Annotated in this window: 110 protein-coding genes, 1 pseudogene and 1 riboswitch (2 of these 112 cut by a window edge); of the genes and pseudogenes, 81 read left to right on the top strand and 30 right to left on the bottom strand. The window is 37.1% G+C overall.

Features of this window, described 5'->3' with window-relative positions:
• The 13 genes from MOC86_RS09275 to rarD all read left to right on the top strand — a co-directional run.
• A protein-coding gene (locus tag MOC86_RS09275) for an amino acid adenylation domain-containing protein (RefSeq protein ID WP_268583904.1) crosses the window boundary here: on the top strand, window positions 1-5567 show its 3' portion. It extends 1561 nt beyond the left edge of the window; 5567 of the gene's 7128 nt are visible here — the last part of the coding sequence; its start codon lies off the left edge, out of view; its stop codon occupies window positions 5565-5567.
• Complete coding sequence (locus tag MOC86_RS09270; protein ID WP_061805330.1) at window positions 5551-5772, top strand: MbtH family protein; 222 nt, start codon at window positions 5551-5553, stop codon at window positions 5770-5772. The genes MOC86_RS09275 and MOC86_RS09270 overlap by 17 nt, the downstream gene beginning before the upstream one ends.
• Window positions 5769-7184, top strand: a complete 1416-nt coding sequence (locus MOC86_RS09265) for an MDR family MFS transporter (RefSeq protein WP_268583901.1) — start codon at window positions 5769-5771, stop codon at window positions 7182-7184. The genes MOC86_RS09270 and MOC86_RS09265 overlap by 4 nt, the downstream gene beginning before the upstream one ends.
• A gap of 47 nt (window positions 7185-7231) precedes the next feature.
• Window positions 7232-7918 carry a 4'-phosphopantetheinyl transferase family protein gene (locus MOC86_RS09260; RefSeq protein ID WP_268583899.1) on the top strand — a complete coding sequence of 229 codons (687 nt, stop codon included), beginning with the start codon at window positions 7232-7234 and terminating at the stop codon, window positions 7916-7918.
• A 341-nt stretch (window positions 7919-8259) separates the two neighbouring features.
• Window positions 8260-9207 carry an ABC transporter substrate-binding protein gene (locus MOC86_RS09255; protein ID WP_268583898.1) on the top strand — a complete coding sequence of 316 codons (948 nt, stop codon included), beginning with the start codon at window positions 8260-8262 and terminating at the stop codon, window positions 9205-9207.
• Between the two features lie 108 nt (window positions 9208-9315).
• Complete coding sequence (cbiB, locus tag MOC86_RS09250) at window positions 9316-10296, top strand: adenosylcobinamide-phosphate synthase CbiB (RefSeq protein WP_268583896.1); 981 nt, start codon at window positions 9316-9318, stop codon at window positions 10294-10296.
• Window positions 10274-11359, top strand: a complete 1086-nt coding sequence (cobD, locus tag MOC86_RS09245; protein ID WP_268583894.1) for a threonine-phosphate decarboxylase CobD — start codon at window positions 10274-10276, stop codon at window positions 11357-11359. The genes cbiB and cobD overlap by 23 nt, the downstream gene beginning before the upstream one ends.
• Window positions 11344-11895: a bifunctional adenosylcobinamide kinase/adenosylcobinamide-phosphate guanylyltransferase gene (locus tag MOC86_RS09240; protein ID WP_268583893.1), complete on the top strand. Its 552-nt coding sequence runs from the start codon at window positions 11344-11346 to the stop codon at window positions 11893-11895. The genes cobD and MOC86_RS09240 overlap by 16 nt, the downstream gene beginning before the upstream one ends.
• On the top strand, window positions 11892-12665 hold the full coding sequence (locus tag MOC86_RS09235; RefSeq protein WP_268583891.1) for an adenosylcobinamide-GDP ribazoletransferase: 774 nt from the start codon (window positions 11892-11894) through the stop codon (window positions 12663-12665). The genes MOC86_RS09240 and MOC86_RS09235 overlap by 4 nt, the downstream gene beginning before the upstream one ends.
• Window positions 12623-13240: a histidine phosphatase family protein gene (locus MOC86_RS09230; RefSeq protein ID WP_268583889.1), complete on the top strand. Its 618-nt coding sequence runs from the start codon at window positions 12623-12625 to the stop codon at window positions 13238-13240. The genes MOC86_RS09235 and MOC86_RS09230 overlap by 43 nt, the downstream gene beginning before the upstream one ends.
• Window positions 13192-13614, top strand: coding sequence for a bifunctional adenosylcobinamide kinase/adenosylcobinamide-phosphate guanylyltransferase (locus MOC86_RS09225; protein ID WP_243518706.1), 423 nt, complete (start codon window positions 13192-13194; stop codon window positions 13612-13614). Before MOC86_RS09230 ends, MOC86_RS09225 begins: the two co-directional genes overlap by 49 nt.
• A 3-nt stretch (window positions 13615-13617) precedes the next feature.
• On the top strand, window positions 13618-14190 hold the full coding sequence (locus MOC86_RS09220; RefSeq protein ID WP_151585774.1) for a cob(I)yrinic acid a,c-diamide adenosyltransferase: 573 nt from the start codon (window positions 13618-13620) through the stop codon (window positions 14188-14190).
• 55 nt (window positions 14191-14245) lie between these two features.
• Entirely contained in the window at window positions 14246-15178 is a 933-nt protein-coding gene (rarD, locus tag MOC86_RS09215; RefSeq protein ID WP_268583887.1) for an EamA family transporter RarD, read from the top strand.
• A gap of 37 nt (window positions 15179-15215) precedes the next feature.
• On the opposite strand, the gene MOC86_RS09210 is transcribed toward rarD, so the two are convergent.
• The gene (locus tag MOC86_RS09210; protein WP_019392085.1) at window positions 15216-15551 is read right to left on the bottom strand and encodes a MerR family transcriptional regulator; all 336 of its coding nucleotides are present in this window, start codon (window positions 15549-15551) and stop codon (window positions 15216-15218) included.
• A gap of 195 nt (window positions 15552-15746) precedes the next feature.
• On the opposite strand from MOC86_RS09210, the gene MOC86_RS09205 reads away from it, so the two are divergent.
• Window positions 15747-15893, top strand: coding sequence for a hypothetical protein (locus MOC86_RS09205; protein WP_019392086.1), 147 nt, complete (start codon window positions 15747-15749; stop codon window positions 15891-15893).
• Window positions 15894-15927: 34 nt separating this feature from the next.
• On the opposite strand, the gene MOC86_RS09200 is transcribed toward MOC86_RS09205, so the two are convergent.
• The gene (locus MOC86_RS09200; protein ID WP_268583886.1) at window positions 15928-16839 is read right to left on the bottom strand and encodes a CobW family GTP-binding protein; all 912 of its coding nucleotides are present in this window, start codon (window positions 16837-16839) and stop codon (window positions 15928-15930) included.
• Window positions 16840-16972: 133 nt separating this feature from the next.
• Between MOC86_RS09200 and MOC86_RS09195 the strand changes: the two genes are divergently transcribed.
• Entirely contained in the window at window positions 16973-17899 is a 927-nt protein-coding gene (locus MOC86_RS09195; RefSeq protein ID WP_268583885.1) for a ketopantoate reductase family protein, read from the top strand.
• A gap of 8 nt (window positions 17900-17907) precedes the next feature.
• On the opposite strand, the gene MOC86_RS09190 is transcribed toward MOC86_RS09195, so the two are convergent.
• The gene (locus MOC86_RS09190; protein WP_019392089.1) at window positions 17908-18267 is read right to left on the bottom strand and encodes a hypothetical protein; all 360 of its coding nucleotides are present in this window, start codon (window positions 18265-18267) and stop codon (window positions 17908-17910) included.
• A gap of 301 nt (window positions 18268-18568) precedes the next feature.
• Between MOC86_RS09190 and MOC86_RS09185 the strand changes: the two genes are divergently transcribed.
• From MOC86_RS09185 to metE, 4 genes are all read left to right on the top strand, one after another.
• Window positions 18569-18916 (top strand): YojF family protein, encoded by a 348-nt coding sequence (locus tag MOC86_RS09185; protein ID WP_019392090.1) that lies wholly within the window; start codon window positions 18569-18571, stop codon window positions 18914-18916.
• 13 nt (window positions 18917-18929) lie between these two features.
• Window positions 18930-19601: a bacillithiol biosynthesis deacetylase BshB2 gene (bshB2, locus tag MOC86_RS09180; protein WP_019392091.1), complete on the top strand. Its 672-nt coding sequence runs from the start codon at window positions 18930-18932 to the stop codon at window positions 19599-19601.
• A gap of 544 nt (window positions 19602-20145) precedes the next feature.
• Complete coding sequence (gene dacB, locus MOC86_RS09175; RefSeq protein ID WP_268583884.1) at window positions 20146-21588, top strand: D-alanyl-D-alanine carboxypeptidase/D-alanyl-D-alanine-endopeptidase; 1443 nt, start codon at window positions 20146-20148, stop codon at window positions 21586-21588.
• A gap of 102 nt (window positions 21589-21690) precedes the next feature.
• A riboswitch (cobalamin riboswitch) is annotated at window positions 21691-21871 on the top strand.
• 146 nt (window positions 21872-22017) lie between these two features.
• Entirely contained in the window at window positions 22018-24279 is a 2262-nt protein-coding gene (metE, locus tag MOC86_RS09170; protein WP_268583883.1) for a 5-methyltetrahydropteroyltriglutamate--homocysteine S-methyltransferase, read from the top strand.
• Between the two features lie 33 nt (window positions 24280-24312).
• Here metE and MOC86_RS09165 read toward each other — a convergent pair whose 3' ends face one another.
• Window positions 24313-25068 carry a GDSL-type esterase/lipase family protein gene (locus MOC86_RS09165; protein ID WP_268583881.1) on the bottom strand — a complete coding sequence of 252 codons (756 nt, stop codon included), beginning with the start codon at window positions 25066-25068 and terminating at the stop codon, window positions 24313-24315.
• Between the two features lie 5 nt (window positions 25069-25073).
• A complete protein-coding gene (locus tag MOC86_RS09160; RefSeq protein WP_268583880.1) occupies window positions 25074-25484 on the bottom strand; it encodes a thiol-disulfide oxidoreductase DCC family protein in 411 nt (136 codons plus the stop codon).
• A 179-nt stretch (window positions 25485-25663) separates the two neighbouring features.
• On the opposite strand from MOC86_RS09160, the gene MOC86_RS09155 reads away from it, so the two are divergent.
• Window positions 25664-25828, top strand: coding sequence for a hypothetical protein (locus tag MOC86_RS09155; RefSeq protein WP_268583878.1), 165 nt, complete (start codon window positions 25664-25666; stop codon window positions 25826-25828).
• Here MOC86_RS09155 and MOC86_RS09150 read toward each other — a convergent pair.
• Window positions 25825-26073: a hypothetical protein gene (locus MOC86_RS09150; RefSeq protein WP_243518726.1), complete on the bottom strand. Its 249-nt coding sequence runs from the start codon at window positions 26071-26073 to the stop codon at window positions 25825-25827. The genes MOC86_RS09155 and MOC86_RS09150 overlap by 4 nt on opposite strands.
• A 71-nt stretch (window positions 26074-26144) precedes the next feature.
• Window positions 26145-26870, bottom strand: coding sequence for a class I SAM-dependent methyltransferase (locus tag MOC86_RS09145; protein ID WP_268583876.1), 726 nt, complete (start codon window positions 26868-26870; stop codon window positions 26145-26147).
• A 140-nt stretch (window positions 26871-27010) separates the two neighbouring features.
• On the opposite strand from MOC86_RS09145, the gene MOC86_RS09140 reads away from it, so the two are divergent.
• Together MOC86_RS09140 and MOC86_RS09135 are read left to right on the top strand one after the other, a co-directional pair.
• Window positions 27011-27979, top strand: a complete 969-nt coding sequence (locus MOC86_RS09140; protein WP_268583874.1) for a bile acid:sodium symporter family protein — start codon at window positions 27011-27013, stop codon at window positions 27977-27979.
• A 164-nt stretch (window positions 27980-28143) separates the two neighbouring features.
• Window positions 28144-28527, top strand: coding sequence for a helix-turn-helix transcriptional regulator (locus MOC86_RS09135; protein WP_019392100.1), 384 nt, complete (start codon window positions 28144-28146; stop codon window positions 28525-28527).
• A 32-nt stretch (window positions 28528-28559) separates the two neighbouring features.
• On the opposite strand, the gene MOC86_RS09130 is transcribed toward MOC86_RS09135, so the two are convergent.
• A complete protein-coding gene (locus tag MOC86_RS09130; RefSeq protein ID WP_268583872.1) occupies window positions 28560-29933 on the bottom strand; it encodes an MATE family efflux transporter in 1374 nt (457 codons plus the stop codon).
• A gap of 181 nt (window positions 29934-30114) precedes the next feature.
• Here MOC86_RS09130 and MOC86_RS09125 point away from each other — a divergent pair, with 181 nt between their 5' ends.
• The 18 genes from MOC86_RS09125 to MOC86_RS09040 all read left to right on the top strand — a co-directional run bounded on the left by MOC86_RS09125 (window position 30115) and on the right by MOC86_RS09040 (window position 55793).
• Entirely contained in the window at window positions 30115-30873 is a 759-nt protein-coding gene (locus MOC86_RS09125) for an SDR family NAD(P)-dependent oxidoreductase (protein ID WP_268583871.1), read from the top strand.
• A 199-nt stretch (window positions 30874-31072) separates the two neighbouring features.
• Window positions 31073-32377, top strand: coding sequence for a glycosyl hydrolase family 18 protein (locus MOC86_RS09120; protein WP_268583869.1), 1305 nt, complete (start codon window positions 31073-31075; stop codon window positions 32375-32377).
• A 136-nt stretch (window positions 32378-32513) separates the two neighbouring features.
• Complete coding sequence (locus tag MOC86_RS09115; protein WP_268583868.1) at window positions 32514-33743, top strand: MFS transporter; 1230 nt, start codon at window positions 32514-32516, stop codon at window positions 33741-33743.
• A 645-nt stretch (window positions 33744-34388) separates the two neighbouring features.
• Window positions 34389-36557 carry an LTA synthase family protein gene (locus MOC86_RS09110; RefSeq protein WP_268583866.1) on the top strand — a complete coding sequence of 723 codons (2169 nt, stop codon included), beginning with the start codon at window positions 34389-34391 and terminating at the stop codon, window positions 36555-36557.
• Between the two features lie 182 nt (window positions 36558-36739).
• The gene (locus MOC86_RS09105) at window positions 36740-37369 is read left to right on the top strand and encodes a 5-bromo-4-chloroindolyl phosphate hydrolysis family protein (RefSeq protein WP_268583865.1); all 630 of its coding nucleotides are present in this window, start codon (window positions 36740-36742) and stop codon (window positions 37367-37369) included.
• A gap of 13 nt (window positions 37370-37382) precedes the next feature.
• Complete coding sequence (locus tag MOC86_RS09100) at window positions 37383-38534, top strand: toxic anion resistance protein (RefSeq protein ID WP_268583864.1); 1152 nt, start codon at window positions 37383-37385, stop codon at window positions 38532-38534.
• A gap of 52 nt (window positions 38535-38586) precedes the next feature.
• Window positions 38587-39675, top strand: a complete 1089-nt coding sequence (locus MOC86_RS09095; RefSeq protein WP_185183367.1) for an AI-2E family transporter — start codon at window positions 38587-38589, stop codon at window positions 39673-39675.
• 82 nt (window positions 39676-39757) lie between these two features.
• Complete coding sequence (locus tag MOC86_RS09090) at window positions 39758-40057, top strand: DUF3243 domain-containing protein (RefSeq protein ID WP_268583863.1); 300 nt, start codon at window positions 39758-39760, stop codon at window positions 40055-40057.
• A 142-nt stretch (window positions 40058-40199) separates the two neighbouring features.
• Window positions 40200-41534: a sodium-dependent transporter gene (locus tag MOC86_RS09085; RefSeq protein ID WP_268583862.1), complete on the top strand. Its 1335-nt coding sequence runs from the start codon at window positions 40200-40202 to the stop codon at window positions 41532-41534.
• A 271-nt stretch (window positions 41535-41805) separates the two neighbouring features.
• Window positions 41806-42570: a vWA domain-containing protein gene (locus tag MOC86_RS09080; protein WP_268583861.1), complete on the top strand. Its 765-nt coding sequence runs from the start codon at window positions 41806-41808 to the stop codon at window positions 42568-42570.
• A gap of 9 nt (window positions 42571-42579) precedes the next feature.
• Window positions 42580-43347, top strand: a complete 768-nt coding sequence (locus MOC86_RS09075) for a hypothetical protein (RefSeq protein WP_268583859.1) — start codon at window positions 42580-42582, stop codon at window positions 43345-43347.
• An 11-nt stretch (window positions 43348-43358) separates the two neighbouring features.
• Window positions 43359-43703: a hypothetical protein gene (locus MOC86_RS09070; protein WP_243518755.1), complete on the top strand. Its 345-nt coding sequence runs from the start codon at window positions 43359-43361 to the stop codon at window positions 43701-43703.
• A gap of 10 nt (window positions 43704-43713) precedes the next feature.
• Complete coding sequence (gene essC, locus MOC86_RS09065; RefSeq protein WP_268583858.1) at window positions 43714-47754, top strand: type VII secretion protein EssC; 4041 nt, start codon at window positions 43714-43716, stop codon at window positions 47752-47754.
• A gap of 180 nt (window positions 47755-47934) precedes the next feature.
• Window positions 47935-48207: a WXG100 family type VII secretion target gene (locus MOC86_RS09060; RefSeq protein WP_061805366.1), complete on the top strand. Its 273-nt coding sequence runs from the start codon at window positions 47935-47937 to the stop codon at window positions 48205-48207.
• A gap of 124 nt (window positions 48208-48331) precedes the next feature.
• Window positions 48332-50965, top strand: coding sequence for a tetratricopeptide repeat protein (locus tag MOC86_RS09055; RefSeq protein ID WP_268583856.1), 2634 nt, complete (start codon window positions 48332-48334; stop codon window positions 50963-50965).
• Window positions 50966-50980: 15 nt separating this feature from the next.
• A complete protein-coding gene (locus MOC86_RS09050; protein ID WP_268583855.1) occupies window positions 50981-53578 on the top strand; it encodes a hypothetical protein in 2598 nt (865 codons plus the stop codon).
• A 204-nt stretch (window positions 53579-53782) separates the two neighbouring features.
• Window positions 53783-54793, top strand: coding sequence for an ADP-ribosylglycohydrolase family protein (locus MOC86_RS09045; protein ID WP_419146619.1), 1011 nt, complete (start codon window positions 53783-53785; stop codon window positions 54791-54793).
• Between the two features lie 334 nt (window positions 54794-55127).
• Window positions 55128-55793 (top strand): hypothetical protein, encoded by a 666-nt coding sequence (locus MOC86_RS09040; RefSeq protein ID WP_268583853.1) that lies wholly within the window; start codon window positions 55128-55130, stop codon window positions 55791-55793.
• A 67-nt stretch (window positions 55794-55860) separates the two neighbouring features.
• On the opposite strand, the gene MOC86_RS09035 is transcribed toward MOC86_RS09040, so the two are convergent.
• Window positions 55861-56634 carry a DeoR/GlpR family DNA-binding transcription regulator gene (locus MOC86_RS09035; protein WP_268583851.1) on the bottom strand — a complete coding sequence of 258 codons (774 nt, stop codon included), beginning with the start codon at window positions 56632-56634 and terminating at the stop codon, window positions 55861-55863.
• Between the two features lie 208 nt (window positions 56635-56842).
• Between MOC86_RS09035 and MOC86_RS09030 the strand changes: the two genes are divergently transcribed.
• Window positions 56843-57628 (top strand): triose-phosphate isomerase, encoded by a 786-nt coding sequence (locus MOC86_RS09030; RefSeq protein WP_268583850.1) that lies wholly within the window; start codon window positions 56843-56845, stop codon window positions 57626-57628.
• Window positions 57629-57709: 81 nt separating this feature from the next.
• On the opposite strand, the pseudogene MOC86_RS09025 reads toward MOC86_RS09030, so the two are convergent.
• The 4 genes and pseudogenes from MOC86_RS09025 to pdxA all read right to left on the bottom strand — a co-directional run.
• Window positions 57710-57976: pseudogene (locus tag MOC86_RS09025) on the bottom strand (aldo/keto reductase); the annotation flags it as partial.
• A gap of 80 nt (window positions 57977-58056) precedes the next feature.
• The gene (locus tag MOC86_RS09020) at window positions 58057-59043 is read right to left on the bottom strand and encodes a 2-keto-3-deoxygluconate permease (protein WP_268583847.1); all 987 of its coding nucleotides are present in this window, start codon (window positions 59041-59043) and stop codon (window positions 58057-58059) included.
• A gap of 96 nt (window positions 59044-59139) precedes the next feature.
• Entirely contained in the window at window positions 59140-60501 is a 1362-nt protein-coding gene (locus MOC86_RS09015) for a four-carbon acid sugar kinase family protein (RefSeq protein WP_268583846.1), read from the bottom strand.
• A gap of 171 nt (window positions 60502-60672) precedes the next feature.
• Window positions 60673-61695, bottom strand: coding sequence for a 4-hydroxythreonine-4-phosphate dehydrogenase PdxA (gene pdxA / locus MOC86_RS09010; RefSeq protein WP_268583845.1), 1023 nt, complete (start codon window positions 61693-61695; stop codon window positions 60673-60675).
• 415 nt (window positions 61696-62110) lie between these two features.
• On the opposite strand from pdxA, the gene rpiB reads away from it, so the two are divergent.
• From rpiB to pfkA, 3 genes are all read left to right on the top strand, one after another.
• The gene (rpiB, locus tag MOC86_RS09005; protein WP_268583844.1) at window positions 62111-62575 is read left to right on the top strand and encodes a ribose 5-phosphate isomerase B; all 465 of its coding nucleotides are present in this window, start codon (window positions 62111-62113) and stop codon (window positions 62573-62575) included.
• 133 nt (window positions 62576-62708) lie between these two features.
• Window positions 62709-63680: a class II fructose-bisphosphatase gene (gene glpX, locus MOC86_RS09000; protein ID WP_419146626.1), complete on the top strand. Its 972-nt coding sequence runs from the start codon at window positions 62709-62711 to the stop codon at window positions 63678-63680.
• A gap of 27 nt (window positions 63681-63707) precedes the next feature.
• Complete coding sequence (gene pfkA / locus MOC86_RS08995) at window positions 63708-64673, top strand: 6-phosphofructokinase (protein ID WP_268583843.1); 966 nt, start codon at window positions 63708-63710, stop codon at window positions 64671-64673.
• A 141-nt stretch (window positions 64674-64814) separates the two neighbouring features.
• On the opposite strand, the gene guaC is transcribed toward pfkA, so the two are convergent.
• The 3 genes from guaC to MOC86_RS08980 form a co-directional block, all read right to left on the bottom strand.
• Window positions 64815-65801 (bottom strand): GMP reductase, encoded by a 987-nt coding sequence (guaC, locus tag MOC86_RS08990; RefSeq protein WP_019392130.1) that lies wholly within the window; start codon window positions 65799-65801, stop codon window positions 64815-64817.
• Window positions 65802-66450: 649 nt separating this feature from the next.
• Window positions 66451-67077 (bottom strand): RraA family protein, encoded by a 627-nt coding sequence (locus MOC86_RS08985; RefSeq protein ID WP_268583842.1) that lies wholly within the window; start codon window positions 67075-67077, stop codon window positions 66451-66453.
• A 46-nt stretch (window positions 67078-67123) separates the two neighbouring features.
• Entirely contained in the window at window positions 67124-67372 is a 249-nt protein-coding gene (locus tag MOC86_RS08980; RefSeq protein WP_268583841.1) for an HPr family phosphocarrier protein, read from the bottom strand.
• A gap of 417 nt (window positions 67373-67789) precedes the next feature.
• Here MOC86_RS08980 and MOC86_RS08975 point away from each other — a divergent pair, with 417 nt between their 5' ends.
• Window positions 67790-67969 (top strand): hypothetical protein, encoded by a 180-nt coding sequence (locus tag MOC86_RS08975; RefSeq protein ID WP_268583840.1) that lies wholly within the window; start codon window positions 67790-67792, stop codon window positions 67967-67969.
• A gap of 23 nt (window positions 67970-67992) precedes the next feature.
• Here MOC86_RS08975 and MOC86_RS08970 read toward each other — a convergent pair whose 3' ends face one another.
• From MOC86_RS08970 to MOC86_RS27470, 3 genes are all read right to left on the bottom strand, one after another.
• Entirely contained in the window at window positions 67993-68736 is a 744-nt protein-coding gene (locus tag MOC86_RS08970; RefSeq protein WP_268583839.1) for a hypothetical protein, read from the bottom strand.
• A 58-nt stretch (window positions 68737-68794) separates the two neighbouring features.
• A complete protein-coding gene (locus MOC86_RS08965) occupies window positions 68795-69571 on the bottom strand; it encodes a glyoxalase/bleomycin resistance/dioxygenase family protein (RefSeq protein ID WP_268583837.1) in 777 nt (258 codons plus the stop codon).
• An 87-nt stretch (window positions 69572-69658) separates the two neighbouring features.
• A complete protein-coding gene (locus MOC86_RS27470) occupies window positions 69659-69793 on the bottom strand; it encodes a MerR family DNA-binding transcriptional regulator (RefSeq protein WP_419146618.1) in 135 nt (44 codons plus the stop codon).
• A 129-nt stretch (window positions 69794-69922) separates the two neighbouring features.
• On the opposite strand from MOC86_RS27470, the gene MOC86_RS08960 reads away from it, so the two are divergent.
• The 4 genes from MOC86_RS08960 to MOC86_RS08945 all read left to right on the top strand — a co-directional run bounded on the left by MOC86_RS08960 (window position 69923) and on the right by MOC86_RS08945 (window position 72931).
• Complete coding sequence (locus tag MOC86_RS08960; protein WP_268583835.1) at window positions 69923-70672, top strand: AAA family ATPase; 750 nt, start codon at window positions 69923-69925, stop codon at window positions 70670-70672.
• 14 nt (window positions 70673-70686) lie between these two features.
• Entirely contained in the window at window positions 70687-71148 is a 462-nt protein-coding gene (locus MOC86_RS08955; protein WP_268583833.1) for an Imm6 family immunity protein, read from the top strand.
• Between the two features lie 122 nt (window positions 71149-71270).
• Entirely contained in the window at window positions 71271-71471 is a 201-nt protein-coding gene (locus MOC86_RS08950; protein ID WP_061805382.1) for a DUF3311 domain-containing protein, read from the top strand.
• Window positions 71468-72931 carry a sodium:solute symporter family protein gene (locus tag MOC86_RS08945; protein WP_268583832.1) on the top strand — a complete coding sequence of 488 codons (1464 nt, stop codon included), beginning with the start codon at window positions 71468-71470 and terminating at the stop codon, window positions 72929-72931. The genes MOC86_RS08950 and MOC86_RS08945 overlap by 4 nt, the downstream gene beginning before the upstream one ends.
• Window positions 72932-73069: 138 nt before the next feature.
• Here the strand turns inward: MOC86_RS08945 and MOC86_RS08940 are convergent, their stop codons facing one another.
• A complete protein-coding gene (locus MOC86_RS08940) occupies window positions 73070-74398 on the bottom strand; it encodes a 6-phospho-beta-glucosidase (RefSeq protein WP_268583831.1) in 1329 nt (442 codons plus the stop codon).
• 168 nt (window positions 74399-74566) lie between these two features.
• Between MOC86_RS08940 and MOC86_RS08935 the strand changes: the two genes are divergently transcribed.
• Both MOC86_RS08935 and MOC86_RS08930 read left to right on the top strand, forming a co-directional pair.
• A complete protein-coding gene (locus MOC86_RS08935) occupies window positions 74567-75298 on the top strand; it encodes a MurR/RpiR family transcriptional regulator (RefSeq protein WP_243518807.1) in 732 nt (243 codons plus the stop codon).
• Between the two features lie 107 nt (window positions 75299-75405).
• Complete coding sequence (locus MOC86_RS08930; RefSeq protein WP_268583829.1) at window positions 75406-76461, top strand: lactonase family protein; 1056 nt, start codon at window positions 75406-75408, stop codon at window positions 76459-76461.
• 45 nt (window positions 76462-76506) lie between these two features.
• Here MOC86_RS08930 and MOC86_RS08925 read toward each other — a convergent pair whose 3' ends face one another.
• Window positions 76507-78048 carry an SMI1/KNR4 family protein gene (locus tag MOC86_RS08925; RefSeq protein ID WP_268583828.1) on the bottom strand — a complete coding sequence of 514 codons (1542 nt, stop codon included), beginning with the start codon at window positions 78046-78048 and terminating at the stop codon, window positions 76507-76509.
• Between the two features lie 202 nt (window positions 78049-78250).
• Between MOC86_RS08925 and MOC86_RS08920 the strand changes: the two genes are divergently transcribed.
• Window positions 78251-79219, top strand: a complete 969-nt coding sequence (locus tag MOC86_RS08920) for a rhodanese-related sulfurtransferase (protein ID WP_268583827.1) — start codon at window positions 78251-78253, stop codon at window positions 79217-79219.
• Between the two features lie 27 nt (window positions 79220-79246).
• Here MOC86_RS08920 and MOC86_RS08915 read toward each other — a convergent pair whose 3' ends face one another.
• Window positions 79247-79519: a hypothetical protein gene (locus MOC86_RS08915; protein ID WP_268583826.1), complete on the bottom strand. Its 273-nt coding sequence runs from the start codon at window positions 79517-79519 to the stop codon at window positions 79247-79249.
• 586 nt (window positions 79520-80105) lie between these two features.
• Here MOC86_RS08915 and MOC86_RS08910 point away from each other — a divergent pair.
• The 4 genes from MOC86_RS08910 (at window position 80106) to MOC86_RS08895 (ending at window position 85761) form a co-directional block, all read left to right on the top strand.
• Entirely contained in the window at window positions 80106-80750 is a 645-nt protein-coding gene (locus MOC86_RS08910) for an SDR family oxidoreductase (protein WP_268583825.1), read from the top strand.
• 462 nt (window positions 80751-81212) lie between these two features.
• The gene (locus MOC86_RS08905) at window positions 81213-82268 is read left to right on the top strand and encodes a DUF5105 domain-containing protein (RefSeq protein WP_268583824.1); all 1056 of its coding nucleotides are present in this window, start codon (window positions 81213-81215) and stop codon (window positions 82266-82268) included.
• A 14-nt stretch (window positions 82269-82282) separates the two neighbouring features.
• Window positions 82283-83416, top strand: a complete 1134-nt coding sequence (locus MOC86_RS08900) for a TcaA second domain-containing protein (RefSeq protein WP_268583823.1) — start codon at window positions 82283-82285, stop codon at window positions 83414-83416.
• A 131-nt stretch (window positions 83417-83547) separates the two neighbouring features.
• The gene (locus MOC86_RS08895) at window positions 83548-85761 is read left to right on the top strand and encodes a choice-of-anchor I family protein (RefSeq protein WP_268583821.1); all 2214 of its coding nucleotides are present in this window, start codon (window positions 83548-83550) and stop codon (window positions 85759-85761) included.
• A gap of 33 nt (window positions 85762-85794) precedes the next feature.
• Here the strand turns inward: MOC86_RS08895 and MOC86_RS08890 are convergent, their stop codons facing one another.
• Window positions 85795-87201, bottom strand: coding sequence for a DUF4910 domain-containing protein (locus MOC86_RS08890; RefSeq protein ID WP_268583819.1), 1407 nt, complete (start codon window positions 87199-87201; stop codon window positions 85795-85797).
• 405 nt (window positions 87202-87606) lie between these two features.
• Here MOC86_RS08890 and MOC86_RS08885 point away from each other — a divergent pair, with 405 nt between their 5' ends.
• From MOC86_RS08885 to MOC86_RS08870, 4 genes are all read left to right on the top strand, one after another.
• Window positions 87607-88104 carry a hypothetical protein gene (locus MOC86_RS08885; RefSeq protein WP_243518839.1) on the top strand — a complete coding sequence of 166 codons (498 nt, stop codon included), beginning with the start codon at window positions 87607-87609 and terminating at the stop codon, window positions 88102-88104.
• Between the two features lie 423 nt (window positions 88105-88527).
• Entirely contained in the window at window positions 88528-89337 is an 810-nt protein-coding gene (locus tag MOC86_RS08880; protein WP_268583818.1) for a PP2C family serine/threonine-protein phosphatase, read from the top strand.
• A 21-nt stretch (window positions 89338-89358) separates the two neighbouring features.
• Entirely contained in the window at window positions 89359-90186 is an 828-nt protein-coding gene (locus MOC86_RS08875) for an SDR family oxidoreductase (protein WP_268583817.1), read from the top strand.
• A gap of 170 nt (window positions 90187-90356) precedes the next feature.
• Entirely contained in the window at window positions 90357-91172 is an 816-nt protein-coding gene (locus MOC86_RS08870; protein WP_040056475.1) for an ABC transporter ATP-binding protein, read from the top strand.
• Between the two features lie 50 nt (window positions 91173-91222).
• Here MOC86_RS08870 and MOC86_RS08865 read toward each other — a convergent pair whose 3' ends face one another.
• Window positions 91223-91375, bottom strand: a complete 153-nt coding sequence (locus MOC86_RS08865) for a hypothetical protein (RefSeq protein WP_019392156.1) — start codon at window positions 91373-91375, stop codon at window positions 91223-91225.
• A gap of 520 nt (window positions 91376-91895) precedes the next feature.
• Between MOC86_RS08865 and MOC86_RS08860 the strand changes: the two genes are divergently transcribed.
• Window positions 91896-93296, top strand: a complete 1401-nt coding sequence (locus MOC86_RS08860; RefSeq protein ID WP_268583816.1) for an anion permease — start codon at window positions 91896-91898, stop codon at window positions 93294-93296.
• A gap of 36 nt (window positions 93297-93332) precedes the next feature.
• Here the strand turns inward: MOC86_RS08860 and MOC86_RS08855 are convergent, their stop codons facing one another.
• From MOC86_RS08855 to MOC86_RS08845, 3 genes are all read right to left on the bottom strand, one after another.
• Complete coding sequence (locus MOC86_RS08855) at window positions 93333-93812, bottom strand: VOC family protein (protein WP_268583815.1); 480 nt, start codon at window positions 93810-93812, stop codon at window positions 93333-93335.
• A 63-nt stretch (window positions 93813-93875) separates the two neighbouring features.
• Complete coding sequence (locus tag MOC86_RS08850; RefSeq protein WP_268583814.1) at window positions 93876-94208, bottom strand: hypothetical protein; 333 nt, start codon at window positions 94206-94208, stop codon at window positions 93876-93878.
• Between the two features lie 306 nt (window positions 94209-94514).
• Window positions 94515-95150 carry a YitT family protein gene (locus MOC86_RS08845; RefSeq protein WP_019392161.1) on the bottom strand — a complete coding sequence of 212 codons (636 nt, stop codon included), beginning with the start codon at window positions 95148-95150 and terminating at the stop codon, window positions 94515-94517.
• Between the two features lie 238 nt (window positions 95151-95388).
• Between MOC86_RS08845 and MOC86_RS08840 the strand changes: the two genes are divergently transcribed.
• Both MOC86_RS08840 and MOC86_RS27355 read left to right on the top strand, forming a co-directional pair.
• Window positions 95389-95694 (top strand): hypothetical protein, encoded by a 306-nt coding sequence (locus MOC86_RS08840; protein ID WP_268583813.1) that lies wholly within the window; start codon window positions 95389-95391, stop codon window positions 95692-95694.
• Between the two features lie 241 nt (window positions 95695-95935).
• On the top strand, window positions 95936-96259 hold the full coding sequence (locus MOC86_RS27355; RefSeq protein WP_326847715.1) for an MFS transporter: 324 nt from the start codon (window positions 95936-95938) through the stop codon (window positions 96257-96259).
• Window positions 96260-96334: 75 nt separating this feature from the next.
• Here MOC86_RS27355 and MOC86_RS08830 read toward each other — a convergent pair whose 3' ends face one another.
• On the bottom strand, window positions 96335-96604 hold the full coding sequence (locus tag MOC86_RS08830; protein WP_268583812.1) for a diaminopimelate epimerase: 270 nt from the start codon (window positions 96602-96604) through the stop codon (window positions 96335-96337).
• Window positions 96605-96658: 54 nt separating this feature from the next.
• Window positions 96659-97768, bottom strand: a complete 1110-nt coding sequence (locus MOC86_RS08825) for an AI-2E family transporter (RefSeq protein ID WP_268583811.1) — start codon at window positions 97766-97768, stop codon at window positions 96659-96661.
• A gap of 497 nt (window positions 97769-98265) precedes the next feature.
• On the opposite strand from MOC86_RS08825, the gene MOC86_RS08820 reads away from it, so the two are divergent.
• Both MOC86_RS08820 and MOC86_RS08815 read left to right on the top strand, forming a co-directional pair.
• A complete protein-coding gene (locus MOC86_RS08820) occupies window positions 98266-99708 on the top strand; it encodes a SulP family inorganic anion transporter (protein WP_268583809.1) in 1443 nt (480 codons plus the stop codon).
• A 144-nt stretch (window positions 99709-99852) separates the two neighbouring features.
• On the top strand, window positions 99853-100113 hold the full coding sequence (locus tag MOC86_RS08815) for a YuzF family protein (RefSeq protein WP_019392167.1): 261 nt from the start codon (window positions 99853-99855) through the stop codon (window positions 100111-100113).
• A 50-nt stretch (window positions 100114-100163) separates the two neighbouring features.
• Here MOC86_RS08815 and MOC86_RS08810 read toward each other — a convergent pair whose 3' ends face one another.
• Window positions 100164-101117, bottom strand: coding sequence for an oligopeptide/dipeptide ABC transporter ATP-binding protein (locus MOC86_RS08810; protein ID WP_268583807.1), 954 nt, complete (start codon window positions 101115-101117; stop codon window positions 100164-100166).
• A gap of 332 nt (window positions 101118-101449) precedes the next feature.
• Here MOC86_RS08810 and MOC86_RS08805 point away from each other — a divergent pair, with 332 nt between their 5' ends.
• The 16 genes from MOC86_RS08805 to MOC86_RS08735 all read left to right on the top strand — a co-directional run.
• Window positions 101450-102742, top strand: a complete 1293-nt coding sequence (locus MOC86_RS08805) for a homocysteine synthase (RefSeq protein WP_268583806.1) — start codon at window positions 101450-101452, stop codon at window positions 102740-102742.
• 231 nt (window positions 102743-102973) lie between these two features.
• Window positions 102974-103120 (top strand): Fur-regulated basic protein FbpA, encoded by a 147-nt coding sequence (locus MOC86_RS08800; protein WP_268583805.1) that lies wholly within the window; start codon window positions 102974-102976, stop codon window positions 103118-103120.
• Window positions 103121-103180: 60 nt separating this feature from the next.
• The gene (locus MOC86_RS27350) at window positions 103181-103462 is read left to right on the top strand and encodes a hypothetical protein (protein ID WP_326847714.1); all 282 of its coding nucleotides are present in this window, start codon (window positions 103181-103183) and stop codon (window positions 103460-103462) included.
• A 3-nt stretch (window positions 103463-103465) separates the two neighbouring features.
• Window positions 103466-103942 (top strand): alpha/beta hydrolase, encoded by a 477-nt coding sequence (locus MOC86_RS27345; protein WP_326847713.1) that lies wholly within the window; start codon window positions 103466-103468, stop codon window positions 103940-103942.
• A gap of 121 nt (window positions 103943-104063) precedes the next feature.
• Entirely contained in the window at window positions 104064-104900 is an 837-nt protein-coding gene (locus MOC86_RS08790) for a MetQ/NlpA family ABC transporter substrate-binding protein (RefSeq protein ID WP_268583804.1), read from the top strand.
• Between the two features lie 80 nt (window positions 104901-104980).
• Window positions 104981-105997 carry a methionine ABC transporter ATP-binding protein gene (locus MOC86_RS08785; RefSeq protein ID WP_268583802.1) on the top strand — a complete coding sequence of 339 codons (1017 nt, stop codon included), beginning with the start codon at window positions 104981-104983 and terminating at the stop codon, window positions 105995-105997.
• Window positions 105998-106000: 3 nt separating this feature from the next.
• Window positions 106001-106651 carry a methionine ABC transporter permease gene (locus MOC86_RS08780; RefSeq protein ID WP_268583801.1) on the top strand — a complete coding sequence of 217 codons (651 nt, stop codon included), beginning with the start codon at window positions 106001-106003 and terminating at the stop codon, window positions 106649-106651.
• An 11-nt stretch (window positions 106652-106662) separates the two neighbouring features.
• Window positions 106663-107490, top strand: coding sequence for a MetQ/NlpA family ABC transporter substrate-binding protein (locus MOC86_RS08775; protein ID WP_268583800.1), 828 nt, complete (start codon window positions 106663-106665; stop codon window positions 107488-107490).
• 57 nt (window positions 107491-107547) lie between these two features.
• Entirely contained in the window at window positions 107548-108894 is a 1347-nt protein-coding gene (locus tag MOC86_RS08770) for an LLM class flavin-dependent oxidoreductase (RefSeq protein ID WP_268583799.1), read from the top strand.
• Between the two features lie 128 nt (window positions 108895-109022).
• Window positions 109023-109943 carry a PLP-dependent cysteine synthase family protein gene (locus tag MOC86_RS08765; protein WP_268583798.1) on the top strand — a complete coding sequence of 307 codons (921 nt, stop codon included), beginning with the start codon at window positions 109023-109025 and terminating at the stop codon, window positions 109941-109943.
• A 1-nt stretch (window position 109944) separates the two neighbouring features.
• Window positions 109945-111084: a bifunctional cystathionine gamma-lyase/homocysteine desulfhydrase gene (locus tag MOC86_RS08760; RefSeq protein ID WP_268583797.1), complete on the top strand. Its 1140-nt coding sequence runs from the start codon at window positions 109945-109947 to the stop codon at window positions 111082-111084.
• A gap of 163 nt (window positions 111085-111247) precedes the next feature.
• Entirely contained in the window at window positions 111248-112093 is an 846-nt protein-coding gene (locus MOC86_RS08755; RefSeq protein ID WP_019392179.1) for a YitT family protein, read from the top strand.
• Between the two features lie 150 nt (window positions 112094-112243).
• A complete protein-coding gene (locus MOC86_RS08750; protein WP_019392180.1) occupies window positions 112244-113140 on the top strand; it encodes a manganese catalase family protein in 897 nt (298 codons plus the stop codon).
• 330 nt (window positions 113141-113470) lie between these two features.
• Entirely contained in the window at window positions 113471-114181 is a 711-nt protein-coding gene (locus tag MOC86_RS08745; protein ID WP_268583796.1) for a sigma 54-interacting transcriptional regulator, read from the top strand.
• Window positions 114147-114824: a sigma 54-interacting transcriptional regulator gene (locus tag MOC86_RS08740; protein WP_268583795.1), complete on the top strand. Its 678-nt coding sequence runs from the start codon at window positions 114147-114149 to the stop codon at window positions 114822-114824. Before MOC86_RS08745 ends, MOC86_RS08740 begins: the two co-directional genes overlap by 35 nt.
• 268 nt (window positions 114825-115092) lie before the next feature.
• Window positions 115093-115343, top strand: the 5' portion of a protein-coding gene (locus MOC86_RS08735; RefSeq protein ID WP_268583794.1) for a hypothetical protein. 433 nt of this gene lie beyond the right edge of the window; the window shows 251 of its 684 coding nt (coding positions 1-251); its start codon is at window positions 115093-115095; the stop codon falls past the right edge of the window.

Genomic DNA, 115343 nt, shown 5'->3' with positions numbered 1-115343 from the left:
TTTCGATGCTTGCTGTATTAAAAGCAGGTGCCGCATATGTTCCAATTGATCCAGAGTATCCAGCAGAACGAATCTCTTACGTGCTTCAGGATGCAAAACCTTCGCTTGTTCTAACAGATGAGAAGTCTGCCCCTTCTTTAGATGATCAAACAGTAGATCGTTTTGTACTAGATGAAGAACATGTTCAGTATAAACTCGCCTCTTATGAGGACACTCGGGAAGAAACCGTTTTTGTTTCAGAGGAGTCTCCTGCTTATATGATTTATACTTCTGGTTCAACAGGAAACCCAAAAGGTGTTGTCATTTCAAGAAAGAGTTTAGTCAACTTTTTGCATGCTATGCAGCATGATGTTTCGATGAAAAAAGAGGATAAGTTGCTTGCTGTAACAACCATTTCGTTTGATATTTCAGCTCTTGAACTTTATCTTCCATTTTTAAGCGGTGCACAGTGCGTGATTGCGAAAAAGGAAGAAGTACAAGATCAAGCACAGCTTGCGTCCCTTCTACAAAAAGAAGCAGTAACGGTTATGCAAGCTACCCCAACGTTGTGGAGAGCTCTTCTTTCTTATAGTAGAGAAGCCGTACGAGGACTTCGCGTGCTTGTCGGAGGAGAGGCACTACCAGGAGATCTTTTAGGACATTTCCGAGAACTAGATTGCGAAGTTACGAACTTTTATGGCCCAACTGAAACTACGATTTGGTCGTCTTCTGTCACATTCTCTAAAGATGGTAACGAGACACCGAACATTGGGACACCGATCTTAAATACAACAATGTATGTGTTAGATAGCGCCTTACAGCCTGTCCCGTACGGTACGCTTGGTGAACTTTATATTGGGGGAGAAGGACTTGCTCACGGTTATTTTAATAGACCTTCTTTAACAAGCGAACGTTTTATTGCAAATCCTTTTGAACCTGGAACAAGAATGTATCGCACTGGTGATATTGTGAGGTTTAGTAAAAATGGTTCACTTGAATATGTAAGCAGAGCAGATCATCAAATCAAAATGCGCGGCTTCCGCATTGAGCTGGGAGAAATTGAAAACGTGATTTCAGCTTATGAGACTGTATCTCATAGTACAGTTATTGTACGGAAAACAGATGCTGGCTCAGATCAGCTTGTTGCTTATATTGTTCCTCTAGAGGGAGGAGAAGTTGATACGCGAGCGTTGCGTCAGTACGTTAGTGAACAATTACCAGAATATATGGTCCCAGCTATCTTTATGACGATGGATGAGCTTCCGCAAACTCCAAATGGAAAAATTGATCGCAAGGCTCTACCAGAGCCAGACATTTCAGTTCTAGAAGGAAGAGCGCCACGTACTCCTCAGGAGGAGATGCTAAGAGATTTATTTATCGATGTACTAGGGGTGACAAGCGTTGGCATTGACGATGACTTCTTCCATCTTGGAGGTCACTCTCTATTAGCCTCTGTTTTATTAATGCGTATTCGTAAGACGTTTGGTGTGGAAATTAGTTTACGCGCGCTTTTTGATCATCGTACAGTAGCCGAGCTTGCCGTTCTACTAGAAGAGGGAAAAGCAGCTCGACCACCTATTCAGAAAGTGAATTACAGTGGAGAAGTGCCACTCTCCTTTGCACAGCAGCGTTTATGGTTTCTTCATTATTTAGAAGGATGGAGTCCAACGTATAACATTCCAGTCGTTTCTAAAATTAAAGGAGAACTTGACGTTACGTCGCTAAAATCAGCAATTGGAGATGTAGTTGAACGACATGCTCCACTTCGCACTCTTTATAAAGAAAGAGAAGGAGTTCCTTATCAAGAAATAAGGGAGGAACGCTTGTTACCTTTGACAGTAAAGGAAGTAGAAGAATGTGAACTTGATGAGCAGCTTCAAGAGGCTATTCGCTATTCGTTCCGTCTCTCAGAAGAACCGCCGTTTCACGCTTATCTTTTTAGCCTAAATAAACAAGAGCACGTACTGTTGCTGTTATTCCACCATATTTCTTGTGATGGATGGTCGCTTGCACCAGTTATGAAAGATTTAGCGTTTGCATACAACGCTCGTTGTCAGCAAGAAACGCCTAGTTTTACGCCGCTACCTGTTCAATATAAGGACTATACGTTATGGCAGAAGAGTTTTCTAGAAGGAGACCGAATTGAAGAACAACTTTCATTTTGGAAAAAAGAGTTGGCACAGTTGCCGGAGGAGCTCGAGCTTCCAACCGATTACCCACGACCAGTTCAGTCAAGCTATCAAGGTGGAACGGTTCCATTTTCAGTCGAAAGCAAGCTTCATCAAAAACTTAGTGCAATCGCAAAAGAAAATGGCACAAGCTTGTTTATGGTACTGCAAGCAGGACTTTCTGCTCTCTTCACGCGACTTGGAGGAGGAGAAGATATTGCTATTGGGTCACCTGTTGCAGGAAGAAATGACGATGCTTTAACAGAGCTTGTTGGTTTGTTCATTAATACGCTTGTCCTTAGAACAGACACATCAGGAAACCCTACGTTCCGCGAATTGCTTGGACGCGTTCGCAAGGTGAACTTAGATGCATATGAGCATAGTGATATACCATTTGAACGACTAGTAGAAGAATTAAATCCAACGCGTTCAAGATCAAAACACCCTCTGTTTCAAGTTATGCTGGCTCTACAAAATACGGCAGAACCTTCTCTCGCGCTTAAGGGAACAGAAGCAGAAGTGGAAATGCCTAATGTGGGAGCTTCAAAGTTTGATTTAACAATTGAGCTGCGCGAGCAGTATGACAAAAACGGAAGTGAGCAAGGAATTCACGGATTTTTAGAGTATAGCAAAGATCTGTTTACAGAAGAGAGTGCCATAAAAATGGTCGAAAGATGGTGCAAACTTTTAGAAGAAGCCGTAGATCATCAAGATGAGCACATTTCCTTCTTAGATATCTTAACAGAGAAAGAAAAAACAAAACTAGTAAAACAACCAAGCATCGCTACACAAGACAGTCCGACTACAATTGCTCAATTATTTGAAGAGAAAGCACGTCTCTATCGTGACAATATTGCGCTTGTGTTCGACGAAGATTATTTAACTTATGGAGAACTGAATGAACAAGCAAATAGACTTTCACGCTCTCTTATTGAAAAAGGAGTCGGTCCTGAAGACTTTATTGCTTTAAGTTTACCAAGATCTGTAGAGATGATTGTCAGTATTTTAGCCGTATTAAAAACAGGTGCTGCTTATGTTCCGCTTGATCCAACATATCCAAGTGACAGATTAGAGTTTATCTTGCAAGATACAAAGCCTTCAGGTCTTCTCACATTGTCTAACAGTACGATTACGATTCCGGCTGAGGACGGATTCACGCTTTATTTAGACAGAGAAGATGTAAGCTCTTATTCTTCTTATAATGTGAAAGATGAAGAACGACTTTCTTCATTGGAAAGGAATCATCCTGCTTACGTTATTTATACATCAGGTTCGACTGGAAAACCAAAGGGAGTTGTGATTCCACATCACAATGTTATCAGACTATTAGACTCAACAGAAGAATGGTTCCATTTTGACGAGCATGACACTTGGACGATGTTCCACTCCTATGCTTTCGATTTTTCCGTATGGGAGATATGGGGAGCGCTTCTTAGAGGAGGAAGGCTTGTTATTGTACCACATACTGTAAGTCGATCTCCAAAAGAGTTTCTTCAGTTGCTTGTGCGTGAGGGTGTCACGGTTCTGAATCAAACGCCTTCTGCTTTCTATCAATTTATGAGGGAAGAAAGAGAGAATGAGAACCTAAGAGAAGAATTGAAGCTTCGCTTTATTATATTTGGCGGTGAAGCTCTTGATCTCTCGCGTCTAGAAGAGTGGTATAGCCGTCATGAGGAAAATAGGCCAACGCTTATTAATATGTATGGAATTACCGAAACGACCGTGCATGTAAGTTTCCTAGAATTAGGTCTTGAAAGCATTTCTCATCATGGAAATAGCTTAATTGGTGAAAATATAAAAGATTTAGGGATCTATGTTTTAGATGATTACCTGCGTCCTGTTGCTCCAGGCGTTATTGGTGAAATGTACGTAAGTGGAGAGGGACTTGCAAGGGGTTATTTAAATCGTCCAGGGTTAACTGCAGAGCGATTTGTAGCTAATCCATATGGCAAAGAAGGTTCTCGCATGTACCGAACAGGAGATAAAGCCAGGTACCGTCAAGATGGAACGCTGGACTATATAGGGAGAGCGGATCATCAAGTGAAAATTCGCGGTTTCCGAATTGAGCTTGGCGAGATTCAATCTGTATTGCTTCAGTCCGAGTTTGTTGAAAGTGCCGCTGTTGTTGTTGGAGGAGAAGAAATTTCAACGCAAAAGCTAATTGCTTACTATATCCCTACTTCTAATGGAGAAGGAAAAGAAGAAGAAATTCGCACTCACGTAAGAAATCACCTTCCTGATTATATGATTCCAACGGCTTTCATTGAGATGGAAGAATTTCCGCTTACGGTGAATGGAAAACTTGATGTCAAAAAGCTTCCGCTTCCGGACTTTAACTACAAAGGAGAAGGAGATTATCCACGTACGCCGAAAGAAGAGTTGCTCTGCGATATCTTTACGCGCGTCCTTCAGTTAGAACGTGTTGGCATTCATGATAATTTCTTCAACCTCGGAGGGCATTCACTTCTAGCTGTTGAGCTTATTTCAAAAATTCGAGATGCCCTTGGTGTGGAATTAAATATTGGACATTTATTTGAAGCCCCAACCGTTTCAGGGCTTGCAAGACAGATTGATGAAGGCGGAGAAGAGAACTCTCTCAACGTTCTTTTACCTCTTCGAAAAAGTGGCCAGCGCAATCCTGTTTTCTGCGTACACCCTGCTGGAGGATTAAGCTGGTGCTATGCAGGACTTATGACAGCTTTATCTGCTGATTATCCAATCTATGGACTGCAGGCACGAGGAATTTCAGAAGATAATGCATTCCCACGTACGCTTGATGAAATGGCAGAAGACTACGTAAACGAAATCCGCACCGTTCAACCTCATGGGCCATATCATCTTATTGGTTGGTCACTCGGCGGGAACGTTGTGCATGCCATGGCTACAAGACTTCAACGTGAAGGAGAAGAAGTACGTCTTCTTGCTTTGCTTGATGCATATCCAAGTCATTTCTTACCACTAAAAGGCGGGCCTGATGAAGAAGAAGCTCTTATCGCTCTTTTAGCGCTCGGGGGATATGATCCAGACCATTTTGGAGAAAACGAACCGCTCACAATGGAAAGCGCCATTAACATACTGAAAAAAGATGGATGTGCATTAGCAAGCCTTAGTGACGAAACAATCGTACGCTTGAAGGAAACGTACCGAAACTCGGTTCGTATTTTAGGAGAGTATAAGCCACAGTCCTTTAAAGGAAATCTTATGTTCTTTAGATCAACGATTATTCCAGAATGGTTTGATCCCATTTCACCAGATGCATGGAAGACGTATTTAGATGGAGAAATTGAGCAGTATGACATCGATTGTCGTCATAAAGATATGTGCCAGCCGAAGCCTCTCGCTGAAATAGGCGAGCTTTTAGCGCAAGAGCTTGAAAGAATTGAAAATGAAGGAGAGAAAACGCATGTCAAATCCATTTGAACGTGATGATGAACTGTATGTTGTATTATTAAATAAAGAAGGACAGTATTCTTTATGGCCTGCTTTTCTAGATATTCCGCTTGGTTGGGAAATTTCTTACCGAGAAGACACGAGAGAAAAGTGCTTAGCTTATATTAATGAAGAGTGGACAGATATGCGTCCACTCTCGTTAAAAGAATCTTTAGCAAGCGGAGTTTTAAAATGAGAAAAGAGCTTCATCCGAAAACAGTCATAAGCATTATTTATGTAACAGCAATGTTTATGGCTGCTATGGATGGCACGATTGTGAATGTAGCGTTATCAACGATAAGCAGAGAATTCGGCATTTCCCCGTCTGCGACAAGTTCTTTGAATATAAGCTATATTACGAGTCTTGCGGTTATTTTGCCTCTTTCAGGATGGCTTGGAGACCGGTTCGGGACAAAGCGGATTTTTATTCTTGCGCTGAGTTTGTTTACAGGGGCGTCCATTCTTTGTGGACTTTCAAATAGTTTAGGTGCTCTAAATGTTTCTCGTATTCTCCAAGGAATTGGAGGAGGACTTTTAACACCTGTTGGAATGGCAATGCTTTTTCGAACTTTTTCAAAGGAAGAACGAGCGAGAGCATCTCGCTCGCTTCTGCTTCCAATTGCCGTTGCGCCTGCCATTGGTCCTGTTGTTGGTGGGTTACTCGTTGACATGGCCTCATGGAGATGGATTTTTTATATTAACGTGCCTTTTGGCCTTTTTACGATTATCTTTGCATGCCTTTTCTTGAAGGAGCATAAGGAACAAAAAGCAGGTAAATTCGATGCTTTTGGTTTCTTACTAAGCGCACCTGGTTTATGTTTTTTACTTTATGCCTTTATTGAAGCTCCGAGTGAAGGTATGTCCTCTGTGGTTCTAATAACAGGAATTGCTGGCCTTGTTTTATTAACATTCTTTGTTCTTTTGGAATTGAAAATCGAGCAGCCTATGCTTTTTCTCCGCCTTCTTGCTGAAGACAATTTTAAGAAAATGTGCATGATTTCTTTTTTAGCTTCTGGCGGATTGCTTGGAATGCTGTATGTTTTTCCTCTCATGTATCAAAGTGCGCTTGGAGCTTCTGCGCTTGAAAGTGGGCTTGTCCTTTTTCCAGAAGCATTAGGACTTATGCTTGCATCAAGACTTGTTCCTTTTTCAAACAAAAAGTGGGGAGCCAAAAACGTCATTTCCACAGGTCTTTTAGTTGCTGCTCTTCTTTTTGTTTTATTAAGTTTTGCAGGATCAATCGCTAATCCATGGGTGTTTCGTATCATCTTATTTGGTATAGGAGTTTCACTTGGACATGCTGTTGTAACCGTGCAGTTTACTTCTTTTGCAAATGTTTCTTCTTCTTCAATGGGGCGGGCTACAACGCTTTTTCAAGTGCAAAATCGATTAGGCTCTTCCATTGGATTAGCGGTACTTGCAGGAATTATTGCCCTATTCCAATTTGGATCGTTGTCAAGAGAAAGTTTACTTCCTTATCAAGCCTCATTAGGAGGAGCGGCTCTTATTTTATTTATCGCATTTTTAGTTTCCTTAACAGTAGGAGCACGAGAAAAGACTACAGTAAAGCATAAAAAAGGAGCAGAACTTGCTCAAATTAAAAAGTAAAAAAAGAGGAGAATCTTCTCCTCTTTTTCACATGAAAGGAAATCAATATGGTTGAAGTGTACTTATGCAAATTACCACATCTTTTACAACAAAAAGAGCTAAACTTCTTGTTACAAGGAGTATCGCAAGGGAAAAAAGAAAAGGTCTCCAAACTTTATCATCTTAGTGACAAATATCGTACAACTCTTGGTGAACTTCTTGTTCGGTTCCTTTATGAGAGAAAACATCCATCTCAGCCAATGTGCACGTTTACTCAAAATGCTTATGGAAAACCATACATTAAAGAAAATCTATCCTCCTGTTTTTTTAATATTTCACATTCGGGGGAATGGGTTGCTTGTGCTTTTCATGATCGTGAAGTAGGGGTTGATATTGAAGAAATAAAAGATAAACAAGAGGACGTTGCAAAAATAGCTTTTACAAGCGAAGAATATGAAAGAATCATGAAGGAGGACAAGGAGTATTTTTACGAGCTTTGGGCAAGTAAAGAAAGCTATGTAAAAGCCGTTGGAAAAGGGTTTACGATTAGTCCTGATACTATTTCTGTCAAAAGGAACGATGAAGGAGCAACCTTTGTCTGTGAAAAAGAAAGACATGAGATTCAAGATTTTTTCTGCAAAATATACGATCTTGAAGGGTATAAGCTAGCAGTTTGTGCTGAGAGAACAAGTAAAGAAGAGTTTCTTCCTCCCGTTGTCGTCTCCTTCGCTGAAATTCTTTCTTTTTTAACATAAAAAGACTCAGGCCTTATTAAAAGCCTGAGCAATAGACCATTCACCCCTTACGTATCATACGAGAGTCACATATGATATGTTCACTATAGCAAGGTTTATAAGCCGTGTGAAAAAGCTTGTTAGAAAGCCTTCCCCTGTTTTTATTTCCTCACCTATTTTCTTTTCAAAATATGTAGGATATACTAGCTTTAGCCAACTTTCTGAAATAGAGAATGTGTTTTTACAGAACGAGCTTTTCTCTTTTGTGACTGAAAAAGAGGAGAGGTCGTATTCTTCATAAGCAGAAGTTCATTCATATGGAAGAAAGGCGGAATCTTTAGGAAGTAGAAGGAGGAAAAGAAGTGAAAAAGCTTTATATGCTTTTATTTGCCGTTGTACTCGTGCTTAGTGCATGTAATTCAGACGGCAATGACAATAGCAGTACGAAAAACGATAGCGCTTCTGTACAGCAAGACAAAGTTTATCCAGTCTCAATAGAGGATGCGCGCGGTGAAAAGGTGAAGCTAGAAAAGCAGCCGAAAAAAGTCGTTTCTCTTATTCCAAGTAATACAGAAATTTTATACAACATTGGAGCGGGAAAACAAGTTGTTGGTGTGACGGATAATGATACATATCCGAAAGAAGTAAAAGAGAAGGAATCTGTTGGCGGCATGGAGCCAAACGTAGAGAAAATTATTTCTCTAAACCCGGATCTTGTTTTAGCACATGCTTCTACAATGGCAAGCGGTTCAGATCTTTATAAACAGCTTGAAGATGCAGGAATTAAAGTATTTGTTGTTAAAGATGCTCAAACATTTGATGCTACATACCAATCAATTGAAACAATTGGCGCTTTAACAGGTCATGTTGAGAAGGCGGAAGAAACGATTGCTGACATGAAAGAGATCGTCAAAGAAATTACGGATAAGGCAAAAGAAGTGAAAGACAAGAAAAAAGTCTGGGTTGAAATTTCTTCTGACCTTTACACAGCAGGAGAAGGGACGTTCATGAACGAAATGTTAACCCTTATCGGAGCTGAAAATGCAGCGAAAGATCAAGAAGGATGGGTACAGCTTTCAAAAGAAGATGTTGTTGCCTTAAATCCAGATGTTATTTTAACAACCTATGGAGCAGCAGATAAAAACGCAGTCGAAAATATTAAAAAGCGTCCTGGTTTTGAGGCTGTTAAAGCTGTAGAAACAAACAGCATTACAGATCTCAATTCTGATGAAGTAACGCGTCCTGGTCCACGTCTTGTTAATGGACTAGAAGATATGGCTAAAGCCGTATATCCAGAACTCTACAAGTAAGAAGAGTAGGTTGGTCTCCTTAGGGGACTGGCCTTCTTTATAGTTTTAACCGACAGAACATTTAGAAAAGTTTCGCGTTTCCATATTGAAGAGAAAAGGAGAAAGAGAGTGGATATTTCATTAATTATTTTTGCACATCTTGCTGCTATTGTTCTCGCTCTTTTCATTGATTTTATTGTAGGAGATCCTGAGCATTGGCCACACCCTGTTCGCTTTTTTGGAGCCCAAATTTCATGGTGTGATCGCCTTTTTAATAGAGGGAAACACCGAAAATTGAAAGGGATCACCCCACCGCTTTTTTTATTTTTTTGGACCGTTATAGCGAGTGGAATCTTCATTTACTTTTGCTATCATTTATCATACATATTTGGCATTGTAATCGAAGGCCTTCTTATTTCAACAACAATTGCCAGAACATCGCTTGCAAAGGCAGCCCTTGAAGTCCATGAACCGCTTCACGCAGAAAATATAGACGGAGCTCGTGCTAGTGTTGGAATGATTGTAGGAAGAGATACAGACACGTTGTCAAAAGGGGAAGTAACGCGTGCTACCATTGAAACGGTGGCTGAAAACGTAAGTGACGGCATAACAGCTCCTCTTTTCTTTGCTCTATTTGGCGGAGCTCCTCTTGCTTTATTTTATAGAGCAGTGAACACGTGTGACTCAATGGTAGGGTACAAAAATAAGCAGTATATGGAATTTGGTTACTGCAGTGCCCGGTTAGATGATTTACTAAACTTAATTCCAAGCCGCACAACAGCATTTGCTCTTGTATTAGGCTATATTCACAAAAGTAAGTATACGTTAAAAGAAGTCCTATCAATTGTTAAACGTGATGCCCGCAAGCATCCGAGTCCAAACAGTGGTTTTTTAGAAAGTGCTGCTGCAGGACTTTTAGGCGTTAGACTTGGTGGAGTCAATACATATAAAGGAGTTGTCTCACATCGAGCACATATGGGAAACCCTGATCGAGAACTGAAGGCGTCTATGATTAAAGAGACCATTCAAATTATGAACCGAGGGGTTCTTTATTATTCTTTTTTTATTTTTATTGGAGGTGGCCTTTTTGTTGCCCTCACATGGAGCTAACCCAAAAAATTTTTTAAAAGCGCTCAATGTTCAAGATCGAGAGCTTTATTATGATTTTAGCGTGAACGTTAACCCAATTGGTATTCCTTCTTCTCTTTACGAAGGAATAGAAGAAAGAAATCAATCGATGTTTTCGTATCCAGAGCAGCATGCAGAAACATTAGCAAGTTATATTGCTTTAGGAGAAGAAACAGCTAGTGAAAATATTTTGTGTACAAATGGAGCAGCAGAAGCTTTTTTCTTAATTGCTTCTCTTTTTGCAAACAAAAAAGCAAGCATTCTTCAGCCAACATTTGTAGAATATGAGCGGGCATGTCTTGCATATGGCTGTACAATTCGGCATCTTTCATTAGAGGAAGAAAGAGACTGGCAGTGGAATATTGAGGCTGTTTTAAAAGAAATAGAGAAGGTTGACATTTTATTTGTTTGTCACCCTAACAATCCGACTGGCATGATGTATCCTGAAAAAGAATGGGAACTCGTTTTAGAAAAAGCGAAAGAAAGTCGAACAACAGTTGTGATTGATGAAGCCTTTGCTGATTTTACAGGGGAAAGTTATTCTTTTGTTTCTTATGTGCAAAAAGGGTATCCTGTTATAATTGTGCGTTCTCTTACGAAAATGTATCATATTCCAGGCGTGCGTTTAGGTTATATTATAAGCAATAAAGAAAAAGTGAAAGCACTGCAAGAAAAGCAACCGCCATGGAGTGTGAACGGAATGGCTCAATATATCGGAGAGAAGCTTATGAATGAGCATGAGTTTGTAGCTGAAACAGTTCAATATGTCAAAAAAGAGCGAGAGTTTATATTTCATAGATTAAAAGATCTTGGCTTTTCTTTTATGCCCTCGTATACAAATTACTATTTATGTAAAGTACCAGAAGAACTTGAAGGAAGAACCTTTTTATCATATCTAGCTCAAGAAGGAATCGTTGCAAGACATACGGAAAATTTCCGCTTGTTAGAAGGACGCTACATTCGATTAGCGGTGAGAACACGGGAGGAAAATGAGCATCTTTTACACGTGCTCGGGAATGTTAAGAAACAATGCTCATTTTTCTAACAGGAGGCGTCCGGAGCGGGAAATCTACATATGCAGAAGCTCTTGTTGAGCGTTTGCTTGCTAAAGAAGCTGTATATATTGCAACAAGTAAAAAAACAGATGATGAAATGGAAGAAAGAATAAAAGCTCACAAGCTTGCGAGAAAGGAAGGGCGAGTGCCTTGGCGTACATTAGAACAGCAACAAGGCATGTCTACTCTTTTTTCCTCTTTAAAAGAAACGGACGTTGTGCTCCTAGACTGTGCAACAAACTGGCTTGCTAATGAACTGTTTACACCGCCTTCTTACAATTGGCCGTCAAATTGGGAATGGATCGTAGATAATATGGTGAATGAAGTCAAAGCATTGCATAAGAAAGTGCGTCATCTCATTATTGTATCAAATGAGATCTTTCAAGGAGGATATGAAGAAGGAGTAACGGCAAAGTATATGGAAGCACTAGGTTGTTTGCATGTGGAAATTGTCAAAAGAGCAGATGTCGCAGGAGAGATTGTGGGAGGAATTCCTAGGCTGAAAAAAGGACAGATACATCTATGAAAAAACTCATTGAAATTATTAAAATTGGGCTAAGCTTTTTTACAATCGTTCCAGCAGGAAAAAGAGTAGAATGGACAGAGAGGAAAGTAGCTGGAACGCTGCTCTTTCTTCCTGTTTTAGGTGGCGTTTTAGCCTTCTTATTGAACGGCGTTATAAAAGGAGAAGAGTTGTTTTCTCCGCTTGTCTTTTCGCTTCTTCTTCTTTTTATTCCGATCATCATAACAGGAGGGCTTCATCTTGATGGGTGGATGGATGTTAGTGATGCATACTTTTCTCATCAAAATCGAGAAAAAAAGCTTGCCATTTTAAGTGATCCAAACGTAGGGGCTTTTGCGGTAATTTCACTTCTTGTTTTGCTTTCTTTTCGGTTTATGGCTATTTATGAGCTTGTTCGTGTTGAAGAAGTTTCGTTTCCTCTTCTTGTGATGATTCTAAGCGGTGCTCGGCTTTCTTCCGCTTTTTTACTTATATATACAAAGTCTGCAAAAGAAAGTGGACTCGCTTTTTATTTCCAAAGTGGAATTACACCTCCTATAAAAAGAGGATTTTGGATTGAAGTGCTGCTTTTTTTCGGAGTTTGTGCTTTTGTTTCTCCGCTGCTTTGTTTCGTTTTGGGCGGAGCTCTTTTGCTCTATACGTTTTGTGCTCGTATCTTTTTCCACCGTCAGTTTGGAGGGATTACAGGAGACAGTATCGGAGCAACGATTGAAGGAGGGGAAACTTTTTTATGGATGATCATGTGGTTATTTCAGCTGTTCGTCATGGCATAACAGCATATAATAAAAGAAAAGCATATATGGGATGGAGCAATCCACCGCTTTTAGAGGAAGCATTAGCAAAGATTACCCCATATGAAAAAGAGGATGTACTTGTTGTAGGAAGCGATTTGAAACGTTGTGAGGAAACAGCAAAGGCTCTCTTTCCGAAAGCTCCTTATCATTCTTTTAAAGAGTGGCGTGAGCTTCATTTTGGACAGTGGGAAGGGAAAACGTATCATGAACTAAAAGATAATGTACAGTACCGAAATTGGGTGGATCATCCCTTTACACGTGAAATACCAGGCGGTGAAATGTATACAGACTTCAATGAGCGCATCAATCAAGCTCTTCTTTATAGTTTGAACGAATTAAAGAAAAGTGGAAAAACAAAGTTGGTCATTGTAACACACGGAGGCGTTATTCGCTCTTTACATGAGCGTTTTCTAAAAGAAAACAATGTGTTTTGGAACTTGAATATTGGTTATACAGAAGCTATCACATGGAAGATGACGTATGAAAGGGTAAGGAGGGATGAGTCGTGCATTTCGTATTCGGAGGGGCTTTTAACGGAAAGCGTCAGTGGATAGATGAATATTATGCGATGGAACAGACAGAGACTCTTTCATTTCAGCATCTCAACCGCTCTGTGGCTTTTCATAAGAAAGTGTACATAGTAGAAGGATTTACTTTATGGGTTAGAGAAAGGATAAAAACCCTCTCTATTGAGGACACAAGAGGTCTTGCTAGGAGGATTATAGAAAAGATAAAAAAAGAGGAAAAAGATAAAGGAGCTCATTTTGTTTTAATTGGGACAGAAGTTGGCAAGGGAATTGTGCCAATGGATCCGTTAGACCGTCATTTCCGTGATGTTTGCGGGTATATTTATCAGGATATGATAAAGGCAGCTTCAACAGTTGATTACATTTGGTATGGAATACAAGAACGATTGAAAGGGGAATAAGAGATGGACATTTATACGAAAACAGGTGACAAAGGAAAAACAAGTTTAATAGGAGGCCGCGTTGATAAAGACGATATGCGAGTTGAAGCATATGGAACAATTGATGAGTTAAACAGTTTTGTTGGGCAAGCAGCTTCTCTTATTGAAGCGAAAGAACTAGAGGATATGAAAGAAGAGCTGCTGACAATTCAGCACGAACTTTTTGACTGTGGCAGCGACCTTGCATATGCGAAGAAAGGACACCCGTTTAAAGTGAGTGATGAAATGAGCGAGAAGCTTGAAAAAAGCATTGATCGCTATATGGAGGAATCTCCAGCAATTGAACGATTTATTCTTCCAGGGGGCACACAGCTTGCTGCAACGCTTCACGTTTGTCGTACAGTTACAAGAAGAGCAGAGCGTTTTGTTGTTACAGTAAGTAAAGAACACGAAATTAATAAAAGTGTCTTATCTTATCTTAACCGTTTATCAGACTACTTTTTCGCAGCGGCACGGGCTGCAAATGCACGTGCAAACGTAAGCGATGTTGAATATGAAAGAAGTGCTAAAGTATTTAAGCCAAATAATACGAAGTAAATGCTCATCTCATGCTATAATAGTAAAATTATAGTAATGAGAAAGGATGAGGATAATGGAAGAACAACGAACAAAACTTGATAGCCACGGCGTTGCTTATACCGCCGCGGCTTATATCATGTGGGGAATTCTTCCGCTATATTGGAAGCTGCTTGAAAGCGTGCCTTCAGGAGAAATTTTAGCATATCGCATTTTATGGTCTTTTATTTTTATGATTCTCCTTTTAGCGTTTTCACGTAGTTTTCAAAAGGTGAAAGAACAGTGGAAGTTAATGACAAAAGGGCAGATTATCGCCTTGGCAGGAGCTTCAATTTTAATTAGCATAAACTGGTTTGTTTACATATGGGCTGTAAATGCTAACTTAGTTGTTGAAGCAAGTTTAGGATATTATGTAAATCCGCTTATTAGCGTTTTACTAGGCGTTATCTTTTTAAAAGAAAAACTAAATTTTTGGCAATTGATTGCGGTGTTATTAGCGGCTGTTGGGGTTGGGATCCTTACTTTTCAATATGGAACTTTTCCATGGATTGCCCTTTCCCTTGCTTTGAGCTTTGGATTTTACGGACTTGTAAAGAAAAAGTTAACGTTAGATCCAAAGGTTGGTCTAACACTTGAGACGCTTTTTGTGACGCCTGTTGCTCTTTTTTATGTGCTGTTTTTGTTCGCAAACGGACATGGCATTTTAATGGACGTTTCACTATTAACGGTTATTCTTTTAGCAGGGGGTGGAATTGTAACAGCTGTTCCTCTTCTTTATTTTGCAAAAGGAGCTCAGCGTATTCCACTATCAATGGTCGGTTTTTTACAATATATTGCGCCAACTATTATGCTTTTTGTAGGAACGGTTGTGTTTCATGAACCTTTCTCTTCTTCACAGCTTTTAACTTTTATGTTGATTTGGATTGGCTCGATTATTTTTTCTTTGTCTAAAACGAAGTTTATGCTTTCTCATCAACCGCGCTTTAAAAAGGAAAGTTCGCTTCATTAATGAGGAACCCCACCTGAGGAAAACAGGTGGGGTTTTTTTAGTAGTTTCTTGAGTGAAAGTGGGCATTAAGCTGCCCTTGGAGCATTCTGTTGCGGATTTCATTTGTTTTGTTTTTATTCTTTTCCTCACGGCGAGCAAGCTCATGCCTTATTTCTTTTGTTTGAACTCCTTCCTCAATCTTATCAGCAATATCCATTAGTCGCTCTACATCAGAAAAAGAATATTTTCGAATGCCAGTCGACGTTCTCTCAGGAAAAAGAAGCTGTCTTTTCTCATAATATCGAATTTGTCGTTCGGACAAACCTGTTAGTTCTTTCACAATTCCAATTGACATCACTTTTTTATCACGGTATGAAGCTTCTTCTGTTTTCATATACCTTCACCTCTACTTAAGATAGATGATAATTTTGAAAAATTGAAAAAATTAGGCGGAAAATTATCTATGTGAGAAATTATAACATTTTAAAAAAGAAAATGTAACTACTTATGTTAAGAAAATTAACATGATGATAGTTATTTTTTTTCAAACAAGATAAAGTAAAAAAAAAGAAGTGGAAGGAAGAAGCGTGTGGAACATTCAAAAAAAGAAGAAATTGTTGGGTTAGCAAAGCGAATTATTGAGCTTGATATAGAGCGAGATGAAATGTGGGAGGAACTTACAAGACTAACAGGAGCTCACGCTCATGAAATTCTACGCTACCTTCAAAATAGCTAAATCTAAAAAAACACGACAAAGGTGTCGTGTTTTTTTAGATTGCGCTGTTCAGACCTTGTTCAAGGATTTGAGGCTGCAAGTTTTCGCCAATAAAAACAAGAGACGGTTTTGCTTGTAGCTCAACAGGCATTAAAAGAGGCGTGCCATATGCATATTGAAGCGAATATAATTGATCGTTTCCTTGCAGTCGCACGTATCCTTTAACACGATAAACAGACTGCGGCAAGCTTTTCAAAAAATTTTCAAGCTTTGCGCCATTAAACGCGTTTTCTTCATGATAAGAGAAAGTTTCAATGTGCAAATGATGGTGCATATGTGTCGGTTCATGTGAAGCCGTACGTGAGCGTGTTTGCGTAAGAATATATGAAAGTGGGACACGTGCTTGTGTTGTTAAAATAATTTTGGCTCCCTCATTTATCATTTGTACTTTCATAAGCGTATTTGCTTTTTCATCTTCTGTCAGCAAATCTTCTTTATTTAAGAGCAGAAGGTCGCCGTGTCGAATTTGTTCCAAAAAGAGCTTTTGCGCACGGTTTGAAAGAGAATCAAGCTCAAGGAAAAGTTTGCTATTTACAACCGTAATAATAGACCGAACTGTAATACGCTCTGAAAGAGAAGGTGTTATACATCCGTCAAGCACCTCAATAGGATGAGCAATGCCTGTTGTTTCAATGTAAATGGCGTCAAGGGTATAAGAAGAAATCATTTCTTCAAGTTGCCCTTCAAGCTGTCCTTGAATTGTACAACATACACATCCATTTAAAAGTTCTGCAAGTGGAACTTCATTTGGTAAAACTTCCGAATCTACAGCTGTTTCTCCAGCTTCATTCATTATGACGCCAACATTTCTTCCGTGTTCTTTTTCTTCTTGAAGAAGTTGGCGAAGAAGCGTTGTTTTGCCGCTTCCTAGAAATCCGGATAAAATAAAAACGTCTACTTTTCTCATGCTAAAGTCTCCTTTATTGTTTCCGTAGGTTTATTTTATCACATGAAAATTAAAGATGGGGAAATAGTATCTTTATGAAAAAGCAGGAATTTGTAGTTTTTTGTCGTATAAAGAAGAGAAGGAGGGATGATAAATGAAAATCTTAGTAGTAGGGGCTGGCGGTGTTGGCGGCTATTTCGGAGCTAGACTTGCTGAAAGTGGTGAAGACGTTACTTTTTTAGTTCGTGAAAAAAGGGCAAATCGTTTGCGTGAAGATGGACTTGTTGTGAAAAGCATTCATGGCGATATCCACATTCAACCTTCTCTTGTTACGAAAGAAACTCCACAGATATTTGATGTTGTGCTTTTGTCTACAAAAGCTTATCACCTGCAAGAAGTTATGAAAGATTTAACAGGGTTTGTGGGAGAGGAAACGGTAATTGTTCCTCTTTTAAACGGTTTTGCGCACGTAGAGCAGCTTGAAATGAAGTTCGGAGCCGAACGAGTAAGCGGAGGTCTATGCTTTATTGAAACAACACTAAATGAACATGGACATATTATCCAGACGAGCGGAGTACATAAAATTACATTTGGAGAACGAACAGGTGTAGGCAGTGAACGGATGGATAAACTTGAACAAGCGTTTGCGAAAACAAAAGCAATGTATAAAAATAGTGATCATGTATTGCGAGATATGTGGAATAAGTATTTGTTTATTACAACTCTTTCAAGCGTCACAACGCTAACTCGAGCGCCAATTGGGGCTGTTTTAGAATCAAAGGGTGGCGAACAGTTTGTAGAGGCGTTGATGATAGAAATTAAAATGGTGATGGATGCCATTGAGGCTCCTTTGAGTGAAAACATTGTGCAAAGGCATATAGAGACAATGCATAAGCAAGACTACGGGATGAAATCTTCCATGCAGCGCGATATGGAAAAAGAACTTCACGTAGAAGGAGACCATCTTCAAGGTTATTTGTTACAAAAAGCAAAAGAACAAGGAATGCGCTGTCCATATTTAGAAGCGGTATATCAAAACTTAAAAGTATATGAAGTGCAAAAAAATAAACGAAGCCTTTAAGGGTTCGTTTATTTCAGCTCTTCAATTAAGTATGGAACCATAAGAATGCCTATAATACAGCATGTTGTAACCATACGATGCATCTCAATGATGCCTACAATGAATAACATTGTGGAGAGGTATGTTTGCATAAGTTTTAACGTCCACCGTTTTTCCTCGAATAAGACGTCACTTAGAATGTATACTAAAAAGATTATAAAACCAATAATACCTATTGTAGTTTGTGAAAGATGAGGTCCTAATTGAGTAAAGGCCACTAAACTGAATAGTAAAAGAAAAGCGACACCTTTCATTAAACGAATACGAAAATCGTTACGCATATTTGCTGCACCTTCATAGATGAAATTAACAAGTTGTGACACGTTCATTCATCCCCCTTTTCTTTTAATCTATCCGTTATATTAATAACGTAACATAAAAAGATGAATTGTATGTAAAGCAGATATTAGAAATTAATTAACTTCTTGTTAAGAATAGATGTTTTTTATAACACAGTAAAGTCTAAAAAAGCAACAGTTTATCCAATTTATTAGACGAAAGAAGAGTGAAAAAGTTTCTTTAAAGACGAAAAAATAAAAAACGAAGCCTAACTATTCGCAGTTTATGCGATTTTGCGTTAAAATAAAACTGGCTTTATGGAATTAAGCTTTTGCTAAAGGAGGTTTTAGAATGGAAGTCATTAAGGCAGAGGATGTTAAAAAACATCTTTCTACGTTTTTTCATAAAGAAGTTTACGTGCATTTAGAAACAACGAATGGAGCGTATGCTTCACATTTTAACGATAAAGCAATGAACGTTGGAGCATTTATTAGAAATGCGCGCGTAAACATTCAAACAGGTAAAATCATTGGGCAAGGTCCGTACAGAGTTGGTCTTCAAGTGAATGACGGCTGGGTGTATGCAGAAGGCCTTACACACTATGAAGTAGATGAAGAAGGGCGTCTTTTACTTGCAGGGCACGATGATCAAGGTCGATTAGCCGTTGCTCTTCAGCTAAGTGAAAAGCCGTTTACATAAGGAGCTGAAAGAAATGGAACGCTTATTAGTCATTTTTCCACATCCAGACGATGAAGCTTTTGGAGCAGCAGGAACGATTGCGCTCACAAAACAAAGTGGTGGATATGTAGCATATGCATGCACAACTCTTGGAGAGATGGGACGCAACATGGGAAACCCTCCGTTTGCAAACCGTGAAACACTTCCAAAGATTCGAAAAGAAGAATTAACAGAAGTTGGCGAAATTCTAGAGCTAGATGAGCTTCGTATGGTGGGCCTTCGTGATAAAACGCTTGAGTTTTTAGATGACGAAGTGTATGCAGACGTTATTGGCAACATTATTGACGAGATTAAGCCAACAACGATTATTACGCACTATCCTGGATATGCTGTTCACCCAGATCATAATGCAACAGGAGCGGCAACAGTAAGAGCGGTTAAGCGTCTTCGTCCAGAAGATCGTCCTCGCCTTCTTTGTCACGCCTTTTCTAAAGACCGCCTAGAAGCGATTGGTCATCCTGATGTTGTTCATGATGTAAGCAGTGTGAAAGATATCAAAATTGCAGCAATTAAAGCACACCGTTCTCAAACGCAAGGAATGCTTGGAGCAATGGACTTTAACAATATTGAACAAAGTCCTGAAATTTTAAAAATGCTTGCTCGTGAAGAGTTTTGGACGTATTCTTTTGATGATGAAGGAAAGTAAAGAAGGAAGCAGATGTGATGAACACATCTGCTTTTTTTGTGTTGTAATTGGGTATATGAGGGAATGGAGTTGTGGAAAAGAGGAATGAAAAGCTTTATATTATTAGCGCTGTGTCGCTGTTTTTAGTAGCAAATTTATTTGTGAAAAAACTTTTCAGACTGTAAGTCCCGGGTTCTTGATCTCATTTGAAGGGAAAAGAAAGTATTTTAGAATAGTAGAAGATATTATATTTCTGCTCTTTTTGCATATTTCCGTCGCCTGCCTATGCTTAGGTTCAGCTCTTGCTTTTTCGCTATTGGGAGGAATTGATGAGCGGAGTGTCTGCATGCCTGACAAAACAAATATGATGAATCACTATATCCTCTTAAGCCTGCTTGTCATTATTCTGATTATCATGACTATATTTCATCTTATAAAGAGAGAAGCTTTTAAACAAAAAGCTTCTTTTTTTTATAAACTTGTTCTTCTCTCTGTACATAAAACATCAATAATAATAAGGAGAATGTGAAAATCTATGCACAGGAGTACATAAAGGAGGAAGGATATGAAAAAATGGTGTGGAATTTTGGTGATGTTAGTATTAATCATAACACAGGCCGTTAACGTGTCAGCGAAGGGGGCGAGTACATTAGAAACAAAAATTGAACAAGTGTTACAACATAAAGATTTAAAGGGTGCGATAAGTTCAATTAGTATAAAAGAGGCCAAAAGCGGAGAAGTACTGTATGAAAAGAACAGCTCAGTTCGAATGAAAATTGCGTCCAATATGAAACTCTTTACAGGGGCAGCAGCGCTTGAAACATTAGGTGAGGAGTATAAATTTCACACAGAGCTTTGGCATGATGGAAAAGTGAAAAATGGTGTGTTAAAAGGGAATCTTTATTTAAAAGGAAAAGGAGATCCAACTCTTGGATTAAAAGAGTTACAGCAGTTTTCAGCTCTATTACACGAAAAAGGAATCAAAAAAATTACGGGAAATATTATTGGAGATGAAACGTGGTATGACGATGTTCGGCTTTCAGAAGATATGATTTGGAAAGACGAATCATATGCGTACGGAGCTCAAATATCAGCGTTGACGTTCTCTCCTGATCATCGCTATGAAGCGGGAACAGTTATAGTGGAGACAACACCGACCAAAAATGGTAAGAAAGCTCACATCTCTATATCACCTAAAACGGACTACGTAAAAGTGATGAATGAAACTAAAACAGGAAAAGGAGAAACAGATTTAGAAATTGTCAGAAAACGGAATAAAAATGTTATTGTAGTAAAAGGAATCATCAAGGAGGGAGAGGAACCTGATCAAACAGCCATTGCCGTTGAGGACCCTGCTTTGTATACGACTTCTTTATTTAAAGACGTCTTAGAGAAGAACGGAATAAAAATAACAGGAAAAGTGAAGAAAGAAGAAACACCTCAAAAAGCTCAGTTGATGGAAGTAAAGGAATCTCCTCCACTTGGGGAAATTTTTATTCCGTATATGAAACTGAGTAATAATACAATTGCAGAAATTTTTGTGAAAGAAATGGGAAAAGTACAGTATGGTGAAGGAAGCTTTGAAGCTGGTTTAGCTTCTTTAAAACAAACGCTTTCTGAGATAAATGTCAATGTAGACAATATGATGATTCGAGATGCTTCAGGCATATCACATGTGAACGGAGTGCCAACAGACGAAATTTCTTCTCTACTTTTTCATGCTAGGCAAAAACCTTGGTACGACAATTTTTATGAGTCTTTGCCTTTAGCAGGAGATCCGGATGAATTGATAGGGGGAACGCTCGATGAACGGATGAGAGGGACTGCTGCAGAAGGAAATGTAAGAGCCAAAACAGGATCTATTACAGGTGCTAGCTCTTTTTCAGGATATGTAACAACAGAAGCTGGAGAGGAACTTATTTTCTCAATCGTTTTTAATGCTTTTCTAGAAGAAGAAGTAAAAGATATTGAAGACGAAATTGCGGTTATGTTAGCTTCTCTAAAATAATAAAAAATTAGATCAAAAATGAATAATCTGAAAAATAGTCTTGCACAAAGGGGAAAATCGCGTTATTCTTATTAACAATTCCTCAGTAGAGGAGACTAATTTTATAATGTCCATGCAAGAGGTGCTGTACATACGCTGCAGCTTAAAAGGGAAGAGCGGTGAGAAGCCGCCACGGTCGCGCCACTGTGAAGGGGAGTTTCTATCATAGCCACTGCGAAAGCGGGAAGGGATAGAAGAACGATGAACCTAAGTCAGGAGACCTGCCACTTGTTTGCGCTTTATACCTACGCGTTCATAGGGAGGAGTGAAGGTTTATGTTGAATAGATGGATCCGTTTCAACAGTTCTTAAAGTCGCCTTCTAACTCTCTTTTTTGAAAAAAGGGAGTTTTTTTCATGACTAAAAAGACAATAGAGACGGAGGAAAAAACATGACAGTATACAGTTCAAATATTGGATATCCAAGAATCGGAGAAAAAAGAGAATGGAAGAAAGCGTTAGAGCGTTTTTGGGAAGGAACGCTTGAAGAAAAAGAGTTTAAAGAAGAACTAGATCACTTATTTTTAGAAGGAATTCGCGTGCAAAAGGAAGCGGGAATCACGCATATTCCTGTTGGTGATTTTAGTTTATATGATCATATTTTAGATTTATTATGGACGTTTGATCTTGTGCCAGATCGGTTCAAAAATACAAATAAAACATCGCTTGAAACGTATTACAGCATGGCTCGTGGAACAGACGGGGCAGAAGCCATGACAATGACAAAATGGTTCAATACGAACTATCACTATATTGTGCCAGAGTTTGAGAATGTTACGCCTTCTTTAAAAGAAAATCGATTTTTAGATTATTGGAAAAAAGCAAAACAGAAGCTTGGTGTAAATGGAAAAGTAACTCTTGTAGGGCCAGCAACGCTCGTTCTTCTTGGGAAAGGATATAAAGAAACAGAAAAAGCATCGTGGATTCAGCGCCTTATCCTGCTTTATCAACAGCTTTTGCAACAACTAGATGAAGAAGGAGTAGAGTGGGTCAGCTTAGAAGAACCAATTTTCACATCCCCATTAGATCAGGAAGTATGGAAAGTGATTGAAAACGGCTATGCTGAAATAGCGAAGAGCTGCAAAAATATGAAGTTGCTTCTTCAAACATACTATGAAGCTGTTTTTGATTATAAAAAGGTTCTATCGCTCCCTGTAGATGGTTTTGGACTTGATTTTATTCATGATAGAGGGGAAACAAAAGAACAGCTGAAAAAATGGGGCTTTCCAAAAGGAAAAGTATTAGCAGCAGGAGTTATTGACGGACGAAATGTATGGAAGGCTAATTTAACAGAAACGAGTGCTGAAGTTAAAGAGCTTCTAAATTTAATCGACGGTGACCTTTGGGTACAGCCTTCATCAAGCTTATTACATGTTCCTGTTACAGCCAAGAATGAAAGTCTTCCGAGCTTTTTAGAAGGAGCGCTAAGTTTCGCTAAGGAAAAGTTAGGAGAACTAAAAGCATTAGAAAGCGGAATTGAGAACAATACATCGTTTAAAGATTATGATAAAAGCTTTGAAGCTTTCGTTACAGCACCATTGCGTCATAATCATAAAGTTCAAGAAGAAATTAAGGAGCTTGTACAACTTAAGGCCACGCGTCCACCGTATGAGTTAAGAGCGAAGAAACAGCAGGAAAAGTTAAAGCTACCGCTTTTACCAACAACAACGATTGGAAGTATGCCTCAAACAAAAGAAGTGCGAAGCACACGTTTAAAATGGCGGAAGAAACAAATTACAGACGCACAATATGAGCAGTTTATTCAAAAAATTACATCCCGCTGGATCGCCATTCAAGAGGACCTTGGATTAGACGTTCTCGTGCACGGAGAGTTTGAACGTACAGACATGGTCGAATATTTCGGTGAAAAGCTGAACGGTATGGAAGTAACAAAGTTTGGCTGGGTGCAGTCTTACGGTTCACGTTGCGTAAAACCACCTATTATTTACGGAGATGTATCGCTTAAAGAGCCAATGACTGTGAAAGAAAGCGTATATGCTCAAAGTTTAACAAATAAGCTTGTAAAAGGGATGCTAACAGGTCCTGTTACCATTTTAAACTGGTCTTTCCCTCGTCATGACGAGTCGAAAGAAGTAGTGATGAATCAAATCGGTCTTGCTATCCGTCAGGAAGTATTAGCGTTAGAAGACGCAGGAATAGCTATCATTCAGATTGATGAACCTGCACTTCGAGAAGGCCTTCCATTGCGAGAAGAAGAGAAGGAAGGGTATCTAAAAGCTGCTGCATATGCATTCAGACTTTCTGCTTATGGTGTAAAAGATGAAACGCAAATTCATACTCATATGTGTTATTCCAATTTTAATGAAATTATGAATACAATTGATGACCTTGATGCGGACGTGATTTCAATTGAAACATCACGCAGTCATGGCCGTCTGCTTCAAGCATTTGAAGATTTTCATTATGAAAAAGAAATTGGGCTTGGCGTATATGATATTCATAGCCCGCAAATTCCAAATGAAGAGGATATTATCTCAAACATTAGAGCTTCTCTACGTGTATTAGATGAAAAGCAATTTTGGGTTAACCCAGATTGTGGTCTAAAAACGCGTAAAGAGGAAGAAGCAATAAAATCACTCCAAGTCCTTGTTGAAGCAACAAAGAAATATCGTGCAAGTCTAATAGAAGCTTAATAAAAGAGCACCGTTCATCTGAACGGTGCTCTTTTATTGGAGGAATCTTTCTGAAAAATGGATCGTATCGAAAATTCGCTGTGCCAACAGATCATATCCTTGCTGAGAAGGATGAATATCAATCTTATTTGGTAAATAGGTTCCTCTGTTTTGTGAAAACAAATTCTCTGTCGAAACGTAATAAACATGTTTCTGTGAAGAGGCTGCTTTTTGCAGGGCTACATTAAGGGCTAAAACCCGCTGTTTCAAGTTTTGTTCTTGAAAGGGATTGTCAATGTTTGAAAAAGGAAAATAATATCCAACAACATAGACATCACTCGTTGGGTTAAGGCCTCTAATTCGTTCTAAAATGGTTTCCATATTTTGCTGTGTTTGCTGTAATAAGCTCTCCCATTCGCTATTACTAAGCGATACCATATGTTGGCGGTGTGGAGCAATATAATGAAGAAGATCATTAGCTCCTGCTTGTACAGTAATAAGAGACGCATTTTCAACAGAATGAAACAAATTCTCGTGGTTGCTATACGCATTAACCTCTAAATCTTGAAGAAGATTTGCCGTTGTGTAACCAGGTACAGCAAATTCTTTTGAAAATGCAACAGAACGGCCTTCCTGTTCAAGAAGAGGAACGAGTTTGTCGCTATACCCTTTGCCAACTGTTTTATATGGATTCATGCCTTTTGCTAAAGAGTCGCCAAGAGCTACGTAATACACGCCTTGTACAGAGCCGTAAGCATGTGAAAATGGGACAACAAGAAATAAAGACAGTAACAACATTACTTTTTTCAACTATATCACTCGCTTTTGTCATCTAAAAATCGTTTGCGAATATGTTCCGGTGGAATTTCGCATAAAGTTTTCTTTCGAAACAATCGATAACGGTTTCGCGCTATAATAGAATAAACCTTATCTCGAATAGGGATGGGAATTAAAATGAATCCATATAAGAGATTATAAGGAAATGAAAGCTTGCGGGCAATTTTAAGTGCTGCAGTAGATTTACTATAGACTTTCCCGTTTGTTATGTAAATAAAGCTATCAAAGTCATCCTTTGGAAGATTGAAATCCTCTAGCAGCTTTTGTCCATATGATGACTGAAGAGAAGAGAATGATAAAAGCTCACTGTGATCTCTTTTGATTAAAAACATAACGCTGCTATTGCAAAATGAACATACTCCATCAAACAATACGATATTATTTTCCATCCTTTTTGTCTCCTTTTTATTCTTTCCTTTGTTTTCATGTTTTAAAGATGAAAGAAAGGAAAAACCGTGCATCGTGTTATTAAATTTTATCATAAGTAAGTAACCTTATTATAAGATCGATATGTTAGTGGGGTGGACTTCTCTCATATTCAACTGCTTAAAAAGTGCCTTCAACAGGTATGAAAGAGCGTACCTTAGCCAATGTACTTCAAGATAATGAACAGCAAGGAGAAAAACGCGAACAGCAAACAGAAAATAAATCCTTTAGAATAGAAAAGTGGAAACTTAATGGAATGATAAAAAAGCAGGTTGCTTTAAATAAGGCAGCCTGCTTTTTTCATTAAATAAAGAAAAGAGATGCAAGGGCAATACCAGTAATAGCCCCAAGAGCAACTCCATATGCTGCTCCATATCCGTATCCATACCCATATCCACCAAAGTAACCAAAGCCACGGCCGCCCTGCATTGGCTGAATAAATACTCTGCGCTGTGTTACATTCAAAATTCTTCCTACGTGTGTGCGTCCATGACGGTCATTAATGCGAACCATACGACCTCTGTAGCGACAACATAAGTCATAATATTGCATAGCTTTTCCTCCTTTTCTCTTAGCACTATTAACATATGAGAGAGAGAAAGGAGATGTATAAGCACTTATCTCTATTTTTCTTTTTTAGCTTGAATAATTCGATAGTCTAGCACGCTTTCAAAATCTTTAATTCGCTTCTCGTGACCATCGAGAAAATCATACAGTTCTTTTTCAATGTGTGGAGAGAGAATAAACTCTGTCCCATGCTCTATGTCTTCGTTATTCGTAGCGAGAGAGGGAAGAGGAGAAAGGGTAATAGATGTGAATCCTGCTTCTTTAAGAGACTTTTGCCAATCTTCTATTGAAAGAAGCGATTTTAAGTTGTAAAAAGATAAAAGATCTTCTTCTTGGCTTTTTGTCATTTCAGGTTTTTTTAACATTTCAATAGCTAGTAATGTTCCATCAGGCTGTAAGACTCGGTAAGCTTCTTTTAGTCCTTCTTCAAGATTCATAAAGTTTAAGACAGACTCATAAAGAACAAAATGAAATAGGTTTTCGTCGTAAGATAGATTTTCAGCATTTTCTTCGCGTACTTCAATTGGAATAAGGAAATCATCAAACCTTTTGGCTGCTTTCTCAACCATTATTTTGTTAACGTCACAAGCATCAACAAAACAGTTATATTCGAGAGAAAGAAATGCAGCAGTCTGCCCCGTACCACAGCCAACATCTAGTACACTTGTCTTTTCATCAATTTCGTACTGATCAAAAATATGCTTTGTAAGAAGTAACCCTCCAGGATGAGCTCCGCCAACGCCAAAATTAGCCAGAAAATCAAGATAAGTATACTTTTTCATCTTATCACCTCTCTAGAGATTAGTCTGCTCTAGCCTATGTTAAAAAGGGAGGATAGGGAACAAAATATAAAAATAAGCTTGAATCTTCCGAAAGTTTTAAATATAATAAACTTTATATCTTGTTAGGGGAGTTGACATCATTGAGAGCACTTGAAAAAATTAGTTCATTTGCTAACAGCACATTTGCCTTATGGGTTGTGCTATTTTCGCTATTATCTTTTTTATATCCTTCATCATTTGTGTGGATCAGTAACTACATTTCTATTTTATTAGGTATTATTATGTTTGGAATGGGATTAACGCTATCTTTAAACGATTTTAAAGCGGTATTTAAGCAACCAAAAAGCGTTCTTATCGGTGTTGTAGGGCAATATACCATAATGCCAGGACTTGCTTATGGACTTGCCCTTTTATTTCAGCTTCCACCTGAAGTTGCGATTGGAGTAATTTTAGTTGGATGTTGTCCAGGAGGAACGGCTTCTAATGTTATGACTTATTTAGCTAAAGGAAACACAGCATTAAGCGTTGCTGTTACGAGTGTTGCTACCCTTATTGCCCCATTTTTGACTCCTGTTTTAATTATGCTTTTTGCAAGTCAATGGCTTGAGGTTTCCGCAGCTTCTCTTTTAGTCTCGATTTTAAAAATCGTGTTGCTTCCTATTATATTAGGTATTATCGTGAAGCTTTTATTTAAAAACGGAGTTGAAAAAAGCATAAAAGCTCTACCACTTATTTCAGTTATTGGAATTGTGGCTGTTGCAGCAGGTGTTGTTGCTGTTAATGCAGAATCAATTGCGGATGCAGCTTTAAAAATGGTTTTTATTGTTATGCTTCATAACTTATTTGGTTTGTTTTTCGGCTGGCTTCTTGCTCGTCTTTTCCGTTTAGATGAAGGAAGTCAGAAAGCTCTTTCTATTGAAGTTGGGATGCAAAACTCAGGGCTTGGAGCAGCGCTTGCCCTAGCACATTTTAGCCCGATTGCGGCTGTACCGAGCGCCGTTTTTAGCGTATGGCACAATATTTCAGGACCGCTTCTCGCCACATATTGGGGGGAAAAGCACGAACGAAAAGAAAAGCGTCAAAAGGAAGAACAAAAGCATGTTGTATAAAAGCAGCTCTTTAAGAGTTGCTTTTATTTTTCCTTTATTTAATGTTTTAGAAGATATATGATAAAATAAAACACATAAAAAGGAAGCGAACACTTGTCCGTTCTGGGAATCTCATACTATAATAAGGATATGGAAGGTCGTTACATACAAAAAGGAGGAATTCTATGAGTGAAAAGCGCAATCCAAGCGGTTTCTTAGTAAAACAGCGTGCATTTCTTAAGCTTTATATGATTACAATGACAGAACAGGAACGATTGTATGGTTTACGTTTGCTTGATGTATTACGAGAAGAATTTCGTCCTTTCGGATATCGTCCGAATCACTCTGAAATTTATAAAGCCTTGCACGACCTTATTGAAGATGGGGTTTTGGAACAAGTGAAAAAGAAAAAAGAAGGCATGAAGCTTCAAGAAGTTGTATACTATCGGTTTGCTGGTGAGAATGGACATGAAAAAGCAAAAAAATATAAGCGTCAGCTTAAAGTAGAGTTAGACAGATGTCAATCGATGATTCAAAAAGCGGTACGCGATAATTTTGGTATAAAATAACCCTAGGAATGTTCCTAGGGTTGTTTCTTATATTACGAAGCCGATTTTTCTAATCCTATTTTCTTTTGCGCATTTTTTTGTACATAAAGCAGTCTAAAAGCAAGACCAATAGCTCCTACGGCTAATCCTGTAATAAGACCTACCCAATACCCAAATGCGTGAAGGTTTGTGAAATTAGCGAGAGAATATCCAACAGGAAGACCGATAACCCAGTAAGAAACAAGCGCCATTATAAAGGTTATATTAACATCTTTATGTCCGCGAAGAATCCCTTGAATAGGCGCCTGAATAGCATCAGAAATCTGAAAGAAAATCGCATATATTAAAAAGACCTTAGTAAGTGCTAGTACGTTAGGATCTGTTGTATAAAGAGATGCGATTGGTTCACGCATAATATAAAGGAAGATACCGTTTAAAATAGCTAGGGATAAAGCAATTATAATACCTAAATGACCATATTTTTTAGCATCATGAGGTCGCTGTGAACCCATCTCAAATCCGACCACAATTGTTAGCGCCATCGATACACTTAAAGGAATCATATATAATAAGGAAGCAAAATTCATGGCTGCCTGATGTGAAGCAATTGTAATCGTATCATAGACGCTAAGGAAAAGCGTTACTGCTGCAAAAATACTTGTTTCAAAAAAGATAGAAAACCCGATAGGAAGACCAATTTTTAAAATGGTTTTCCATTCTGCAAAAGAAACGCGATAAGCGCTCTTAAAAAGACGAAATTGCCTGAAAGGTTCTTTTTGCGAGACGGTAAAAACGGCAATAAAGCAAATCACCCAGTAGGTAATAGCTGTAGCATATCCAGCTCCAACTCCTCCTAATTTTGGTGCTCCCCATTTCCCGAAAATGAGCAAATAATTTAATACAAGATTCACAGGAAGCGCAATAAGAGTAATTGTCATACTTACGCGTGTTTTTCCTAATGCATCGATAAAGGAGCGAATTGTTGTATAAATGAAAAGAGGAAAAATGCCCAATGATAAAGCAATTAAGTAATCTTTTGCAATGTGATGAACTTCATTTGTAATGTCCATCATATGAAGAATGGGATTTAAGAGAAGTGCTCCAGCTACGATGACTAAAATTGACATCGCAATGGCTACATAAATCCCTTGAATAACTGAAAAAGAGACGCGTTTTTTTTGCTCCGCTCCAATTAGTTGAGCTACAATAGGAGTGACTGCTAGGAGAATACCTGCAAGACCAGTATAGATAGGCATCCAAATACTTGATCCTATTGCAACACCTGCTAAGTCTTTAGGACTTGCTTTGCCAGACATTGTTGTATCAAAGAATGTCATAAGGTACATACCAATTTGGGTAATGAAGATTGGAATTAAAATGGATAAAAGCTGTTTGAGTTTTTCACTTGTTGTAAATGTTTGATACAAAAAGAATCCTCCCATCTTTTGGTGAATCGTATTCATCCCATGAATTCTAGGAGGTTATCGTATTTTTGTCAACCATTTTTTACATAAGCAGACGAGCAACAAACTTATAAAAAATTTTTTTATTTTCATTAAAATAGGAAGAAAGGTATAAGAACACTCAAAAGAACAGGATGTGAGCTATATGGATTTACAATTGAAAAATAAAAATGTACTCGTAACAGGAGGCTCAAAAGGAATTGGAAAGGCCATCGCAAAAGCATTTATTGAAGAAGGAGCAAATGTAGGAATTGCAGCTCGTTCAAAAGAACAACTTGAAAAAGCGAGAGAAGAGCTTGGAGATGTAAGGATATATGAAGTAGACCTCTCTCAACAAAAAGAAAGAGAGAAGCTTTTTCATCACTTCTTAGAAGATTTCAAAAAAGTGGACGTTTTAGTTAATAACGCTGGAGGAAGCAATGGGGGAAGTGCGTTTGAAACAGAGCTTGATATGTTCTACGAAGCAATGGAATTAAACTACTTTGCTCCTGTTCATTTAAGCAAGTTAGCAGGAACTCATATGAAAGAAAACGGAGTGGGCAGCATTATACAGATTACCTCTATTTTTGGACGAGAAAGCGGTGGAAAAGTAACATATAATAATGCAAAGGCAGCGCTCATTAGCTTTACAAAGGCTTTTGCAAATGAATGTATTCCCCATAATGTGCGCGTTAATAGTATTGCTCCTGGAAGCATTCTTCATCCAACAGGAAATTGGCAAAAACGCCTTGATGAACATCCAGAGAAAATTAAAAAGTTTATCGAAGAGGAAATTCCTGCAGGTCGATTTGGAACAGTGGAAGAAGTAGCTAACGCTGTTTTGTTTTTGGCATCGCCAAAGTCATCATGGCTTGTTGGAACAAGTATTAATGTAGATGGCGGTCAATCTCGCATGAATTTCTAAATATAGGAAGTGAAAAAACAAGATAATACCTTATTATCTTGTTTTTTACTTTTTTATAGGCCAATAGTATGTTACTAATAATACATTTATGTTAAAAATATTACAAATATCTTCTTAACTTCGCTGCTTATTCGTGATATGATAATAAAATCAAAAATTACAAACATGTTACAAGTAAAAATAGAAGCGGGGCTTAATTATGAAGAAAGTGTGTGTTGTTCTGTTTTGTGCGTCTCTTTTATTATTAGGTTTTTCCCCATATATGTTAAAAGCATTCGCACAAGACTTAACAAGTATTCCAGTTGGGAACGAAGGAGAAGATTCTTTTCGAATCATGGGATACTATTCAGCTAACGATAACGTAGATCTTGAAAAAGCAATCCAATGGGAGAGCGTTACTCATGTTATATACGGTAGTTTATATATGGAGAAAGATGGGAGAATCCCTTCACCTCAAGATACAGAGAAATTAAAAGAGCTTGTCTTAAAAGCACATGAACATGGAGTAAAGGTGCTTATAGATTTGAAAGAAGCGGATGCTAGCGCATATGCGGCTCTTCCGGCAGAAGAAACTATACAAAAGACGTTTAGTGAAGAAGTGAAAAATCTTATTCAAACATATGGAGTAGACGGCATCAATGTTGACTGGGCTTCTCAAGATGAAAAAGAAAAGCAGTTGTTTTATATTGAACTTATTCATGAGCTTGATCAAATTTCGAGTGAAAGCCAAACATTGCTTACCCTTTCTGTTCGTCATTCTAATGATGAAAACGAAGCAAGTGAATTAAGTGAAGAAGTAAAAAGTATCTTCGCTGCAGTGGATTGGGTAAACATTATGCCTACTAATGACACCGAAACAATGTCTTATGAAGAGTCAAAGCAAACAATTGCCTACTGGACAGAGCAAGTAGGAGATGGAAATAAAATAACACTTAGCATTCCAGTTTCGGAAAACTTAGAGCCTGTTGAAACTAAGTCATTAGCACAGGAACAGAGTAAACCAAACGATGTAGAAGAAATGCCTAAAACAGAAATAAAAGAAGAAATCCAGGAAACGAAAGAAACGAAAGAAACGAAAGAAACGAAGGAAACAAGGGAAACCCAGGAAACTGTGCAAGAAAAAACAAATCTAGCGCTTAACAAAACAGGTGGCGTAATTGTATTAGAGAATGAAGAAAATGCCGAGCAGAACGAAACAACCCTTAAGCAAATTCATAGTACAGTTACAGAAACAGAGGAACCAGAAGAAACACAAACAGAAAACAAAGTTAAAAATAAAATGCCAAAAAGCATAAAATGGCAGCCAACGAAAACTTATGAACAAGGTGAAATTGTTAAACATAATGGTGTGCTTTATATGGCTCAGTGGCCAGTGCAAGAATTTGAACCAGAGAAAAGTAATGTAGCATATTCGCCTTGGGTTGTAGTGGGCACAAATATGGGAAGTGTTTATGCATTATTGCATTTACAAAAAGAATGCTCAAACTTTTATTGCTTTAAGTAATGTTAAAATTCGAGAAGACCCTCATACATATATGAGGGTCTTTTTTCATTACCAAACTTTCTCTATTGTGAAAACAAAGCAAGCGGGAATAGTAAGAGTATCATCAGCTTTTATAGAGCAAGAAAGGTGAAGAATAGTGAAAGAATCAGCAACATGTAATAACTCACCAAAAGAAAATGTTCCTGGGGTCCTATGCTTAATTTCAATTGCTACAATTCCCCTTGTAATGACATTGGGAAATTCAATGCTTATCCCGATCCTACCAACTCTAGAGAAAGAGCTTTCTATTAGTTCTTTCCAGTCAAGCCTTATTATTACGCTCTATTCCGTAGCTGCTATTATTTTAATTCCCGTTGCAGGCTATCTTTCAGATCGCTTTGGACGAAAGAAAATCATTATTCCAAGCCTTATTATCTCTTTATTAGGTGGGCTGGTTTCTGGGTATGCAGCATGGCAAATTAATGAACCTTATATGATGATTTTAATTGGTCGGATACTGCAAGGAATTGGGGCTGCAGGGGCTTCTCCTATTGTGCTTCCTCTTGTTGGAGATTTGTACAAAGACGAAAAAGAAGTTAGTGCAAATCTAGGTATTGTGGAAACCGCTAATACATTGGGGAAAGTTGTTAGCCCTATATTAGGGTCCTTACTAGCCGTAGTTGTATGGTTTATGCCTTTCTTTGCTATTCCTGTTCTTTGTCTAATTTCTGTCATTTTTCTTTTTTTCTGTGTGAAAGTACCAAAACAGCAAGATGAACCATTACCACTTAACGAATTTTTAAAAAAAGTGAAAAGAATTTTTAAAGAAGAAGGTCACTGGTTATACAGCATTTTTATTGCTGGTATTATTTTAATGTTTATTTTGTTCGGTTTTCTTTTTTATTTAGCAAACAGACTTGAGAAAGAATTTGGAATGGTTGGTGTTGATAAAGGGCTTGTGTTGGCTATACCGCTTGCAATCCTCTGTTTAGCGTCTTTTATAACAGGAAAAGTGATCAAACAAAACAAGCTCTTTATGAAATGGATTACAGTGATTGGACTGCTACTCATCGCTGTTTCGTTATTTATTGCGTCCTTTTTCTCTTCTTTTGTTGTGCTTGTTGGTCTCTTGGTGTTAACAGGGATTGGAATTGGAAGTTCGTTACCGAGTCTTGACGCCCTTATTACAGAGGGAGTTGATAAGGAAGAAAGAGGGACAATTACGTCCATTTATAGCTCTATGCGTTTTGTTGGAGTTGCCCTTGGTCCTCCTGTCTTCGCTATTTTAACAACTCATATGGATAAGGGTCTTTTTTATATAAATGTTGTGCTTAGTCTTATTGGAGGAATTCTCGTATGGTGGCGAATTCAACCAGATAAAGAATGAGGAAGCATCCTTATACAGGTGCTTCCTCATTTTTTTATCTTAATAGAAATTTTATAAAAACTGAAACAAAATAAAAACACAATCGTCTATATATAGGGAAAAGGCAAATAGAGAAAAAAGACAGAACAAAAAAGTGTTGTTGTTTTCTCATTAGCAAATATTGTTTGTTGTATTCTTCGATCACATCCCGTATAGTGTAAAACGTTCTGAGAAAATTCACAGGTGTTTTAAGGAAACGGCAGGAGTTTTATCGGAGAAAAACAAATAATATATATACTACTTAGAGATAGGACAACATATATTAATTCCTAGCTCCACTCACTTTGTTCGATTTATGAAAGAAAATAAAAAACGAAGCATACTTTTAATCGAAAGAGGGTAAAGGGAGTTAGAATAAAGTGCGGCTTTAAGATATGAATAGGTAAAATGGGCTATTTGTAAAATAAAAAGAATAACGTATAATAGGAAAACCTACAAAAAAAGCTCTTTTTCCAAAAATATCATTTGACTTCTATCAGCTAAGCGGTAGAATAGTGGCATACTGTCCAAAAAGCTCTCTTTTATTCTGTTAGGGAGTTTGTCTTTTTTTGTTGCGTTCATTTTCTTATAAAAAAAAGGGAACGTTAATTGTAGAGAGGTGAAAGTATGAAATCGTTTTTCAGGAAAGGTCAACAATTTTTGAACACGCATTTAGGACTTTTCCTATTTATTGCGGTTCTATTTTGGTTAAAAACTTACGCAGCTTATCGATTTGAATTTGATCTTGGAATTGACAATTCAATGCAGAAGTTTTTATTATTCATTAACCCAATCAGCTCTTCCTTATTCTTTTTAGGAATTGCGCTATTTTTCAAGGGGAAAGCGCAGTATAGAGTATTGATTGCGATTAACTTTGTATTATCATTTATTCTATTTGCGAATATTGTGTTTTACCGCTTTTTCAATGACTTCATTACAATACCGGTTTTAAGACAAACTGAAAACTTTGGTAAACTAGGCGGAAGTGCACAAGCATTAATGACACCAACAGATATTTTTTATTTTACAGATACAATCATCTTAATCGCACTTGTTCTATTTAAAGTTGTTAAACCACATGCGGAGAAATTTAGCCGTCGTGGAATTGTAGCTGTTTTTACAGCAGCGATTATGATTTTTGCAGGAAACTTAGCTCTTGCTGAATCAGATCGTCCACAGCTTCTAACACGTGCGTTTGATCGTAACTATCTTGTAAAATATCTTGGTGCTTACAACTATACAATTTATGATGCAATTCAAAGTACAAAATCATCTGCTCAACGAGCTTTAGCAGACAGCAGTGATGTTACAGAAGTAGAGAACTTTGCAAAAGCATCTTATGCAGAACCAAACCCAGAATATTTTGGTCAATTAAAAGGGAAGAATGTTGTTTACATTTCACTTGAGTCCCTCCAATCATTTATGATTGACTATAAGTTAAATGGGCAAGAAGTAACTCCATTCTTAAATAGCTTAGCCAAAGATAGTAATACTTTATACTTTAAGAATCTGTTCCACCAAACAGGTCAAGGTAAAACATCTGATGCTGAATTTATGATGGAAAATAGTATTTATCCATTACCACAAGGTTCTGTGTTCTCAACAAAAGCTGAAAACACGTACCAAGCTTTACCGCAACTATTGAAGGAAAATGGATATAAAGATACAGCGGTCTTCCACGGAAACAACAAAACGTTCTGGAACCGTGAAGAAAACTATAAAGCATTTGGCTACGATCATTTCTTTGATGAAAGCTACTACAATATGGTAGATGGTCATGTCTTAAACTACGGTTTAGAAGATAAACCATACTTTAAAGAATCAATGCCATATTTAGAATCATTAAAACAACCGTTCTATACGAAGTTTATTACGTTATCAAATCATTTCCCTTATCCGTTAAGTGATGATAAAAAGACGATTGCACCAGGAGATACAGGTGACACATCTGTTGATAACTACTTCCAAACAGCACGATACATGGACGAAGCTTTAGAGCAATTCTTCAATGATATGAAGGAAGCTGGTCTTTATGAGAATACAGTATTCGTAATGTACGGTGACCATTACGGTATTTCTGAAAACCATAAAAAAGCAATGAGCAAAGTTATGGGTAAAGATATCAACGACTTTGAAGAAGCACAGCTTCAGCGTGTACCACTGTTTATCCATGCACCAGGTCTTGAAGGCAAAGGTGGAGTGCAGGATACGTACGGCGGACAAGTCGATGTAAGACCAACTGTAGAACACTTACTCGGAGTCGATACGAAAAACCAAATTCAATTTGGTACAGATCTTCTATCAAAAGATCATCAGCAAATCGTACCGTTCCGTAACGGAGACTTTGTAACACCAGAATATACACAGATTGATGATAAAGTGTATGACAACGCAACAGGAGAAAAACTCCCAAGTACAGATGAAACGAAAAAAGACCAAGAGCTTGTACAGAAGAAACTAGAGCTTTCAGATAAGCTTGTATATGGTGATTTACTCCGTTTCTATGACTTAAAAGGGTTTGAACAACCGAAGCGTTCATCATTTGATTATTCAAAAGATGATAAATTAGCAAAAGAACCTGGATTCCTTGAAAAAGAGAAGAAAACTCTTGAACAAGAAAAACAGGAAAAAGAAGCAGAATATAAAGCTAAAGGTTACGGTCTTGAAGCGAGCGAAGAACAAGCAAAAGATGGAGCAGATTATGAGCCAGCAGCGCCAGGATCTGAACTTCAAGGGTCTGAAACGCCACAAACTAAAACTCAAGAGTCTGAAACTCAAGAATCTGAAGCTAAATAAAAAGTGTGAGGGATATATCCCTCACACTTTTTTTATAAGTTCAAAAGCGGAAAAATGAAACTTTAGATAGAGAAAAAACGTATAACATAGTGAAGAAACACCGAAAGCAAACTCGTTCGAATATTTAGATGAAGTGTGCTATTATGAAAGAAAATGTTCGCTAATAGGGAGGAAATTGTAAAGTGATCAAGCGAATCATTCAAACGTTGCTGTATTCAGGTTTAGCTGGGTTTGTAACAATCGTTGGAGCGGCGTTCTTTTTAGATATTCCGCTGTTCTTTTCTATATTAATTGGGATAGGAACGTGGAGCGCAACGGTTCTCCTCTGTTTATGTTACTTTCTTTTGCGCCGAAATTTCCGCTACGATCCGTTTAAAGAGCAAAAAGCATATGTTGACCATCATGTAAAAGAAGCGAGAAAATCACTTCGTATGCTAAGTCAGTCTCGTTTTAAAGTGAAATCAATGCATGTATGGATTAAAATTAACAAACTTCAAAAAGTTGGTCGCTCCATTATTGATATGGTTGATAAAGAACCTGCTCGATTTTATGAAGCACAAGACTTTTTTAAAAAATATTTGCCTTCTACGGTCAAAATTGTTGATCGATATATATTTTTACTTGCGAAGCCAACTAAAAATGCAGAAGTGAAAATTGCGCTAAGTGAAACAGAAGACACGTTAGATGAATTAATTGTGAAATATGATGAAGTTCTAACATCTAGCATTAGCCAAGATCTAACAGCGCTCGAAATTGAGCAGAGTCTTCTTCATAACAGCTATGGAGAAAGTAAACCACCAGCAGGGAAATGAAAAGGGTGATAAAATGAACGAATTCAAAGATAATTCTTTAAGCAGTTTTGATGATTTATTAAGTGACCCATTTAAAACAAATGAATCTTCAACTGAGCTCTCTAAAGAAGAAAAAGGAGAGGTAAAATCAATTGAAAGGCTTTCTCCTCAATATAAAGAAAAAGCAATTAAAATTTCAGAGCAAATTAATCAAAATGATCATCAGGCAATTTTGCAATATGGAGTTGCTGCACAGTCCGAGATTTCTAAGTTCTCTCAAGGCGTGCTTCAGCATGTTCAGGCAAAAGATACAGGACCAGTAGGAGAAGTGCTGACAGATCTTATGGGGAAAATTAAACAGCTTAATCTTGATGAGCTATCAGGTAAGAAACAAGGAAGAGTGGGCCGCTTTTTCTCTACTATTTCTCGTTCAGCAAAAGGTATTTTTCCAAAATACAGCAGCTTACAAGTGGAAATTGAGAAAATTGCTGATCAGCTTGAGCACACAAAGCAAGAGCTGTACCGAGATCTTCTTATGCTTGAAAAGCTCTATGATAAAAACAAGGAGTACTTTGATGCATTAAATATCTATATTGCAGCAGCTGAACATAAACTAGAACTTCTTGAAACAGAAACGCTTCCAAAGCTTGAACAAGAAGCGTTAAAAACGGACAATTATTTAACAGTGCAAGAAGTGAACGATGTAAAGCAGTTTATGACTCGTCTTGATAAACGAACGTATGATCTGAAGTTAAGCAGACAAATTGCTATTCAAAGCGCTCCTCAAATTCGAATGATTCAGGAAGTAAATCAAACACTTGTAGAAAAAATACAAAGCTCTATTCTAACGGCAATTCCTCTATGGAAAAATCAAGTTGTGATTGCTCTTACACTTTTAAGACAAGAAAAAGCAATGGAAGCGCAGCGTGAGGTAACGAACACAACGAATGATTTATTGTTAAAGAATTCAGAGCTATTGAAGAAAAATACGGTTGATATTGCAAGAGAGAACGAGCGTGGGCTTGTTGACATTGAAACGCTCCAAAAAACGCAAGAAAATTTAGTTGAAACATTAGAAGAAGTGCTTCAAATTCAAGCAGATGGCCGGACAAAACGGAAGGAAGCTGAACGAGAATTACAGCACATGGAAGATAACTTAAAAAAACGTCTTCTTGATTTAACGTAAAGAGCCTATGTTTAAAAAAAGTAAGGTAGAGAGAGAAGGAGAAAAGGGTTTTATGAGAAAGTCTAAGGCACTGCAGTCAGGTGTTTTAATTTTACTATTTTTAACGATACTTTTCATGCTTTCAAAAGTATCCTTTGTTATCACACCAATAATAAGCATGATTACAAATATTTTGGCCCCTCTTATTATTGCGGGCGTTCTGTATTATTTGTTGCGCCCGATCGTTTTTTTACTAACGCTTCTAAAAATTCCGAGAATCCTAGCTATTCTGCTTGTTTTCTCGGCTTTTATTACAGGAGTAACAAGCGTTGGAACATACTTATATCCAATTGTATCTCATCAGCTTGCTCAGTTTGTGAACTTTTTGCCAAACGTTGCTCGGGATATAACGGATAATATTCAAGACCTTCAAACCCTTCCATGGTCTGATGAACTTAGAGCTCGCCTTGCTAATAATGATCTTGAAAAGCGTGCAACTGAGATGCTTGGTGAAGTAGCAACAACACTTGGGAATAGCACAATTCAAATTATTGACTTTTTACGTAATACCATTATTGTCATTATTACAGTGCCATTTGTCCTCTTTTATATGTTGAAAGACGGACATAAGCTTCCAAAGACTTTCTCACGCTTTATTCCATCAGCTAAATATCGTGAAGTAACGTATGATGTATTAAAGCAAGCAAGTAGTACATTAAGCGCTTATGTGCAAGGACAAGTTATTGTGAGCTTGTTTGTAGGGATTTGTGTTTATATCTTATATCTTTTGCTTGGGCTTGATTATGCGCTAATTTTAGCTTTAATTGCGCTGTTTACGAATCTAATTCCGTTTGTAGGCCCTTTTATTGGCACAGTGCCAGGCGTGATTGTCGGTTTTATTCAAGAGCCTCGCCTTGCTCTTTACGTGATTATTGGGATTATCATTATTCAGCAAATTGAAAGTAACTTAATTTCTCCACAAGTTATGGGGAAAAAGCTTGATGTGCATCCTGTAACCGTTATTTTACTTTTGCTTGCATCTGGGAGCTTCTTCGGATTTGTAGGCCTGCTTCTTGCCCTTCCAACATATTGTGTGCTAAAAGTTGTTGTTATGAAAGTGTATGAACTGCTGTTTCCATACTATAATGTGCACGAAGAATAAAAACACTTTTACATGTTTGAAAGCTCGAAATGGGGGAACCAACCTAATATAAGTTAGTACAAACTATTAGGAGTTTTTACAAATGGAAAGAGCAGAAAAAGCAGTACGTGAAAAAAGCGAAGAAGAGAAAGAGCAAATTCTTCAAAACTTTGAGGAATTCAAGAACTACTTAGGTGATAAAGTAGAAAAGGGTCAAAAGCTTGGATTAAGCAAAGAAGCTGTTGCAAAGTCAGCGAAAAAAGTAGCAGACTATCTAGCGAAGAATGAAGAACCTAAAAACCGCGAAGAGTACTTACTACAACAACTATGGAAAGTTGGCGAAGAAGAGGATCGTCATCACTTAGCTCGTATGCTTGTTCGATTAACAGACGAAACAAATTAAAAAAGTCGGTGCATCAGCACCGGCTTTTTTTTAGGTTCTCTAAAATATTTTAAAGCACAAAATATATGTTTTTAGTTGTGGAGAAGCCTCTATTTTTAGTAACATAGAAACAGTGGTTTGTTTTATGAGAAAGGGGCTTTTTATGGAAGACAGTAATAAATGGTCGTCGCGGCTAGGTTTTATTCTAGCATCCGCTGGAGCGGCGATTGGATTAGGTGCCATTTGGAAGTTTCCGTACGTAGCGGGAACGAGCGGAGGAGGCGCATTTTTTCTTTTATTTATCATTTTCACGCTTTTTGTTGGACTACCTCTTTTACTTGCTGAATTTGTAATTGGGCGTAGTACTGGAAAAGAAGCAGTTAGTGCTTATAAAGCGCTTGCTCCAAAAGGATGGCCGTGGATTGGAAAACTTGGAGTAGCAAGTAACGTTTTACTTTTAGCTTTTTATAGCGTTGTAGGCGGTTGGATTCTGCTTTACACGATTTTAAGTATTTCTGGAGATTTGCTTGGAAAAGTGTATGGTCCACTTTTTGATACAATTATTGCTAACCCTTTTGTTGTAGTTGGAGCTCAGGCAGTCTTTCTACTCATTAATATTATTGTTGTATCTGTTGGCGTTCAGAAAGGTATTGAGCGTGCAAATAAGTATATGATGCCTGCTTTATTTATTTTTTTCATCGTGCTTGTTGTTCGCTCTCTAACTCTGCCAGATGCAATGGAAGGAGTTCGCTTTTTTCTGAAACCAGATTTTAGTGCGATTACAGGTCAGTCTGTTTTATTTGCGCTTGGACAATCGTTCTTTGCACTTTGTGTTGGACTTTCTTGTATGGTTACGTACAGTTCATATTTAGATAAAAGCGTCAGCCTCACTCGTTCAGCAGGGAGCGTAGCTCTTTTAAATATTTTCGTGTCGCTTCTTGCAGGGCTTGCTATTTTTCCAGCAGTATTTTCATTTGGAATTGAGCCAACGGCAGGACCAGGTTTATTATTTGTTGCTCTCCCATCTGTATTTGAGCAGATGCCGTTTGGGGTTGTTTTCTTAACAATCTTTTTAATTCTATTTTTATTTGCAACGTTAACCTCTTCTTTTTCAATGCTTGAAATTATCACTTCTGCATTAGGAAAAGGAGATGTAGAGAAACGCAAGAAATTTTCGTGGATAGGGGGAATTATCGTCTTTGTTGTAGGCGTATTCCCAGCTCTTTCTTACGGAGCTCTCAGCCATGTTACTCTATTTAATAAGAATATCTTTGATTTGTTTGACTTTTTAGTAAGCAACATGATGCTGCCGCTTGGAAGTTTAGCTATCTCGATTTTCGTTGGATACCGTATGAAACGAGAAACTCTCTTAGAAGAATTTCAAGCTGGAAGTTCAATTGGAAAACGAGTGTTCATTTTGTGGTTGTTCTTACTCAAATATCTTCTGCCTCTCATTATTATTGTGGTTTTTTTAGGCGGATTACCTATTTGGAAATAATAAAACTTCTAATTGCTTACCTCTGTTTTGTTAAAACTCACCCAATGAGTAAAAATTTGGGTGGGTTTTTTAGTTCTTTTGACCCCTTTTTCGAATTCTATGATGTAGTTTGATAGTTAATGTGAGACCTTTTCCATATTTCCATCCTTCTGTAAGAAAGATAAAATATGTATATTGAAAGAGAATTTGCTATAAATATTACCATTTGGTAAGAAGGTACTCTCACAAACCTTGCCTTATGAAAAAAGAGAGAGAAAGGAAGGCAACTGGCATGAGTTATGAAAAACAAGCAACGCAGGGAACGCCTGCTTATATTATTTATTTGTTAGATATTAGTGCCTCAATGAACGGGATGATGAAATCTGGTCAAGGTGAAAAAAAGCGAATTGACGTTGTTGCGTCTGCTCTACAATCTGCTATTCGACAGATGGTATTTCGTTCTACAAAAGGAAGTCGATTGAGCCCGCGCTATCGCGTATCTATCTTAGCATATAGTGATTACGTTTTTGACGTATTGGGCGGTCCGAAAGGAATTGATGAGCTCGCTGGTAAACCACCGCTTAAAAATATCAAAACGCAGCGCTTTACAAACACAGCGAAAGGCTTTCAGGCTGTGGAAGACCTTCTAAAGGAAGAACTTCCACATCTTCAAGAATGTCCTGCTCCACTTGTATGTCATATGACAGATGGAGAATATACAGGAGAAGATCCAGAAGCAATTGTTAAAAGAATACAAGGATTAACTGTAAAAGATGGTAATGTACTTGTTGAAAATATTTTCATTTCCGATGACATTTTAAAAGAACCTGTTTTAGATCCCAAAAAATGGGGTGGTATTCAAGAGCAAACAGCGTTTCTTGATCAATATGGAATGCAGCTAAAAAAGCTATCTTCTCCTATTCCTGAAAGTTACCGAACAATGATGAATGAAACAGGATATAGCATTAAAGAAGGAGCAGTCATGATGCTTCCTGGGGCAAATGAAGATCTTGTGTCCCTCGGCTTTCAAATGTCGGCTGCAACTCCTGTTAGATAGGAGGAAACCATGAACTATTTTAAAAGTAATCAGCGAAAAGAAGAAGAGCTATCTTTTTTAAATACTGACTTCTTTCAGCTTTGTTATGGTTTCTACAGGGCTCGCGAAACAATGGAGAACGAAGAAAAGAGTCAGGATTATCTTGTCTTTCAAGAAGAAAATGGCACACTTGCTTTTGCTCTTTGTGATGGTGTTAGCTTGTCTTTTTATGGAGATGCTGCAGCACAGTTTTTAGGAGATAAGCTTGTTGCTTGGCTTATGAAGCAAGATGAACTTCTGTATGAAGAAGGAGAGACTCTTTTTCATGCTTATTTAGAGACGTTAACAGAAGAAGCTACAAAATATATAGAAGATGTGCCTGTACATTCATATCTTCCCCCATTAGTGAAGAGCGTACTTGAAGAAAAACGAGATAACGGAAGCGAGGCAATGTTTGCTTGCGGGCGAATTGATGCGCTCTCTAATGGACTATATCGCTTATTTTTAAGTAGTGGAGGCGATATTAGAGTACGCTTTTTTTCAGATAATGGAGAGGCAGTTTATCAAAGTAAATTAGAAACAGGGGTAAGGTGGTCAACGAAAAGAGGGCTTATAGGTGAAAAAGCCAATATAGTGATTCAAAAATCATGTGCGTTTCATAAACTTCTTCTTTATTCGGATGGTTTGGCTTTCTTAGATGAAAAAGAGATAGGAAATGACGAGATAAAAGAAGCTATCTCTCATAGCTTATCCACACCTGAAAGTGATGATCTCTCTCTTTTAGAAATTACGTTATAGGAAGTGATGATATGGAAGAAATTATTATAACGTTCATTCATGGAAAAGAAGAGCTTGATCTGCTGCTTCCAAATGATATTGAAGCAAAAGAAGCAGCAAGCCTTCTAGCAAAGCATTTTCAACATGCGTATAAAGGAATGGAGCCACCAGAGATTGAATATTCTTTCGACCAAAAACAGTGGTATAAAGCAGATCCAGAAGAAACGCTAGAATACGCAATGATTTGGGACGGCGTATTCTTGAGACTCTGTAAACAAGGAATGTCTTCATTACCAACTATTTATGAAGGAAAAGATGAACAAATTGAAGAGCTTGTAGAACGCTCTGATGATTATGTGTGGAAAATGATTCAATAAGGAGGACGTTATGAGAAAATCACCATACTTTAAACGTTCACCTCGTTTAAAGCTTGCTTTACCAACAGGGAAAATGGTTGTGCATAGTCCAAAACAAGAACCGCAGGAGCCGAAATTTTCATTTGAATCAATGGTTATTCCTATATTTCTAACGGCTGCAACGGTTGGGATTATGTTTTGGCTGTCCAAAACGGTTATGAACAACAGTATGTATCCAATTTTTATGCTTGCGATGAGCGTACCCATGATTGGTTCTTACACAGCTACAATTGTGATGCATTTTCGCAAAAAGAAAGCACATAGAAATGAAGTCGAAACATTACATAGAGAATATCTAGAGCAAATTGAAAAACATCAAAAAGAAATTGAAGACATCCGTGCTGATCAAGAAGCGTTTTTACGTCAGCATAATCCACATCCTGATCATTGTTTGGAGCGGATTCACCAACGTAAAAGTACGCTTTGGGAGAGAACGCCGCAAACAGATGACTTTTTAGAACTTCGCGTAGGAATCGGAAAACGACCGTTTCAAATGGAAATAGAAGTACCAAATCAGCAAGGATATGATGTAAACCCGCTTATTGCGGAAGCTCAAAAATTACAGGAGCATTATCGTGAAGTTGTGGGGGTACCTGTTACAATTCCATTAAAAGAAAAGCGTGTTGTTGGTCTTGTTGGAGACAGAGCAGAGATTTTAAACTTAGCACGCGTTCTTTCCTTACAGCTTGTGACACATCATTCACCTGAAGAAGTGAAAGTTGTCTCAAACTACAATGAAGAAGAGGAAGAAGAATGGTCGTGGATGCGCTGGCTGCCCCATACGTGGAGCCAAGGGCGAAAGCTACGCTATATGGCAAAAGGGCAAGAAGAGACAACAGAGCTGTTTGAGACGCTTTACAGCATGTTAAATATTCGTAGACTTGAAAAGGGAGCCGACAATAAAAAAGAAGCGCATGTACCTGAGTTTGTGTTCTTTTTAAGCGACTTAACGCTTTTAGAGGATGATCCACTGCTTCCTCTTCTTTTAAATCAAGAAGAAGAAATTGGGGCTTGTACGTTTTTAATGTCTCCTGAAAAAGAGATGTTGCCAATGGAATGTGAACTTATTATTGAAGTGAAAAATGGCGTTGCTAAGCTTTACGAAACATTTGCTGGTGAAGATGAAATTCAATATTTCACAGGCTCTGAAAAAGTAGCTATTGATCAGTTTTCTTTAAAAGAAGCAAAAGAAATGGCCAGAGCAAGCGCACCGCTTCGTGTAAAAGAGTCGGCGTCAATTAATGTACCGAACGTGCTCACGTTCTTATCAATGTACGAAAAACAGCGTGTTGAAGAATTAACTGTGCTTGATCGTTGGACTGAAAACCGTTATCCACTTACGCTTCCGGTTATTATCGGAGTGAGGGAAGGAAATAAGCCTGTTTTCTTGAACATCCACGACAAAATTGAAAAGGGCGGGCATGGTCCCCACGGTTTAATGGCTGGAACAACAGGTTCCGGGAAAAGTGAAGTGATTCAGTCCATCATTTTATCACTTGCCCTAACATATCATCCGCATGAGCTTTCTTTTATGCTTATTGACTATAAAGGCGGAGGAATGTCCAATACGTTTGACGGTCTTCCCCACGTTGTAGCAGCGATTACAAACTTAGAAGATCCAAATCTGATTCAACGGGCTAAAACTTCCCTTCGAGCAGAGCTTGAACGCCGACAAAAGCTGTTTAATAAAGCAGGTAATCTTCAGCATATTGATGAGTATTTTAAATCAGATTGGCGTTTTAAAGAGCCACTTCCACATTTATTCATTGTTATTGATGAATTTGCTCAACTAAAAAAAGAGCAGCCTGAATTTATGGATGAGCTTGTTAGCATTGCCGCAATTGGACGTACGCTAGGTGTTCACCTTCTACTTGCAACCCAAAAACCAACTGGAGTTGTTAACGATAAAATTTGGAGTAACTCGCGCTTTAAAGTGTGTTTACGTGTACAAGATGAAACAGACAGCCGAGAGATGATTAAAATTCCGAATGCAGCGGATATCAATGTGCCAGGACGAGGCTATTTTCAAGTTGGAAACAATGAAGTGCTTGAATATTTCCAATCTGCATGGAGTGGGGCTCCTTATCATCCAGAGAAGGAAGAACAAGAGCGACAAATCGAGATTGCTAAAATTGGGCTAAATGGAGCGCGTTCCTATTATGAAGCTCCAAAATCTGAAAAGGAAACAGAGCAAAAGCAAATCAATGCGCTTATTCACTATATAAGCAATGAAGCAAAACTTGCGGGTATCGAACCACTACAAGGACCATGGCAGCCGCCACTTCCACAGTCATTACCGATTACTGACCTCATTGAATCTGAAAAGTGGAGTGTTGAGCGCTGGGAAGAAAAGAAAGAAGGTTTGATTATTACATCAGGACTTATTGATGATGTTCGCAATCAAACACAGTTTCCAATTTCGATTGACTTGGAAGCAGGGCATTTTCTCATTTACGGGATGCCTGGTTCAGGAAAAACATATTTCCTTCAGTCTGCGCTTTTATCCTTGTTTTTCAACTATGCGCCAAGCGAGTTGAACACCTATATTATTGATTTTAGTCGTCAGTTTCATGACTTTAATTACTTCCCACATGTTGGAGACGTCATTGGAGAAGAACAAGAAGAAAAAATGATGCGCTTGTTTAAATTTCTTCAAAAAGAACTGCGTTTACGCATTTCTCTTTTCTCTGAGCATGGCGTAAGTTCACCTGTGAACTACCGACGTTTAACAGGTGAAGAGTTGCCAGCTATCGTTGTAGCGATTGATGGCTACGCCACATTTAGAAAGACATTTGAAGAAGAAAATGAGCAGTTTGAGTACTTGCTTCGAGATGGAGCGAAATATGGTATTTATTTCATCACAAGTATTAACCAAGCAAATGATATGTACGAGCGATATCGTAATAACTTCCAATCAGCGGTAGCTTTTGAGCTTGCAGATCGTTCAGATTTCCATTTTGCAGTTGGGAGACCTGACTTTGCTGCAACAGACTTGCCGCCTGGACGAGGGTTTATTAAAGGAAGCACTCCACCATACATGTTCCAAGCAGCAACTCCGTATGAAGGAGAAGACGAACTTGAGAAAATGAAATTTCTGCAGGGCTGGGGAAAAAGAATGAAGGAAGAAAATAAAGGCAGCCAAGCATTCTCTATTCCGCTCGTCCCAAAACTTGTTACACTAAAGGACCTTTATAACCGAAGAAATCGAATTAAACCGAAAACATTGCCATTTGGCCTCGAAAAAGAAGATTTAAATGTTCTATCGCTTGATATTGAAGAGGAGAACCATATTATTGTCTCAGGACGCGTTGAGTCAGGAAAAACAGCTCTCCTCCAAACATTGATTTTAGGAATGGGTAGACAATTTAGAAGTGATGAGATTGACATATATCTTATCGAACTTGAGCCAAAACGCAATGGAATGCTTACACTTGCTTCGCTTCCACATGTAAAAGGCTATGCAACAGATCTTACGCAAGCAAACGAGCTTTTTGATGAAATTGAAAGAGAACTCGCAACGCGAGAAGGTGCTTCACTTGATTTCGGAAGTTTTCAAGATGAAGAGGGCCCAACATACAAACCGCTCATTATTGTTGTTGATGATGGAGAGAACTTTATGAGCCAAGTTTCCATGGACTTTAACATCAAACCAAAGCTTGAAAATATCACTAAAACAGCTCGGCAAAAAAATGTACACTTTATCTTTGCTGGAAGTGTAGGAGGATTCACAGCATACGGCCATGACACATGGTTTGTAAACCTTAAAAAGAAATTTACCGGCATTTTACTTGGCTCAACAATGTCAAATGACCTTTATTTCTTTAATATGAGGTTAACGCATAGTGAAACAGACCAAGAGCTTCCAGCAGGAGAAGGTTTTATTATAAGAGGACAGCATGAGAAAATAAAAGCAGCTCTTCCATTCCTCGACAAAGAAGAACAAAAAAGCTTGCTTACGAAATTATCGAAAACTGAGGAATTTGTTGAAAAATGTCGAATTGGGTGTGTATAGAACTAGAACTATAGAATCACAAAAAAATTAATTCAAAGGGAAATTAGTAGTATATTCCTTAGTTGGATAGTTATAAAGACTTAAATTCCTCTAAAACTATTTAGTTTCCTATAAAGTTATAATATATTATTCCATGTAATATATTTACTCTATTTGAATATAAAGGAGCTGCAAAATATTATGTCAATGAAAATTCTTGTTTCACCAGAAGAACTAGATGGAATTTCAAGACAGTTTAAAAACGGTGCAGATCAAAGTCGTCAACAATGTTCAACTTTAAGAAACGCACTACAGTCTCTTGATGGACGCTGGGATGGAGCAACAAAACAACGTTTCTTCACACAGTTTGAACAGTCTCAAAAACATATGGAAGCATATACACAGTTACTTGATTCCATTGGTCAAGAGTTAGCTGATATCGCAACACGTTTCCGTCAAGTTGACGGTCAATAAGACCATGATTGGAGGAAGGCTAGCTACAGCAAAGGTAGCTAGCCTTTCTTATGATAAACCAAAGAGCCGTTATTCAAATAAAGAGTAAATTGTTTTAACTAAAAAAAGAATTGAGGGTATGCTTATGAGCTTTCATCCGGAAGTTGGCGATGAGATTAAGCTTTTCTCGACATCCTACTCATTTACAAAACATCCTGCTGTTGTTGGAATAGATATGCCTTACGGACAAGAAGGCAGACAAGGGACCGTCTATCAGCTTAAAACAACAAAAGCAGGGAGAAAAGACTTTGTAGCTCTTAAAGTATTTCGCGACCGCTTCAGAGGCCCCAATCAAGTAGGGGTTGCTCAAGATATTAAGCCATATGCAGAACTGCCTGGCCTTCGCGTTTGTGCGCGAAAAGTCGTTGAAATAAAAGAACACGAGCATTTGCTTTCCACTTATGAAGATTTGCAATATTCCTTAATGATGCCGTGGATTGAAGGTCCAACATGGGCAGACATTATTGTTGATGAAAAAAAGATAACAAGTGATGAAAGCTTATACATAGCATGTATGTTTACATACATTTTACGAGAGTTAGAGCAGCGCGAACTTGCACACTGTGATTTGTCCTCAAGTAATATTATTCTTCCATTCTTTTCAACTGAACGAAGAGATGGGATTGGAAACATTGAATTTGTTGACGTTGAAGAAATGTATGCGCCACATCTGACAAAACCAAAGTCTTTGCCAGGCGGATCTTTCGGATATGCCCCTTACTATATTAAGGAAGGAAAATGGTGTAAGGAAGCGGATCGTTTCTCAGGAGCTGTACTACTAGCTGAGATGGTCTCTTGGCATAGCGATGAAGTGAGAAAAAATAAAGCAGATGATGCAAGCTACTTTAAACCAGATGAAATTGGCCAAAACAATGATCGATTTAAGCTTCTATTAAAAACAATAAGTGGAACGCTTGGACCAGAAAGCAAGAACTTGTTCAAGAAAGTTTGGAAGAGTAAGAAGTTAGAAGATTGTCCAACGTTTAAGGAATGGTATGACCTTTTCCCTGAAAATGTTAGAAATCGAGTTGAAGAAGATGTCACACGCATTCAAGGTGAAAAAGGGGATAACGAATTATCGGTTCAGGACCACCTTGACATTGCGGCGAAATTTGAAGGATTAGGTCAAAAAGACGCAGCAGAACTTGAGTATCGCTATGTTGTTCATCATTTTCAAGAACACAAATCAATTGTTAAAGAGATTGAGATGTTTCTTGATCATCCTTATGAAGAAAACAGCAGACCTTTTATTGTCCAAGATTACTTAGAGGCCGCTGCTCATTTTGAGAAGCTTTATGACTATGACCAAGCGCTTCTCTTTTACAAACGAGCAAGCATGCTGCCAAGCATTGAACCTTCTTTTAAAACAGAGCTTCAGTTCATTATGAGCGAGCTTGCTGAAAAGCGGGACGAGGAGTCAGGGCAAAAATCAACGACTGAAACATTTCAGGAACTACTGAAAGAAGATGAAGAAAAACGTCCTGTTACACCAATTCAAACAAGACCCTTTACACAAGAAGCAAAAAAACCTGCCAAGCAAAAGGTCGGCACGTTTGTTAAAAAGCGCTGGATTATGATTTCTGTTGTGACGCTTGTTATTGTCACAATTGGCGTTACTGTCTGGGCTTTCCGTTATTCAGCAAATGAGAAGTGGGAAACAACGCTTGCTCATGGAACAGAAGCATATAAAAAAGGCGATTACCTTCAAGCAGAAGAGTATTTTAAGAGCGCAATGGAGCAAAAGAAAAAGCCTGAAGTATACTTGAAGCTTGGTCAACTTTACTTAGCAACAGGTGAAAATGATAAAGCATCAACGCTTTTTGATGAAGCATTTCAGCAAAAAGAGCTATCGAAAAGTAGTCAAAAAGCAAACTACCTAGCAGGGCAGTCTTACTACAGAGAAAAAACGTATGCAAAAGCCATTTCTTATTTTGAACAAGGATATGAAGCAAAGAAAAGCTCGTACTACAACCGCCTTGTTCATGATTTAGTTGAAAGCTATATTGCGATTGGCAAGCTAAATAAAGCAAACTATATTGTTGAAGATATTCCGCAAGATGACGCTGAAAGTCAAGCTCTTTATCAATATTTAAAAGGCGAGCTTTTCTCTATTGTTGAGCGTTATGATAAAGCTCTTACGTACTATAAAAAAGCAGTGGAGCTTGAAGGAACGCGAGATCGCCATGTTGAGGCCCTTTCAGATACGTATGCGCTTATTAATGCGATGCCAAGTACAACAAATGAACAAAAGCGAGCTAACTATGAAGAAGGCATAAGCATTCTAGGTGTTGTGTTAAAAGAAGAACCGAAAAACGAACAGCTTTTAGCGCGTCTCGGACGCATGCACTACGATTTCGGACAACTGCTTACAGAGCTGAACGATAACGGGTCCATAGCGCAATATCGAAAAGCGCTTGATGATTATAAAACAGCATTAGGTCTTGGTGTGAAAAGTGAGAACCTCCTCATTAACACCGCTCTTGCTAGCAACAAAGTGGGAGATAAAAAAGGAGCTGAAGCGTACTTTAAGACAGCGCGTGAGGACTATCCAAACAGCAGCAATACGCTGTTTGTATACGCTAAATTCAAGCTTGGTGAAAAGCAATACAAAGAAGCTGAAACTTACTTCAACCAAGTAATTGAAATGAATGATAACGAAGAATATGTTCAGTCTTCAAAAGATGCTGTTCAAAAGATGAAAGAAAGCAATTTACTTTAATTGGGAGGGAACAACGTGGAAGAACAACAAAATGAGAAAATGTCACCAAAAGCAAGATGGATTATCGGGGGCATTGTCACCATCTGTCTTGCAGTTCTTATCGTAGTGGCAATCCAGCTTAATAAAAAGCAGGAGCCAGAAGTAGCGACAGAAGCAACGCAGGATAAAAAAGAAAAAACAGCAGATGAGCAAATTGGAAGCGACCTTGAGAAAGCCTTAAGTGAATTAAAGAAAGATAAAAGCAGTGAGGATAAGAAAACAGATAGCAAAGATAAAACAACGGCAACAAAATCAAGCGATCCGTTTGCTTATCTTTTTAACCCATCAAAATCAGAAGATCCTTTAACATTCCTAAGCATTGATCCAACAGAGCTTCCAGATGTTCCAGAGCCTGTTGTGAGTAAGAAGGATGCTGTAGCAGGGGTGCAGGATGAAGGAAAGTCGAAGGGTCCGGTTGTTACGCTTCCAATGGATTTAAATCAGACCCCACTACCAGATGTTGATGATCCAAAGCTTTCAGATGGTAGTTTAGATTTAGGGGAAGATGATAATGGTACTGGTGAGGATATTACTTCTAAAGGAGATAGCGAAACAGGCCAAGGAAATGAAGGTTCAGGCCAAGGAAATGAAGGTTCAGGCCAAGGGAATGAAGGTTCAGGCCAAGGAAATGAAGGTTCAGGTCAAGGAAATGAAGGTTCGGGCCAAGGGAATGAAGGTTCAGGTCAAGGAAATGAAGGTTCGGGCCAAGGGAATGAAGGTTCAGGCCAAGGAGATGAGGATGAAAATCCAGACAAGCCACTTGAGAACGTTACCCTTGCTATTCAAGAAGACACATATGAGCGCCTAGCCTATTATGCAAATCAAAACAGAGAAGATGACGTTCTGTATTATGGAAATGGAGAAACATCAAAAGAAGAAGTAGTAAGTTTAATGCAACAAATGCTTAATGAACGCTATAAAAATCCAAAAAGTGAGACTCTTGTAGCCCAACAGCTTATTCAATCATTAAACAGATCACAGCTTAATAGTAAAGAAGCGCAGTTATATAACGCAGAGCTTGCAAAATTACAAGCAGAGATTAAAAAAGTTACGCGTGAAGAGTATGTTGATGTGTATGTGATTGATGGCGGGGACGCAAAAGATCAGCTTTACTATGCTGGAACATTTGCAGATCTTATTAATGGTAATGAACAACAATTAACAGAAGCAAAAAATAGTGTAATGGATGAAGCGGACAAGCTAGCAAGTGAAGCTGCTGCAAATCTAGCAAATAAACTTGAGGAAAGCCAACGTGAAGCGAACAAGCAAAAATTGATTAACGCTATTAATAATTATCAACTCGTTGCGAACTACTCAGAAGAAGAGAGTAAAGAAGCAGATGCCAAACGAAGTGAGGCATTACGAACTCTTAGTGAGATAACCGCTATTGAAGAGAAACAAGAAATTGAATATGCAACAAAGCCAAAAGAAGATGAAGAAAATGATGAAGATAAGTTAAAAGAGTTTTTCGAAGATTTAATGGAAGACCAAAAATATGTTCAAACGCTTCAACAAGCTTCAGCATATGTTGAGAAATACCCAGACCTTCAAGATATAATCGATGAAGCAAGTGAAAAACTTCTTGATCAATCTGTAGAACAGATGAAGAGCAACAGTGCTTATAACGATAAGTATACGAAAGATCATCTTGCTCAAAGCTATGCTGCTTTAACTGGTTTATCAACAGTACCAAGTGAAATTAGTGAAAAAGCACAAGATGAGTTTTACGGCTATCGCTTAGCTATGCAAGCTGAAAAACTAATTGACGAGGATCCAACACAAGCCGTTATTTTTGCTCATGAAGGTTATAAACGTCAAGAAACAGATGGAGCAAAAGGGGTTCTACAAAAAGCGAATACAGCTTTAAGTGAAAAAGCAGTAGCGATGGATGAAGGAAAAGCTGAGCGTGCATATGAGCTTCTAACGGTAACAGCAAAAGATGTAAATGAAGATATCGCACAAACAGCTACGGATCGTAAAACAGCTTATGGATATGTTGCAGCAGGTGAAAAACAGTACAATGCTGGTGAAACCGAAGAAGCTATTGCATATGGAAGTGAAGCAAATCGACTTTATCCAGAGAAGAATCTAGGAGGAGCGCTTGTTGAAAAAGCGGCAAAACACCTACTAGAAGAAGCTGGGCAAAAAGAGCTTACAGCACAAACTGAAACTTACAACTTGATTGTAAATGTAAAAGGTCTTGACGAAAGTATAAAAACTCAAGCAGAAAGTCGTAAGACAGTGATTGATATACTTGATCGAGTAAACACTTTAGAAAAACAAGAACAAAATGTAGAAGAACACACACAACAGGTGTTTTATTACTTAGATGAAGCAGTTGGAGCATCAGAAAACACAGGCTGGTCTGATGAAGAAAAAGCAAAAGTTCAACAGCGTTATGATGCTCAGATAAGCAGTATGTTAGCACAAGCTCAAACATGGAGTACAGGAAGTGAAGAAGAGCAAAAGAAAGCAGCAGTTTATTATAAAGTCATTGCTGAAAAGGGCACGCATGTAGGAGAAGAAACAGTAGCAAATGCTGAAAAAGCATTAAATGATCTTGGATATGAGTAATAGATAAAGAGGCCGGAGAAATCCGGCCTTTATTGTATAAATAATATTATAGATTAAGGTTAGATAAAGTTTTTTTAATAAAGTTAGAAAGAATACATGCGCTAGAGAGCTTAAGAGAGAACATTAGTAAGGGAGAATTTAAAGATTAAATGTCAAAGTTGACGTTTAAATCGAATAACTTAGTAAAGTAAAGGATTGATAAAAATGAGATTACTAGAACGATGGGAGGCAGATGACAAAATGTTTCTAGAAATAGCTATTAAAAAGCAAGTTTTACCGACGCTTTACGGAGGTATTATTGGCGATATGTTAGGAGTACCTGTAGAGTTTAAAAAAAGAGGGACTTTTCATATTAACGATGTCACGGGATATGGAACATATAATCAGCCACCTGGTACATGGTCAGACGATACGTCAATGACTTTATGTTTAGTCGAAAACTTAACGGAAAATGGTAGCCCGCTAGATTTAATGAAGAAGTTTGTACAATATGAAGAGAATGGCTACCTTACTCCTCATGGAAAGATGTTTGATATAGGAATTGCCACTGTAAAAGCAATTAGACGTTTTAAGGAAGGAACACCATTAACACAATGTGGCGGAACATCTGAATATGATAATGGAAATGGAGCAATTATGAGAATTTCTCCATTAGCCCTTATCTTAAGTAAAGATTTTGACTTTGATAAACACGTTAAAATCATTAGACAATATACGGAAATAACACACGCGCATCCACGAGCTATTGTAGGGTCTTTTATTTATGTAGAACTGTTAGTTAGAATGTCTCTGAATGATTCCCTTGAAAAAGCAATTCAAAATATACAGCTTCTTTTTAATCATATTTTTAATGAAGATCATCCCTATCAAAAAGAATTCCAGCACTATGAAAGAATATTTAAAGATAATTTCTTTAACATCCCAGAAGAAGAGATTTTGTCAGGTGGTTATGTAGTACATACTTTAGAAGCGGCTATATGGTGTTTAGGGACGACTTCTTCTTTTAAAGCAGCAGTTTTAAAAGCCGTTAATCTAGGTGATGACACAGATACAGTAGGAGCGATAACAGGGACTTTAGCAGGAATGTACTACAAGATGGAAGGTATTCCTAAGGATTGGCTGGAGAAAATAGTGAGAAAAGACAAAGTTGATGAGTTAATCAAAGACTTTTGTGACGCTAGAGTAGAGAAAGGTATGAAGGAAGGAAAGTATTGATGGTAAGGTTAACATAGAAAATACAAAATACATTTTAAATAAAATCCTTAGTTAGCTTTAAGTTAATTAAGGATTTTTTATAAATTGGTAAAACGTAGGAATAAACCTTTTTAAAAAAGCCGAGGAGTTTATTAATGATGTTTTTATAAATAGCTTTCGGAGATTTTACATAGTCGGTATTAGGGAAGTGAAGGCATTGGATACGAGTAAGGAAGCTTTAAAGATTTTAAGAAACTATGGATGGTATGAAGGAATAGATATTAAAGAAATGAAAGAAAATTTAGAACAATAAATATGAATTACCTATCACTATTCTAAAAAAGGAGCACTCCAAATGAAAAAACTAGCCTGTTTCCATGCTCATCACTCAAATATTGAACATATTGAGGCATCATTACGCAATATGGATATTGAACTTCTACATTTTGTAGATCCAGGTCTTGATGCTCGTAAGAATGATCAAAGTTTTACTGTTAGTGATATACAAAAGAAAATAGGGGATACACTAAATTGGATAGCTAGCACAGGAGTTGATGGAATTTTAATTACGTGCACGTTTTTTACAGCATATCTTAATGAAGAGAAATTGGGGATTTGTATTCCTATTATAAAAATTGATGCTCCCCTATTCCATAAAATTTGTGAGAAAGAGACACCTCAAACACTAGTTTTTACGAATCCTGAAACAGTTAAAGGGACAATGAACCAATTAGATATGTTCGCTGACCGGTATCAGAAGAAGATTAATATTACGCCAATCTTAATAGAAGGAGCCTTCGAGTTTGTTATGAAAGGAGAGAAAGAGAAATATAAAAGAATAGTAGAGGAACGATTAGAAAACCTTCTAAACGAGAGAAGAGATACATCGCTCTCTGTTGCACAGCTTTCTATGGCTCCCCTAGCTCAACATGTGGGGGAGAAGACAGGCATTTGTATTAATACTCCTCTAAACCTGCTCGAAAGCCATATAAGAGAAGCGTTAAATTGTCCTCATGTATAGATTGTAAAAGCGCCGTTTAATATAAAGGATTATATTAAACGGCGCTTTCTATAGAGGATAAGGCTAGTTAATTCGCAATTTCTATAATTTTCCCTTGGGAAGTAAAATATTCATTTATCTCGTCAGAAACTTCTTGATCTGTAATTAATACATCCACTTCATGTGTATGAGCAAAAGTAGCAATAGAGTTTTTGTTGATTTTACTATGATCAAGTAAAGCAATTGTTTTATTCGTAACAGCAACCATTTCTCGTTTTAATTCTACTTCATATAAGCTAAAATCAGTAAGTCCGTCTTTTGTATTGAAAGCATATGCAGAAGTAAAAAGGATATCAATATTAATCTTTCTTAAGAGCTCACATCCTAGTAGGCCTTCAACAGAATTAGAAGAGCTTCGGACAATCCCACCGATTACAATCACTGTTAAGTATGGGTTTTCTTTAAGCAATGATGCTGTTGATAAACCGCTTGTTACAACAGTTAATCTCATTGTAGAATCCCTTAACAGTGTTGCAAGCTCGAAACAGGTAGAACTTGCGTCTAAAAGAATACATTGACCTTCTTCTATATGTTTAATCGCATATGAAGCAATTCTCTGTTTCTCAGTACGATATTTCTTTTCGCGTACTTCATATTTTTTATCTACTACATCTATACCTTTTTCTTTAATCATGGCGCCACCATGGGTTCGGTTTAAGAGCCCTTGTTTCTCTAATTGGCTTAAATCAGAACGAACTGTGGCTGCGGAAAAGTTAAGAAGTTCTGTTAATTCATTTACAGATACTGTTTCTTTTTCTATAACAATTTCCAAGATTTTATTTCTACGTTCATCCGCATACATAATATTTCCCACCTATTTTTTAAAATTAGATTACCTTTTCCATTTTTATTCATTTTTAAAAATGACAAGAGAAGATAATTATTTTTTCGTTTATTTTCTTTATTATTAATATTACCACAAAAAACAAAGAAAACGATAACAAAAGATAAAAAGATGATATAATAAAGAATGAAGTTAGGGATGAAACTATTAGGGAGCGGATATCAAAATGGATAAGGTATATGTTGGTACTAACTGGAAAATGCATAAAACGATTGAAGAAGGACAAGTTTACTTTAGAGAGTTGCAGGAAATAGCGAAAAACAAAGACCTGAGTATGCAGCTTTTTATTATTCCTCCGTATACATCATTATTTCCTCTAAAAAGAGAAATAGACTCTAATATTTTATTAGGAGCACAAAATATGCATTGGGAGGATGAGGGAGCCTTTACAGGTGAAGTTTCTCCTACTATGTTAAAAGAAATAGGAGTAGATTTAGTTGAACTAGGTCACTCTGAAAGACGTCAATTTTATAATGAAAATGATCAAGACTTAAATAAGAAAATTCAAGCTTCTTTAAAATATAACATTACCCCATTAGTTTGCATTGGGGAACACATAGAACAAAAAGAGTTTGGTATTAGTAGAGAATCTCTCTCCATACAATTGAAGGTATGTTTAAAAGGGGTATCTCAAGAACAAGTAGAGGATGTGATGATTGCTTATGAGCCAGTCTGGGCAATTGGTGAAGGAGGGGTCGAAGCTACGTCAGAATATGTTCATCAGATGCATAATCACATTCGTAACGTACTTGTAGAAATGTTTGGGCATGTAGGAAAGAATGTACCTATCTTATTTGGTGGAAGTGTAAATAGAAAAAACGCAATAGATTATTTACAAGGTGAAAATGTAAATGGCTTATTTATTGGACGTTCTGCTTGGGATCTACAAAAATTTGAACCAATACTAGATGATATTGAAAGATTCATTCAAAATAGCAAAGTAGCTAAATAAAAGGAAAAAAGAAACCGATGTAATTGACCACTTTACGTGTTCAATTACATCGGTTTTGTTTTAACATCATATTGGTGTAAGTCGATGAGCTCCTTTTGTTGCTATTACAACTTGTTCGCGGTTATGTTCTTTTAAAACTTCCCCAATTAGTTCCTCTGAGTGTCCATTCCCATAACGAAAAGCTGTATCAATAAAATTGATTCCTCTTTCCAAAGCATGATGGAGTGTTTTTTTTCCTTTATCATCCTCTATATTATTGAAGATATTATATCCACCAATAGCATTTGCTCCTAATCCAATAGGAAGAACGTCTATTTTTTTGTTTTCACTTAGCAATGTTTTAATCATAATGACATCTACTCCTTAAAAATGAAAATTGTTGGTTGAAAGAGAGGACTCAATCAATCAACAATTTTTTGTATTCTCTATCAAGCTGTACTGCTATTATCAGAAATATCTGATATTTTAGCTTCTTTAATATTTCTTTTCTTTTTAAGCCTTTTATCTAAGAAAGCAATAAGTAGTGGGCAAAGTAACATTGTAATAATACTTGCTGTAGCAAGCTGGGCGGTAGCAGCATCTACAAAACGTTGTAGAGAAGGGTCAGCTTCAGCTATAATAGCAGGAGTTAAAGCTGAACTTGCAGCTACTGTGCCAAGGGCAGTTCCGAGAGCGGTTTTCTTTTTTAAGAACAGATTGTATAGGAAGTAAAAAAGAAAACCTGTAAGAAATGCAATTAAACCAAGTAAAATACCTGTAATACCAGCCGTGAAAATAGTATTGATATTAGAGTTAGCTCCGATAGCAAAAGACATAATAATAATGATAAGTGGCTGTGCTTTCGCACAAAGATCACGAAACTGTTTATCAAGATTTCCCCAAACGACACCTATTAGAAGGGGAATAATCATGGCAATTAATGATTCAAAAGGAATACTAGCAAGTCCAGTAGCGCCCAAGGCAACCATGCTTACAAATGGCCCATCTTTAATACATAGAACAGAAATGGCTCCGGCATCACTTGAATCCCCATAGTCTGAACAAAGTGCAATATATAGTGAACTATTAGAGCTAGTTAGTGCACTAATAAGTACAAGTGTTGATAATCCTAAGATTCCTTCAGGACCAAACATAAGACCAACAGCCCAGCCTATACCCGCACCAACAATAAATTTTAAGCCAAGTAACACAGAACCTTTATAGAGAGGTAAACCTGCTTGTTTTATATTAATAGAAGATCCACAAATCAGTAAGAATATCCCCATCATTGCTGATGATCCTTCTTTAAATAAGGCCGTTGTAGGACCACCAACTGACATAACACTAGGGATAAATGTATTAATTAAAATCGCGGCCAATAAGGGAATAATAATTAATCCTCCAGGGACCTTTTGCATTTTATTTAAAATATTCATATTATCACACCTTTTTATAGGAACTACTAACTCTATCTTTTAACTTGAGAAACGAATAGCTTAAATCATAAGTTACTATGCTGCCTTACATATTTGTTAATGGTTTAAGGTCGTTTTTGCACCGGATTTTAAGGATTCTTCAAAGATTCTTCTTATAATAGAGATTGCTGTATTTTCCTTACCTGTTAATCCACCTTTGCCAACAACAATAAGTCCGTCATATTTTCCGCCAATGATTCTTCCTAAATCAGCCTGTGGGATTACATAATCAATTAATTCAATTCCTTGTGCACCTAACAGACGAAGAACGCTTACCATAGTATCCCCGCCAGTCAAATAAATACCTTTAATATCGTCTATTCTATTATTTAGTAGGTTTTTAACGATTTCTCCTAGTCCTGTATTAATATTGCGAGCAGCATCTCCTGGTTGTAATCCATAATATGCTTCCTTCTCTTGTAAATTAAGGACATTCCCGTTTAAGGCACTTTCTAACAATATAACTCTAGAAGTTTGCGATTCTAAAGCAGCAATAGCCTTCTTTGTTGAGCGGTGTATTTCTAGAAATGCGTGATTTCTCTTATCAATGAGTAACTCCGCATCAACAGATATCTGATAAGTACCACTCTCTGAAGATAGCGCTTTCAATTGAGTTTTAGTGACGGGGGAGGCACTACCAGCAACAGCTAGAACGGTTCCTTTTATCTCTTGTTCAATAGTATAGTTATCTATGATTTGTTCGTTATGGGAACCATAACCTTTTAATATAGCTAGCTTTTCTGAAAATGGACCAGGATCAATAGCTAAAACATTCCACTTTAACTCAGTTACAGCTTCTGCAATTGTTTCTACATCCTCAAGTGTCACGGCATCTATAATAATTACTCTTGCATTGTTCTCTCGCTTTTCGATTAGCGTTTGTTTTAATTGTTCTTTTCCTAAGAGTACATCTCCTAATGGAATAATCCCTATTTTTTGTTTTGTTTGCTGTGCCATAAGGCTTGGTACATGCGTCTCTGTAACAGGGGTTCTTACATCATTTGCTACAGGAGTTTTAGATAAAGCAACTCCATCAATTAAGGAATAGCCACCTACTAGAATTCGGTTTGATTGGGGCATTGTTGGAACCATGATAGCTATCGTATCAGCATCTAGTTCTTCAAGCATTGCATCAACTTCAAATCCAATTCCGCCTCTCATTGTTGTATCAATTCTTTTTGAAAAGTAAACAGCACCATGATTCTTTAATTCTCGTACAGCTAATTTAACTCTATTCTGTGCCTCTTCTTTTTTTAAGTGTCTACTGTCGCTGCTAAGAACCATTGCTTGATAGTTTGTTCTTTCCTCGAGTGAGTTTTCATCAAAGAAAGCCGCAGTCGAGATCCCTGATTTAGCTAATAAAACACCAACTGTAGTGGCACCTGTTAAATCATCTGCCACTATCCCTATTTTGCCCATTTTATACCCTCCAACTTATTGAAAATTTAGGTTTAACGAGAAAATGCTTATAAAAGGTAAGCATTCATAGTTAGATAACGTTTTCATAAAGGTGTTAGAATGGATAATTATGTTACAACATTGATTGATATAGAAAATCTTGTTCCTATATCAATCAACGGGAAATTATATTTATTTATAAGCTAAATTCTTTTGTTTCATTTTCCAATAATCTACTGCAACAAGAGTTGCTTCAAGCATACTTACAGAGCCAGCAATTCCTTTTCCTGCAATATCAAAAGCTGTTCCATGATCAACAGAGCTTCTCATAAATGGCAGACCCCATGTAATTGTAATAGAACGCTCAAAATCTAGTGTCTTGCAAGCAATATGTCCTTGATCATGATATAGAGATAGAATAGCATCATATCGTCCTTGTAAACCTAGATGGAAAACAGAGTCAGCAGGTACTGGACCAACTGCATTGATTCCTTGTTCTTGAGCGGTTTGTACAGCAGGAATTAAATGATCAGCTTCCTCAGTTCCAAATAGACCGTTATCAGAGGCATGAGGATTTAAGGCTGCAACAGCGATTTTAGGATTTTTAAGACCAATGCCTACAAGTTCTTTATTAATTTGATGAACAGAATCTAACACTCTTTCTTTTGTGGCATAATCGCAAGCTTCTTTAAGAGCTTTATGGCGGCTAACAAAGAAAACTTTTAAATTACGACAATTAAACATTGTTAATGCATAATCTGAGTGTGTTAGTTCACCGTAGATTTCAGTGTGACCAGGTTGAGGACAATTTGCAAGTTTGATCGCCTCTTTATGTATTGGTGCAGTAGCAACTACATCAATTTCCTTGTTAAGCCCTAACTCTATTGATTTTAAAACATAATCATATGACATTTGTCCCGCTAATTTTTGTACTTTCCCATACTCAATACTTTCACAGTCATAGCTACCAGTTTCCAACACATCAATAATTCCATATTGAAATTTACCTTCAGAAGGGTGATTGATTTTGTTTATCTCAAAATTACACTTTTTCACTTTCATTGCTCTTTTAACAATATCGATAGACCCAATAAGAAAAGGCTTACACTCTTGATAAACTCTTTCTTCTACAATGGTATCTAGAGTAATTTCTGGACCGATTCCAGCAGGATCTCCAATCGTAATAGCTACAATAGGTAATGGTAAGTTTGACATGATACTCGCTCCTTCTAAATTTATTAGATTAATTTAAAACTTTAAATAACTTGAGAGAAATATAGAGACAAATAAAAGACATTCTATAGCGCTTTCAAATTCTATCTAAATTCATTTTACGTCTGTTTTCGTTATTTGTCAATTACTTTTGTATTTTGTGAAAAAACAACAAATAACGAAAATGATTGATCGTATATAATGAGCTTTTCATAATAGTTTTTTTAGTTTACCAGCGCTTTATTAACCCTATATCTATAGTATATGAAGTTTTAATACAGTTTAAAAACCAATGTAATTATTTTTTAGTAAATATATGATTTTCGTTTATTTTTATTTTGTTGAATGTATTGACAAAAACGAAAACAAATGAAAGTATATAATTAGATAAATTATTAAACTATAAGGAGTGTTAATTATGAAAATTGGAATTGGAGCAGATCATAATGCATTTGAAATGAAGAAGAGCTTAAGCGATTATATTCAAGAATTAGGACATGAGGTTGTAGATTATGGATGTGGAGATTCTTGTACAGAAGTGGATTATCCGAAAGTTGCTTTTGAAGTTGCCGAAGATATTAATAAAAATGAAATTGAAAGAGGTATTTTAGTTTGTGGAACTGGAATTGGGGTTGCAATTGCTGCAGGTAAAGTGCCTGGTATTCGGGCGGCACTTTGTCATGATACATATTCGGCAGAACGAGCTCAAAAAAGTAATAATGCACAAATTCTCACAATGGGAGCGAAAGTAATTGGAATAGAACTGGCAAAACAAGTTGTGAAAGTGTATTTAGAGTCAAGCTTTGATGGTGGAAATTCAGCTAGAAAAGTTCAACAAATTAATGATAAAGAGCAAGAGTTTTTAAAACATATCCAAGTATAATAAGAAGACATAAATTCCATCCATTCTTCGCAAAGATCAAGTATTTTTAGCGGATGGATGGTTTTTTAAAAATATGTGAGATCCTATTTAATCAGAAATTGAACTTACTTTTACTGAAATGAGGAGGTAGATTATCCTGGTTAATGTAAAGATAGATCATAACAAATCTGTTCAATTATTAGCAGGTGAATTTCTATCTGTTGCGCAAAAAGCAGCAGTTGCTGTTCATCCATGGATTGGAAAAGGTAAGAAGAATGAAGCGGATAGTGCAGGTACAGAGGCCATGAGGAAACAAATGAATTTAATTGATATGAATGCTGTTATTGTAATCGGTGAAGGGGAAATGGATGAAGCCCCTATGCTATATATTGGCGAAAAGTTAGGAACTGGTACAGGTCCGCATGTAGATATTGCCGTTGACCCAGTGGAGGGAACAACACTTGTATCAAAATGGCAAGATAACTCTTTAGCTGTTATCGCTGTGTCTGAAAAGGGAACACTCCTTCATGCACCAGATATGTATATGGAGAAAATTGCAGTTGGACCAAAAGCAAAGGGATGTATAGATATTAATTGTTCTTTAGTAGAAAATATGACAGCGGTAGCAAAAGCGCTAGGGAAACCTGTGAACGAGCTAACCGTCATGATACAAGACCGGCCTCGTCATGATTATTTGATAAAGCAGGTATTTGAAGTAGGGGCGAAAGTACGCCTATTTTCTGATGTGGATATTACTTGTGCCATTGCCACAGCAATTGATGCACTGGATGTAGACATTTTTGTCGGAACAGGTGGTGCTCCAGAAGGGGTTATTTCAGCTGTTGCTTTAAAGTGCCTTGGCGGAGATTTTCAAGGTAAACTGATACCAAAAAATAAGGAAGAAGAGGAGCGTTGCGTAAAAATGGGGTTAAAAAACCCTAAAGGAGTTTTAAAATTGGACGATATTGTAAGATCTGAGCGTTGTTTCTTTGTTGCTACAGGTATTACAGATGGCATGTTACTTAAAGGAACTCAACAAAAAGAAAATGGTGCAATTTTAACACATTCATTTTTAACAACAGGGGCAAATTCTAAAAAGTTTCAGTTTGTAGAGGCATGTTATTAATAATAGAGATGATCGAGAGGGAACAAGATGAAGAAAATTGCTGTATTAACTAGTGGCAGTGATGCTCCAGGAATGAATGCGGCTATCCGAGCTGTCGTTCGTAGAGGGATTTTTAGTGGGCTCAAAGTTTATGGTGTGCGAAATGGTTTTAGAGGACTAGTTGAGGGTGATTTGATTTCTATGGACCTTGGTAGTGTAGGGGATATTATTCATAGAGGAGGTACAATCCTACAAAATGATTACTGTGAAAACTTTCACACCGTTGAAGTCCAAAAAAAAGCATTAAGACAATTGAAAGATGAAGGAATCGAAGGTCTTATTGTAATTGGAGGAAACGGGGCCATTAAAGGTGCTGAGATTTTAAGTATTCAAGGATATCCTACAGTCTGTATTCCAGGAACCATTGACAACGATGTTCCAGGTACCGATTATACAATTGGATTTGATACAGCTGTCAATACGGCAGTGGAAGCTATCGATAAAATTCGGAATACTGCCTCTTCGCATGATCGCACATATGTTATTGAAGTGATGGGGCGTCATGCAGGTGATATTGCTCTATGGACAGGGATAGGTGTAGGGGCAGAATCTCTGATTATTCCAGAAGCAGAATATGATATAGAAGATATTATTGCTAGAATCAAACATGGTTATAAACGCGGAAAGACCCATAGTATTATTGTTGTTGCCGAAGGAGTAAGAAAAGCGATAGGAACAGAGATGGGAAAAATGATTCAAGAAAAGACTGGATTTGATACGAAAGTGACCATACTTGGACACCTTCAACGTGGTGGAGCTCCTAGCGCTTATGATCGAATGATAAGTAGTCAAATGGGGGCAAAGGCTGTAGATTTACTCAACGAAGGAGAAAAGGGAGTAATGGTAGGAGTGAAAAATGGTCAATTAATCTATAGACCTTTGGAAGAATTAGTGGAAGATCAGCATGTTATTAATCTAGAAATTTATCATTTAGCAAGAAGTCTATCTATATAGAAATTATTAAGTTATTAAAAACTATATAATGGTAAATGAAAAATAAATCTCGATTGCTAGATGCTTTCGAGGTTTATTTATGCATTCAGCAGAGTGGAATAAGAGAAGCCCAAGATACAAAGTCTTGGGCTTTTCTATTCATTAATACGTTTTATCTCCATTAAAAATCGAATTTTTCACGATTACATAATCAACGTTACGGATAGCTTCTAACTTATTGCCACCAGCATAAGAAATAGAAGACTGAAGATCTTGTTCCATTTCTGTTAACGTATCTTGAAGAGCACCTTTATGCTCTACGTACATTTTCTTTCCTTCAACATTTTTCTTTTCGCCTTTTTGGAATTCAGAAGCTGAACCAAAGTATTCTTTGTAAAGCTTGCCATCTTCTCGTACAACAGACTCTCCAGGAGACTCTTCATGACCAGCAAATAGAGAACCAATCATAACCATAGCAGCACCAAAGCGAACAGATTTTGCGATATCACCGTGCGTACGGATTCCGCCATCAGCGATAATTGGTTTGCTTGCGGCTTTTGCACACCAGCGAAGAGCAGCTAGCTGCCATCCTCCTGTTCCAAAGCCTGTTTTAATTTTTGTAATACATACTTTTCCTGGACCGATGCCAACTTTAGTTGCGTCTGCGCCAGCACGCTCTAATTCACGTACTGCTTCAGGCGTTCCAACGTTTCCGGCAATAACGAATGTAGTTGGTAAAAGGTTTTTAATATGTCCAATCATTTTAATCACGGCATTTGAATGACCGTGGGCAATATCAATTGTAATATATTCTGGTGCAAGACCTTCATCTGCAAGCTGTTGCACAAATGTGTACTCTTCCTCTTTAACACCAACGCTAATAGATGCGAATAGTCCACGTTCTTTCATGTCTTTTACAAATGAAAGTCGCTTTTCTGGTTGGAAACGGTGCATTACATAAAAGTAACCGTTTTCTGCTAAGTAAACAGAGATTTTTTCATCGATAATTGTTTGCATGTTTGCAGGAACTACAGGAAGTTTGAACGTACGACCGCCAAACTCGACCGTTGTATCACACTCAGAACGGCTATTTACTACAGACTTAGCTGGAATTAACTGAATATCTTCATAGTCAAACACGTTTTCCATTAGTTACACCTCTAAATACGAATATTTATATTTGAATTCACTTTCAACGTTCGTTAAAAATATACTTCATTTTGAGTTAGTTGTCAAACTTTTATAATATTTTTATTTTTTGAGAGGAAATAATAGTTTTTGTAGAGATTTGAACATAAAAAGTAAGAAAGTAAGCGCTATATTTCTCTTTTCTTTTCCTCATTTAATTATTTCTATAATTAAGAGGGAAAAGGCGTATTGTTCGGATTTTTGACGATCAACTAAAATAAAGTTTGTAGGCGGGATGTAAATTAAAGTACTTTCTGTTTTTTTCTTTTTTAGCATCTTCGTTAAGAATGAACTTATTCAGATAAATTTAAGATAGAAGAATCAGTTTGGAATAGGGAAAGGAATAGACCTATGAAAAGAAGGGGGAAGACGAACCTCCCTATTTCGAATATAAGGCATATATTATAAGAGTGATGCGTAAATAATGTAGCATTGAAGTGCATGAGCCTTATAAGAAAAAGGATAGAGGATGTTGTGAGAAGAAGTTATTTTCTAATGTTTTGTTTGAAAGGTGACCAAAAGGTTTTTAAATAAGCCTCATCTCTTGGATAATCTTGTACATAAGAGAAATAAAAAACCTAGCTTACCTGCAAGCTAGGTTTTTGCGCTGTTATTTTGCTGTTTTATTAATCATATTATCTAAGTATTCTTTAATAGCTTCAGGATTTCCAGAAATTTTTTGTTCTCTTTCTTCGTCTTTCCGCAGCTTTTGAAGCGCTTTTTTTAACACTGTTTCCGCCTGACTTTGGGGAACAACTACAACACCGTCCGCATCGCCAACAAGGATGTCTCCTTGACTGATTGAAACACCTCCGCAAGAAATCGGCACGTTCAATTCACCTACGCCTGCTTTTCCGCTTGCCGCAACAGCTGTACTTTTACAGAAAACAGGGAAATTCAGTTCTTTAATTCCAACAACATCTCGAACAGCACCGTCTACAACAAGTGCACTAACCCCAAGCGTTTGCATCATTCCGACAACAAAATCTCCCGCAATTCCACGGTAGCTGTTTCCTTTTGTGTCTATAATAATAACGTCGCCTTCCCTTGCTTGACGTATGGCCTTTAAGACGGCAAGGTTATCGCCAACAGGCATCTTAACGGTTAGGGCTCGTCCGGCAAATTTGTACTCTTCTTTTAATGGTTTAATAGCTGAGTCCAAGTTATTTAAACCATCCATTGCATCTGATATACATGTTGTTGGTACTTCTTTAAACTGATTTATAATGTAGTCCATCCTTTTTCCCCCTGTACAGTTTAGTAGAAATCAAAAAAGTAGAGATTTAGACAAGCTCAATAGGAAGATTATTTTTCCAAAAAACGTGTGACATTGCTCGTTTTGCTCCTTCTTCATCTTCTCTATGTATTTCAACTTGAAATGATTGAGAATTAAGTACTGTATACGTTAGACCAAGAATACTTTTGGCATCAATCGTTTTATCACCTGTTTTGATGACAATGCTTGATTGAAATTTATTTGCTGTTTCGTTAATCTCCACAACCACTTTTGCTAATGATTTATTTAATGCCATCTTTCACACGCCTCTCCAAATGTGTTAACTCCTTTGTTAGACGGTTTAGCTTCTCTAAGGGTGTTATAAATGTCTACAATGTTCATTATATAATCTTTTCTATAGATTATGAAAATAGAAAAAAAGAATGAATAACCATTAAGAAAACTTATCACAAAACGGGTAAGGTGAGAGAACATGTTAAAAAGAGACAGGGCGAAATTTGTTTCCTGAATATCAGTACTAAATCATAAAAAGAAAGTATAAAAGAGAATAAGGGGAGGGGAAAACCCCTTTTAGCATAAAACTACAGAGTGAAAAATCTTAACAAATATGTTATATATGAAGCATCATTTTTTCTAGCTTTTTGAGCATACTAATGAAAAAGATTTTGGATGGTTATAAAAGGGAGAAGTAAGTTTTAAAAGGAGAGGTAAGATGCGTAGAAGCTATACCGTATTCTTTTTATGTTTATTTATCGCTTGCATTACAGCTGGATTAGGATTTGAACGTCATTTTGATTATGCGATGCTCATTGGAACTGCTCTTGGGATTTTCTTTTTAATTTGTGCAGCTTTTGTGATGGGAAGAAAAAGAAGAAAGTCAAAATTTGAATAAAAAGGAAAGGGCATAAAAATATTTTATGCCCTTTCTTGTGTCCACTGAAAAATGTCTTTTATTAGCGCTTCTTTTCGTTGTTCAAACTGCTTGCGACGATGTCCATTTGCACCTGATGGATGAGGGAAACCTGTTAAGAATGCTTGTTTAATTTTTCCTTCTTGGGCTAAGTTTGTTAGAACACGATCAACAGCTTTTCCAAGGGGAATAACAAGGGCTTTAGAAGGCAACTGTGCAAGCTCCTCTGGGAATATAGTGTACGCGTAAGACGACAAAAGTTTATTTTTATCAATCATAGGCTGAGAACCTGTATAGTTTTTCCCTTTATAAAAAGCAGGATATTTGATAACTGATGTTGTATGAAGAATGTTTCGTTCTGTTGAAAAAAGAGAAGCAGCATCTTTTATCCCAAGCGCTGTCGGAAGACCGCATTCTTCTAACATGTGAATTAAATTTCTTCTCATGCTTCCCGCAAAGCTTCCCGCTATTTTCGATTTTTTTAATCCATATTCTAATGAATGTCCATTAGCTAATTCACTTCTCAACGTTTCATATGCCATTTTCATTTGCTGAAATCCGGGTGTAATTCCAACGATAATCACTTTGGCATCCTTATTGATATATTCATTGTGCGGGGAATAGTAGATTTCAACGTTGTTTTCTTTTCCGACGAGAAAAGATGAATGAAGCAGATGCTCACGCGAGAGTGATTGATTTAAAGGTAAGTTATAAATTGCTTCTAAGCAATCGCTAATATTTTTTATCATGTTGTCGCACCTTTTTAACCTTTTTCTTTCTGTTTTACCCTGAATGAGCATCACTCATTCAAAACGGAAGGTTAAGCCGTGCTGGGACATCTTTATGAAGGTCAGGAGTAAATTGTACTTGAAAAGCATACTCTTCTTTTGAAAAGCAAAGAAGATGGCTATTCCATTTGGCATTTTCTACTTTCTCTCCTAGCTCTTTTATAAAGGACAAGTTAGGTGTGCCAAACGTTACAATCATACGAGGAGCCAAGGCTTTTAGAGCAATCGGAATCCAAGGCCTTGTTTTAGAAACAACAACAGCATGAGCGGTTCCACTTATTACAAAGTTAAATATATCTTGATCTCGCTCTGTTTTCATACTCAGTTTATTTTTTAGCCACTCTCTGAAAACAGGAACAGAAGAAACAGGGAAACCAACTTCCCGGATGTACATAATATGGAGATCTCCTAACGGTTTTAGGACTGTTTCGTCAACACTTTCATGAGCAATAATTTCTAAAAGATGACCGTCTCCGTCTCGAAAATAAAGGTTTCTTCGTCCGTTCTCATCATCAATATATTTATCATTTTCTTGCCCTAGGAGAAGCAAGCCAGATTGACTTAAAAAAGAGGCGGATTCATAGAATAGCGAATATGGCACTTGGAACGCGACATGAGCAGGGGATACGGGAGTATATTCTTCTTTAAAACTTAGCGTTGTATAAGAGCTGATCTGAAAACGGATAAATGTGGAAGATTCATAGGTGATAGGGAAGTGAAGACGCTCTTTATAAATTTGTTTAACACCTTGAATGGATAGTGTATGGAGCTGGACATCAGAATAGTGAGTAATCATTGATAGGTCTCCTTTTAAGTAATGATGGAATTTGTACGATAAATAATAAAACAAATTAAAAAACAGAATGTACCGTAATTTTTCAAGTTATTGATAACTATAGTAACGATATCCTGTTTCGTTATGTATAAATGAAGGTTCTAGAAGTCCAATATTGCTGTAATGTCGAATTGTTTTTATAGAAGTGCCGCAGAGTGAAGTCCCTTTTCTAGCCGAGTACATCTTTAACACCGCTCTTTCATTTAGTATACAATATCCACTCGATTTTGGGATAAAATGTATTTGATTATGGTTGTCTTTCTTTCTACATTGCTATTAAAATGAAAGAAAAAATAGGGAGGAAGAGTGTTTATGTTTTTGAGGAAAGTGAGTCTACTGCGTCATAAAGTGCCTAGTTTCGAGCAGTTTCCTTTTTCAATTCCGGTCATTGGAGCGCTTGAAGAGCTCGATTTTAACACGTGCGTAACTTTTTTTGTGGGAGAAAACGGGTCTGGTAAGTCCACACTATTGGAGGCGATTGCGTCAAATTGTGGCTTTCATCTCTCTGGAGGCGCTAAAAATAATCAGTATAGCACGTATGAACAAAAACCAATTTTAGATGAATATATTCGCTTATCATGGATGCCGAAAGTCTCGAATGGTTTCTTTTTAAGAGCAGAATCATTTTATAATTTTGCTACATATCTTGATATCCTGCAGAAAGAACATCCTGATCAAGATGTTTTTAAAGCGTACGGAGGAAAATCTTTGCATGAGCAGTCACATGGAGAAGCATTTCTTTCGCTTTTTTCACATCGCTTCAATGAGAAAGCTCTCTACCTTTTAGATGAACCAGAAGCAGCACTTTCCCCAGCAAGACAGCTTGCGTTACTAAAAACAATTCATGATCTTTCTAAAAAAGGGAATGCACAATTTATTATCGCTACACATTCTCCTATTTTATTAGGCTATCCAGAGGGAGTTATCTTGAATTTTGATTCTTCTTCCCTTGAGGAAATACCTTATGAAATGACAGATCATTACCAAATTACACATTATTTTTTACAAAACCGGGAAAGAATGCTTCATCATTTACTGACAGAAGAAGACGAAACAAAATAGAAAGAAGGTGTAATATGCTAGAGCGTTTTTTAATGTTAAGTCCAAGGAGTCAAGTTGCTTGTTTAGTTCTATTAAGTGAGACGGTTGTAGATCGATTAAGGGGGATAGAAGGGTATTCAGAAGCAAAAGGAGCGCTGAGACGCTGTGCGGACTGGTCGAAAGTTCAAAGAGAAAAAGGAGATGATCTGTACTCATTGCTTGAGGATGGAAGCGATGAGTCAGGTTTATTTAATTATACAGGGTATATAGATATGGAAGAGGAGACTGAACAGGTTTGGGACTGTGTTGTGAGTACAGTAGCGTATACTGCTTATTGGGCTTATACCTATGAGGGACAGAAGTATGTTCCTCAAACGCTTGAAAGCATTGATGAAGAGCTTATCGAACATTTTTTGGTGAGCTTTTATACGCTTGATCCGAGTCATCAGCAAATAGTGGCTGAAACTATTGCCGAAGTAGAAAGCTTTCTCATATAAGAAAATTCACAATGCCAAGCAATTCTTCTTTGTAGTTTTTAAAATTCGTTTTATAATAGAAAAGTTACTCCTCTATAACAGATGTCGTATAGGGGATGAGTTGTGATAAGGAGGTTTTCTGGATGAGAAAGATCTATTTACTTTCGCTTGTACCCTTTATTGCTATATTAGGGTTTCTTCCCTTTGTAAACAGAATAGAGCCTTTTGTATTAGGGTTACCTTTTAATATGTTTTGGATGGCCTTATGGACAGTGTTAACATCAGTCATTCTAGGCATTATGTACAAATTAGACCCGCGAAACCGGGAAGGGGAAGAAAAATGAATTTGGCACTTTTTATTATTTTAGCATTTTTACTTTTAGCTCTTTATTTAGGTATCCGTGCTTCAAAGGGAAAAGAAATGAACTTAGAAGAGTGGACAGTAGCAGGCCGTGGTTTTAGTGGAATATTTGTTTTTCTACTGATGGCGGGGGAAATTTATACAACGTTCTCCTTTTTAGGAGGAAGCGGCTGGGCGTATGGAAAAGGAACGCCTGCTTTGTACGTTATGATCTATATTACGCTTTCTTATGTTCTCTCATATTGGCTTCTTCCAAGCATTTGGAAATATGCTAAAGAACATAATTTAGTTTCTCAATCAGATTTTTTTGTAAGTAAATATAAAAGCCCGTATTTAGGTGTGCTAGTAGCAATCGTTGGTGTTATTGCGATGATTCCTATTATTGTTGTTCAGCTTAAAGGGCTTGGAATTATCGTGTCACAAGCTTCATATGGAGCTATTTCTCTTTCGACAGCTGTTTGGGTAGGAGCAATTTGTCTGACGGTGTATGTAATGATTTCAGGAATTCACGGTTCTGCGTGGACAGCGGTGATTAAGGATCTTATGATGGTTGGTATTATTGGATTTTTAGGAGTGTATCTCCCCCTTCATTATTATGGAAGCTATCACGATATGTTTCAAGCCATTTACAGTGCAAAGCCTGAGCTTTTAAAGCTACCAGATGAAGGCTATAGCGTGTCTTGGTTTATTTCAACCGTTATTTTACTTGTGCTTGGCTTTTATATGTGGCCACAAGTATTTAGCTCAACATATACAGCGAAGAGTGGAAAAGTCTTTCGCAGAAATGCGATGATTAGTCCACTTTATACACTTATGCTTCTTTTTGTCTTTTTTGTAGGATATGCAGCTGTTTTAAAAGTTCCAGGCTTGCAGGGAGGGGACGTTGATTTAGCTTTATTAAGCTTATCAATTCAGACATTTGATCCATGGTTCATTGGAATCATTGGAGGTGCTGGGCTGCTAACAGCGCTTGTGCCTGGCTCCATGATTTTGCTCAGTGCTTCAACACTATTATCAAAAAATGTTTATAAAGTATTCGTTCCGTCTGCACCTGACGAGAGAGTTGTTAAATTAGCGAAAATGCTTGTTCCTTTTATTGCTCTTATTTCAGTTTATTTTACGTTAAATGAAGGAACAACTCTCGCCACAATTTCACTTATGGGCTATAACATTATGACGCAGCTTTTTCCAAGTTTGATTTTTAGTTTGAGAAAACGCAACTTTGTAACAAAGCAAGGAGCAGCGTCAGGTATTATTGTTGGACTTGCTACTGTAACTTACATCACGCTAAGCGGAACAACGATTGCAACATTGTTCCCTAACATTCCTCAGGGAGTAAAAGATTTAAATATTGGATTCATTGCATTATTTATTAACGTAATTGTAACGATTATTGTAAGTTTAATGACGAAAAAGCTAAATAAGGGGCAAAGTAACATATAATATATTCTTCATTCCTCCATTGCAAAATGGGGGATTTTTCATGAGTAGTGGGTCAAAATGTTAGGGACATAACTAGCTTTTAACAATCCAGTATCCATCAAAAAAACGGTCTGAAATTAAATTCAGACCGTCTTTTATTTAAGCTTCAACGCGTGTGAAAAAGTTTGGTAAATAGTCTTTATGCGCTTCTAGCATTTCATCTAAAATGACTTTAGCCATTTTATCAGATGGTACAAGCGGGTTAATTGTTAAGGCAAGAAGAGCCGTGTCATAGCTTCCTGTTACAGCAGCTTCTGCGGCAACGCGTTCAAATGATTTAATTTGGCTAACAAGTCCTTGAGCAGCAACTGGAATTTCACCATTCACAACCGGACGAGGCCCTTCTTTTGTAATAACGCAGCTTACTTCAACAGCAGATTCTGCCGGGATAAATGAGATTGCCCCGTTATTGATTGTGTTAACAGGTTGAATATCTCGCTTATCGTTATAAATAGAAGAAATTAAGCGAACAGCTGCATCGCTATAGTAAGCACCGCCACGTTCTTCTAACTGAGGTGGTTTTACGGCTAGATTTTCATCTTTGTACAGTTCGAATAGTTCAGTTTCTAGCTTTTTCACAACTTCCGCGCGCGTTGTGCCTTCTTCAAAGTTTTTAAGCTCTTTTTGCAGCGTTTGTTCTTTTTTATAGTAGTACAGGTGGTATGGGCATGTGAGCGCATTTAAAGCTTTTAAGAATCCAGGCTCCCATTCTTGACCTTCGATGTTTTTCACAAAGCTGCTGTTTTCAGGATCTGATAGCTTTTCAATTACTTGTTCTTTTACGCTAACTCCGTCCAAGTAAACATCTAGTCCATATACCATATGATTTAAACCAGCAAAATCAATAGAGATTCGAGAATGATCAACATCTAATAATTTAGCAATCCCCATTTCCATTCCGATTGGTACATTGCACAAGCCAACAATTTTCTTGTGATTGCTATAGCGAAGAACAGCTTCAGTTACCATACCAGCTGGGTTTGTAAAGTTAATGAGCCAAGCGTTTGGACATAGTTCTTCAATATCGTTCACGATGTCTAAAATAACAGGAATTGTGCGCAGACCTTTGAAAAGTCCACCTGGTCCATTCGTTTCTTGTCCTAATACGCCATGTTTTAATGGAATGCGCTCATCTTTTGCACGAGCATCAAGAAGACCAACGCGAAGCTGTGTTGTAACAAAGTCAGCATCTTTTAATGCTTCCCTGCGGTCTAAAGTTAAATGAACTTCAATATCTAATCCAGATTTTGCAATCATGCGTTTTGCGAGATTGCCAACAATCTCTAGTTTTTCTTTTCCTTCTTCTATATCAACAAGCCAAAGCTCTCTTAGTGGCAATTCATGATAATGTTTAATAAAACCTTCTACTAGTTCAGGTGTATAGCTTGAGCCTCCACCAATAGTTACAATTTTAATTCCTTTTGACATTGTGAAAACCTCCAATAACTAAAGTTGAGTACACGTTAATTGTAATCGCTTTACTAAAAGAGAGTAAATAGAGAGAGGGTGTTTAGGTTTTTATGACGTTAAAAGGCATTTGTTACATTTCCGAAACACTATGTTTCATGTTATTCTTAAAAGAAAAGGGGGGAGAAAATGTTTTCAAGTGAAATGATTTCTTCGTTTAATGAACTTGAAACTGCTTTATATAACTACATTTGTAAAAATGGAGAAAAGGTCGTATATATGCGAATTCGCGATCTTGCTAATGAAACGCATGTTTCAACGTCCACCATTTTACGGTTTTGTCGGAAAATAAACTGTGAAGGTTTTTCAGAGTTTAAAGTAAAATTGAAGCTTCATTTAAATCAATCGCAGGAAGTTAAAGTAAAAAGCAGCCAATATGCTCTCTCTGAGTTTGTAGAAAGAATTGAGAGTTTTCAAGAAGGAATAAAGAGAGCCGTCGATCTTATTACAAGTTGTGATAACGTTATTTTTATTGGAACAGGAAGCTCTGGTATTTTAGCTGAATATGGTGCTCGATATTTTTCGAGTATTGGAAAGCTATCTATGTATGTAAAAGATCCTTATATGCCTATTCAGGCCAATTTTTTACATAATAGTACAACAATAGCTCTGTCTGTATCAGGAGAAACTAGCTTTACCGTGTCCCACATTCATCAGTTAAAAGAGAGCGGAAGTCATATTGTGAGTATTACGAATAACAAACATTGCACAATGAGCAAGATGGCTGATGTGAATATTTCTTATTATGTAAACGAAGAATGGATAAATGGAGCGAATATTACCACACAAATGCCTGTTGTCTATCTTTTAGAAGAGATGGCGCGTGAGGTACACCGTGTTTCAACAAGAGCAAAAAATTAGAAGGTTTTTCGCTTGATTGTGTAAGGTTGAACAAATTGAACGTTGTCTCAATGGAAAAGGTCATTTACAATAAAAGAAATCAATTATTTTGGGGAGGTAGTATTTACATGGAAAGCAAGAAGTTTACTGGTTATGTTGGTACATATACAAAAAGGGGAAGTAAAGGAATCTATTCCTTCACACTTGATGTGGAAAATGGAACGCTTTCTTCTGTGAAGGAAGCGGCACATGTAGATAATCCTACATATTTAACATTAAGTAAAGATGAGAAATATTTATACTCTGTAGCAAAAGTAGGCGAAGAAGGTGGACTTGCTTCATATGTTGTCACCGGAGGAGAACTGAAAGAACTTAATACAGTAACAGCAGAAGGAGCACCTCCTTGTCATGTAACAACAAATGATGAAAATACAGAAATTTATACAGCAAACTATCATAAAGGCACAATTGAACTATATGAAGTTAATGAGCAGGATGGCACTGTAAATACTGCACTTGACATTGTTGCGCATGAGGGATCTGGTCCACATGAAAGACAAGAAAAGCCTCATACACACTATGCAGGACGAACGCCTGATGAAAAATATATACTTGCTATTGATCTAGGAAGTGATCAAATTGTAACATATGTAAGAGAAGGTAAAGAACTTAAGCAAGTAGCTACACTTTCTACGAAAGAAGGAAGCGGTCCACGTCACATTGCATTCCATCCAAATGGAAAGTATGCATATGTTATGACAGAAATTAGCTCAGAAGTTATTGTACTTCGCTATGATGAACAAAGCGGTGCATTTACAGAGCTTCAATACATTTCAACTATTCCAGAAGACTTTACGGAGAACAATCAAGGAAGCGCTATCTATTTATCACATGACGGACGATTCGTTTATGCGGGAAATCGCGGTCACAATAGCATTGCTGTATTCAAAGTTCACGGTGATTCAGGATTGCTTACATTTGTGGAACATACGTCAACAGAAGGAGACTGGCCACGTGATTTTGTATTAGATCCAACAGGAAAATTTGTGGTCGCTTCAAACCAAGAGTCAGACAATCTTGTTCTGTTTAGAAGAGATGAAGAAACAGGAAGACTTTCCCCTCTTCAAAAAGATGTAACTGTTCCAGAGCCAGTATGTGTGAAATTTGCGACACTTCCACAATAAGAATAAAAAATAAAATCGGTTTTGGGAGGAATCCCAAAACCGATTTTATTTACGTTGTTCATTTAAATAATGATGCCAAATGTCTTCTTCTTCCGCTGATGTTTCACCAATGAGCGTAGAAAAATCAACTTTTTGACTAAAAAGGTCTTTTAAAAGATTGAACTGCTTAAAAGACCCTGAAAATTTTTTGAGAGAAGAAGAACGAGCAATTTTTTCTAGGTTTACTATTTCTGAACCTCTCAGCTCTAAGTCTTTAAGCTGTGGAAGGGTTGCTAATGCTTCGGCATCTTTTACAATACAATCAGAAAAAGTAAGCTGTTTCAGTTTCTGCATCTTCTTCATAAAATCAAGATGAAGAAAAGATCCTTCTGAAATCTCAAGTGTTTGAAGGTTAGTTAGTTGTTCAAGAACTTCTATTTCTTCTTGTTTTACATTTTGTAAGTCTGAAATAGACAGGTGTTTTAATGGCTTTATTTTTGAGAGAGCATAAAGTTGCTCACCGTTTTCAATAGAAACGAAAAGAGACTGAATGGATAGCTGTGAAAGTCCACTGTAATTAAGATGTCCCATCTCTTTGATATGAAGTGTTTTTAAGACTGGAAATAAAGCAAGCTGTGCTAAATCTTTTAAGGCTGTTGCACTTACGTTTAATTCTTTTAAATGAGGAAGGTGACTGATTGATCTTACGTCTTCAACAGGAGTATGTGCTATAAATAACTTTTTTAACCCGTTCATCCCTGCAAGAGGCCTTAAATCTTTTACATTATTGCCACTTAAAATAAGCTCTTTCATTTCTGTACAAAGAGAAAGAGGTGAAAGGTCATTTACCTTTGGCCCTCTTAGAAAATAAAGTTGTTTGCTTTTTATAAACTGCTGTGGAGACAAGGATGTTTCATCAACAATTTTTCTCCATGATGAGTTAAGCGAATTGTACCACTGCTCTAGCTCGTTTGGTGATGTAGAAGCAAACTGAGGACGAAGTACCGGAAGACTCATATCAGACAGCTCATCAAAAAAATGATCGCCACCGCTGTCTCCATATGACCAGGATACTGTGTCATCCTCATCATATATCGTATAATTTCCGCTTCGAATTGTTTTTAACATAAAGCGAAGAAAGTCATTCAGGCTTTGGGCAATAACATATTTTGTTTCTTCATCTCGTCCAAAATTAATAACTTGGCCCTTCATTCCTTGCACATCAGGAGAGAGATCAACGCCCATATTATTGCCACCGAAATCTTTGCTAATAGGGATCCATTTAGAGCTTGTATATAGTTCTTCTATCCAGCCAGTTGGCACTGAGTAAGAATCAATTTCTTCATTTAAATCAGTCCCTATACTTTTCCATACCCTCCATTCTTCTAGAAGCCCATCTAATGAAAGAAAAGGAAGACCAAAGAAAAAACCTGGCCCATTTTCTCCTTCTCCATCACTATAAAGGTATAGTTGACGAAGTTCGCTTGGAAACGTAACGCCAATTTCTTTTTCTACTTCTTTTATCTTTTCCTCTGAGGCAGGAGGATTAAGAAAGGAAGAAAATAAAGGGGTCATTTCTTGTTCGAGATCCTTCATAAGAGCATTCATACCGGTTTCTCCTTTATCTTTTTCTTTTTATCATACAATAAATAAGCATTTCCATAAATAGTGAAAAGGTGATAAATAGTGGTAGAAGAGTAGCTGCTCACTACATTTTTAAAATAAGTCGTTTCCAATATGGAGTGTTTTGTTGTATAATGGATAGCGTTGGCTTGCAACCAAATCTACAATTGAACAGGATGTTTTAACTATGGAAAACAAACAATATAGAGTATTGCTTTATTATCAGTACGTAAAAATCGAAAATCCAGAAGAGTTTACGGCTGAACATTTAGCATTTTGTAAAGAACTTGGGCTACTAGGTCGTATTCTAGTTGCTGATGAAGGTATTAACGGAACAGTTTCTGGAACAGTCGAACAGACTGAACAATATATGAAAAAAATGCATGCGGACCCACGTTTCGCAGATATGGTCTTCAAAATTGATGAAGAAGATGAGCATGCATTCCAAAAAATGCACGTTCGTTATCGTCCAGAGCTTGTAAATCTTCAGCTTGACGAAGATATTAACCCACATGAGTTAACAGGAAAATATCTTGAGCCAAAAGAATTTTATGAGCAAATGCAAGATGACAATACGCTTGTTATTGATGCACGTAACGACTATGAATATGATGTTGGTCACTTCAGAGGAGCGATCCGTCCGGATATCCGTACGTTCCGCGAGCTTCCTGATTGGATCAAAGAAAATAAAGAAATGCTTGATGGTAAAAAAATCTTAACGTACTGCACAGGTGGAATTCGCTGTGAGAAATTCTCAGGATGGCTTGTACGTGAAGGATTTGAAGATGTTTCTCAACTTCATGGTGGAATCGTAACGTACGGTAAAGACCCTGAAGTGCAAGGTCAACTTTGGGATGGACAATGCTACGTGTTTGATAAACGTCTAACAGTTCCTGTTAACAGAGTAGAACACGTTGTTGTTGGGAAAGACTACTTTTCAGGCGAGCCTTGTGAGCGCTATGTAAACTGTGCAAACCCAGAATGTAACAAGCAAATTATCTGTTCAGAAGAAAATGAACATAAATATATGCGCGGCTGCACGCACGAATGTCGTGTGACACCAAGAAACTTATATGTAAAAGAGCACGATCTTTCAGAAGAAGAAATTCAAGAAAGATTAGCTGTTATTGAACGTGAAGAAGCAGCAGTGAAATAAAAAATCCTCCTTTTTAGGAGGATTTTTTTATACACATTTAAGCAAGCTATAGCGCTGTGTTAAGGCGTCTAAACGATGTTTAATAAGCATATGAAGTTCAGCTTTGTACACAGTGCTTAGGGCTTTTTTGACGTTCATTTTTATAATAAAGGCATTAATTTGGTCTTTTACATAGTTCTTTACTTGATTTTCGTAGAATAAATGTTTTGAACGAAGTTTTTGTTCTACGTCGCGTACTAAGGAGAAAGAAAATTGAACAAGTTCATAGTCAGGTTGAAGCATGAAATCTTGGATTCTCATAAGATAGCCTCCTTATTTACATTGTCGTAATAAAGTTTACAAAAGATCAACAGAGAAGTCACTCAAAAGTTGTCGAAAATAAAATAATTAAAAATCACTCTTTATATGTATGATAAAAAGAGAAAGAGGTGTACAAAAGAGGTAAATAAATTTTATACCCGTATTTTAAGAGGGGAAAACAACAAAGCGTACTTTCTATCATATATAGAAAATACGCTTTATTTACTGACCGTAAAATAAAGTATACGCTTTCAAAAAGGGCAATTAAAATCACTAAGGCTAAAAAAGAAGCTCCATGTCAGGTTCTTTTTCGCTATTTTCATTTTTGAACTTATTTAATTTTACTAAAATGAGGTATCCCCTCCAAGTTAGAAAAGTAGGAATTTGGAAATGCTATTATAGGGATAAAGTAACAACTTTTGGGAATGGAAGTGTAGTAAAAGGTTTTTTTAAACGTGTTTAGGGAATAAGAAAAAGAGAAAAATTTGTTATGAGGGAAAGCAAACAACCTAAAGCAGATTGTTTGCTCGTCTATCATCCTTTTGAAATAATAAGAAGAAATAAAAGAAAAAGGAGTCTGATACATATGAAAGTATTACTTATCGGTGCCAACGGAGGAGTTGGACAACATATCGTGCCACTTCTTCAAAACAGTACAGAGCATAGCGTGCGTGCAATGGTTCGCAAAGAAGAACAAGCTGAAAAATTAAGAGATAATGGCATTGAAGCTGTTGTGGCAAGTCTAGAAGGCACAGTAGACGAGATAGTAGAAGCGGGAAAAGCTTGCGATGCATTTATCTTCTCAGCAGGTTCAGGTGGAGGTACAGGAGAGGACAAAACTCTTCTAGTAGATTTAGATGGTGCGGGAAAATCTATCGAAGCGGCTGAAAAGCTTGGAATTGAACGATTTGTGATGGTAAGTGCTCTTCAAGCCCATCACCGTGAAAATTGGAACGGAAACTTACTTCCATACTATGTTGCGAAGCATTATGCAGATAAAGTATTAGAAAGCAGTTCACTGAACTATACAATTGTTCGTCCAGGGGGCCTTCTAAATGATGCTGGAACAGGTAAAGTTAAAGTTTCGGAAAATCTAGAAAGAGGATCTATTCCACGTGAAGATGTAGCAAAAACGGTTGTAACTGCTCTTACAGAAGAAGCAACGTTTAAACATGGATTTGATTTAGTTTCTGGAGAGCAAGACGTTTCAGAAGCACTACGTTCTTTATAAGTAAAAAGACTAAGAAAGAGAGAAGGAGGTGTCCTTCTCTCTTTTTTTTGAAAAAGAAGCAAAAAAGAATAGATCGAACGGACTATTTGAAAATCCATTTACATCCTTTTATAGAAAAAGGTTGATGTTAAAGAAAATGATAACTACAAACCCCATTAGAGCAATAAATGTTCGTGATTTTCTATATTAGTAAAAAGGAGGAATATATCCTTCTTTTAGGTATTTTACACTACTAAAAATGTTTTTTATATAGGATATAAAAGGGAATAGTGTATGAAAAATAAGTAAATTTACTTACGTGATTTACCTTGACCAGCCCCCGATTGTTACTTATTATGGAAAAAGAAGTTTTTAAGAGCTCTTATTCAGCGCTGATACATAAAAGAGTGAAGGGAACTAAAAAATACATATGGCAAATTCAGGTGAGGAATTGTGCTTTAAGTAACAGGAGGAGAACGTGTTATGTGGAAGAAATTAAGTGTTGTAGGGATGAGTTCAGCACTAGCTTTAAGTTTAGCTGCATGTGGATCTGAGTCAAGTTCGAAAGAAGAAGGATCTTCGTCTAAGAGTGATGTTATTGAAGCAACAATTAAAGATGCGGCATATGTAATTTCAAGTGAGGACGATGGTCAATCTGTAGACTCTGAAACAGGTCTTCTTGAGGTCAATGTGAAAGTTACAAACAAGACAAATTCTTCAATTATGCTTGATTCATATGATGGAGTTAAGCTTTATGATGGGGACGAGCAGATAGAACCTGAAAACGTATATGATACAGAAGTAGGCTTAGATGACGATAGCAGCGGCACTATTGGCGGCAAAAAAGTCAAGAATGTAAAGTACTACTTTAACGTTGAGAAAGATAAAAGTTATGAAGTTGGTTTAAAACCAAGAACAAAAGACGTGGAAGATGAAGCTGAAGAAGTGATGCTCAAGCTAGATACAAAGAAATATGATGATAGTTTTGAGGCGCTTCAAGATCCTGCAAAAGCAGTTGAAGCATATGTGAAAACTCTTTACTTTGGTGAAAAAGATAAAAACTATGACAAACTAGTTTCAGCAGATAAAGAGAAAATAGAAGAACAAGCAAAAGAAGCATTTGTTGATAGAATGAGCACAGCAACTAGTGGTACAAATGTAGATGACTCAGAAATGAATAAGATGTATGACACTTATAAAGCAACGCTTGCAGAAAAGGCAAAACTGGAACCAAGAGTTGTAGCAAGAGGAAAAGATAAAGCAGAAGTGAAATTAAAGTATTCAAGCGTTTCTCTTTCCGACGTTTATGATTCTTTAGGTGATTATGCTAAGGAGTACATGGAACAAAATGCAACATTTGACCGAGAAGTCGCTTATGAATATGCAGTTACAAAATTTGATAAAATCATGGAAGATACAGATGCAAAGAACAGTTCATACGACATGACTATTGACTTAAAACTGAAAGACGGAAAATGGGAAATTGACTCATCTGCCGTAAAAGATTTTAACACAGCATTTGGTGAAGGACTGCTTTAATAAGGAGAGTAAAAATGAAGAAGTGGATACTAACTAGTGCCGCTATAGTCCTTTTACTCATAGTAGGGGCAAGCATTGTGGTTCAACAAAACACACAAAGTCCTGAAGAAGCAGTCAAAGAGTTTGAGAAAGCTGTTTCAACAAAAGATACGGATTTATTGAGTGAGCTTATTGTTCCAAATAATGAAAAAGCACAGGTCAATAAAACTTCCCTACAAGCGTTTGCAAACTATTTACAATCTAATAGTAGCAGTCTAGAAGCGATTGAAGATAGCCTGAACGAGCAGCTTAAGGAAAAAAACTTTACCGAAACGAACTCACAGGTGAGTCTTGTGGAAGACGGAAAAGAGCTGTTGTTTTTTCCAAAGTATAAATTTGAAGTGAAAACAATGGAGCTCGCCATTACGGGAGAACAAGAAGGCGAGAAAGTAACCCTTTCCTCCAATGGATTTAAAAAGGGGCTTCCGAAAGAGAAAGATTCTCTATATGGTCCATTTCTTCCTGGAGAATATACGTTTAAACTATCGGTAAAAACAGATCTTGCTACATTTATTGGAGACCGTAAAAAAGAGCTGTGGGGAACAGGGAAAACAAGTCTTCTAATTGACTCCGAAAAGATGGCTCAGTCTGATGAAAAAGTGAAAAAAGATTTGGTTTCGGCAGTAGAGCTGTTTAACAAAGATTTTTCACGCTACGAGACATCTGAGTTTCAACTTTCTGCTTTTTCAAACGCAACGCAAGAATTGATGAGTGGCGAGTCCAATTATGGAGAAGGATTTGAAGAGGTCAAAGATGCCTTAGATGAAATTCAGTCTCAATATGAGGGAGGCATTGTTGATCTTGATTCTCTTGATATTTCGTATTTCGACGGAAAGTGGAAAGCAAATGCATCTGCAGCTGTTTCCTATATGAATAAAGTCAAGGTTAGCGGCGGAAAAGAATTTGAAGATTTGTCCTACGGAGCGCTTCGTGACTATCAGTTAGTTTACAGTTCAGAGAAAAAACAATGGCTGATTGATGGCATGGACGAATATGATTACGATGATGACGAAGTAGAGAACTGGGAATATACCCAGGAGACAAATCCCAATAATCCTGTCTTCAAATGGACACGTGATGGGAAAAAAGATGAAGGTAGTTATTACTAATATAATAGTAGAAAAAAAGCTCTTGTTTTTAAACAAGAGATTTTTTTCATTTTCTTACAATTTTTACGTTTTTTTCATAGCTCCTTAACAATTAGCGTGTAGAATAAGCTGAAAGAAAAGGAGGAGAGAAAATGAAAGGACTTAAAGCTTCCCTAGCTCTTTTTACAGCAGCAAGTGCCTTTATAAGCAGTGCTTCTTTGGTGCAAGGTGAAGAAAGGGAGTTAACAGTAGACCGAGAAGATGATGCGCTTCAAATTAAAAAAATCGCAAGTTATGATAGTAGATCTGGTGAAGGTGGAACCGAAATATTAGCTTATGACATACATACAAAAAAAGCATTTGTAACAAACAGTGTGAAAAAATCTATTGATATTGTTGATTTTTCAACATTAAACAAGAATGAAGACCTCTCTTTAAAGCCTTCTGCAAGCATTTCTTTAAAACAATTAGGAATTGAGAATGCGGATGGAATTACAAGTGTTGCAACACACCCGAAAGCGAACTTTATAGCTGCTGCTGTTCCGAGCAGTCCGAAGCAGGAAAATGGTTATATTGTATTGCTTGATAAAGAAGGGAGTTTTTTAACAAAGATTGAGGTAGGGGCTTTGCCTGACAACATTGTTTTTACTCCGGATGGAGAGACTCTTCTCGCTGCAAATGAAGGTGAACCAAGCAGTAACTACAAGCAAAATCCAGAAGGTTCTGTTTCCATTATTAATGTAAAAGAAATCAATAATCTTAAAAAGGAAGAAATCAGAAAATCTAATATTAAGGCGATAAATGTTTCTTTTCAAGATGTACCAATTCGAGGAGAAGTGAGAAAGAAGTCAAAAGGCACTTTGATGGAACAGCTTGAGCCCGAGTATATTACAGTTGATGAGAAAAGTGAGTATGCATATGTATCTCTTCAAGAAAATAACGCGATTGCAAAGTTGAACTTAAAAACGCAGAAGTTTGACGAGATTGTAGGATTAGGAGTGAAAGATCATTCTCTCAAAGAAAATGCCCTTGATGGAATGAATAATGGGAAAATTAATATTGAACCCCTGCCTGTTTTAGGAATGTACCAACCAGATGCGCTTGATTATTTTCAAAAAGGCAACAAAGGATATATCGTAACTCCGAATGAGGGAGATGCCCGCGACTATGAGGTTTATGGAGAAGAGAAAACCATCAAGGAACTTCTTAATAGCGGTGAGAAAATTGAACTGAATGCCAAACACTATAAAGGTTTTACTCAAAAAGAAATAGATCAAATGGTTCAAAATGGGCTTTTCAACGAGAACAAGCTTGGAGATTTAAAAGTAAGCATTGAAGAAGGGAAAAATAAAGACGGCGTCTATGAGTCTCTGTATTCTTTTGGAGGGCGTTCTTTTTCCATTTGGGATGCTGAAACATTAGAAAAAGTATATGATAGTGGCTCCCAGTTTGAAGATATTACGGCTAAGGTTTATCCTGAAACGTTTAATTCCTCAAATGATAAAGTAAAACTAGATAATAGAAGTGATGATAAAGGGCCAGAGCCAGAAGCTGCAGAAGTAGGGGAAATTGGTGGTCAAACGTATGCTTTCATTGGTCTTGAACGGATGGGAGGCGTGATGGTTTATAATATCTCAAATCCTACAAAAGCACACTATACAACGTACTTTTCAAGTCGCGATATGTCAGAAGATGTGAAAGAAGATTCCGCGCCTGAAGGGATAACGTTTATTGATCAAAAGGACAGTCCAACAAAGACGCCACTTTTAATCGTTTCTAACGAAGTATCAGGAACTGTTGCTCTGTATGAAATAGAAGGGAAAGCTAAAGAATTTAAAGATGTTCCAAAAACTCATTGGGCATACACATATATTCAAGAACTTGTAGAAAAAGGCATTGTAGATGGAAAAGAGGATGGTACTTTCTCTCCTCAAGAAGAAGTAACACGGGCTCAGTTTGCTAAAATAGTAAAAAGAGCGTTAAATATCCCGTCTGTTTCTCACGCTGCTCCTTTTAAAGATGTTCCAGAGTGGGTAAGTGACGATGTTAATGCGCTGTATGAAGCAGGAATTATCCAAGGCAAAACTAAGGAAATTTTTGCGCCTGAACAATCCATTACCCGTCAGCAAATGGCTCTTATGATTATGAGAGCATATGAATGGAAAAAAGGAAAGCTTTCTCATATTGAACAAGCACCATTTAAAGACAGAGGAATGATTTCAGAAGAGGCGCAGGAGAAAGTTGATGCTCTTTATACATTAGGAGTTATGAGTGGGAAGAACAGCGGCAATTTCTCCCCATATGAATCGTCTTCACGGGCTCAAGCTGCAAAAGTACTCTCAAAACTCTTATCTTCTCTAGAATAAAAGAGCAAGCCTAATAAAAGGCTTGCTCTTTTATTATTTTACATCTTGGACTTCTTTTGAAACATTTTTCATTGGTTTTGGTTTCTTTACATTTTGTGTAAGGCGATCGATCTTAGCAATATCGTAAACGCCTGCTCCGACGATCTCTGCTACATCTTGAAGTTTTTCTTTACTAATCTTGTCAATCGTATCATCTGGGGTATGATACCATGGTTCTGTTGGCTCATGAATAAATAATGCAGATGGTATACCAACTTCAGCGAAAGGAACGTGATCGCTTCGGTCTCCTTGTCCATATGGAGTTCGTTCTCCATTCAATCGTTCACTAGCAGCGCCTGCAACATCTGTTACTGTGTTAGGCTGCCCACTTACGGTATTCATCACAAGATCGCCTGCATCTTTGCTTCCAACCATATCAAGCTGGAACATTGTGCGTGTTCTAAAAATATCGTTTTGTCCAAGCGAATCTACGTATTTTGTAGAGCCGATAAGACCGTTTTCTTCTGCTCCAAATGTTACAAAACGAAGTTCAGTATCTGTCTTAGCTTTTGCCATCACTCTAGCTAGCTCTAGCGTTACAGCAACACCTGATGCATCATCATTTGCTCCTGGTGCTCCTTCAACAGAGTCATGATGGGCCCCAACAACGACAATTTCACCTGTATCTTTTTTCTGATTTGAAGCTTTTTTCGTTGCAATTACATTGTGAGAAGTTCGTGTTTCTAATTTTGAACCTTCAACTGCGATTTCAGCATTTACAGTTTCTCCGTCTTGAAGCTTTTTAGCGAGTTTTTCACCAACATCTTTTGGTAAAGAAAGAGCAGGAACATAAGCATCATTAGCTCCACCGAGCGTTCCATTTAACTCACCGTCTTCATTGTTATAAATGATTACCGCTTCCGCTCCTTTTTTGGCTGCATTTAGTACTTTCTCAGCAAAAGAGATGTTTCCACGTTCAATTAAGGCAATTTTTCCTGTCAAATCAAGGTCTTTTACATCGTCTTCAGTACCTAATCCAACGTACTGAAGCTCACCTGTTGCTTGTCCATTTCCTGTATATGTTAAAGCTTGAGGAGTGTACTCTGTATTATCGTTCTTAACGTCTAATGAGAGTGTTGTTGGTGGAACATATGCTTCAAAAGTAAACGGCTGAATTTGAACATTATATCCATACGAAGAAAATTTCTGCTGTATGTATTGAACAGCATTGTATTCAGCAGGAGTGCCTGCTACTCTTGGTTGTGAAGACAAGCGGGAAATATGACTGTATATGTTATTAACATTAACACTTTGAACGATTTTTTGATCTTCTTTTGTAAGTGCGGATGTTTCAACTTGTGAAGCTGCAAACGAAGAGGATGGGATTCCAAAAGTACTTGTTGCTAGTCCTGCTATAAGTGCGACAGAAAGTAGTGGCTTTCGAAAAGGATATCGTTTCATAAAAAAACCTCCTAGTTTTTACTATTTTCATTATTAATGTTATAATATTTTAAAAATTTAGTTAAGTTAGAAAAGTACTAGTTGTAAATAATTTGTAATGTATATAGTAAAATAGAAATGTAGGGATAATTTATTACATTAGTAAATACTAGGATTAGTATTCAAAGGTTAAGAATAAGAAAGGAAATACAGGAAAAAGATTGAAGTGTAGCCATTAAAAATATGTGGTTTATTTTCAATAAATAAAGGAAAATGAGTATAGTAAAAGAATGATAGGGATTAAATGGAATGGAAATTAAAGAATGTAGGTCTATTTATACAATTCTTTTATCCTATTTGTTATTAAACCTAGAATATTTTAGCCGATGTAAAAAAGAGAGGTAGAGTTTATGGAGGTGTACAGCGGTGGGAAACAGAATTACGTTAGATTATAATGCTCAAAGCTTACGATTTTTATTAGAAATGATTTGTGAAAAGAAAAACCAGTTTACTCACCAAGATCTCGTTTATTGGTGTGATAAATTTGTCATTAAATATTATAAATATGAAGAGCACTCATACATAGAAGATTTACGAGATCAGAAAATAAAAGAAGAAGCAACAGCTTTTCAAGTGGCGCAAAATATAGGATGGCAATGGTACGTACATATTGCTCAACACTATACACCGCTTGAAGTTGTGCAAGCAGACTTAAATACTGTTCAACTGCCTCTTGAACTTTTTCAAAGTTGGTATGAACAGATGAATCTTTCACGAAATTGGGAAGAAGTTTTTGAAGCGCGTTACGAAGAGAAGCAAAAGGAAGAAACGACCCTTTCAAGAATTAAAACATATGGAAGACGTAGAAAGAGAGATATTTACAGAGAAATAGAAGGAGGAAAAGTAGAAGGCCAGTTTTATTAGGTCTTCTGCTTTTTTCTGTAATGATTTTGTTAGTTTTCAACATTTCGTGAGAAAACCAGTTTGCTCTTATATAAAAGATAGAAATATATCTTATTTCATCAAATATTGTCAAACGATTTATAGGTTGGGGACGTTTGTGAAGCGAAGATAGCGGGGAATACATTTATATCATAAAGTGACGTGCTACAAGAAACGTTAAAAAAGGGAGGGAGACAAATGAAATACAAAGTAAAACATTGGTTAAGACTAACAACGGACGAACGCTACCTTTTACTTTTGGCAACTTCTATGATACAAAAAGAAAAACGTTAATAAAATAGAGGATAAGTCCGCTGCTAGTCTTCATAATGAAGAGGGAAGCTTTTTTGTGAGGAAAACTTGATATAATGAAAGAATAAGAGCAGGAAAAAAGGAGAGATGAGAATGAAAATTGATACTGTATTTTTATGTTCTCCAAGTAAGACAGTAAGTGAAGATGCTTATGTTATAAATGAAAAACAAAACATTTATGGGGTCTTTGATGGAGCAACACCTGTCACTCCTTTTCAAAATAGCAAAGGACAAAATGGAGCATATCTAGCTTCTCGTTGCTTTCAAGCGTATTTTACTGAAGAGGTGAGACAAGAGGAGAGTTTGTTAGAATCCGTTGTTAAAGCAAATAAAAAGTTATTAGAGATGATGAAAAGTCATCATATTTCAATTCATAAAAAAGAAGAACTTTGGTCAACATGCGTAGCCTTAATCAAGTTGGAAAAAGAGAAAATTCAGTTTGCACAGCTTGGTGATTCAATGATTGTAATGGAAAATAAAGAATGCAAAGTTACTGTTCTCACGAAAGATACGGTAAAAGGGATAGGATCCCGTGCAAAACAAAAAAGAGAAATGGAGCGTTTAAGAGGAAAAGAGAACAACGATGAAGATTTTTACCAAAAAAACTCTCTATATTCTTTACGTTATAACCGAACACTAGCGAACACCCCTAATGGCTATTCTGTTGCAAATGGAGAAGAAGAAGTAAGAAAGTATATTCAGTATGGAGAGATTCAAAAAAATGAGGTTAGCTGCTTATTACTCGTAAGCGATGGATTTTTTCATCCATCAGAAAGTTTAGAAACTACATATCAACATATTCGTTCCGGAGGATTAGAACGCTATGCATACAAGTTGGCGAAGTTAGAGAGTGAAAATAACTTACACTCAGATGATAAGACAGGTATCTTGCTTCAGTTTTAAGGTAGAAGAGGGGGAGTAACAATGGCTCGACATGCAATCGTAACAGGGTCTTCAAGCGGGTTCGGCTATGCGATTTGTTTAAGGCTTGCACAAGAAGGGTTCTATGTATATGCAACAATGAGGAATATTGCAAAAGGAAAAGACTTGCTCGAGGAAGCTGAACAGCTCCAAGTTAAGCAATATATTACTGTAAAAGAACTTGATGTAACGAGTGAAGCATCACTTGCAGCTTTTCGCGAAGAACTAGCACAAATAGATGAAGTGGATGTGCTTGTTAATAATGCAGGATATGCAGGAGGCGGATTTGTTGAAGACTGCGAGTTAGCAGATTTTAAACAACAGTTTGATACAAATGTGTTTGGAGCCATCGCTCTTACAAATCTTGTTTTACCAATTATGCGACAAAATCGAAAAGGCACTATTATTAATATTAGTAGCATAAGTGGGAAAATAGGATTTCCAGGCCTTTCTCCTTATTCCTCTTCAAAGTTTGCGCTTGAAGGATTTTGTGAAAGTTTGCGCCTTGAAATGAGACCATTTGGTGTTTATGTGGTGCTAATAGAGCCAGGATCATATAATACAAACATATGGACAAAAGGAAAAAAGGTCGCAAAAAGAGAACAGTCTGCATACGTGGCACAAATGAAGAAAATTGAAAATTACATTGAAGGCGGAAAGGATCGTTTAGGAGACCGGAGCGAAATAGCTGATCTAGTAGCGAAAATCGCTAATCATCGCTCTCCATCACTTCGCTATGCTGTTGGCAAAGGAGTAAAGCTGAACCTTTTTGCGAAAACAATACTCCCTTGGAAGTGGTGGGAAAAGATTGTATTAAAGCAGTTAAAATGAGTCTTTTTGTAGGGAAGTACTCATTTTTCTTGAAAAAGTATTGTCCGAAGTGGTGATAATGATTATAATTATCAATGAGAATAAAAATCAATCACAAATTTAAACGTGTATATAAAAATAATAACGTGTTAATAGAAAACTTTAGGATGGAAGAAGAGGTGGAACGGGATATGTCTATTATGGAAACGAAAGAGCTGTCTATTTCTTACGGAGATCGTAAAATTGTAAGCGACTTAACAGTGGAAATCCCAAAAGGAAAAATCACCACAATTATTGGACCAAACGGATGCGGAAAATCAACAATTTTAAAAACAATGTCACGTATTTTAAAACCAACGTCAGGCGATATTTACTTAGATGGTAAAGCTATTCAAAAGCAATCTACAAAGGAGATTGCGAAAAAGATGGCAATTTTACCCCAAATTCCAGAATCTCCAGGTGGCTTAACAGTAGCTGAACTTGTTTCATATGGACGTTTTCCACACCAAAAAGGATTCGGAAAACTGAAGGAAAGCGATAAAAATATTATTTATTGGGCTCTTGAAGTAACAGGGATGTTAGAGTTTAAAGACCGTTCCCTTGAAGCTTTATCAGGCGGGCAACGTCAGCGTGTTTGGATTGCTATGGTTCTTGCACAAGAAACAGATTTGCTTTTACTTGATGAGCCAACTACTTATTTAGACTTAGCACATCAATTAGAGATTTTGCAGCTTCTTCAAACGCTTAATCAACAGGAGAACCGAACAATTGCAATGGTTATTCATGATCTTAACCATGCAGCTCGATTTGCTGATTATATGATTGCTGTAAACAGTGGAGAAGTTGTATGTAAAGGAACGCCTGATGAAGTAATGACCCCTGAAGTATTAGGAAAGGTTTTTGGAATTGATGCGGAGATTGTGCGTGATCCAAGAACAAACAAGCCTGTATGCTTAACATATGACTTGATGCCAGCAATTGGTGCTAAAACACCTGCTGCAGTCTAAAAAAAGGCGGATTCTATCCGCCTTTTTTGCATGTTGAGAAGATATAAAAGTTAGCGATGTTCTTCTTGAAGTTCTAATAGGATATTGAGCTGCTCTTCCAATCGGTTTGTTTTTGGATTATGAGGTCCATAGAACTGCTGATAAAATTCTAGCTGTTGTCGCGTTGAATTAATTAAAATCTCTAGCTCATCTATTCGCTCCATAATTAGATACCCCCTCAAATTAATAATACCAATAAAAGGATGATATTAGGAGTTGTTACAAAAAATGATAAAAAGGGAATATTTTTAGTTTCTTAAAAGGGTTTAATTATTAGTTGTAAAGTCACCTTTAAAAAGAGGAGTTTAGGACTTTTTTCATGGTATATTATTAAAAATATCTTCTTGATTTTGTTTCTGAATAAAAATGATTTATACTAGGTAGTAATCATCTTTTGGAGATGGTGTTCAAAAGCCACGTTTCTTGAATAAGAGCGTGGCTTTCGCTTGTTTTATAATGAAACTAATGAATTTCTTATATAACTAAAATAACTGCATTCTGCCTTTTTTCACTTTTACAATTGGAGTAGACTTGTACTGGACATATTTTCTTTTTTTCTTACTTGATATTTAAAAGAATAAAATGTGGGATAGTAAAAGAAAAGAGAATAAAATATTATAGAAAGAAGATGTTTAACATGATGTCCTTACATAGTCATTCACCTCGAAATGAAGGTGACCTGACGTGAAAGTTGTTCCTTTTCTCATTACAATAGCAGTAGGAGTCCTTATATGGTTTATTCGAGAACCTAGTGGGGTAGACCCGAAAGCTTGGCATTTACTAGCCATTTTTGTTGCCACAATTATTGGTTTTATTCTTAAACCATTGCCAATGGGATCGCTTGCTATTTTGAGCTTAGCTGTCGTTGCAGTGACAGGTGTTTTAACAATTGACCAAACATTAAGCGGATTTGCCAATACAACAATTTGGCTAATTGTGATTGCCTTTTTCATTTCACGCGGCTTTATTAAAACAGGTCTTGGCACACGTATTGCTTACTTGTTTGTGAAGCGATTCGGAAAAAAGACGCTTGGCCTATCGTACTCACTCCTTGTTAGTGATTTATTGCTTGCGCCCGCTATTCCAAGTAATACAGCACGCGCAGGAGGAATTATTTATCCAATCATTGCAGCTTTGTCAGAGACATTTGGCTCAAGACCAAATGATGGAACAGAGCGTAAAATGGGAGCATTTCTTTTAAAAGTTGGATTTCAAGGAAACTTAATTACCTCAACAATGTTCCTAACAGCCTTTGCGCCTAATCCACTTTCAGCAAAACTTGCGCATGATGTAGCAGGTGTTAACATTACGTGGACAGGTTGGGCCGTTGCAGCCTTTGTGCCTGGAATTATTAGTTTGATTGTAATTCCACTGTTAATTTATAAAATTTATCCACCGGAAGTAAAAGAAACCCCAGAAGCTGCTTCTATTGCAGAAGGAAAGCTTGCCGAAATGGGGCCGATGAAGAAGGAAGAAAAGTTTATGATCGGCGTTTTCTTTCTTGTTCTGATCTTATGGATTTTTGGGGAGTCTTTCAATATTGCGTCAACAACAACAGCTCTTATCGGTTTATCTGTTTTATTACTCACAGGCGTATTATCTTGGGACGATATTAAAAATGAGAAAGCAGCATGGGACACGCTTGTTTGGTTTGCAGCTCTTGTAACGCTTGCAACCTATTTAAATGAGCTTGGTCTTATTCCATGGTTCAGTGATGTGATGAGTAACGTTGTTAGTGGATATTCTTGGATCTTAGCGCTTATTATACTTGCTATTATTTATTATTACTCACACTACTTTTTCGCAAGTGGGACAGCTCACGTTAGTGCGATGTATGCAGCCTTTTTATCAGTTGTTCTCGCTGCAGGGGCTCCAGCAATGCTTGCAGCCTTATTGCTTGCTTTCATTGCCGGTTTATTTGGAGCAACAACTCACTATGGTGTAGGACCTGCACCTGTATTATTTGGGGCAGGCTATATTCCGCAAAATAAATGGTGGTCAATTGGTTTTATCATTTCAATTGTTCATCTCATTATTTGGGTTATTATTGGTGGTCTATGGTGGAAAATCCTTGGACTATGGTAAGAAAAGAAGAATAAGCCGCTTGCTATAGCAAGCGGCTTATTCTTCTTTATTTGCATAGATTTGTTCCGTGCTTCTCGAGTATATTTCAATCATATTTCCAAACGGGTCTTTACAATATACCATATAATAAGGTTTATTCTCTTGAAGCTGCCACGTTTTACTTACGCGCTCTCCGCCTTTTTTTACAATCTTGTCTGCTAGTTCATCAACGTTTTTATGAATCACACAAATATGAAAAAAACCAGGCGTCCATGGCGGAGGGGGCGTTCCTTCTGTTTTTGGATGCTTGAATTCAAAAAGCTCAATGCCCACTCCATTTATAGCACTAAGATGAGCTTTTCGCTTATGCGTAACTTCAGCACCACATAAATCCTGCCCTAGATCACCTTTTTCTCCAGGTTTTGCTTTCATTGTGTAAGGTCCTGCAATAAGCTCAAAGTCTAGTACGTCTTTATACCATGAAATAGCTTTATCTAAATCTGATACAGCTAAACCAATGTGTGTAATAGCAACCATAACATTACCTCCTGTTTCTTATCTTGTTGCCTTTTTGGGAGGATAATAAACACGAGGAGTAGATTAAATTAACAGACGCTTGTCCTTCTCAATTTTTCCTTTTAAAAGCTTAAGTTCTTCGCCTTCAGTAAGCAAATCAATAAGAACTCCGTTGAAAATATCATGATTTTGTTTTTTGTAATTAGATTGCAGATAACGTACTCTATACCATTTTTGATCATGTTCAAAGTACATATAGCGACCATGAGTATAATCTACCCAAAACTTCGTTTTCTTTCCGTTTAGTAATTTAGGAACATACCCCCATGTTCGTCCTTGATGAGAAAGTGACATAAGCGGTCTAGAGGTATTGATTGCTTCATAATAAAGTTTATGTTTTATATCAAATAGCATCATCTTCTATTTCCTCCTCTAGCTTTTTTAAAATTATAGTAGAGAAAGCGTTTATTTATGTTTATTTAGGACAACTTTTTCGGTTTAGGAAGCAATTTTGAATAGAATTTTTGAAAAACAGCTATACTGATGTTACATCACTAACAGGAGGACAAAAACATGAAGGAACGTTGCAACGTATGTAAACTAGAAAAGAAACCACATAAACAAACAAAAGAAAATCGATATTGTGAAGATTGTTGGGACATTATTAATAAAAAATATGCGGTAGAATCATAAAAACCCTTCGTAATGAAGGGATTTTATCGTTTATAAGGAGTTTTCAGATAAGGGAGAGAAATCTTCCTCTTGTTCTGATACATGGTTCTTTTCAATTGGTGAGCGTTTATGATAACGTCCAAGTACTGCACTCATCATGAAAATAGCAATAAAAGAATAGAGAACATGAACAATTCCAAATACAAAGATTGCCCCACAAAGAATCATGAGATCTGTTGTAAACATCGTTTTTCCTGGATTAATACCATATTTTTTATCAAGATATACACATAGCATGTTAATACCGCCGAGCGATGAGCCGTTTCGGAAGAGGAAAATTAGCCCAATCCCAATAAGAATTCCTGCAAGAGGCGAGGATAGAAGAGGGTGAGGAAGTGAAATAGGAAGCCATTCAGAGAAGAAGTCAGAAAGAAAAGAAAGAAGAGTTACGCTGACAAAGCTTCGAATAGTAAACAGCACACCAATTTGAGTAATAGCCATAAAATAGAACGGCAAGTTAATAATAAAAAATAAGATGCCGAATGAAAGTCCTGTTAAAGGGTGTAAAACCATACCAAGTCCAGCAGTTCCCCCCATGACAAGATGTGAAGAAGTTAACAAGTTAATTCCGAGAGAAACGGCTATGCAGCCAATTATAATGGAGACCCAACGTTTTATGCTTTCCATACTTATACTCCTTTACTTTCTTGATTTACTTTATCAGTATAAGATAGTCAAGGATAGAAGAAAACAACTTTGTTAGATAATATGACAAAGAAATAGTGTGTTTAGAACGAAAAGTGTAATTTTCTGAATATTTTGTTATGTTTCTTGACATATAGTTTAAATATCTTGGAAAAAGGGCATAAAGAGAGATATCTCTATAAGAGAACACATATTTTATAAAGGAAAGGAGTTGAGAAAAATGAAAGGTTCAACAATAATGAAATGGATTACAGGTGTATGTGAAGCATTGCTTGGTATTCCTTTTTTAGGAGGACTCTTTGTTCTTGCAAACGGGTGGGCTCCACTGCTGTTTATGGGAGTTGTTCATTTAATTACTCTTCTTTTATCTGTAAGAGATAATGAAAACAAGTATGGAAGTATTTTTGGAATTATCACTTCTGTTGTAGCTTTAATCCCTGTTGTTGGAATGGTTATGCATATTATAAGTGCTTTAGTTTTATTTGTAGCAGCCATTCGCTCTCGTCGTAAAACTCAAGTTATGTAGAGGTTTACATATGAAAGTGAGAAAAGGCAAGCAGAGATGCTTGCTTTTTTATATTGGGGAAAAGCGGAAAAACGAGTGGAAAAGGAACAATTTGTGTTTTTTCGACATTTAATGAATAAACTAGCGTTATTTGTCAATGTTAATAAGTGAACAAATTGTGAAATTTATGTGTCTAAAATATGAACTTTTTATTGAAACCTGTTCAATAATATGGTAATTTTAAAAAAAGGAGCTGATTTGCGTGAGATTAAAAAGAGGGAAAGGCCAAACAAATGAGATGACGGAAATGTGTAAACTGATCGCTTCTGGAGAACTTTTTGTGGGGGTAATTATCTTTGGTTTAAGTTTCATTGCAAGCGATTACAACAAAGATTATATTCTCACAATGCTCGGATTAGGGATTATGGGAGCTGCAATGGCTATGTTTGGATTTGGTTTGTTTCTCGGATTAATGGATGGAATGAAAAACGAAAAAAAATTAGCGGCTGAGTACAAGCTGTCTCCGCTCAAACCAAGCCGCCATACATTAAAAGAGAAAAATCCTGACTGGAAGCCATTGCCTTAAGCAGTGGTTTTTTTTTTAGGAAGAAATTATTTCGGTGGAAATGGCAAGAGAAAAAGTTCACAAGATAACTTGCTTTTAAACAAGAAACTTTCGGTGTGGTTTAACATATCGTTTAAGCTCAAACGTCAGCTGTTTTCTCATCGTTGTTCCCTCTACAGCTCTAGCAATGTCCTTAGCGTCCGGGAAGATACCAAACTCATTAAACCGAACGCGGATATTTCCTTGAAATAAGAGCTTGTCTTCTTCTGTTTTAACTGTAGAAGAAACAGCTACTTCTTTTGTTCCTAAAGAGTCAACAGTACGGGGATAAACGTCTGTAAGTTTAAATTTAAAGATATACTCCATTGTGATTTCCTCCTTTTTTATAGAAGAAAAGCTCCCTTCTATTGAAGAGAGCTTTTAAGTTGCCTCTGGTGGCGGTGTCTCGTTGTTCTTTGAACGCAATTTAATAAAACGAACAAGATTTAAAACAACGGTCTTACAAACCGCATAAACAGGTACAGCTAAAATCATGCCGAGGATACCTGCTAAGTTTCCAGCTACAAGTAGCAAAATGATAATTGTAAGTGGATGTGTGTCAAGTTTCTTCCCAATTACAAGAGGAGAAATGACGTTTCCATCAATTTGTTGAACAATAACGACTACGATAATGACAAAAATCGCTTTTGATGGAGAATCCAAAAGAGCGACAATAAGAGCGGGAGCAATACCGATGAACGGCCCTACATATGGGATAATGTTTGTAAGTGCTGCAATAATCCCAAGAATAATAGCGTAAGGAAGACCGATAATTAAGTAACCAATAAAGGTTGCAAGCCCAACGAACAAACAAACAATCATTTGTCCTTGAATATATGTTGCAAGCGTTTGGTTTGTATCTTTTAAGATTTTTAATCCTTCACTACGATAGCCTGTTGGAATGAAATTCATCAATGCTTTTGGGAATTTATCGCCGTCGCTAAGCATGTAATACAGGATAAAAGGAACGGTAACAACAGTAAGCGTTACATTTGTTAATACGCTAAAAATAGTTGAAAAACTGTTTGATAAATGTTCAGGAAGTGATGATCCTACATTTAATACCGTGTTTTGAATTTTTTCAATTGATACATAATCTTGTTCAACTACCCATTTAAATGCTTTTGAATTGGATAACTCATTGATGAATCCTTGCGCTTGGTTTATGTATTTCGGCATATTGTCCACTAGATCATTCACCTGACTTGAAAGAGAAGGGCCAATAAGTGAGCTAACTAATGTAATCACACCGATAAATAAAACATAAAGAGCTAAAATGGCAAGCGCTTTTGGAAATTTAAGTTTTTGTAAAAAATGCACGATAGGGCGAAATAAAAAATACAAAAATCCTGAAACAAGAACAGGAAAAAATAAAGTAGATACAAAAATGACGATGGGATTAAAGATAAATGAAATTTTTGTACAAACAAAAATTAATATAGCAATCATCAGTAATTCAAACGTCCAAAAATGAAGCTTTGACTTAAACAAAATCTTTCCTCCAATCACAAAGAATAAAAGGGATACCTCTTGCTACTCGAAAATTTACCATTTTCCATAAATAGCGTCAATATTGAACATGTTTATCGTACAGTAAGAAATTTTACTACTCTCTATTATACCTTTTTTTAGAAAGAAACACAGAAAAACGGAAAAAGAAAAAGTTGTTAGAAAAATAAAAATATTGAATATTTTATCACATTGAGTATATAATAAAACAAACCACTAACAATACTCATTTATGTGCAGATTACATGCATGTAGTTGAGTATTTTATTTTGTAAACAACACAAACAGAAAAGAGGGCTAGTACCTCTTTTCTGTTTTTTTATGGCTCATATTACACCTATTTTTTTAAAAAAGAGAAGAAAATTCTATTTTCATCTCTTCTCATATATGGTATGATTACAATGTTTTTGTCGGCCCCGACTTTTCAGAAGAGGAAAGTCACTACAACTACAACTGAATATTGATAAAGGAGTGTTAGCATGAACACACTACGTAAACAATGGTTTGGAAATATTCGAGGAGATGTGTTAGCTGGCATTGTTGTAGCTCTCGCTTTGATACCAGAAGCTATTTCCTTCTCAATTATTGCAGGCGTTGATCCTATGGTAGGACTGTATGCATCTTTTACAATGGCAGTCACGATTTCTATTTTTGGCGGAAGACCCGGGATGATTTCCGCGGCTACAGGCGCAATGGCTCTCGTAATGGGAAGTTTAGTTTCTGACCACGGTTTTCAGTATTTATTAGCGGCTACAATTTTAACAGGAGTGCTTCAAATTCTATTTGGCGTTTTAAAACTGGCTCGCTTTATGAAGTTTGTACCGCGCTCAGTTATGATTGGATTTGTGAATGCATTAGCTATACTTATCTTTATGGCTCAACTTCCTCACTTTAAAGGGGAATCTTGGCCAATGTATGCTTTACTTATTGGTTCTTTAGCTATTATTTATCTTTTTCCGCGTGTTACTAAAGCAGTTCCGTCTCCACTTGTCGCAATTATTGTGATCACACTTGTAGCCGTATGGACACATGCAGATGTTCGTACTGTCGGAGACATGGGAACACTTACAAGCTCTCTTCCTGCCTTTTTTATACCAGACATTCCGTTGAATTTTGAAACATTGAAAATTATTTTTCCTTATTCATTAGCACTTGCGCTTGTAGGGTTATTAGAATCGCTCTTAACGTCTCAAATTGTTGATGACATGACAGATACGGAGAGCAATAAAAATCAAGAGTGCAAAGGACAAGGGGTTGCAAATATTGTAACAGGCTTTTTTGGAGGAATGGCAGGATGTGCGATGATCGGACAGTCTGTTATTAACGTGAAATCGGGTGGACGCGGGCGTTTATCTACGTTTGTTGCCGGGATGTTCCTTATGTTTCTTATTCTTGTGTTGAGTAACGTTGTTGTTGAGATACCGATGGCTGCGCTTGTTGGTGTAATGGTGATGGTCTCTATAGGTACATTTGATTGGAGTTCATTAAAAGGAGTCACAAAAGTGCCGCTTACAGATTCAATTGTGATGGTTGTAACCGTCATTTCGGTTGTTGCTACACATAACTTATCAATTGGTGTAATCATAGGTGTAATATTAAGTGCCATCTTTTTCGCTGGAAAAATTTCTAAAGTCCATGTCAAAAAGAATGTTGGTAACAATGGAGAGAAAATCTATCATGTAGAAGGACAGCTTTTCTTCGTTTCGGTTACAGATTTTCAAAAATCGTTCGACTATAAAGAAGATGTTCAAAATGTAACAATTGATCTAACAAATGCTCACATTTGGGATGACTCAGGAGCAGCGGCCCTTGACAAAGTTGTTCTAAAATTTCATGAGCAAGAAACAGACGTGAAGCTCGTTGGTTTAAATAAAGGAAGCGCAAACCTTCTGAAACGATTAGCTCCACAGCATAAACTATAAAAGTATAGTTGTAGTTGATAGTTGGGTTGCGGAAAGTGACAAAACTCATAAAAAAGGATCCTTATATAAGGATCCTTTTTTTATCATATTATAAATTTGTCCTCTCATACACTGCAAAGAATGCAAAAATGAGGAGGGCCTTTGATGTCATATGAGGATTATCAACATGAGTATTTGTCTGAAGAAGAAAGATTAAAGATGACACCACAGCTTATAACGCTTGTCGATCCCTACGTATATGAAGCACTTCAGTCTCTTGATGAAAAAGATGTGGTTATTGAAACAGCTCGTGGAACTGTCAGAGGGAAAGTGAAGAAAGTAAAGCCTGATCATGTTGTTGTAGAGGAAAAAGGAAAAGACTTTTATGTGCGCATTTGCCAAATCATTTGGATTATGCCTGACTGAAAAGTGACTGCCCTGACTTCTACAGTCAGGGTAGATTTGTAATAGCGCTTTCATGTGTATAGATGGCAACTTACAAATTGCCCGGAACGAATTTCTCTTAGTAAAGGTTGTCTAGATTTGCAAGCTTCGTGAGCAAAATGGCATCTTCTATAAAAAGGGCAACCGTTAGAAGGACATAATGAACTAGGAGGCGCTCCTTTTAAAACAATTCTTTCACGCTTATAAATTGAAGGTACTGTTGACATTAGAGCTTGCGTGTATGGATGGATCGGTTCTTCGTATATTTGAGATACGGTTCCTTTTTCTACTATCCTTCCTTTATACATAACTGCCACTTGATCGCTAATATAATAACTGGCATTTAAATCATCTGAAATAAAAAGGTACGTAATTGCTCTTTTCTTTTTTAGATGAGAGAGAATATTTAAAACCTGTGACTGTACAGATAAATCGAGTCCAGACAGGGGATCATCTAAGATTAAAAGCTTTGGTTGTAGTACCAATGAACAAGCAATGTTTACAAGCTGCCTTTCCCCAGGAGTTAATCCTTGGATAGGATGATAAGCTATATGAGCTAAGCCCATGCTATTAAGTAGGTGGGAAATGAGACAATGTCCGTTCGTATTGCTACACATTTCGTGAGTTTCTAAAACTTTCTCTAACATTTTGAAAACGGTATAGTGTTTGTTCCATTTAAAGCTTGCTTCTTTGTCTACATATTGGATATCTTTTTGCAATTTTTTATCTTTCTTTCGGACGAGTTTTGTAATATCTCTTCCTTCAAATAAGACTTTTCCAGTTGTAGGAATAAGTAGTTTGCCTATAATTCGTCCAAGCGTTGATTTGCCACAGCCACTTTCACCAATCAAACTGAAGGTTTCTCCTTTAGAAATAGATAAAGAGATGCCGTCCACTACTCGTAGGACAGAAGTATTATATAGTTTATTTTTTATATAATGTTTCTCCATATTATAAATTTCAATAAGTGAGGGGGATGCTTGCATAGGAAATCCTCCTTTTTGAATTTTTGATAAAAAAAGAGATACTGTGAAGAGGTAGGCATCCTCATCAGTATCTCCTCCGGTTGACCGGTTGAACTTTAAAGTTATCTAAACTGATCGAATTAGTTGGTTTAAAAAGAAGGTACCTCACAATATCTTAATTGTCAAATGTTTATGCTTCTTTGTGAGAAAAATTATAGTTTATTTTTACATAGTTTAGTAAAAAAAGGTTGACAAATAAATTTTCTTTTCTGTATATTATTATTCAAAGTTATTAAAGTTTATTATTCCGATTGTTTTTGTTGGTATTAAATGGCTTTTCAGGAGGGATAGGGATGACAAATTTTCAAAATCAACACTTAGACACAAAAGCTATTCATGCAGGGCAAGTTATTGATTCCACTACTTTTGCACGTGCGGTACCTATTTACCAGACATCGTCATTTTCGTTTCAAGATAGTGAGCATGCAGCTAGTTTGTTTGATTTAAGTGAAGAAGGATATGTTTATACGAGAATCATTAATCCAACTACAGACGTTTTTGAAAAAAGGGTGGCAGCTCTTGAGGGAGGCATAGGGGCATTAGGGGTTTCATCAGGTCAGTCTGCAACCGCTTTTTCCATCTTAAATATTGCTTCTTCCGGGGATGAAATTGTCGCTTCGAGCAGCTTGTACGGTGGAACATATAATTTATTTTCAACGACGCTTTCCAAATTTGGGATTACTGTGAAGTTTGTTAACTCTGAGAATCCAGAGAATTTTAAGAAAGAGCTAACAGAGAAAACGAAGGCTATTTTTGCTGAGACCGTAGGAAATCCAAAAGGAGATGTGCTAGATATAGAGGCAGTAGCTACCATTGCTCACCAACATAAAATTCCTCTGATTGTCGATAATACGGTTCCAAGTCCTTATCTTCTTAGACCGATTGAGTTTGGGGCAGACATTGTAGTGCATTCTGCGACAAAGTTTATAGGAGGTCACGGAACAACAATTGGAGGAATTATTGTTGATAGTGGGAAATTTGACTGGGAAAAAAGCGGTAAGTTTCCAGACTTAACAAACCCTGATCCAAGTTATCATGGGTTAGTATATACAGAGGCTGCTGATGAAGCAGCTTATATTACGAAAGCTCGTGTTCAACTTCTAAGAGACTTAGGTTCAGCTCTTTCTCCTTTTAATTCTTTTTTGCTTTTACAAGGTTTGGAGACGTTGCATCTTCGACTGCAAAGACATAGTGAGAACGCTCTTCAAGTTGCTAGTTTTCTTGAAGGTCATGAACTAGTAGACTGGGTCAGCTATCCAGGACTTAGCAGTCATCCGACGAACAAGTTAGCTAAAAAGTACCTTCCAAAAGGGCAAGGAGCAATCTTGACGTTCGGCATTAAAGGAGGTCAAAAAGCGGCAACAAAACTTATTAATTCTGTTCAGCTTTTTTCTCATTTAGCTAATATTGGTGATTCAAAGTCACTGATTATTCATCCTGCAAGTACAACACATCAGCAGCTGACAGAAGAAGAACAACAATCATCTGGCGTCACTCCAGAACTTATCCGTCTTTCAGTTGGAACAGAATTTATCGATGATATTTTAAAAGATTTAGATGATGCTCTTAGAGCAAGTCAATCCTAGCCATTTATTTTGTTTTATAACTGAGTTGACTTATCAGAATAGTGGGTATATACTAAAGGAAATTTAGGAACCGATCGAGCAGACGAAGGTCCGACCAAAAAAGGGTTGGATCTTTTTTGTTTTTAAAAAGCGGTGAGAGAAGATGGAAAAGGAAAGATGCTATTCTTCTTTGGATTAACCTTGTTAATCATTTTTTTTTGAGGATCACAAAGCAGTGTCAGGAGGGAAAGAATGTTTAATCATAAAGAACACCTAGTACAACAATTGCTTGAGCTTGGTATTTATAAAAAGGGTGAGTATCATCTTTATGAACTAAGCGTTTCAGAGCTTGAAGTCGAATATTATAATCAGTTAAATAACGAAAAGCCAATTGGATAACCAAAGGCCTACTATTCACATAGTAGGCCTTTTTTGTTCAAAAATAAAAGAGGTGAAAAGTTGATATACCCTGTTATAGATGGTGCAGAGTCTTTTTTTATAAAAGGTAACTCAGTTGGTCTTCTCCTTTCCCATGGATTTCTGGGAACACCTCAAAGTGTAAAAGACTTAGGAGAACAATTTGCTCAACTAGGTTATATGGTGTATGCTCCTCGTTTAAAAGGGCATGGAACGCACTATAAAGATGTGGAGAAAGCAACTCATGAGGAATGGTTTTCTGATTTAGAAAAAGGATATAAACGTTTGAAGAGATATTGTTCAGTCATCTATGTAGTAGGGTAGTCAATGGGAGGGACGCTTGCTATTTTGTTGGCAAATAAACACCAAGGAATAGAGGGCCTTATCCTTATTAATGAGGCATTATCTGTGCCAAGTTATGAATTATTGAGAAATCAACTAACTCCTCGCTATATAGAGGAAAGTAAGCCTGATATTAAAAAACAAGGTGTAGTTGAAATAACATATAGTAAAGTTCCGCTCCGGTCCATTCATCAGCTTCAACGTTTAATGAACCAAATTACAGTCGAGGAGCTAAGGAACGTAAAGATTCCTCTTTTAAGCTTTAAGTCCTTAGAAGATCACATTGTTCCTCCAGAAAATACTGACTATATCATGCAGCATGTAAGTTCGTTAAAGAAGAGGTCAATTTCTTTGAGTGATTCCTTTCATGTTGCATCAATGGATAATGATAAAAACAAAATTGTTAGAAAAACGCATGCTTATATACAAGAAAACACCCAAGGAAAAGAAATATTAGTCTAAAACTGATTAAATCACCAAGAGCTCTCATATGATGAACATTTTAGGGAGCAAGACCCCACCTTTTGAAATGAAAGGGGAAAATTATCAAACAATATAGGATTGAGAAGAGGGAGAGAAAATCATGAAGAAAAAGTACCTTTTTATCTTTTTAAGTTTAATCCTGTTCATTCTTTCAGCTTGTTCATCATCTTCTAGTGAATCTTTAAAAAAAGAAGAAAGTCAACAAGATCAACCCGTCACTCTACGGATTGGAGCTTCTTCAACTCCGCACGCAGAAATTCTTGAATTTATAAAGCCAGCTCTTAAGAAGGAAGGAATCAATCTAGATATTCAAACGATTACAGATGGAATTCAAACAAATGAAAGCACAGCAAATGGAGAGCTTGATGCTAACTTTTTTCAACATACGCCTTTTTTAAAACAAACGAATAAAGATAGTGGCTTAAACCTCGTTAAAGTGGAAGGAATCCATATTGAACCTTTTGGTGTATATTCTAAAAAAGTGAACTCAATTAAAAACTTGAGAAAAGGAGGAAGCATTGCTCTTCCGAACGATCCTGTTAATTTCTCACGCGCGTTAGAGCTTTTTGACGCGAATCAAATAATTGAACTTGATAAGGGAGATGCTCAGAATAAACAATTTACGTTAGAAGATATTAAAAAGAATCCACGAGAGTTAGAGTTTATCAAAGTCGATGGGCCCCTACTTCCTCGTTCATTAGATGATGTTGATGCAGCAGCCATTAATACAAATTATGCCCTAGAAGCCAAGCTCAATCCGAAAGAAGATGCCCTAATAATAGAAGATGATCATTCTCCATATGTGAATATTTTAGTTTCTCGTCAGAATAATAAAGACGACGATTTTATTCAAAAGCTAGCTAAAGCGTTAACGACGGAAGAAGTTAGAACGTTTATTAACGAGCATTATAAAGGAGCGGTAGTACCTGTTTTTTAAGAAGAAAGAAATAGCCAGGAGGCTTAAATGAAACTTAAAGCGATACACGACAAAATTTATCATTAATGGGGGAGAGCGTGTTGATTCAATTTAGAAATGTCTCTAAAACTTTTTATACAAAGTCTAGGAAAATTCAAGCTTTACACAATATCAATTTAACGATTGAAAAAGGAGATATATTTGGGGTTATCGGTCATAGCGGGGCTGGTAAAAGCACGCTTATCCGGACGGTAAACTTATTAGAACAACCAACAAAAGGTGAAATTATTGTGAACGGAAAAAACTTAGTGCATTTATCAGAAAGAAAAATGCGGAATGCAAAGAAAAACATTGGCATGATTTTTCAACATTTTAATTTGCTAGAATCCAAAACCATTTTTGATAATGTGGCTTTACCTCTTCGCTTAATAAAGGCTTCAAAAGCCTTTATTGCAGAACGAGTGAAAGAGCTTTTAACATTTGTAGGATTAGAAGATAAAATCCATCACTATCCAAACCAATTATCAGGAGGACAGAAGCAGCGAGTCGGGATTGCAAGAGCACTTGCAACAAATCCATCGATTCTCTTGTGTGATGAAGCAACATCTGCTTTAGATCCTGAAACAACGCTTTCTGTTCTACAGTTACTAAAACAAATTAATAGGCAATACGGCATTACCATTCTCATGATTACTCATCAAATGGATGTTGTTAAACAAATTTGTAATAGAGTAGGAGTAATGCATAACGGAGAGCTTATTGAGGAAGGACGAATTATCGATGTGTTTTCAAATCCCCAAAACCCTATCACAGAAAATTTTGTGAAAACTGTTATAAAAGATGATGTGCCAGAAAGGGTGTTTGATTACTTGAAGTCGAAAAATGATAGTCGCGTTTACAAAATACGCTTTGTAGGAGAGTCTACAGGGCAGCCGATTATATCAGAAATTGCTAAAGCATTTACCGTTCACATTAACATTTTATTTGGAAATATTACAGAGTTGCAAAACGTTCCTTTTGGGCATTTAATTGTAGAATTTCAAGGAGATGTGAATGAAATTCAGCGCGCTTATGAACACATTTCAGCACAAAATATCGTCATTAAGGAGGTTGGGTAGGAAATGGAAGTAAGTACAGAATTGATTTTGCAATCACTATGGGAAACCTTATATATGGTCAGTATATCCCTTGTTTGCGGCTCGCTCATTGGCATTCCGCTAGGAGTTTTATTAGTCGTAACAAGGAAAGGTCATATTTTAGAAAATGCGTTTATTTTTTCTATTTTAAATCCTATCGTGAATATTCTTCGGTCTATTCCTTTTATTATTTTACTAATAGCTATCATTCCTTTTACTAGATTACTAGTAGGAACTTCTATTGGCACTACTGCAGCTATCGTTCCGCTTGTTCTTCATATTGGTCCTTACATGTCAAGACTAGTAGAAAATTCGCTCTTAGAAGTTGATAAAGGGATTATTGAATCTGCCAAATCAATGGGAGCGACGCCTTTACAGATTATTTATCATTTTCTTTTTCCAGAAGCGTTCGGCTCTATTGTTCTAAGTATTACAACTGTGACTATCGGTTTGGTTGGTGCAACGGCAATGGCGGGCGCAGTTGGTGGAGGCGGGTTAGGTGATTTAGCGATTACATACGGCTATCAGCGTTTTAGCACCATTACAATTGTCGTAACTGTTGTGATTTTAGTTGTTCTCGTGCAATTCATTCAAATGTTAGGTCACTTTTTTGAACGAAAATTAAGAAGAGCTTAGGAGGAAGAAGGATGAAAAAAGGTCTCGGATGGATCATAGTATTACTGCTGTGCATAGGATTCTTGAGCGGCTGTCAAGAAAAGACGGCGAGCACTTCAGAACAAACGATTAAAGTAGGCATACGGACTTCAGAGTTGAAAACGTGGGAGTTTATTAAATCAAAAGCAAAAGAAGAAGGGTTAAACATCGATATCGTGACTTTTACTGCAGCTGTGGATCCTAACCAGGCTCTCTCAGAAGGGGATATTGATGTTAATGCGTTTCAGCATGTTGCGTATTTGGATACGTTTAATGAAAAGAATCATACTGATATTGTTCCAATTGGCACAACCATTATCGCACCGCTAGGTCTTTACTCTAATAAATATAAAGATTTAAAACAGCTTCCAAATGGAGCAAAGATTGCTGTACCTAATGATCAATCGAACTGGGGAAGAGCTTTAGTGCTTCTGCAGGAAGCAAACTCACTAACAGTTGTAGATGATTTTGATGGAAATGGGGGAGAAGACAAAATTAAGAAAAATCCTAAAAACCTAGAAATTATTCCGGTTGACTCAGCAACTACGCCGCGCGTAATGGAAGACGTTGACGCTTCTATCATTAATAATGGGGTAGCTGTTGAAGCAGGACTAGGATTAAAGGATGCTCTTGTTCATGAAAGCAAAACGGCTAAACCGTATATTAATGTTATTGCAGCAAGGAAAGAAGATCAAAATAATGAAACATACAAAAAGCTTGTTCACCTTTATCAAAGTGACGAAGTTGCTAATTATATAGAAAAGACGTTTAATGGAAACTATTTACCTACTTTTATTCCCTTAAAAGAACTCCAAAGTTAAGAAAAGAGAAATGGACGGAGGGGAGCTCAAGATTTTAATGAAGGAGGAAGACGGTTTATGAGCAAAAAACAGATGAAGTTGGCAGCTTATCTTGTTGGAACAGGAATGCATGTTGCCTCGTGGAAACATCCAAAAGCAAATCCGAAAGCAAGCATAGATGTTGAACATTATAAACAATTAGCCCGCGTTGCTGAAAATGGGAAATTTGATATTGCTTTTATTGCAGACAGTTTAGCGATTAATGAACAATCTCACCCTAATATTTTAAATCGATTTGATCCCATTGTTTTAATTACAGCACTAGCAGAAGCTACGTCTAAAATTGGAATTGTTGCAACTGCCTCGACTACGTATAGCGAGCCATATATTTTGGCTCGCCAATTTGCTTCTGTTGATCATATAAGCAGAGGTCGCGCGGGGTGGAACCTTGTGACAACAGGCGATGCTACAGGAGCTACGGCTCAAAATTTTGGTCGAGAAACTCATGAAGAACACGACGTGCGTTATGAACGGGCGGAAGAATTTATTGACGTTGTACAAGGACTTTGGGATTCATGGGAAGACGATGCGTTTGTATTGGATAAAGAAAAGGGAATGTTTTTTAATGAAGAAAAACTGCATAGACTAAACTATAAAGGAACCTTCTTTTCTGTTCGTGGACCGCTTAATATTGCAAGATCTGTACAAGGTCAACCTGTGATCGTTCAAGCCGGCTCTTCTCCTTCAGGTCAACGTCTTGCCGCTCGTACAGCAGAAGTAGTTTTTATCCATAAAGACAGCAAAGAAGAAGCAAAAAAGTATTATCAAATCTTAAAAAGTCAGGTGAAAACATTTAACCGTGATCCTGAGAGTTTGTTCATTCTTCAAGGGATATCACCCATTATTGGCCGCACAGAAGCAGAAGCTCACGAAAAGTATACTGAACTACAGCGTCTTCTTTCATCCTACGAAGGGCTGCAATTTTTATCAGGATATATGGGGAATATTGATTTTACAAAATACCCTTTAAATATGCTAGCATCAGAGATTAATTTCCCGAAAGTAAACGGCATTCAAAGTCAGTTTGATGAAATGAAGCGTATTATGAAAGAAGAAAAATTAACCGTTGGAGATTTATACTATCGTTTTGTTGGAGCGGGAAGGAAGGATGCGTTCGTAGGCACGCCTCACCAAATTGCTGATGAAATGGAGAAATGGATAGAAGAAGGAGCTGCTGACGGATTTATGCTTCAATGCCCCTTACTTCCGGCAGGATTAGAAGATTTTGTTCAATATGTTGTGCCTCTTCTCCAAGAGAAAGGAATATACCGGAGTGAATATGAAGGAACAACGCTAAGAGAACATTTAGGCCTTAGGAAACCAAAGAATCGATACGCTCGTTCAATATATAAAGGGAGCTTATAAAAAATGAGAACGGTTTTGAAATAAAATCATACTATACCTATAGAAATTAATAGATTAAAAATATTTGTTTTTTGCGAACTTTTAAACCGCATAATTTATCGTTAATTTGCTTAAAAGGAGCAGATATTATGACCATTTTCCGAAGCGTCCACGATCTCATTGGCCGGACACCTCTTTTAGAAATCACACATTTTTCTCTTCCTTCAAATATTCGGTTGTTTGCAAAGCTTGAATATTTCAATCCAGGAGGAAGTGTGAAAGACCGTCTTGGTCAGCATCTTCTTCAAGAGGCATCCCAGAGAGGATTAGTACAAAGCGGTGGAACCATTATTGAACCAACTGCAGGTAATACAGGAATTGGGTTGGCTCTCGCTGCCATTCATAAAGACGTGAACGTGATTTTTTGCGTACCGGAGAAGTTTAGTGTAGAAAAACAGGAACTAATGAAAGCGCTAGGAGCTACCGTAGTGAACACCCCAACAAAGCTTGGAATGAAAGGAGCCATTCATAAAGCGCAGGAGTTGTTAAAGGAAATTCCAAATTCATATGCTCCACAGCAGTTTGCGAATGATCAAAATCCTGAAACATATTACAAAACATTAGGACCTGAAATATGGAAAGAGCTTGGTGGGAACATTGACGTATTTGTTGCTGGAGCAGGCACAGGTGGAACTTTTATGGGGACGGCGAAGTACTTAAAAGAACAAAAGAAAGAAGTTAAAACCGTTATTGTAGAACCTACAGGCTCTATTCTAAATGGAGGAGAGCCTGGTCCTCATGAAACAGAAGGAATTGGGATGGAATTTCTTCCTTCATATATGAATCCTTCTTATTTTGATGCCATTCATACGGTAGAAGACCATCATGCTTTTACAATGGTTAAAGAGTTAGCTCGTAAAGAAGGGTTGTTTGTTGGAAGTTCATCTGGTGCTGCTTTTTATGCGGCACTACAAGAAAGTAAAAAGGCAAGTCAGGGATCAAACATTGTAGTGATTTTCCCTGATTCAAGCGAACGCTATTTAAGTCAGCACATATATGGAGGAGAGTAGAATGAGAAAGAAAACTAAGCTTATTCACGGTGGTATCTCGACTGACAAAGAAACAGGAGCGGTTTCTATTCCTATATACCATTCAAGTACGTATAAACAAGAAGAACCAGGTGAGCCGAAGGAATATGAGTATGCTCGAACAGGAAATCCAACTCGTTTTGCTGTAGAAGAACTTATTAAAGATTTAGAAGAGGGAGAAAGAGGCTTTGCATTTAGTTCAGGAATGGCTGCCATAACATCTGTTGTTCTTCTTTTTCAAAAAGGAGATCATTTTCTTTTAAGTGATGATGTATACGGAGGATCTTTTCGGGTCATTACGAAAGTGTTAAGTCGCTTTGGCATTGAGGCGACATTCATAGATACAAGTAAGGTTGAAAATATAGAGCCGGCGATTAAAAAAAATACGAAGGCAATCTTTATTGAAACACCAACAAACCCGTTACTAAAGATTACAAATATAAAAGAAGCGGCCGCAATTGCCAAGCGCTATAACCTTCTTACGATTGTAGATAACACGTTTAGTACGCCTTATTGGCAAAATCCGATTACGCTTGGAGCTGACATTGTTCTTCATAGTGCTACAAAATATCTTGGTGGGCATAGTGATGTTGTAGCAGGATTAGCCGTGGTGAATAACAAGAAACTAGGAGATGATCTCCATTTCGTTCAAAACTCAACAGGAGCCATACTTAGTCCACATGATTCATGGCTTCTTATGAGGGGCATAAAAACGCTTGGCATTCGAATGGAAGAACATGAGCAAAACGCAAGGAAGATTGTAGACTTTTTAGTTCAGCATTCAGAAGTGAAGAACGTGTACTATCCTGGTCTTTCTTCTCATCCAAATCATTCACTAGCTGTAACCCAAGCACGAGGATTTGGTGGAATGATTTCGTTTGAAGTAGAGACAGAGGAAAAAGCAAGAGAACTAGTAAAGAAAACAAACTATTTCACACTTGCTGAAAGTCTTGGAGCTGTTGAGAGCTTAATTTCGATTCCAGCTCTTATGACTCATGCTTCAATTCCAAAAGAAAGACGTGAACAATTAGGCATTACAGATGGATTAATTCGTATTTCAGTAGGTCTTGAAGATAAAGATGACTTAATAGAAGACTTAAAAGAAGCTCTATCTTTTCAATAATGTAAAAAAGACAAAGATATCTTTGTCTTTTTTTGTGGAGGGGGAGAGCTTTTTTGTTATTTCCATTCATAACGTTGACATGCTTTATAAAGGCCTATATAATACAGAACGGACTTTATAAGAAACGGTAAAATTTTAGACAGCAAGAGAAAGGAGGAATCATATGAAAACTGTTTATAAAGATCTTTTACTCATTATAGTTGGCTCTCTTCTTGTTGCAGCATCTATTGATTTTTTTGTTGTACCGAATAAGCTTGGAGATGGGAGTTCTGTTGGAATTGCTCTTGTCCTTTATTATCTTTTTCATATCCCAACAAGCGTTAGTACCTTTGTTGTTAACATTGTGTTTATTGCTATTTCAGCTAAGTTTTTGACGAAAAGAACAATTGCTTACACTGTGTTAGGCGCTTTTATGACGTCTGTATTCCTGAGCCTTGTTGCGTTTATTCCATTTAAAGTAGAAGATATGATTTTAGGTATTGTATTCGGAGCCCTTTTAATGGGGGCTGGTCTTGCTCTTATTTTCATTGCAGATGGTTCTACGGGGGGAACAACACTTCTTGCCTATTTGCTGAACTATACAAAAGGCTACAATATTTCTAAAAGTATGTTTTATATGGATAGCTTAATTATCTTGGCATCTGTTGTTGCAATTGGTGTACACAATACGCTTTATACGTTTATTTTTGTTTATTTGTGCGCTAAGATTGTGAACATTTTTATCGAAGGATTTCATAATAAAAAAGCTGTGACAATTATGTCTGCAAAACACGAAGAAATTGCAAATTACGTAACGAAAAATTGTGGACATGCCGCTACTATTTTTTATGGATACGGTTTTTATGAAAATAAAAACAAGCATATTATCTATACGGTTATTAAAAAGAACGAGTTGTTAAAAGTAAAGCGAAATGTAACCAAAATAGATCCGCAGTCTTTCATTGTGATTCATGATGTAAAAGAAGTTGTAGGAGGCAAATTTGGATTTATAAGCTCTTCTGCAAAATGAACAAAAAGCTTTTAAGGTGAACGATCATCTTAAAGGCTTTTTTATTTTAATGGGAAACAGGAAATAGGAAAAAACAATGGGTGAATGAGACAATCCCTTCTTCTCATACAACGTAATAGACAGCATTGTTGTCATAAGGGGGGTACAACTATGATTAAACGAATAGATAAGCTGCTTATCGATTTACCCAAATCTGTACATCCAGATGCTAATGCTGCTGCTGCCGTGCAGGAGCTTCTAGGCGGGAAATTTGGCGAGATGTCAACGCTTAATAACTATATGTTTCAATCTTTTAACTTTCGTCATAAAAAAAAGTTTCGTCCTTTTTATGAACTGATTGCAAGTATCACAGCAGAAGAGTTCGGGCATGTTGAGCTTGTCTCAAATGCGATTAATTTAATGATTGAAGGAACAACATTTCCAGAAGATCCAGACCTTGCTCCAATGAGGGATGCGAAGGATAAACGAAACACGCATCATTTTATTGCAACAGCTCAAACCGCAATTCCTGCTAATTCAATGGGTCAGCCGTGGACAGGAGATTATGTTGTAACAAGTGGGAATTTGATCTTTGATCTTTTGCACAACTTTTTTCTTGAATGTGGAGCACGCACGCATAAAATGCGCGTATATGAAATGACAGATCATCCTGTTGCACGGGAAATGATTGGATATCTGCTTGTACGAGGTACAACGCATGCGGTTGCTTATGCAAAAGCACTTGAAGTTGCAACAGGTGTTGATGTAACAAAGTTGCTTCCAATTCCAGACCTCGAAAATAAGCGTTTTGATAGCGCTCGGAAATTTGAAGAGCAAAATGTTCATACGAAACTATATACATTTAGCGATGCGGATTATAAACAAATAGCGAAAATTTGGAAAGGACCTCATCCATCAGATGGAAAGCCTGTTCAAGTTGTAGATGGAACGCCAAGAGGAGGAACAATTCCAGACTTAGAACCCATTACAGAAGAGTTTGCACCAGGTATTTCAGAGGAAGACTTTATAAAAATATTAGCTCGTTTAAAAAGCTCTGCTGGCATATAACATGTTGTCCCTATTTAAAATGGGGACTTTTTTGTAGAAAAAGCACTGTTTCTTTTTGAGAAAGTAGCCTATTGTTATACTTTGTACAAAGCATACTGAACGAAATAACCAATCTAAAAAAGTAGGAACCATTCGATATAGCAGGAGTAGAGAGAAGAAACATAAAGAGATCCTTCATCAAGGAAAAGAATTGAAAACAAACGGGAAAGCCACCCTTACCGTAAGTGTGACAGAACAATTCATTGTTCTGTTATTTTTAATACAAAAAGAAAACCCTTTCATAAAAAGTGTTTCTAGCCTATTCTTAATACATAAGAAGGGGGATTAAAAATGGGGGAAGAGGTTTCTATGCAACATAGTGCAGAATGGTGGAAAGCCGTTGCTCACTGTATTCATGATGGAATTCTTGTTATTGATAAGCATGAAATTGTAAGAATGATTAATCCAGAATACACAAAGATTACAGGTGTGACACAACATATTATTGGAAAACCGCTCAGTGCATACAGACGTGGTGCTAAGCTTCCACAAACGTTAAAGGATGGAAAAACAAGAGCTGGGGTGTATAGAAAAACAGAAGATCGAGAATATATGGTGGATATGGCCCCCATTATATTGAATGGGGAAGTTGTAGGAGCTGTTTCAGTTTGTAAAAGCTTAACAGAAGTAGATAAGCTTTCTCAGGAATTAAAAAGGCAAAGAGAAAAGGTTGAAACATTAAAAAGTCGGATGAATAGAGCTTATGAAGCAAAGTATACGTTTAAAGATATTATGGGTAAGAGTGATAAGGTGAAAAAAGCCATTTCTATTGCTGAAAAGGCTTCAGCATCCTCTTTTCCTGTGCTTATAACAGGGGAGAGTGGAACAGGAAAAGAGCTATTTGCCCAAAGTATTCATAATAAAAGTGAACGAAGTGGACGGGCATTTGTTCCTGTAAATTGCGCAGCCATTCCATCTTCATTGCTAGAAAGTGAGCTTTTCGGATACGGGGAAGGAGCATTTACAAATGCGAAAAAAAAACGGCAAGCCAGGGCTCTTTGAAGTAGCGCATGAAGGGACCCTATTTCTAGATGAAATAGGTGATATGCCCTCGAGCCTCCAGGCTAAACTTCTTCGTATTTTACAAGAGAAAAAGCTTCGAAGAGTAGGAGAAACAAAAGAGCGAGAAATCGACGTAAGAATTATTGCTGCGACACACCGTAATATCGAACAGCTTGTGCACAAAAAACATTTTAGAGAAGATTTATTTTATCGATTAAACGTTATTCGCATTGAAGTTCCTCCTTTACGAGAGCGAAAAGAAGATATTTCTATACTTATTGAATCTCAAGCTTCTGAATTTACTTCGTGCATTTTTGAAGAGGAAGCTGTTCGCATCTTAAGAAGTTATGAGTGGCCAGGAAATATTAGAGAGTTAAAAAATACTGTAGACTATGCTACTTGTATGGCAGATAACGAACAAATTACAGTAGAAAACTTACCCTCATTTATTGTAAAGAAACGAGAAAAAAGTAAAGAAGAAAGTGAAACATTGCAAGAAATGATAAGAAGAAGGGAAAAAGAATACATTCAAAAAGCATTAAGTAAATGCGGACACAATATTGAAGGAAAGAAAAAAGCAGCGGAGTTATTAGGCATCTCTCTTGCTACTTTGTACAACAAGTTAAAGAAGCTTAACATGTGAGATTTCTAAAAGGTTAGAAAGAGTTCTAACCTTTTAGAAATCTTTTCTTTTTCTCCTCTTATATAAGGAAATGCATTTTAGAGAGACGAGAACAGTTCTAGAAATTTAGAAAACTACAAGAAACCGTTTTCGATATAAATTTATCGTTAGAGAGTTTCTTTTCTTTAAAAACCGCTGTTTTTGAGAAAGTAATGTTAGAAATGATCAGGTTGGCATGCATCTTGCACTATATAAAGTAAGAAAGGATGAAGAGGAAAGGAGAGAAAAGATGAAAAGAACTTACTTTAAAAAGTTTTTTATAGCTAGTATAGCTGCTTGTTGTTTTTTCTGTATGTCTGAAAGTACAAAAGCACAAAGATTTATCGATGGAGCTCATAGTGTCACAGTAGAACAATTCAACGGTGAAAAAGGGAACTGGCTTACAACAAAGAATCCTCATCAGCTTCAAAAAGCAGGAGGATTATCAGGTGCCACCTTGTGGGGAGAAAAAGAAAATGAGACAGGATTTTATCGCTACTA

It is taken from the genome of Priestia endophytica, assembly GCF_026790145.1.
Classification (GTDB): domain Bacteria; phylum Bacillota; class Bacilli; order Bacillales; family Bacillaceae_H; genus Bacillus_I; species Bacillus_I endophytica_A.
This window is presented reverse-complemented; position numbering and strand designations above follow the sequence as displayed.

What these genes read in the sequence shown, in the direction of transcription:
- MOC86_RS09270 (WP_061805330.1), top strand. Translation starts at nt 5,551, where the DNA reads ATGTCAAATCCATTTGAACGTGATGATGAACTGTATGTTGTATTATTA.
- MOC86_RS09265 (WP_268583901.1), top strand. Translation starts at nt 5,769, where the DNA reads ATGAGAAAAGAGCTTCATCCGAAAACAGTCATAAGCATTATTTATGTA.
- MOC86_RS09260 (WP_268583899.1), top strand. Translation starts at nt 7,232, where the DNA reads ATGGTTGAAGTGTACTTATGCAAATTACCACATCTTTTACAACAAAAA.
- MOC86_RS09240 (WP_268583893.1), top strand. Translation starts at nt 11,344, where the DNA reads ATGCTCATTTTTCTAACAGGAGGCGTCCGGAGCGGGAAATCTACATAT.
- MOC86_RS09235 (WP_268583891.1), top strand. Translation starts at nt 11,892, where the DNA reads ATGAAAAAACTCATTGAAATTATTAAAATTGGGCTAAGCTTTTTTACA.
- MOC86_RS09230 (WP_268583889.1), top strand. Translation starts at nt 12,623, where the DNA reads ATGGATGATCATGTGGTTATTTCAGCTGTTCGTCATGGCATAACAGCA.
- MOC86_RS09220 (WP_151585774.1), top strand. Translation starts at nt 13,618, where the DNA reads ATGGACATTTATACGAAAACAGGTGACAAAGGAAAAACAAGTTTAATA.
- rarD (WP_268583887.1), top strand. Translation starts at nt 14,246, where the DNA reads ATGGAAGAACAACGAACAAAACTTGATAGCCACGGCGTTGCTTATACC.
- MOC86_RS09210 (WP_019392085.1), bottom strand. Translation starts at nt 15,551, where the DNA reads ATGAAAACAGAAGAAGCTTCATACCGTGATAAAAAAGTGATGTCAATT.
- MOC86_RS09200 (WP_268583886.1), bottom strand. Translation starts at nt 16,839, where the DNA reads ATGAGAAAAGTAGACGTTTTTATTTTATCCGGATTTCTAGGAAGCGGC.
- MOC86_RS09195 (WP_268583885.1), top strand. Translation starts at nt 16,973, where the DNA reads ATGAAAATCTTAGTAGTAGGGGCTGGCGGTGTTGGCGGCTATTTCGGA.
- MOC86_RS09190 (WP_019392089.1), bottom strand. Translation starts at nt 18,267, where the DNA reads ATGAACGTGTCACAACTTGTTAATTTCATCTATGAAGGTGCAGCAAAT.
- MOC86_RS09185 (WP_019392090.1), top strand. Translation starts at nt 18,569, where the DNA reads ATGGAAGTCATTAAGGCAGAGGATGTTAAAAAACATCTTTCTACGTTT.
- bshB2 (WP_019392091.1), top strand. Translation starts at nt 18,930, where the DNA reads ATGGAACGCTTATTAGTCATTTTTCCACATCCAGACGATGAAGCTTTT.
- dacB (WP_268583884.1), top strand. Translation starts at nt 20,146, where the DNA reads ATGAAAAAATGGTGTGGAATTTTGGTGATGTTAGTATTAATCATAACA.
- metE (WP_268583883.1), top strand. Translation starts at nt 22,018, where the DNA reads ATGACAGTATACAGTTCAAATATTGGATATCCAAGAATCGGAGAAAAA.
- MOC86_RS09160 (WP_268583880.1), bottom strand. Translation starts at nt 25,484, where the DNA reads ATGGAAAATAATATCGTATTGTTTGATGGAGTATGTTCATTTTGCAAT.
- MOC86_RS09155 (WP_268583878.1), top strand. Translation starts at nt 25,664, where the DNA reads ATGAAAGAGCGTACCTTAGCCAATGTACTTCAAGATAATGAACAGCAA.
- MOC86_RS09150 (WP_243518726.1), bottom strand. Translation starts at nt 26,073, where the DNA reads ATGCAATATTATGACTTATGTTGTCGCTACAGAGGTCGTATGGTTCGC.
- MOC86_RS09145 (WP_268583876.1), bottom strand. Translation starts at nt 26,870, where the DNA reads ATGAAAAAGTATACTTATCTTGATTTTCTGGCTAATTTTGGCGTTGGC.
- MOC86_RS09135 (WP_019392100.1), top strand. Translation starts at nt 28,144, where the DNA reads ATGAGTGAAAAGCGCAATCCAAGCGGTTTCTTAGTAAAACAGCGTGCA.
- MOC86_RS09125 (WP_268583871.1), top strand. Translation starts at nt 30,115, where the DNA reads ATGGATTTACAATTGAAAAATAAAAATGTACTCGTAACAGGAGGCTCA.
- MOC86_RS09120 (WP_268583869.1), top strand. Translation starts at nt 31,073, where the DNA reads ATGAAGAAAGTGTGTGTTGTTCTGTTTTGTGCGTCTCTTTTATTATTA.
- MOC86_RS09110 (WP_268583866.1), top strand. Translation starts at nt 34,389, where the DNA reads ATGAAATCGTTTTTCAGGAAAGGTCAACAATTTTTGAACACGCATTTA.
- MOC86_RS09100 (WP_268583864.1), top strand. Translation starts at nt 37,383, where the DNA reads ATGAACGAATTCAAAGATAATTCTTTAAGCAGTTTTGATGATTTATTA.
- MOC86_RS09095 (WP_185183367.1), top strand. Translation starts at nt 38,587, where the DNA reads ATGAGAAAGTCTAAGGCACTGCAGTCAGGTGTTTTAATTTTACTATTT.
- MOC86_RS09090 (WP_268583863.1), top strand. Translation starts at nt 39,758, where the DNA reads ATGGAAAGAGCAGAAAAAGCAGTACGTGAAAAAAGCGAAGAAGAGAAA.
- MOC86_RS09085 (WP_268583862.1), top strand. Translation starts at nt 40,200, where the DNA reads ATGGAAGACAGTAATAAATGGTCGTCGCGGCTAGGTTTTATTCTAGCA.
- MOC86_RS09080 (WP_268583861.1), top strand. Translation starts at nt 41,806, where the DNA reads ATGAGTTATGAAAAACAAGCAACGCAGGGAACGCCTGCTTATATTATT.
- MOC86_RS09075 (WP_268583859.1), top strand. Translation starts at nt 42,580, where the DNA reads ATGAACTATTTTAAAAGTAATCAGCGAAAAGAAGAAGAGCTATCTTTT.
- MOC86_RS09070 (WP_243518755.1), top strand. Translation starts at nt 43,359, where the DNA reads ATGGAAGAAATTATTATAACGTTCATTCATGGAAAAGAAGAGCTTGAT.
- essC (WP_268583858.1), top strand. Translation starts at nt 43,714, where the DNA reads ATGAGAAAATCACCATACTTTAAACGTTCACCTCGTTTAAAGCTTGCT.
- MOC86_RS09060 (WP_061805366.1), top strand. Translation starts at nt 47,935, where the DNA reads ATGTCAATGAAAATTCTTGTTTCACCAGAAGAACTAGATGGAATTTCA.
- MOC86_RS09055 (WP_268583856.1), top strand. Translation starts at nt 48,332, where the DNA reads ATGAGCTTTCATCCGGAAGTTGGCGATGAGATTAAGCTTTTCTCGACA.
- MOC86_RS09045 (WP_419146619.1), top strand. Translation starts at nt 53,783, where the DNA reads ATGAGATTACTAGAACGATGGGAGGCAGATGACAAAATGTTTCTAGAA.
- MOC86_RS09040 (WP_268583853.1), top strand. Translation starts at nt 55,128, where the DNA reads ATGAAAAAACTAGCCTGTTTCCATGCTCATCACTCAAATATTGAACAT.
- MOC86_RS09035 (WP_268583851.1), bottom strand. Translation starts at nt 56,634, where the DNA reads ATGTATGCGGATGAACGTAGAAATAAAATCTTGGAAATTGTTATAGAA.
- MOC86_RS09030 (WP_268583850.1), top strand. Translation starts at nt 56,843, where the DNA reads ATGGATAAGGTATATGTTGGTACTAACTGGAAAATGCATAAAACGATT.
- MOC86_RS09020 (WP_268583847.1), bottom strand. Translation starts at nt 59,043, where the DNA reads ATGAATATTTTAAATAAAATGCAAAAGGTCCCTGGAGGATTAATTATT.
- MOC86_RS09015 (WP_268583846.1), bottom strand. Translation starts at nt 60,501, where the DNA reads ATGGGCAAAATAGGGATAGTGGCAGATGATTTAACAGGTGCCACTACA.
- pdxA (WP_268583845.1), bottom strand. Translation starts at nt 61,695, where the DNA reads ATGTCAAACTTACCATTACCTATTGTAGCTATTACGATTGGAGATCCT.
- rpiB (WP_268583844.1), top strand. Translation starts at nt 62,111, where the DNA reads ATGAAAATTGGAATTGGAGCAGATCATAATGCATTTGAAATGAAGAAG.
- pfkA (WP_268583843.1), top strand. Translation starts at nt 63,708, where the DNA reads ATGAAGAAAATTGCTGTATTAACTAGTGGCAGTGATGCTCCAGGAATG.
- guaC (WP_019392130.1), bottom strand. Translation starts at nt 65,801, where the DNA reads ATGGAAAACGTGTTTGACTATGAAGATATTCAGTTAATTCCAGCTAAG.
- MOC86_RS08985 (WP_268583842.1), bottom strand. Translation starts at nt 67,077, where the DNA reads ATGGACTACATTATAAATCAGTTTAAAGAAGTACCAACAACATGTATA.
- MOC86_RS08980 (WP_268583841.1), bottom strand. Translation starts at nt 67,372, where the DNA reads ATGGCATTAAATAAATCATTAGCAAAAGTGGTTGTGGAGATTAACGAA.
- MOC86_RS08975 (WP_268583840.1), top strand. Translation starts at nt 67,790, where the DNA reads ATGCGTAGAAGCTATACCGTATTCTTTTTATGTTTATTTATCGCTTGC.
- MOC86_RS08970 (WP_268583839.1), bottom strand. Translation starts at nt 68,736, where the DNA reads ATGATAAAAAATATTAGCGATTGCTTAGAAGCAATTTATAACTTACCT.
- MOC86_RS08965 (WP_268583837.1), bottom strand. Translation starts at nt 69,571, where the DNA reads ATGATTACTCACTATTCTGATGTCCAGCTCCATACACTATCCATTCAA.
- MOC86_RS27470 (WP_419146618.1), bottom strand. Translation starts at nt 69,793, where the DNA reads ATGTACTCGGCTAGAAAAGGGACTTCACTCTGCGGCACTTCTATAAAA.
- MOC86_RS08960 (WP_268583835.1), top strand. Translation starts at nt 69,923, where the DNA reads ATGTTTTTGAGGAAAGTGAGTCTACTGCGTCATAAAGTGCCTAGTTTC.
- MOC86_RS08955 (WP_268583833.1), top strand. Translation starts at nt 70,687, where the DNA reads ATGCTAGAGCGTTTTTTAATGTTAAGTCCAAGGAGTCAAGTTGCTTGT.
- MOC86_RS08950 (WP_061805382.1), top strand. Translation starts at nt 71,271, where the DNA reads ATGAGAAAGATCTATTTACTTTCGCTTGTACCCTTTATTGCTATATTA.
- MOC86_RS08945 (WP_268583832.1), top strand. Translation starts at nt 71,468, where the DNA reads ATGAATTTGGCACTTTTTATTATTTTAGCATTTTTACTTTTAGCTCTT.
- MOC86_RS08940 (WP_268583831.1), bottom strand. Translation starts at nt 74,398, where the DNA reads ATGTCAAAAGGAATTAAAATTGTAACTATTGGTGGAGGCTCAAGCTAT.
- MOC86_RS08935 (WP_243518807.1), top strand. Translation starts at nt 74,567, where the DNA reads ATGTTTTCAAGTGAAATGATTTCTTCGTTTAATGAACTTGAAACTGCT.
- MOC86_RS08930 (WP_268583829.1), top strand. Translation starts at nt 75,406, where the DNA reads ATGGAAAGCAAGAAGTTTACTGGTTATGTTGGTACATATACAAAAAGG.
- MOC86_RS08925 (WP_268583828.1), bottom strand. Translation starts at nt 78,048, where the DNA reads ATGAATGCTCTTATGAAGGATCTCGAACAAGAAATGACCCCTTTATTT.
- MOC86_RS08920 (WP_268583827.1), top strand. Translation starts at nt 78,251, where the DNA reads ATGGAAAACAAACAATATAGAGTATTGCTTTATTATCAGTACGTAAAA.
- MOC86_RS08915 (WP_268583826.1), bottom strand. Translation starts at nt 79,519, where the DNA reads ATGAGAATCCAAGATTTCATGCTTCAACCTGACTATGAACTTGTTCAA.
- MOC86_RS08910 (WP_268583825.1), top strand. Translation starts at nt 80,106, where the DNA reads ATGAAAGTATTACTTATCGGTGCCAACGGAGGAGTTGGACAACATATC.
- MOC86_RS08905 (WP_268583824.1), top strand. Translation starts at nt 81,213, where the DNA reads ATGTGGAAGAAATTAAGTGTTGTAGGGATGAGTTCAGCACTAGCTTTA.
- MOC86_RS08900 (WP_268583823.1), top strand. Translation starts at nt 82,283, where the DNA reads ATGAAGAAGTGGATACTAACTAGTGCCGCTATAGTCCTTTTACTCATA.
- MOC86_RS08895 (WP_268583821.1), top strand. Translation starts at nt 83,548, where the DNA reads ATGAAAGGACTTAAAGCTTCCCTAGCTCTTTTTACAGCAGCAAGTGCC.
- MOC86_RS08890 (WP_268583819.1), bottom strand. Translation starts at nt 87,201, where the DNA reads ATGAAACGATATCCTTTTCGAAAGCCACTACTTTCTGTCGCACTTATA.
- MOC86_RS08880 (WP_268583818.1), top strand. Translation starts at nt 88,528, where the DNA reads ATGAAAATTGATACTGTATTTTTATGTTCTCCAAGTAAGACAGTAAGT.
- MOC86_RS08875 (WP_268583817.1), top strand. Translation starts at nt 89,359, where the DNA reads ATGGCTCGACATGCAATCGTAACAGGGTCTTCAAGCGGGTTCGGCTAT.
- MOC86_RS08870 (WP_040056475.1), top strand. Translation starts at nt 90,357, where the DNA reads ATGTCTATTATGGAAACGAAAGAGCTGTCTATTTCTTACGGAGATCGT.
- MOC86_RS08865 (WP_019392156.1), bottom strand. Translation starts at nt 91,375, where the DNA reads ATGGAGCGAATAGATGAGCTAGAGATTTTAATTAATTCAACGCGACAA.
- MOC86_RS08855 (WP_268583815.1), bottom strand. Translation starts at nt 93,812, where the DNA reads ATGGTTGCTATTACACACATTGGTTTAGCTGTATCAGATTTAGATAAA.
- MOC86_RS08850 (WP_268583814.1), bottom strand. Translation starts at nt 94,208, where the DNA reads ATGATGCTATTTGATATAAAACATAAACTTTATTATGAAGCAATCAAT.
- MOC86_RS08845 (WP_019392161.1), bottom strand. Translation starts at nt 95,150, where the DNA reads ATGGAAAGCATAAAACGTTGGGTCTCCATTATAATTGGCTGCATAGCC.
- MOC86_RS08840 (WP_268583813.1), top strand. Translation starts at nt 95,389, where the DNA reads ATGAAAGGTTCAACAATAATGAAATGGATTACAGGTGTATGTGAAGCA.
- MOC86_RS08830 (WP_268583812.1), bottom strand. Translation starts at nt 96,604, where the DNA reads ATGGAGTATATCTTTAAATTTAAACTTACAGACGTTTATCCCCGTACT.
- MOC86_RS08820 (WP_268583809.1), top strand. Translation starts at nt 98,266, where the DNA reads ATGAACACACTACGTAAACAATGGTTTGGAAATATTCGAGGAGATGTG.
- MOC86_RS08815 (WP_019392167.1), top strand. Translation starts at nt 99,853, where the DNA reads ATGTCATATGAGGATTATCAACATGAGTATTTGTCTGAAGAAGAAAGA.
- MOC86_RS08810 (WP_268583807.1), bottom strand. Translation starts at nt 101,117, where the DNA reads ATGCAAGCATCCCCCTCACTTATTGAAATTTATAATATGGAGAAACAT.
- MOC86_RS08805 (WP_268583806.1), top strand. Translation starts at nt 101,450, where the DNA reads ATGACAAATTTTCAAAATCAACACTTAGACACAAAAGCTATTCATGCA.
- MOC86_RS08800 (WP_268583805.1), top strand. Translation starts at nt 102,974, where the DNA reads ATGTTTAATCATAAAGAACACCTAGTACAACAATTGCTTGAGCTTGGT.
- MOC86_RS27345 (WP_326847713.1), top strand. Translation starts at nt 103,466, where the DNA reads ATGGGAGGGACGCTTGCTATTTTGTTGGCAAATAAACACCAAGGAATA.
- MOC86_RS08790 (WP_268583804.1), top strand. Translation starts at nt 104,064, where the DNA reads ATGAAGAAAAAGTACCTTTTTATCTTTTTAAGTTTAATCCTGTTCATT.
- MOC86_RS08780 (WP_268583801.1), top strand. Translation starts at nt 106,001, where the DNA reads ATGGAAGTAAGTACAGAATTGATTTTGCAATCACTATGGGAAACCTTA.
- MOC86_RS08775 (WP_268583800.1), top strand. Translation starts at nt 106,663, where the DNA reads ATGAAAAAAGGTCTCGGATGGATCATAGTATTACTGCTGTGCATAGGA.
- MOC86_RS08770 (WP_268583799.1), top strand. Translation starts at nt 107,548, where the DNA reads ATGAGCAAAAAACAGATGAAGTTGGCAGCTTATCTTGTTGGAACAGGA.
- MOC86_RS08765 (WP_268583798.1), top strand. Translation starts at nt 109,023, where the DNA reads ATGACCATTTTCCGAAGCGTCCACGATCTCATTGGCCGGACACCTCTT.
- MOC86_RS08760 (WP_268583797.1), top strand. Translation starts at nt 109,945, where the DNA reads ATGAGAAAGAAAACTAAGCTTATTCACGGTGGTATCTCGACTGACAAA.
- MOC86_RS08755 (WP_019392179.1), top strand. Translation starts at nt 111,248, where the DNA reads ATGAAAACTGTTTATAAAGATCTTTTACTCATTATAGTTGGCTCTCTT.
- MOC86_RS08750 (WP_019392180.1), top strand. Translation starts at nt 112,244, where the DNA reads ATGATTAAACGAATAGATAAGCTGCTTATCGATTTACCCAAATCTGTA.
- MOC86_RS08745 (WP_268583796.1), top strand. Translation starts at nt 113,471, where the DNA reads ATGGGGGAAGAGGTTTCTATGCAACATAGTGCAGAATGGTGGAAAGCC.
- MOC86_RS08740 (WP_268583795.1), top strand. Translation starts at nt 114,147, where the DNA reads ATGCGAAAAAAAAACGGCAAGCCAGGGCTCTTTGAAGTAGCGCATGAA.